The sequence below is a fragment of the Paenibacillus sp. FSL L8-0333 genome (assembly GCF_037965665.1).
In the GTDB taxonomy this organism is placed as follows: Bacteria; Bacillota; Bacilli; order Paenibacillales; family Paenibacillaceae; genus Paenibacillus_AQ; species Paenibacillus_AQ odorifer.
On sequence record NZ_CP150186.1, the window covers coordinates 2,133,844 to 2,249,186 of the forward strand.

89 protein-coding genes, 3 tRNA genes, 3 pseudogenes and 1 riboswitch (2 of these 96 only partly in view) are annotated in these 115,343 nt (G+C 42.3%); of the genes and pseudogenes, 72 read left to right on the forward strand and 23 right to left on the reverse strand.

What is annotated here, in order from left to right; all coding sequences use genetic code 11:
* The 6 genes from NYE72_RS09200 to thiH all read left to right on the forward strand — a co-directional run.
* Positions 1 to 507, forward strand: partial view of a GDSL-type esterase/lipase family protein gene (locus NYE72_RS09200; protein WP_339211721.1) — the final stretch only. The gene continues 1,557 nt to the left of window position 1, outside the view; only the last 507 of its 2,064 coding nucleotides appear in the window; its start codon lies off the left edge, out of view; it ends in the stop codon at positions 505 to 507.
* 236 nt (positions 508 to 743) lie between these two features.
* Positions 744 to 1,616: an SDR family oxidoreductase gene (locus NYE72_RS09205; RefSeq protein ID WP_038569678.1), complete on the forward strand. Its 873-nt coding sequence runs from the start codon at positions 744 to 746 to the stop codon at positions 1,614 to 1,616.
* A gap of 87 nt (positions 1,617 to 1,703) precedes the next feature.
* Positions 1,704 to 1,805, forward strand: a riboswitch (TPP riboswitch).
* A 115-nt stretch (positions 1,806 to 1,920) separates the two neighbouring features.
* Positions 1,921 to 2,526 carry a thiamine phosphate synthase gene (locus NYE72_RS09210; protein ID WP_076100104.1) on the forward strand — a complete coding sequence of 202 codons (606 nt, stop codon included), beginning with the start codon at positions 1,921 to 1,923 and terminating at the stop codon, positions 2,524 to 2,526.
* Between the two features lie 38 nt (positions 2,527 to 2,564).
* Entirely contained in the window at positions 2,565 to 2,768 is a 204-nt protein-coding gene (gene thiS, locus NYE72_RS09215; protein ID WP_076100105.1) for a sulfur carrier protein ThiS, read from the forward strand.
* Between the two features lie 55 nt (positions 2,769 to 2,823).
* Positions 2,824 to 3,591 carry a thiazole synthase gene (locus NYE72_RS09220; RefSeq protein WP_339211722.1) on the forward strand — a complete coding sequence of 256 codons (768 nt, stop codon included), beginning with the start codon at positions 2,824 to 2,826 and terminating at the stop codon, positions 3,589 to 3,591.
* 34 nt (positions 3,592 to 3,625) lie between these two features.
* On the forward strand, positions 3,626 to 4,741 hold the full coding sequence (thiH, locus tag NYE72_RS09225; protein ID WP_339211723.1) for a 2-iminoacetate synthase ThiH: 1,116 nt from the start codon (positions 3,626 to 3,628) through the stop codon (positions 4,739 to 4,741).
* An 83-nt stretch (positions 4,742 to 4,824) separates the two neighbouring features.
* Here the strand turns inward: thiH and yfbR are convergent, their stop codons facing one another.
* On the reverse strand, positions 4,825 to 5,430 hold the full coding sequence (gene yfbR / locus NYE72_RS09230) for a 5'-deoxynucleotidase (protein WP_094901415.1): 606 nt from the start codon (positions 5,428 to 5,430) through the stop codon (positions 4,825 to 4,827).
* Between the two features lie 102 nt (positions 5,431 to 5,532).
* Here yfbR and NYE72_RS09235 point away from each other — a divergent pair, with 102 nt between their 5' ends.
* From NYE72_RS09235 to NYE72_RS09285, 11 genes are all read left to right on the forward strand, one after another.
* Entirely contained in the window at positions 5,533 to 7,092 is a 1,560-nt protein-coding gene (locus NYE72_RS09235) for a fumarate hydratase (RefSeq protein WP_076146271.1), read from the forward strand.
* 159 nt (positions 7,093 to 7,251) lie between these two features.
* Positions 7,252 to 7,638 carry a VOC family protein gene (locus NYE72_RS09240; protein ID WP_076104073.1) on the forward strand — a complete coding sequence of 129 codons (387 nt, stop codon included), beginning with the start codon at positions 7,252 to 7,254 and terminating at the stop codon, positions 7,636 to 7,638.
* A gap of 178 nt (positions 7,639 to 7,816) precedes the next feature.
* A complete protein-coding gene (locus NYE72_RS09245) occupies positions 7,817 to 9,613 on the forward strand; it encodes an ATP-binding protein (protein WP_036678948.1) in 1,797 nt (598 codons plus the stop codon).
* 109 nt (positions 9,614 to 9,722) lie between these two features.
* Positions 9,723 to 10,451, forward strand: coding sequence for a response regulator transcription factor (locus NYE72_RS09250; RefSeq protein ID WP_036678951.1), 729 nt, complete (start codon positions 9,723 to 9,725; stop codon positions 10,449 to 10,451).
* Positions 10,452 to 10,649: 198 nt separating this feature from the next.
* Positions 10,650 to 11,405 (forward strand): phosphate ABC transporter ATP-binding protein PstB, encoded by a 756-nt coding sequence (gene pstB, locus NYE72_RS09255; protein WP_036678954.1) that lies wholly within the window; start codon positions 10,650 to 10,652, stop codon positions 11,403 to 11,405.
* Positions 11,406 to 11,478: 73 nt separating this feature from the next.
* Entirely contained in the window at positions 11,479 to 12,138 is a 660-nt protein-coding gene (gene phoU / locus NYE72_RS09260; protein ID WP_036678957.1) for a phosphate signaling complex protein PhoU, read from the forward strand.
* A gap of 189 nt (positions 12,139 to 12,327) precedes the next feature.
* Positions 12,328 to 14,997 (forward strand): DNA polymerase I, encoded by a 2,670-nt coding sequence (gene polA, locus NYE72_RS09265; RefSeq protein ID WP_076100112.1) that lies wholly within the window; start codon positions 12,328 to 12,330, stop codon positions 14,995 to 14,997.
* A 52-nt stretch (positions 14,998 to 15,049) separates the two neighbouring features.
* Positions 15,050 to 15,886, forward strand: a complete 837-nt coding sequence (gene mutM / locus NYE72_RS09270) for a DNA-formamidopyrimidine glycosylase (protein ID WP_036678963.1) — start codon at positions 15,050 to 15,052, stop codon at positions 15,884 to 15,886.
* 132 nt (positions 15,887 to 16,018) lie between these two features.
* Positions 16,019 to 16,765 (forward strand): manganese efflux pump, encoded by a 747-nt coding sequence (locus NYE72_RS09275; protein ID WP_076104071.1) that lies wholly within the window; start codon positions 16,019 to 16,021, stop codon positions 16,763 to 16,765.
* A 9-nt stretch (positions 16,766 to 16,774) separates the two neighbouring features.
* Positions 16,775 to 17,371: a dephospho-CoA kinase gene (gene coaE, locus NYE72_RS09280; RefSeq protein WP_076104070.1), complete on the forward strand. Its 597-nt coding sequence runs from the start codon at positions 16,775 to 16,777 to the stop codon at positions 17,369 to 17,371.
* Complete coding sequence (locus NYE72_RS09285) at positions 17,368 to 17,931, forward strand: lytic transglycosylase domain-containing protein (protein WP_036678971.1); 564 nt, start codon at positions 17,368 to 17,370, stop codon at positions 17,929 to 17,931. The genes coaE and NYE72_RS09285 overlap by 4 nt, the downstream gene beginning before the upstream one ends.
* 84 nt (positions 17,932 to 18,015) lie before the next feature.
* On the opposite strand, the gene NYE72_RS09290 is transcribed toward NYE72_RS09285, so the two are convergent.
* Positions 18,016 to 18,234 carry an alpha/beta-type small acid-soluble spore protein gene (locus NYE72_RS09290; RefSeq protein ID WP_036678974.1) on the reverse strand — a complete coding sequence of 73 codons (219 nt, stop codon included), beginning with the start codon at positions 18,232 to 18,234 and terminating at the stop codon, positions 18,016 to 18,018.
* 164 nt (positions 18,235 to 18,398) lie between these two features.
* On the opposite strand from NYE72_RS09290, the gene nrdR reads away from it, so the two are divergent.
* From nrdR to NYE72_RS09330, 8 genes and pseudogenes are all read left to right on the forward strand, one after another.
* Positions 18,399 to 18,875, forward strand: coding sequence for a transcriptional regulator NrdR (nrdR, locus tag NYE72_RS09295; protein WP_036678976.1), 477 nt, complete (start codon positions 18,399 to 18,401; stop codon positions 18,873 to 18,875).
* A gap of 251 nt (positions 18,876 to 19,126) precedes the next feature.
* Positions 19,127 to 19,202: transfer RNA gene (locus NYE72_RS09300), tRNA-Ala, on the forward strand.
* A 10-nt stretch (positions 19,203 to 19,212) separates the two neighbouring features.
* Positions 19,213 to 19,285: transfer RNA gene (locus tag NYE72_RS09305), tRNA-Lys, on the forward strand.
* A 166-nt stretch (positions 19,286 to 19,451) separates the two neighbouring features.
* Complete coding sequence (locus NYE72_RS09310; protein ID WP_076101294.1) at positions 19,452 to 20,132, forward strand: hypothetical protein; 681 nt, start codon at positions 19,452 to 19,454, stop codon at positions 20,130 to 20,132.
* A gap of 377 nt (positions 20,133 to 20,509) precedes the next feature.
* Entirely contained in the window at positions 20,510 to 21,085 is a 576-nt protein-coding gene (locus NYE72_RS09315; protein ID WP_076101292.1) for a zinc ribbon domain-containing protein, read from the forward strand.
* 415 nt (positions 21,086 to 21,500) lie between these two features.
* A complete protein-coding gene (locus tag NYE72_RS09320) occupies positions 21,501 to 22,211 on the forward strand; it encodes a restriction endonuclease (protein WP_076101290.1) in 711 nt (236 codons plus the stop codon).
* 132 nt (positions 22,212 to 22,343) lie between these two features.
* A pseudogene (locus NYE72_RS09325) lies at positions 22,344 to 26,583 on the forward strand (ATP-binding protein).
* A gap of 127 nt (positions 26,584 to 26,710) precedes the next feature.
* A tRNA-Lys gene (locus NYE72_RS09330) sits at positions 26,711 to 26,783 on the forward strand.
* A 290-nt stretch (positions 26,784 to 27,073) separates the two neighbouring features.
* Here NYE72_RS09330 and NYE72_RS09335 read toward each other — a convergent pair.
* Positions 27,074 to 27,532, reverse strand: coding sequence for a MarR family transcriptional regulator (locus NYE72_RS09335; protein WP_076098508.1), 459 nt, complete (start codon positions 27,530 to 27,532; stop codon positions 27,074 to 27,076).
* A 168-nt stretch (positions 27,533 to 27,700) separates the two neighbouring features.
* On the opposite strand from NYE72_RS09335, the gene NYE72_RS09340 reads away from it, so the two are divergent.
* Complete coding sequence (locus NYE72_RS09340) at positions 27,701 to 28,579, forward strand: SDR family NAD(P)-dependent oxidoreductase (RefSeq protein ID WP_339211724.1); 879 nt, start codon at positions 27,701 to 27,703, stop codon at positions 28,577 to 28,579.
* 336 nt (positions 28,580 to 28,915) lie between these two features.
* Here NYE72_RS09340 and NYE72_RS09345 read toward each other — a convergent pair whose 3' ends face one another.
* Positions 28,916 to 29,491 (reverse strand): TetR/AcrR family transcriptional regulator, encoded by a 576-nt coding sequence (locus NYE72_RS09345; RefSeq protein ID WP_036679201.1) that lies wholly within the window; start codon positions 29,489 to 29,491, stop codon positions 28,916 to 28,918.
* Positions 29,492 to 29,683: 192 nt separating this feature from the next.
* Between NYE72_RS09345 and NYE72_RS09350 the strand changes: the two genes are divergently transcribed.
* Positions 29,684 to 30,889, forward strand: a complete 1,206-nt coding sequence (locus NYE72_RS09350; protein ID WP_076098505.1) for an MFS transporter — start codon at positions 29,684 to 29,686, stop codon at positions 30,887 to 30,889.
* A 106-nt stretch (positions 30,890 to 30,995) separates the two neighbouring features.
* Here the strand turns inward: NYE72_RS09350 and NYE72_RS09355 are convergent, their stop codons facing one another.
* The gene (locus NYE72_RS09355) at positions 30,996 to 31,361 is read right to left on the reverse strand and encodes a VOC family protein (protein ID WP_051491055.1); all 366 of its coding nucleotides are present in this window, start codon (positions 31,359 to 31,361) and stop codon (positions 30,996 to 30,998) included.
* Between the two features lie 209 nt (positions 31,362 to 31,570).
* Between NYE72_RS09355 and NYE72_RS09360 the strand changes: the two genes are divergently transcribed.
* From NYE72_RS09360 to NYE72_RS09415, 12 genes are all read left to right on the forward strand, one after another.
* A complete protein-coding gene (locus NYE72_RS09360; RefSeq protein ID WP_076098504.1) occupies positions 31,571 to 32,353 on the forward strand; it encodes a helix-turn-helix transcriptional regulator in 783 nt (260 codons plus the stop codon).
* Positions 32,354 to 32,562: 209 nt separating this feature from the next.
* On the forward strand, positions 32,563 to 34,344 hold the full coding sequence (locus tag NYE72_RS09365; protein ID WP_339211725.1) for a histidine kinase: 1,782 nt from the start codon (positions 32,563 to 32,565) through the stop codon (positions 34,342 to 34,344).
* A 5-nt stretch (positions 34,345 to 34,349) separates the two neighbouring features.
* Positions 34,350 to 35,546: a helix-turn-helix domain-containing protein gene (locus NYE72_RS09370; protein ID WP_339211726.1), complete on the forward strand. Its 1,197-nt coding sequence runs from the start codon at positions 34,350 to 34,352 to the stop codon at positions 35,544 to 35,546.
* A 29-nt stretch (positions 35,547 to 35,575) separates the two neighbouring features.
* On the forward strand, positions 35,576 to 36,853 hold the full coding sequence (locus tag NYE72_RS09375) for an ABC transporter substrate-binding protein (RefSeq protein ID WP_339211727.1): 1,278 nt from the start codon (positions 35,576 to 35,578) through the stop codon (positions 36,851 to 36,853).
* Positions 36,854 to 36,991: 138 nt separating this feature from the next.
* On the forward strand, positions 36,992 to 38,476 hold the full coding sequence (locus tag NYE72_RS09380; RefSeq protein WP_339212060.1) for a glycoside hydrolase family 68 protein: 1,485 nt from the start codon (positions 36,992 to 36,994) through the stop codon (positions 38,474 to 38,476).
* A gap of 93 nt (positions 38,477 to 38,569) precedes the next feature.
* Complete coding sequence (locus NYE72_RS09385) at positions 38,570 to 40,111, forward strand: glycoside hydrolase family 32 protein (protein WP_038574312.1); 1,542 nt, start codon at positions 38,570 to 38,572, stop codon at positions 40,109 to 40,111.
* A 174-nt stretch (positions 40,112 to 40,285) separates the two neighbouring features.
* Positions 40,286 to 40,864, forward strand: coding sequence for a TetR/AcrR family transcriptional regulator (locus NYE72_RS09390; protein WP_038569710.1), 579 nt, complete (start codon positions 40,286 to 40,288; stop codon positions 40,862 to 40,864).
* Between the two features lie 90 nt (positions 40,865 to 40,954).
* A complete protein-coding gene (locus NYE72_RS09395) occupies positions 40,955 to 41,416 on the forward strand; it encodes an FMN-binding protein (RefSeq protein ID WP_036679218.1) in 462 nt (153 codons plus the stop codon).
* A gap of 21 nt (positions 41,417 to 41,437) precedes the next feature.
* A complete protein-coding gene (locus NYE72_RS09400) occupies positions 41,438 to 41,959 on the forward strand; it encodes a hypothetical protein (RefSeq protein WP_051491057.1) in 522 nt (173 codons plus the stop codon).
* 143 nt (positions 41,960 to 42,102) lie between these two features.
* On the forward strand, positions 42,103 to 42,747 hold the full coding sequence (locus NYE72_RS09405) for a hypothetical protein (protein WP_036679224.1): 645 nt from the start codon (positions 42,103 to 42,105) through the stop codon (positions 42,745 to 42,747).
* Positions 42,748 to 43,241: 494 nt separating this feature from the next.
* Positions 43,242 to 43,982 carry a hypothetical protein gene (locus NYE72_RS09410; RefSeq protein WP_339211728.1) on the forward strand — a complete coding sequence of 247 codons (741 nt, stop codon included), beginning with the start codon at positions 43,242 to 43,244 and terminating at the stop codon, positions 43,980 to 43,982.
* 44 nt (positions 43,983 to 44,026) lie between these two features.
* Positions 44,027 to 45,397, forward strand: a complete 1,371-nt coding sequence (locus NYE72_RS09415) for an RICIN domain-containing protein (RefSeq protein ID WP_339211729.1) — start codon at positions 44,027 to 44,029, stop codon at positions 45,395 to 45,397.
* Positions 45,398 to 45,413: 16 nt separating this feature from the next.
* Here the strand turns inward: NYE72_RS09415 and NYE72_RS09420 are convergent, their stop codons facing one another.
* Together NYE72_RS09420 and coaA are read right to left on the reverse strand one after the other, a co-directional pair.
* A complete protein-coding gene (locus NYE72_RS09420) occupies positions 45,414 to 46,367 on the reverse strand; it encodes a glycosyltransferase family 8 protein (RefSeq protein ID WP_052096920.1) in 954 nt (317 codons plus the stop codon).
* A gap of 166 nt (positions 46,368 to 46,533) precedes the next feature.
* The gene (coaA, locus tag NYE72_RS09425; protein ID WP_339211730.1) at positions 46,534 to 47,469 is read right to left on the reverse strand and encodes a type I pantothenate kinase; all 936 of its coding nucleotides are present in this window, start codon (positions 47,467 to 47,469) and stop codon (positions 46,534 to 46,536) included.
* A gap of 180 nt (positions 47,470 to 47,649) precedes the next feature.
* On the opposite strand from coaA, the gene NYE72_RS09430 reads away from it, so the two are divergent.
* Both NYE72_RS09430 and NYE72_RS09435 read left to right on the forward strand, forming a co-directional pair.
* Positions 47,650 to 48,741, forward strand: coding sequence for a hypothetical protein (locus tag NYE72_RS09430; RefSeq protein ID WP_339211731.1), 1,092 nt, complete (start codon positions 47,650 to 47,652; stop codon positions 48,739 to 48,741).
* A 60-nt stretch (positions 48,742 to 48,801) separates the two neighbouring features.
* Complete coding sequence (locus NYE72_RS09435; protein ID WP_038569717.1) at positions 48,802 to 49,452, forward strand: suppressor of fused domain protein; 651 nt, start codon at positions 48,802 to 48,804, stop codon at positions 49,450 to 49,452.
* A 32-nt stretch (positions 49,453 to 49,484) separates the two neighbouring features.
* On the opposite strand, the gene NYE72_RS09440 is transcribed toward NYE72_RS09435, so the two are convergent.
* Positions 49,485 to 49,865 (reverse strand): VOC family protein, encoded by a 381-nt coding sequence (locus tag NYE72_RS09440; RefSeq protein ID WP_076098496.1) that lies wholly within the window; start codon positions 49,863 to 49,865, stop codon positions 49,485 to 49,487.
* Positions 49,866 to 50,108: 243 nt separating this feature from the next.
* Here NYE72_RS09440 and NYE72_RS09445 point away from each other — a divergent pair, with 243 nt between their 5' ends.
* Positions 50,109 to 51,146 (forward strand): NADH:flavin oxidoreductase/NADH oxidase, encoded by a 1,038-nt coding sequence (locus NYE72_RS09445; RefSeq protein ID WP_036679236.1) that lies wholly within the window; start codon positions 50,109 to 50,111, stop codon positions 51,144 to 51,146.
* 215 nt (positions 51,147 to 51,361) lie between these two features.
* Complete coding sequence (locus tag NYE72_RS09450) at positions 51,362 to 51,799, forward strand: helix-turn-helix domain-containing protein (RefSeq protein WP_052096922.1); 438 nt, start codon at positions 51,362 to 51,364, stop codon at positions 51,797 to 51,799.
* 86 nt (positions 51,800 to 51,885) lie between these two features.
* Here the strand turns inward: NYE72_RS09450 and NYE72_RS09455 are convergent, their stop codons facing one another.
* A complete protein-coding gene (locus NYE72_RS09455; RefSeq protein ID WP_256718557.1) occupies positions 51,886 to 52,491 on the reverse strand; it encodes a GNAT family N-acetyltransferase in 606 nt (201 codons plus the stop codon).
* 224 nt (positions 52,492 to 52,715) lie between these two features.
* Here NYE72_RS09455 and NYE72_RS09460 point away from each other — a divergent pair, with 224 nt between their 5' ends.
* From NYE72_RS09460 to NYE72_RS09485, 6 genes are all read left to right on the forward strand, one after another.
* Positions 52,716 to 56,474, forward strand: coding sequence for an alpha-L-arabinofuranosidase C-terminal domain-containing protein (locus NYE72_RS09460; RefSeq protein ID WP_339211733.1), 3,759 nt, complete (start codon positions 52,716 to 52,718; stop codon positions 56,472 to 56,474).
* Between the two features lie 261 nt (positions 56,475 to 56,735).
* Positions 56,736 to 57,257: a serine acetyltransferase gene (locus tag NYE72_RS09465; RefSeq protein ID WP_036679239.1), complete on the forward strand. Its 522-nt coding sequence runs from the start codon at positions 56,736 to 56,738 to the stop codon at positions 57,255 to 57,257.
* A 115-nt stretch (positions 57,258 to 57,372) separates the two neighbouring features.
* The gene (locus NYE72_RS09470; protein ID WP_339211734.1) at positions 57,373 to 59,208 is read left to right on the forward strand and encodes a UbiD family decarboxylase; all 1,836 of its coding nucleotides are present in this window, start codon (positions 57,373 to 57,375) and stop codon (positions 59,206 to 59,208) included.
* 148 nt (positions 59,209 to 59,356) lie between these two features.
* Positions 59,357 to 59,905, forward strand: coding sequence for a GNAT family protein (locus NYE72_RS09475; protein WP_179089267.1), 549 nt, complete (start codon positions 59,357 to 59,359; stop codon positions 59,903 to 59,905).
* A gap of 361 nt (positions 59,906 to 60,266) precedes the next feature.
* Entirely contained in the window at positions 60,267 to 66,455 is a 6,189-nt protein-coding gene (locus NYE72_RS09480) for an SGNH/GDSL hydrolase family protein (RefSeq protein WP_339211735.1), read from the forward strand.
* Positions 66,456 to 66,603: 148 nt separating this feature from the next.
* Positions 66,604 to 67,068 (forward strand): DUF2269 family protein, encoded by a 465-nt coding sequence (locus NYE72_RS09485; protein WP_256717040.1) that lies wholly within the window; start codon positions 66,604 to 66,606, stop codon positions 67,066 to 67,068.
* On the opposite strand, the gene NYE72_RS09490 is transcribed toward NYE72_RS09485, so the two are convergent.
* From NYE72_RS09490 to NYE72_RS09510, 5 genes are all read right to left on the reverse strand, one after another.
* Positions 67,040 to 68,200, reverse strand: coding sequence for a glycosyltransferase family 1 protein (locus NYE72_RS09490; protein WP_076179087.1), 1,161 nt, complete (start codon positions 68,198 to 68,200; stop codon positions 67,040 to 67,042). The genes NYE72_RS09485 and NYE72_RS09490 overlap by 29 nt on opposite strands.
* A gap of 152 nt (positions 68,201 to 68,352) precedes the next feature.
* Positions 68,353 to 69,195 (reverse strand): sugar phosphate isomerase/epimerase, encoded by an 843-nt coding sequence (locus NYE72_RS09495; RefSeq protein ID WP_076107527.1) that lies wholly within the window; start codon positions 69,193 to 69,195, stop codon positions 68,353 to 68,355.
* 17 nt (positions 69,196 to 69,212) lie between these two features.
* Complete coding sequence (locus NYE72_RS09500) at positions 69,213 to 70,313, reverse strand: mandelate racemase/muconate lactonizing enzyme family protein (RefSeq protein ID WP_038569729.1); 1,101 nt, start codon at positions 70,311 to 70,313, stop codon at positions 69,213 to 69,215.
* Between the two features lie 13 nt (positions 70,314 to 70,326).
* Positions 70,327 to 71,781, reverse strand: coding sequence for a GDSL-type esterase/lipase family protein (locus tag NYE72_RS09505; protein WP_076179090.1), 1,455 nt, complete (start codon positions 71,779 to 71,781; stop codon positions 70,327 to 70,329).
* Positions 71,782 to 71,891: 110 nt separating this feature from the next.
* Complete coding sequence (locus NYE72_RS09510; protein WP_339211736.1) at positions 71,892 to 74,237, reverse strand: AraC family transcriptional regulator; 2,346 nt, start codon at positions 74,235 to 74,237, stop codon at positions 71,892 to 71,894.
* A gap of 180 nt (positions 74,238 to 74,417) precedes the next feature.
* On the opposite strand from NYE72_RS09510, the gene NYE72_RS09515 reads away from it, so the two are divergent.
* The 8 genes from NYE72_RS09515 to NYE72_RS09550 all read left to right on the forward strand — a co-directional run bounded on the left by NYE72_RS09515 (position 74,418) and on the right by NYE72_RS09550 (position 84,482).
* Positions 74,418 to 75,935: an extracellular solute-binding protein gene (locus NYE72_RS09515; RefSeq protein WP_111503311.1), complete on the forward strand. Its 1,518-nt coding sequence runs from the start codon at positions 74,418 to 74,420 to the stop codon at positions 75,933 to 75,935.
* Between the two features lie 188 nt (positions 75,936 to 76,123).
* On the forward strand, positions 76,124 to 77,680 hold the full coding sequence (locus NYE72_RS09520) for an extracellular solute-binding protein (protein ID WP_036679248.1): 1,557 nt from the start codon (positions 76,124 to 76,126) through the stop codon (positions 77,678 to 77,680).
* Between the two features lie 133 nt (positions 77,681 to 77,813).
* The gene (locus NYE72_RS09525; protein WP_036679252.1) at positions 77,814 to 78,788 is read left to right on the forward strand and encodes a sugar ABC transporter permease; all 975 of its coding nucleotides are present in this window, start codon (positions 77,814 to 77,816) and stop codon (positions 78,786 to 78,788) included.
* Between the two features lie 21 nt (positions 78,789 to 78,809).
* Complete coding sequence (locus tag NYE72_RS09530; RefSeq protein WP_076107520.1) at positions 78,810 to 79,685, forward strand: carbohydrate ABC transporter permease; 876 nt, start codon at positions 78,810 to 78,812, stop codon at positions 79,683 to 79,685.
* Between the two features lie 40 nt (positions 79,686 to 79,725).
* Positions 79,726 to 80,850, forward strand: a complete 1,125-nt coding sequence (locus tag NYE72_RS09535) for a glycoside hydrolase family 88 protein (RefSeq protein ID WP_339211737.1) — start codon at positions 79,726 to 79,728, stop codon at positions 80,848 to 80,850.
* A 130-nt stretch (positions 80,851 to 80,980) separates the two neighbouring features.
* A complete protein-coding gene (locus NYE72_RS09540; protein WP_036679258.1) occupies positions 80,981 to 82,102 on the forward strand; it encodes a glycoside hydrolase family 88 protein in 1,122 nt (373 codons plus the stop codon).
* A 22-nt stretch (positions 82,103 to 82,124) separates the two neighbouring features.
* Positions 82,125 to 83,486, forward strand: a complete 1,362-nt coding sequence (locus NYE72_RS09545) for a glycoside hydrolase family 28 protein (protein WP_076098491.1) — start codon at positions 82,125 to 82,127, stop codon at positions 83,484 to 83,486.
* A 39-nt stretch (positions 83,487 to 83,525) separates the two neighbouring features.
* On the forward strand, positions 83,526 to 84,482 hold the full coding sequence (locus NYE72_RS09550; protein WP_036679262.1) for a pectinesterase family protein: 957 nt from the start codon (positions 83,526 to 83,528) through the stop codon (positions 84,480 to 84,482).
* 89 nt (positions 84,483 to 84,571) lie between these two features.
* On the opposite strand, the pseudogene NYE72_RS09555 reads toward NYE72_RS09550, so the two are convergent.
* Positions 84,572 to 85,115, reverse strand: a pseudogene (locus NYE72_RS09555) (zinc-binding dehydrogenase).
* 18 nt (positions 85,116 to 85,133) lie between these two features.
* On the reverse strand, positions 85,134 to 85,598 hold the full coding sequence (locus NYE72_RS09560; protein ID WP_076179095.1) for a MerR family transcriptional regulator: 465 nt from the start codon (positions 85,596 to 85,598) through the stop codon (positions 85,134 to 85,136).
* A gap of 176 nt (positions 85,599 to 85,774) precedes the next feature.
* Here NYE72_RS09560 and NYE72_RS09565 point away from each other — a divergent pair, with 176 nt between their 5' ends.
* The 5 genes from NYE72_RS09565 to NYE72_RS09585 all read left to right on the forward strand — a co-directional run bounded on the left by NYE72_RS09565 (position 85,775) and on the right by NYE72_RS09585 (position 93,023).
* Positions 85,775 to 86,626 (forward strand): SDR family NAD(P)-dependent oxidoreductase, encoded by an 852-nt coding sequence (locus NYE72_RS09565; protein WP_339211738.1) that lies wholly within the window; start codon positions 85,775 to 85,777, stop codon positions 86,624 to 86,626.
* A gap of 97 nt (positions 86,627 to 86,723) precedes the next feature.
* The gene (locus NYE72_RS09570; RefSeq protein WP_339211739.1) at positions 86,724 to 88,703 is read left to right on the forward strand and encodes an ATP-dependent DNA helicase; all 1,980 of its coding nucleotides are present in this window, start codon (positions 86,724 to 86,726) and stop codon (positions 88,701 to 88,703) included.
* A 219-nt stretch (positions 88,704 to 88,922) separates the two neighbouring features.
* Positions 88,923 to 89,966, forward strand: a complete 1,044-nt coding sequence (locus tag NYE72_RS09575; RefSeq protein ID WP_339211740.1) for a YeiH family protein — start codon at positions 88,923 to 88,925, stop codon at positions 89,964 to 89,966.
* A 110-nt stretch (positions 89,967 to 90,076) separates the two neighbouring features.
* Positions 90,077 to 90,886 (forward strand): MerR family transcriptional regulator, encoded by an 810-nt coding sequence (locus NYE72_RS09580; RefSeq protein WP_339211741.1) that lies wholly within the window; start codon positions 90,077 to 90,079, stop codon positions 90,884 to 90,886.
* A gap of 199 nt (positions 90,887 to 91,085) precedes the next feature.
* On the forward strand, positions 91,086 to 93,023 hold the full coding sequence (locus NYE72_RS09585; RefSeq protein ID WP_076098484.1) for an FAD-dependent oxidoreductase: 1,938 nt from the start codon (positions 91,086 to 91,088) through the stop codon (positions 93,021 to 93,023).
* A 76-nt stretch (positions 93,024 to 93,099) separates the two neighbouring features.
* On the opposite strand, the gene NYE72_RS09590 is transcribed toward NYE72_RS09585, so the two are convergent.
* Complete coding sequence (locus tag NYE72_RS09590; protein WP_038569750.1) at positions 93,100 to 93,516, reverse strand: helix-turn-helix domain-containing protein; 417 nt, start codon at positions 93,514 to 93,516, stop codon at positions 93,100 to 93,102.
* A gap of 135 nt (positions 93,517 to 93,651) precedes the next feature.
* Here NYE72_RS09590 and NYE72_RS09595 point away from each other — a divergent pair, with 135 nt between their 5' ends.
* Positions 93,652 to 94,113, forward strand: coding sequence for a DUF2798 domain-containing protein (locus NYE72_RS09595; RefSeq protein WP_038569752.1), 462 nt, complete (start codon positions 93,652 to 93,654; stop codon positions 94,111 to 94,113).
* A gap of 114 nt (positions 94,114 to 94,227) precedes the next feature.
* On the opposite strand, the gene NYE72_RS09600 is transcribed toward NYE72_RS09595, so the two are convergent.
* A complete protein-coding gene (locus NYE72_RS09600) occupies positions 94,228 to 95,169 on the reverse strand; it encodes a MerR family transcriptional regulator (RefSeq protein ID WP_076098483.1) in 942 nt (313 codons plus the stop codon).
* 345 nt (positions 95,170 to 95,514) lie between these two features.
* Here NYE72_RS09600 and NYE72_RS09605 point away from each other — a divergent pair, with 345 nt between their 5' ends.
* On the forward strand, positions 95,515 to 97,311 hold the full coding sequence (locus NYE72_RS09605; RefSeq protein ID WP_339211742.1) for a methyl-accepting chemotaxis protein: 1,797 nt from the start codon (positions 95,515 to 95,517) through the stop codon (positions 97,309 to 97,311).
* 528 nt (positions 97,312 to 97,839) lie between these two features.
* Here the strand turns inward: NYE72_RS09605 and NYE72_RS09610 are convergent.
* The 3 genes and pseudogenes from NYE72_RS09610 to NYE72_RS09620 all read right to left on the reverse strand — a co-directional run.
* On the reverse strand, positions 97,840 to 98,727 hold the full coding sequence (locus tag NYE72_RS09610) for an NAD-dependent epimerase/dehydratase family protein (RefSeq protein ID WP_076107500.1): 888 nt from the start codon (positions 98,725 to 98,727) through the stop codon (positions 97,840 to 97,842).
* Between the two features lie 473 nt (positions 98,728 to 99,200).
* Complete coding sequence (locus NYE72_RS09615; RefSeq protein ID WP_339212061.1) at positions 99,201 to 100,076, reverse strand: RNA polymerase sigma factor; 876 nt, start codon at positions 100,074 to 100,076, stop codon at positions 99,201 to 99,203.
* Positions 100,074 to 100,175, reverse strand: a pseudogene (locus tag NYE72_RS09620) (sigma factor); the annotation flags it as partial. The gene NYE72_RS09615 and the pseudogene NYE72_RS09620, both read right to left, overlap by 3 nt.
* 243 nt (positions 100,176 to 100,418) lie before the next feature.
* Between NYE72_RS09620 and clpP the strand changes: the two are divergent.
* Both clpP and NYE72_RS09630 read left to right on the forward strand, forming a co-directional pair.
* Positions 100,419 to 101,000, forward strand: coding sequence for an ATP-dependent Clp endopeptidase proteolytic subunit ClpP (gene clpP / locus NYE72_RS09625; RefSeq protein WP_036679301.1), 582 nt, complete (start codon positions 100,419 to 100,421; stop codon positions 100,998 to 101,000).
* A gap of 21 nt (positions 101,001 to 101,021) precedes the next feature.
* Complete coding sequence (locus tag NYE72_RS09630; protein ID WP_076107497.1) at positions 101,022 to 101,228, forward strand: hypothetical protein; 207 nt, start codon at positions 101,022 to 101,024, stop codon at positions 101,226 to 101,228.
* A gap of 48 nt (positions 101,229 to 101,276) precedes the next feature.
* Here the strand turns inward: NYE72_RS09630 and NYE72_RS09635 are convergent, their stop codons facing one another.
* Positions 101,277 to 102,272 carry a LacI family DNA-binding transcriptional regulator gene (locus NYE72_RS09635; RefSeq protein ID WP_235219425.1) on the reverse strand — a complete coding sequence of 332 codons (996 nt, stop codon included), beginning with the start codon at positions 102,270 to 102,272 and terminating at the stop codon, positions 101,277 to 101,279.
* A 274-nt stretch (positions 102,273 to 102,546) separates the two neighbouring features.
* On the opposite strand from NYE72_RS09635, the gene NYE72_RS09640 reads away from it, so the two are divergent.
* A complete protein-coding gene (locus NYE72_RS09640; protein ID WP_081389339.1) occupies positions 102,547 to 104,295 on the forward strand; it encodes an alpha-glucosidase in 1,749 nt (582 codons plus the stop codon).
* Positions 104,296 to 104,533: 238 nt separating this feature from the next.
* A complete protein-coding gene (locus NYE72_RS09645; RefSeq protein ID WP_076140898.1) occupies positions 104,534 to 108,136 on the forward strand; it encodes a M14 family metallopeptidase in 3,603 nt (1,200 codons plus the stop codon).
* Positions 108,137 to 108,206: 70 nt separating this feature from the next.
* Here NYE72_RS09645 and NYE72_RS09650 read toward each other — a convergent pair whose 3' ends face one another.
* Positions 108,207 to 110,084 (reverse strand): LTA synthase family protein, encoded by a 1,878-nt coding sequence (locus tag NYE72_RS09650; RefSeq protein WP_076107493.1) that lies wholly within the window; start codon positions 110,082 to 110,084, stop codon positions 108,207 to 108,209.
* 304 nt (positions 110,085 to 110,388) lie between these two features.
* Here NYE72_RS09650 and NYE72_RS09655 point away from each other — a divergent pair, with 304 nt between their 5' ends.
* The 4 genes from NYE72_RS09655 to nspC form a co-directional block, all read left to right on the forward strand.
* Positions 110,389 to 111,360 carry a DUF4830 domain-containing protein gene (locus NYE72_RS09655; RefSeq protein ID WP_076107491.1) on the forward strand — a complete coding sequence of 324 codons (972 nt, stop codon included), beginning with the start codon at positions 110,389 to 110,391 and terminating at the stop codon, positions 111,358 to 111,360.
* Positions 111,361 to 111,402: 42 nt separating this feature from the next.
* Positions 111,403 to 112,893 (forward strand): stalk domain-containing protein, encoded by a 1,491-nt coding sequence (locus tag NYE72_RS09660; RefSeq protein ID WP_076107489.1) that lies wholly within the window; start codon positions 111,403 to 111,405, stop codon positions 112,891 to 112,893.
* A 657-nt stretch (positions 112,894 to 113,550) separates the two neighbouring features.
* Positions 113,551 to 114,750 carry a saccharopine dehydrogenase family protein gene (locus NYE72_RS09665; protein WP_036679313.1) on the forward strand — a complete coding sequence of 400 codons (1,200 nt, stop codon included), beginning with the start codon at positions 113,551 to 113,553 and terminating at the stop codon, positions 114,748 to 114,750.
* A gap of 10 nt (positions 114,751 to 114,760) precedes the next feature.
* On the forward strand, positions 114,761 to 115,343 hold the 5' portion of the coding sequence (gene nspC, locus NYE72_RS09670) for a carboxynorspermidine decarboxylase (protein ID WP_076143347.1). Its footprint extends 554 nt past the window's final position; the window shows 583 of its 1,137 coding nt (coding positions 1-583); its start codon is at positions 114,761 to 114,763; its stop codon lies beyond the right edge, outside the window.

Sequence of the window (115,343 nt, forward strand, 5' to 3'; positions counted from 1 at the left end):
GATACGGAGATGACAGTTGCTGAATTCACACGCAGTATTTCTAAGTTAATGAAAGTGGAAAGATCAGATCTTGCCTATTATCCGAAAGGTAAGCTGTCACGTGAAACGATGGGTGCTATTCTCTATGATGTTTACCAAGTAAAGTTTGCTAATAAACCTAAGTACATGACTGATTATAACGGCACAGCAGTAGTGCCAGGAGATCCTGGTTATGATTTCAATCTGGATCCAGGAGCTAGAGGAGCGATGTACTATCCACTTGTATCCTGGCAGCAGCTGGTTGATACGGCGGACATTTCTCCTTTTTTAATTTCAAAAGTGAAAAGTGCTTATGAATTAGGGCTTATTAGATCTGAAGTGGGGATTGCTAGAGGCCAAATGGTCAATGGGACAGAACTAGAACCTAAAGCCATAGTGACCCGGGAGAAAGCAGCTAAAGCTCTTTATTTTATGTGGGTACTGGAACATGGAGTGAATGCAGAAAATCATGTTTCTTCTTTGAAATAGTTAGGGTGAACAATTCAAGGCACAGCAGCGATGCTGTGCCTTTTTGTATGCAGTGAAGTCCTCTCCACTTACAGCAGTTTACATCCACGGTTGTTTATTTCTACTTGCATTGTGGTAAGTAAGATTCGTAAAGCGATTTAAGAAAATGACAAACCCAGCGTATAAACGTGCATTGTTGTGCCATCCTAAGATGATCAGTTAACTATCAATTTGCTTAACGAGAGGAGATAGGGAAGATGTCAGGCAATAATAAACAAGCTACAAAAACCTTACCCCCACAGGAGCAGCATCATCAGCCAGGGATTGAGAGTGAAATGACGCCGCTGCCCAAATACGAGCCGGCAAATTATAAAGCAGCAGGTAAACTGCAAGACAAGGCGGCGTTGATTACCGGTGGAGACAGCGGAATTGGGCGTGCAGTTGCTGTGCTTTTTGCTAAAGAAGGTGCTGATGTGGTCATTTCATATCTTAATGAACACTCAGATGCAGAGGAAACTAAACGTCAGGTCGAGCAGGAAGGCCGCAAATGTATCCTAATTCCAGGTGATATCGGTGACGAGAAATTCTGTAAGGATCTTATTAAACAGACGGTAGAGGGCTTAGGAAAGCTTGATATTCTCATCAATAACGCGGCGGAGCAACATCCGCAAGCTAAGATCGAGGATATTACTTCCGAGCAGCTAGAGCGTACTTTCCGTACGAATATATTTGCGATGTTCTATTTAACAAAAGCAGCTATGCCTCATTTAAAAGCAGGATCTACAATTATAAATACAACTTCAATTACCGCTTATCGCGGAAGCCCGCAGCTGCTGGACTATTCATCAACTAAAGGAGCTATCCTGAGTTTCACACGATCTTTGTCCACGAATCTGGCGGAGAAGGGCATACGGGTAAACGGTGTAGCACCAGGTCCAATCTGGACACCGCTAATTCCCTCTACCTTTGATGCGAAGCAGGTTAGCGAGTTTGGAGGCACGCAGCCTATGAAACGGCCTGGACAACCAGAGGAGCTGGCGCCAGCCTATGTATATCTTGCCTCTGACGATTCCAGTTATGTGACTGGACAGGTTATTCATGTAAATGGTGGCGAGGTAGTAAACGGTTAGATTAGTACAGCTAATGTGAATAAATGGGTGTATTTCAATAAAAAAATATGTTACTATAAACCACGTTAGCATTTTAAAATTGTATATTTATGTCACTAGGGGTGCCGATTGGCTGAGACGGAATGGATTTCCGGACCCTTTGAACCTGATCTGGTTAAGACCAGCGTAGGGAAGTGGAGAACGAATTTCTGTTGTCGGGCTATTTGTAGTACCGTCTATATACAGATTCTGACTGCCTTCCTTACGGGGGCAGTTTTTTTGTTTTTTACTGGCCTACAGGGAAGTGAGAGAGAGGAGATCGCGAGTGGTACAAGCTGAGATCCATCTAATATCAGACGGCAAGCAGCTGTTGAGACAATTTGTTGAACTGGCTGTCACGGTGCAGACATGGGTCGATTATATTCACTTAAGAGAGAAGCAATGTCCAGCACGCGAACTGCTCTCTGCGGCACAGGAGCTGTTGGCTGCCGGTATACCCGCTACCAAACTGATAATCAATGACCGGATCGATGTAGCATTGGCAGCTGGTGCCGCGGGTGTTCAGTTGGCTGGGCACAGTCTGAGCCCGCTTACAGCCCGGCGAATTGCACCTCAGCTTTGGCTGGGGAGATCGGTTCATTCTCCGGAAGAAGCGGCGAATGCTTCAGAGCAGGGAGCTGATTATTGCTTGTTTGGCCATGTATTTCCCTCGGCGAGCAAGCTAGGGCTGCCCGCACGTGGGTTAGAGCTGCTTGCAGAAACGGTGAAGACTAGCTCTATTCCTGTAATTGCGATTGGCGGAATTGGTCCCGCTAATGCGGCGCAGATCATTAGGCAAGGCGCGGCAGGAATTGCTGTGATGTCCGGAATTTGCGGAGCGGATGATCCTTATGAGGCCGCCAAAGCTATTCATAAGGCGGTTCATTCATAGCCGGGAGGTAAAAGCATAGGCGAAGGGGGTGATTCAGAATGAGACTGTTGATTAACGGGAAATCCGCAGAGTGTTCTGGTGGTATTCAAACTATAGCTGATTTGATCAGTCTTCCTGAGTGGTCGGGTCGTCTGATGATCATTGAGCTGAATGGAGAAATTGTCAGTAAGGAGAATTATGAAAGTACTGCTCTGAGCGAGGATGATCGTTTGGAACTGGTGCACTTTGTTGGTGGGGGTTGAGATGGAGCGGTATAGAATTTTGAGAAATTTCTAAGAACCAAAGGGAGGTAATTTCATGCATGACCCGTTACATATTGGAGGCATCGAATTAACTAGTAGATTATTTATCGGAACCGGAAAATATAGCCGGAATGCTCTGATCCCCGGAGTGATCGCAAGCTCTGGTTCTCAGGTGATTACTGTAGCGCTTCGCCGAGTGGACCCGGAAGGTGGAGCAGAAAATATCATGAACCACATTCCCGGCCACATGACTCTTCTGCCTAATACCTCAGGAGCGCGTACAGCGGAAGAGGCAGTCCGTATTGCGAGATTAGCAAGAGCTGCGGGACTGGGGAACTGGGTGAAGATCGAAGTGATCAATGATCAGAAATACCTGCTTCCAGATAATCTGGAGACCATACGAGCTACAGAGATTCTAGCGGCGGAGGGTTTTGTAGTACTGCCATATATGAGTCCGGACCTTTCGGCTGCTTTACGTCTGAGAGATGCCGGTGCTGCTGCTGTGATGCCGCTTGGTGCGCCGATCGGGACGAATCGCGGCCTGCGCACCAAGGAGCTCGTGCGTATTCTTATTGAAGAAGTGAATTTGCCGATTATTGTAGATGCCGGAATTGGCAAGCCCTCGGAAGCGGCGGAAGCAATGGAGATGGGGGCCGCTGCTGTTCTGCTTAATACGGCTATCGCAACGGCACGTAATCCGCTCGTCATGGCGGAAGCGTTCCGCGAGGCGATATCCGCTGGCCGCAAAGCTTATTTGGCAGGACTCGGTCCTGTAGAAGAAGTTGCTTTTGCTTCGTCACCGTTGACTGGATTTCTGAACTGAATTTGATAGGTTCACCAAAGGAGGGAGGATTAGCATGAGCTTTTTTGACACACTGGTCCGCTTGGAGCAGTATCCTTATGAGCAGCTGTGGAAGGAGTTCCGGGAGGATGACGTTAAGCGGGCGCTTGGAAAAGACAAGCTGAACGAAAATGATTTGCTGGCATTGCTCTCTCCAGCAGCAACGCCGCTGCTAGAGGAGATGGCGCAAGCTGCTCAGCGACTGACCCGTGCACATTTTGGTTATTCGATGCAGCTGTTCACACCGATGTATCTTGCCGATTTTTGTGTGAATCATTGTACCTACTGCAGCTTCAGCTCCATTTATGATTTTCCGCGTAAAAAGCTGTCCTTGGAGGAGGTTCGCAGGGAGGCTGAGAAGATTGCAGCTACAGGTCTGCGGCATATCCTCATTTTGACTGGTGAATCGCGCCGGGAGAATCCTGTCTCATATATTAAGGATTGTGTAGTTGTACTTAGAGAATTTTTTTCCTCCGTCAGTATTGAGATAAATCCTCTATCGACTGCCGAATATAAAGAGCTTCTTCAAGCAGGCGTGGATGGATTAACACTATACCAAGAGGTTTACCACCAGGAGACTTACAAAAAGCTGCATGTTAAAGGGCCTAAAAGAAACTACCGGAATCGCCTGGATGCACCTGAACGCGGCTGTCAGGCAGGTTTTCGTTCTGTGAATATTGGTACGTTGCTCGGGATGTACGATTGGCGGCAAGAGGCATTCCAAAGTGCCATGCATGCCCGCTATCTACAGGATCGGTATCCAGATTGCGAGATCAGCCTGTCACCCCCACGGTTTCGGCCTTATTTAGGGGAATTTAACCCAGAGTGCGATGTTACCGATCGATCACTAGTGCAGATTATTTTGGCATACCGGTTATTTTTACCCCGTTCGGGCATTACTTTATCTACAAGAGAGCCTGCCTCTCTACGCGATCATTTAATTCATCTAGGAATAACTAAGATGTCAGCCGGGGTCACTACTGAGGTGGGCGGTCACACTAATGCAGGGGGAACTCCGCAATTCGAAATATCCGATAGCCGCAGTGTGCAGGAGATTACGGAAATGCTATATACGAAGGGTTTGCAGCCGATTTTTAAAGACTGGGATATCCTGACTGAATCAGTAACGTAACGCTTGTATTTTTATTATTAATCACTAAAGGGACCCCTGCGAGATTCATGCGGAGGTCCTTTTTTCTATTGTGTAGATGGTGTTTAGTTTCCGGCAGAGAGCTCATCGAGAGACATTTCGAAGCTCGGTGCCATATGAGTCAGAAAATAATCCACTTCCTGCAGGCCAAGCCCACGAAGTTTTGCTGCTGTCTGCTCCTTCGCGGCGGCAAATTCTCGGTTGCCTGCAGCAACCTCCCATACGCATTTCAAATAAGCATCCAGCCGATCAGCGGCTTTCACATAGCTGTGCAGCAGAATGTCCTCCGAATCGGGAGGGCTGTCTTCCGGTCGTATGAGCTGAGTGTAGATGCTTTTTAGCTCTGATGGAATCATTCCAGTTAAGCGATCAGCCGCAACTTTTTCCATTTCGCGGAAGCTGGTGAGCAAGCGAGGATTGTTGTATTTTACCGGCGTGGCAATGTCGCCTGTGAATACTTCGCTGGCATCATGGAAAAGAGCTATGGTTGCTGCTCGTTCCGCGTTTAATGAACGCCCGAAATGTACATTACCAATGGAACAGAGCATATGTGTGAGCAATGCAACATGAAAAGAATGCTCAGCGACGTTCTCCGGTGCGGTGCTGCGCATCAAGCTCCAGCGCTGAATATACTGAAGACGATATAGATAGGCAGAAAAATGGTAGCTCAATTTTAAAGTAACCCCTTTCATGCGGTGCTAGGTATGATATTATTATACTAATTGTATCAAACTTTAGATAACCTGGAACTGCCGAGAGGAGCTTGAATGAAGATGCAGCATTTTGAAGACAGTATTTATAACCTTATCGTAGAAACTTCCACGAATTTGCCGGGAGATGTACGCCGGGCAGTTGCAAAAGGTCGCGCGCTGGAAGACAGGGCTACCCGGTCCGGTCTTGCTTTAACCACGATTGCACAAAATATCGGAATGGCTGAGCAGCAAGTGTCTCCGATCTGTCAGGATACGGGAATGCCTACATTTATCATTCACACCCCTGTGGGAATCAATCAGATTGAGATGAAAAAAGATATTCATAATGCCATTGTACGAGCGACCAAGAATGGTAAACTTCGTCCCAATTCTGTAGATTCATTAACAGGTGAGAATAGCGGAGATAACTTGGGTGCAGGCACACCAGTCATTCATTTCGAACAATGGGAAGAGGATAAAATAGACGTTAGACTTATTCTGAAGGGTGGAGGCTGCGAGAATAAAAATATTCAATACAGTCTCCCGGCAGAATTAGAAGGACTCGGCAAAGCGGGTCGGGATCTGGACGGAATCCGTAAATGTATTTTACACGCGGTATATCAGGCGCAGGGACAAGGCTGTAGTGCCGGTTTTATTGGCGTGGGTATCGGCGGTGACCGTACGACTGGCTACGAGCTGGCTAAGAAGCAGTTGTTCCGCAAAGTGGAGGATGTTAATCCGATAGAAGACCTTAGCAAGCTGGAAGACTATATTATGGAGAATGCTAACAAGCTTGGAATTGGCACGATGGGTTTTGGTGGTGAGGTATCGCTGCTGGGCTGTAAGATTGGCGTTATGAATCGTTTGCCAGCTAGCTTTTTCGTATCCGTTGCTTATAACTGTTGGGCCTTCCGCCGCCAAGGGGTGCTGGTTGACCCATCAACTGGCAATATAGAGGATTGGTTATATGAGAGCGGCACAGGGATATCTGTAGATGATGAAGGAGCACATGAATCTGAAGCGGTAATTGCTGAGGGAGCTAACAGCCCAGCCTCTGAGTCGCGGGAAGTACGTCTTACAACGCCGGTAAGTGAAGAGGATATCCGTAGTCTGCGTGTTGGAGACGTGGTTATTTTATCCGGTGAAATGCATACAGGCCGTGATGCTCTGCACAAATATTTAATGGATCATGAATCTCCGGTAGATCTGGAAGGGGCTGTGATTTATCATTGCGGTCCTGTGATGATGAAAGATGAGGAAGGCTGGCATGTAAAAGCTGCGGGCCCAACTACGAGCATTCGTGAAGAGCCTTATCAAGGCGATATCATCAAAAAATTTGGAATCCGTGCAGTCATCGGAAAAGGTGGTATGGGTCCAAAAACGTTAAAAGCCTTACAGGAGCACGGCGGGGTATACCTCAATGCGATTGGTGGAGCCGCCCAGTATTATGCAGAGTGCATCAAGAAGGTCAACGCTGTTGATTTTATGGAATTTGGTATTCCTGAGGCGATGTGGCATCTTGATGTGGAGGGTTTTGCAGCGATTGTGACGATGGATGCTCACGGCAACAGTCTGCATGCGGATGTGGAAAAAGATTCTGCAGCTAAATTGACTCAATTCAAGGAGCCAGTGTTTAAATAAATGGGGTTACAACCGGTGGATAAGTCATGAGGAGGGCAGATTCTCTGAATGGCTTTTCCATGGGTTTTAATCAAATTATCAGGATTTATATGTTCCAGACTATAAATTATCCTTAAGGAACGCCGAAGGCGTTTTTGCCTGTCCAAAGGAGGACAACGAATGGCACCACATTATATTAGAAATGGGTTTCTTAACGTTACGCCGTATTTTATTGCGGAAGATGCAGACCAATTGATAGATTTTGTTGTGCACTGCTTTGATGCCAAAATTATTGATATGCTGCGAAACGATGAGGGTAGGATTAGGCATGCCGAGGTCAGAATCGGTGATTCCATCATTGAGATTTCCGAAGCGAATGAAAAGTATTCACCGGTACAGCTTGCCATTCATCTTTATGTAAGAAATGTTGATGAGACCTACCGCAAGTGCCTGAATGCCGGGGCCTCTATTATTGAAGAACCACTGGATAAGTCCTATGGAGAAAGAGGAGCAGGGGTTAGAGACCGTCAGGGTAATCAGTGGTTTCTTGCTACCCGTACAGAATAAACTCATGTGTTTTTACAAAAGTAATACAAAGTAACAGTCCAGAGTTAATCAACTCGGGCTGTTATTTTTATATAATCTACTCTGGGGGGCTTATGTCACGGTCATAGTCGTACTGGTATTTTGGAGAAAATGAAGTTAGGATAAAAGATACAATGATAAAGGGAGAGGCAAATCTCAGATGAAACCGTTTCGCGCTCGTCTTACGTTTATACTTATGGCCTTAATCGGTATTTCCATGATTGGTACTGGATTTACGATGGCGCATCTGTTTAAGAGCTCCCATATAACTGCTCTGGAAGAGAATATGTCCCGGGAAATAAGCTTGCTCTCAGGCACACTGGAATTTGTAGATATGAATTCTTCGAATGCGATCCCGTATTACACTGAACAGGCGGAGCATATTTCTAAACTTTTAGATTCTCGGATAACGTTTATTACAAAGTCGGGTAAAGTAATTGGCGATTCTGAGAAAAACCCCTTGGAAATGGACAACCACTCTAATCGTGAAGAAGAGATAGGGGCTGCGAAAGAGGGAACTGGACGGGCAATCCGTTACAGCGAAACTCTAAAGCATGAGATGTTATATGTGGCTGGAAAGGTAACTTCAGATCAGGGATTTGACGGCTATATTCGGGTCTCAATGGGACTTGATGCTGTAACGCAAGGTCTTAAGCATGCATGGATGATTATGGCTGCAGGTCTAATTATCTTGTTCTTGTCAGCAACGATTGTGAGCTATAAAGTAGCTTCAAGCATGACTTCCCCGTTGGAGCAAATCACAAGAGTCGCCCGGCGGATTACCGATCTGGATTATGATGCCAGAGTTCATTTGAAGCGTAAAGATGAAGTTGGACAGCTGGCTACAGCGATTAATGCGATGGCAGACAGTCTTCAAGACCAGCTCAAGACGATTCGTGATAATGAGGATCTGCTGCAAAGCGTGCTGGATAATATGACTGGCGGCATCATAATGATCAATGCGGAAGAAGAGATTGCGCTGCTCAATCGGGCTTCAGAGCGAATGCTTGATGTCAGCAACAGTGAAATGGCGGGTCATTCGTACAAAGAGTTAAAACGGCATTATGAGCTAACCCGTCTGCTTGAAGAAGGGGTATTAAGCCGGGAGCCGATTCATGAAGAGCGAAGTATTTATAACCCAAGAGAGCGAATTGTACGGATGGACGCGGTTCCGATGATCCAGGATGGTACGTACAGAGGTATGCTTTTCCTATTGCAAGAGGTTACGGAAATTCGCCGTTTGGAGCGGATGCGCAGTGAATTTGTCGCTAACGTATCGCATGAACTAAAGACTCCGGTTGCAGCGGTCAAAGGGTTTGCCGAGACCTTACTGGGAGGCGGAGTTAAAGATGAGAAGACGGCGAGATCCTTCCTGCAAATTATATATGATGAGAATGAGCGTTTAAATCGCTTGATTGGAGATATTCTGGAATTATCTAAAATCGAATCTAAACGGGTGCAGCTCGATTGCTCACCGGTTCATATCATTGAATTCTTTGATTCCGTGCTGGGAACCATCAGTAAAGTCGCTGAGAAGAAAAACATTAGTCTTAATGTAGAGGTTCCTGAGGAGCTGTTCATTGAGGCGGATGAGGATAAGCTGCGTCAAATCTTTATGAATCTTTTCTCTAATGCGATTAATTACACACATGAAGGCGGAAACGTAAAGGTCTACGTTAAGAGTCTACTGAAACCAGACGGCTCCGAAAATGTTCAATTTACTGTTAGCGATACGGGTATGGGGATTCCTAAAAAAGATCTGCCGCGTATTTTTGAACGTTTTTACCGTGTGGATAAGGCAAGATCCAGAAGCTCCGGTGGAACGGGATTGGGGCTGTCTATTGTGAAGCATTTGGTAGATATGCACCATGGAGTGATTTCAGTTGAAAGTGATCTGGGAATCGGCAGTTCCTTTGTGATTGAATTGCCTTTGCTGCAGGAAGAAAAGACCGATTAGATTTTTGTAAATTCACTTTTTCAATTTTACACTAAGTTAACATTACGGTGATATGATGGTTTTGTTGCTGTTTTGTAAAAATCAAACTATATGGAAGACGGGGGAACCTATGGCTCAACGATTGCTTGTCATTGAAGACGAACCGACACTAGCCCGGCTGCTGTCCTATAACTTAACGCAGGAAGGTTACGAGGTGACGGTAGAGGATCATGGAACGGCAGGATATGATCGTGCGACGAGGGAACCTTTTGACTTGATCGTATTGGATCTGATGCTGCCAGGAATGAATGGCATTGACATCCTTGATAAATTGCGTGGACAAGGTATCCGCACACCTATTATCGTATTGACTGCTAAAAATGCTGAAGAAGATGTGGTTAGAGGGCTGAAATCCGGTGCTGATGATTATATAACCAAACCTTTTGGAGTATCCGAATTGCTTGCAAGAGTGAGCGCTGTATTACGGCGGATTTCCGGCCTTGCTGAGGAGGCTCCACAAGAGACACCTATATCTGCTTCAACGATCATTCTGGGACAACTAGAAATCTATCCTGAGCGGTATGAAGTTTCCTTAGGAGGACATAGCATCAACCTTCGGCCTAAAGAGTTCGAGGTATTGTTATATTTGGCCCGTAAACCCGGGGTAGTGCTGACAAGAGATGATCTTATGAACGCTGTTTGGGGCTTTGATTATATTGGTGGACAGCGTACAGTTGATGTGCATGTAAGTTCACTCCGTAAAAAGCTTGAGCTAGATCCAGAATCCGTTCATATCGATTCCATTCGAGGTGTAGGTTATAAATTAGTTGTTAACAAAAAGAGAGCTCCGGTCATTTAGCATGACGGGAGTTTTCTTCTTTATCCCGTTCATAAACAAGATTCAGGTGAGATTACACGCCGAATTGTAGGGAATACTATCACGTGGACTAATTCATCTTCACCAATTTTACATTGCGTTAACATTTCTCTCCAACTGTATTTACATTAAAAGCTTATTATGGAGAACGAAGATGATGAGAAGGAGACGTAAATACTAATGAAATCCATCATTGACATAGAGAAACTTGATCTCTACTATGAGTCATTTCACGCACTGAAGAATGTGAATCTGCAAATTCCGGAGAAACAGGTTACTGCTTTTATCGGACCTTCCGGTTGCGGAAAATCCACTCTGTTGCGCACGCTGAATCGTATGAATGATATGATTCCTGGTACACGTATTGAAGGAACTGTAAACATCGGTGGCAAAAATATTTATAGTGACGAGGTAGAGGTAGAAAGCCTGCGTAAACAGGTCGGCATGGTATTCCAACAGCCAAATCCTTTTCCAAAGTCGATTTACGACAATGTAGCTTACGGTCCTCGCCTGCATGGCATTCGTTCAAAGAGCGAACTGGATGAGATTGTAGAGCAAAGTCTGCGTCATTCCGCGCTGTGGGAGGAAGTTAAAGATTTTCTGAAAAAATCTGCCCTTAGCTTGTCCGGCGGACAGCAGCAACGGCTGTGTATTGCCCGAGCTTTGGCAGTTCAGCCGGATATCCTGCTCATGGATGAAGCAACGTCTGCACTGGATCCTGTGTCTACGCTCAAGATAGAGGAGCTTGTACAGGAATTAAGAAGTAAGTATACAATCGTTATGGTTACTCATAACATGCATCAGGCGGCACGTGTATCTGGTCGAACCGTGTTTTTCTTGAATGGTGTAATTGTAGAGGCGGCGGATACAGAGGTGTTGTTCTCGACTCCTAAGGATTCCCGCACCGAAGATTATATTTCTGGACGTTTCGGCTGATACGGGCTACAAGGGCGCTCGTCCTTGGAAATGGCAAGCTGACCATACATTAATGAGGAGGATCGCTCTTACTATGATTCGCAGAAAAGAATTTGATAAAGATTTGGAAGAGCTGCGCAGTCTGCTGCAGCAGATGGGTGAACATGTAATAGATGCTCTTGGTGGAGCAATTGTTGCTTTACAGAATCTTGATACTGTGCGCGCTCAGGAAATCATTAAAGCAGATTTGCAGCTGAATGCCATGGAAGATAAAATCATGGAAATTGGCTCACGGCTAATTATTACGCAGCAGCCTGTAGCAAAAGATTTGCGCCGCATTATCGTTGCTTTCAAAATATCTAGCGATTTGGAACGTATGGGTGACTTGGCTATTGATGTTGCGAAAGCAACTATGCGCATCCATGGACAGCAGCTGATCAAGCCGCTTGTAGACATTCCGCGTATGGCGGAAATTGTGACGACCATGATTGATGAGGCTATCCAGTCTTATCTGGATGAGAACACTGATCTGGCTTATAGAATGGCACAAGATGATGATCAGGTCGATCAATTATATGGTTCGATGATCAATGAGCTATATAGTTATATGGTGGCAAAACCGGATTCTGTGTCCCAAGCTATGTTATTAACGCTGGTAGGCCGTTATATTGAACGGATTGCCGATCATGCGACTAACATTGGTGAGAGTGTTGTTTATCTGGTCACAGGCAGCCGTCCGGACTTGAATCAGTAATTTGTACTCACACATCTTTTGTTATATCTTTAGTTAAACTAAGTAGCCGCCCTTTTAAAAGGGCGGCTACTTGTTGTATATCCTTAACATATCAGCTTATCCCACTGTTTAGGTTGGTAAAGCCGTTTCTACTTGTACAGGGCATATGGTAAGATGTAAGGAGTAAGCATGAAAAAGGCGAGGTGCACTATGGACAAGTTGATACTTATAGATGGAAACAATATTATTTACCGTGCTTTTTTTGCGATGCCCCCGCTGACGAATACAGCAGGGCAACAGACAAATGCGGTGTACGGATTTACAACGATGCTGCTTCGTTTAATCGAAGAACATAAACCGACACATATGATTGTCGCTTTCGATGCAGGGAAAGTTACTTTTCGGCATGAAGGTTATCAGGATTATAAGGGCGGCCGGCAAAAAACACCGCCCGAGCTCTCCGAGCAGTTCCCATTGCTGAAGGAATTGCTGACTAATTTAGGTGTACCGCAGTTTGAAATTGGCAATTATGAGGCTGATGATATTATTGGCACCATTTCGCGCCAGGCGGATGAAGCGGGACGGCAGGTTATGATCGTGTCGGGAGACAAGGATATGTTGCAGCTGGCCTCTGAGCATACGACCGTTGCTTTAATCCGCAAAGGGGTCACTGAAGTTGAGCTTTATGGGCCGGAACAAATCCGGGAGAAATATGACCTAACCCCAGAGCAGATCATTGATCTTAAAGGGCTGATGGGCGATGCGAGTGACAACATCCCGGGAGTACCCGGCGTAGGTGAGAAGACAGCTTTGAAGCTGCTGCATCAATTTGGATCGGTGGAAGGTGTCTTAGCTGGAACCGGTGAGCTAAAGGGTAAAATGAAAGAAAAACTGGAAACCCATGCGGAAGATGCGGTAATGAGTAAAAAATTAGCGACCATCTATCGCGAAGTGCCGCTTGAGCATTCGTGGGAAGACATGGTCTTTAATGGAATTTCAGCGGATACAGCCGGCCCAGCGCTTGCCAAGCTGGAATTTAAATCACTGTTGGAACGTTTGTCTCTTAGTGCTTATGCTCCTGTTGCCGAGGGAGAGGAGAGTGCGGCTGAAGTAGAAGCTGCGGCACTTGATATTACGATCGTAAGTGAAGAAGAACTTAAGGGGCTAAGTGAAGCCCTGGCTGACATTTCAGCGCTGCATGTGGAATCGAATGGAGATAATCCGCATCGTGCCGAGGTAATCGGAATAGGCTTGTCCTCTCTGGAGCGGCATTACTATGTGCCGTTTGAATTACTGCATAAACCGGCTGCTGCGAAGCTGCGTGATTGGCTAGGAGATGAAAAGGCTCCGAAAAGTGGATATGATCTTCACCGCGCTGATTTGGCTCTACACTGGCAGGGAATTGCTTTTGCAGGTGCAGCCCATGATGTGCAGCTGGCGGCTTATTTGCTTGATCCTACGGAGGCTAATCAGAATCTAAACGATCTCACTGCTAAATACGGCTTGCCGCGGCTCTCTCCTGATGAAGAGGTATTTGGTAAAGGTGCCAAATACAAAATCCCTGAGCTTGAAGTCTTAGGAAATCACGTTGCACGAAAGAGTGCAACGGTTCTTGGAATCGCACAGAAGCAACAGCAGGAGCTGGTGGAGACCGCGATGACAGGGCTATTCGAGGATCTGGAAATGCCTTTGTCACGGATTTTGGCGGATATGGAGAAACAGGGGATTGCAGTCAATGCTGGTGATCTTAAAGAGCTTGGAAAAGAATTTGAGGCGCAAATTTCCAAATTGGTCAGTGAAATATACGAGATTTGTGGCACTGAGTTTAATTTGAACTCACCAAAGCAGCTGGGTGAAATCTTGTTTGTAAAGCTAGGTCTGCCTGTCGTCAAGAAGACGAAGACGGGTTATTCCACGGATGCCGAAGTGCTTGAAAAACTGGCGCCATACCACGATGTGGTGCGTTTGATTTTGCAATATCGCACAATTGCGAAGCTTCAATCTACCTACGTAGAGGGGCTGCTTAAAGAAATTTCCCCGAACACAGGGAAGGTGCATACATTCTACCGGCAGACGATTGCCGCTACAGGACGGCTTAGCAGCCAATTCCCGAACTTGCAGAATATCCCGATTCGTCTAGAGGAAGGACGCAAAATCCGCAAGGTATTCGTTCCGTCCGAACCGGGCTGGTCCATCCTGGCAGCCGACTATTCGCAGATCGAACTGCGTGTGCTTGCGCATATTTCAGGTGATGAGCGGATGAAGGAAGCTTTTCTGCATGATATGGATATTCACACGAAGACAGCGATGGATGTGTTCGGTGTGACCGCGGAACAGGTGGACAGCAATATGCGCCGTGCCGCAAAAGCCGTAAACTTCGGGATCGTCTACGGGATCAGTGATTACGGCCTCTCGCAGAATTTGAATATTCCGCGTAAGGAAGCCGCTCAATTTATTGAGCAGTATTTCGAGGTATATCAGGGTGTGCGCCGCTATATGGACGATATCGTAGTGGAGGCACGGAAGTATGGTTATGTGACCACATTGCTTGAACGTCGCCGTTATCTGCCGGAGATTAATGCGAAAAACTTTAATCTGCGCTCTTTTGCGGAGCGGACAGCAATGAATACACCTATACAGGGAACAGCAGCGGATATTATCAAGCTGGCGATGGTGCATATGGACAAGGCATTATTTGATCGTGGGCTTAAGAGCCGTATGCTGCTTCAAGTACACGATGAGCTTGTATTCGAGGTGCCAGAGGATGAAATGGAGCTTATGAAGACGCTTTTGCCGGAAGTAATGGGTGGAGCCCTGAAGTTATCTGTGCCACTTAAGGCAGAGGTCAGCTTTGGAAGTAACTGGTACGAGGCGAAATAGACTCCCTTTAAGGTGTGCATATCAGCTATAATGTAGTTGAGGTGAAGACATCATGCCGGAATTACCGGAAGTAGAGACAGTCAAGAGAACACTTAATGAGTTAGTTAATGGAAAGCAGATAGAGAATGTAACCGTCCGGTTGGCGCGGATTATTCAGCGTCCGGATGATATTCAGGCTTTTGCCCACCTGCTGGCAGGTCATAGCATTGTTAAAGTTGAACGAAGAGGAAAGTTTTTGCGTATTGTGCTGGATGGTCTGGTGCTTGTGTCACATTTGCGGATGGAAGGCCGTTACGGACTTTTTTCAAATGATGACCCACTGGACAAGCATACACATGTGATTTTTCATTTTACGGATGGAACTGAGCTGCGTTACACGGATGTTCGCCAGTTCGGTACGATGCATCTTTTTCAGATGGGAGAAGATCTTCAGCTGCCGCCTTTAAACAAGCTGGGGCAGGAGCCGCTGGAGCCTTCTTTTACACCGGAGAGGTTTAAGCAGATCGTGTCAGGTAAAAGCACCAAAATTAAATCGCTGCTGCTTAATCAGGAATATATCGTCGGCATCGGCAATATTTATGTAGATGAGTCGTTGCACCGTGCGGGCATCCATCCTGAAGACAGCGCCAAATCGCTCACGGACAATCAATTGGACAAGCTGCATCATGCCATTGTAAGCACGCTGGCCGAAGCGGTTAACGCCGGAGGTTCATCTGTTAAGTCATATGTTAATGGCCAAGGTGAGAGCGGTACGTATCAGCAGCAGCTATTGATTTACGGTCGTAAGGATCAGCCGTGCAGTAACTGTGGAACGATGATTGAGAAGACGGTTGTAGGCGGTCGTGGCACGCATTATTGTCCAAATTGCCAGCGCCCGACTGTTAACTGAATTTGTTGAAATAATAAGGTTGGCACCCACTACTTGTCCCGCCCATATACTGTGTGAAGAATGCTTAATAGAGAACGGAAGCTGAAACGATAAACTTTTCAGTTTGCCGGTTCTTCACAGGAGGGATTGCGGGTGCTCAGCCCATTATTTTCACTGCTATTGCTAGCGTTTGCCTTGAGTTTGGACGGTTTTGGTGTAGGAATTACATATGGGCTGCGTAAAATGAAAATACCACTGCTCTCCGTTCTGATTATCTCGCTCTGTTCGGGGGTAGTTATCTGTGTATCGATGCAGGTTGGGGTTTTGCTTGCTAAGGTAGTGTCTCCGAATGCAGCTTCTATGGTTGGTGCGGTTATACTTGTGCTAATGGGGTGCTGGTCGCTTGTTCAGATGCTGATGCAAAAAGAGAAAGATGCAGATGGCGGACGTAAAGCTGAAACGGTAGATGAGGGCTCATTTTCCGGGCAGGCTTGGGCAGAGGTAGCTGCTGATTCTGAAGCGGGTACAGAACCTGTTATGAATGATGAACCGTTGAAATCAGCTGTTTTTTCGCTTGAGCTTCGCCGTTTGGGGATTGTAGTGCAGATCTTGCGTACCCCGTCTTCTGCGGATATGGATGCCTCAGGAAGCATCTCTTCGATGGAAGCGATGATACTTGGGATTGCGCTCTCTCTGGATGCTTTTGGGGCTGGACTTGGCGCAGCGCTGCTTGGCTTCAATCCGATATGGACATCACTTACAATAGCTTTGTTTAGTGGTACATTTCTATTGCTGGGTATGAAGACTGGACTTAGATTTGCCGGGAACTACTGGATGAAGCATGCTGCCGCATTACCAGCGTTATTATTAATTGCAATGGGAATACTGAAGCTATTATGAGGTGAGTACATGATTATAGGCTTAACCGGAGGAATCGCATCCGGAAAAAGCACGGTGTCTGCACTGCTTGTGAACAAGGGAGCGAGGCTGGTTGATGCCGATGTGATCGCCAGAGAAGTTATGCTTCCCGGGCATGAAGTGTTGGCTGCTGCTGCTAAGCAATTTGGAAAAGAGATCCTTTTTCCGGATGGAACACTGAATAGGGCCAAATTAGGTGAAATCGTCTTTCAAGATCCGGTGGCCCTGCAAACCTTGAACAATTTGACGCATCCTGCCATCCGGCAGGAAATCAAAAATCGTATGTACAGCATGGAGCAGGAAGAGCCGAAGCGGCTTATTATTGTGGATATTCCGCTTCTTTTTGAATCAGGGCTTGAGACCCTGTTCCATGAGATTGTAGTAGTCTACGTTCCCCGTGAAGTGCAAATTACTCGATTAATGGAACGTAACAGGCTCTCTTTAGAAGAAGCAGAAGCGCGATTGAATGCACAGATGGATATTGAACAGAAACGTAATAAAGCGGACTACATCATCGACAACAGTGGCGATCTTGCGTACACTGAGCAACAGGTTGCTGTTTTTTGGGACAGGCTGGGTTTATCATGAAATGGTTACGTAAAAAAAGAGTACTGCTTCTGCTATTTGTTGGTTTTACGGCAATATTGTTTCTGAGTACAAACTGGATGTCGTGGTTTTATCCCATCCATTTTAAAGACGAGATTCGCAAGCACAGCATCACTTATGAGATAGACCCGTTTCTTGTAACCGCGATTATTCGTGTAGAAACGAACTTTAAAACTGGACGAGAATCCAAAAAAGGCGCACTAGGGCTGATGCAGCTTATGCCGGATACCGCGAAGTGGGCGCTGGAAAAGGCCAAGCTTCCAAACGTATCTATGGAAGAACTCAAGCATGAGCCTTCGGCTAATATTGAACTGGGTACATGGTATCTTTCAACTTTATCCCGTCAGTTCGAAGGCAAACGTACAGCAATTATCGCAGCCTATAATGCTGGACCCGGAAAAGTTCAACGCTGGTTGGACGAAGGGATCTGGGATGGGACAGATGCAACCATTAAAGATATTCCCATTGGTGAAACCAGGCATTATGTACAGCGCGTTAATTATTACTATGATCAGTACACGGACATTTACAAAGAATTTTAATTTCTGCCGTGTTATGTATAAAAAGAAGTATTAAACGACTTGTAGGTCGTTTAATACTTCTTCAAAAAGCTTATGTTGGTCAGGTTATTTGTATTGACCTGCCAGTTGTTGTTCTGCCAGGGTTACAAGACGTTTAGTGATGTAACCACCGATCGAACCATTTTCATAAGAAGTTTTATTGCCTTGGTAACCATCTGGGGAAAGCGTGATTCCTAGTTCTTGGGCAACTTCGTATTTAAGTTGTTCCAAGGCACCGCGGGAATTTGGAGCTACAAGGTTATTGGAGTTGTTGCTTTGGCTCATTGCTGTTCACCTCCTCTGTTGGTAACTGTATTATGTGCCGGACTTGCCATTATCATTACAAGAAAAAAACGGTGATTTCTGGAAATAATAAAAAAGCCGTTCAAAAGCCGGATTTATAACATTCCGGGACCAATACCATTATGTAATAGGAAGTGATGAAGCTTATGAAATGCCCTTACTGCGATCACACAAATACTAAAGTGCTGGACTCGCGACCAGCGAATGAAAATAAGTCAATCCGTCGTAGGCGTGAATGTGAGCGTTGCAGCAAACGTTTCACTACTTTTGAAATGATTGAAGAGACGCCACTGATTGTAATTAAAAAAGACGGCAGCCGTGAGGAATTCAGTCGTGATAAAATACTCCGCGGTCTTATCCGTGCTTGTGAGAAACGGCCGGTTTCTGTGGAACGTCTAGAAAAGATCGTGTCCGAGGTTGAGAAATCTTTGCGCGGCATCGCCGTGGCTGAAGTGGAAAGCCAACAGATTGGTGAATTCGTGATGGAGCAGCTCTACCCAGTAGATGAAGTGGCTTACGTTCGTTTTGCGTCCGTATATCGCCAGTTCAAGGATATTAATATGTTCATGAAGGAACTCAAGGGGCTGCTGTCCAAGAGTACGGGAGAATTAGAGGGATTATAGGGTTTTGTCCAGTTAGGGCGTTACAGCCAGTCCTAGGGTCTGCTAGGAGTGCTTCTACTGGTTTGTTTCCTCTAAGTTCTCAGCGGGGAATTTGAGTGGAAAAATGAATTTTAAAAAAAGTGTTGACATAGAGGGCGATTTTTTATATTATATAGAAGTCGCCTACGACGCTTGAGTTTATCGGAACAACTCAATTACGACCAAACTAAAATTTAAAAATGTGTGATTACATACATCTGAAATTTCAGTTTGGGGCCATAGCTCAGCTGGGAGAGCGCATCGCTGGCAGCGATGAGGTCAGGGGTTCGATCCCCCTTGGCTCCACCAAACATCATATGGACTCTTAGCTCAGTTGGTAGAGCAGTAGACTCTTAATCTATTTGTCCAGGGTTCGAGCCCCTGAGAGTCCATCCTAAAGAAACGGCAGAAATGCCGTTTCTTTTTTTTTTTTTTTTTTTTTTGTGAATTTTAATGAAAAACTACGGGGCACTTATATACATGACTAAATGAAACGCCTTCACAAATGTATGCGTATTATGTTTCAATATAATAGAAAGATAAGGAAGGTGTTTCGTTATGTTAATTTTTTCATGGTTTCTTATATTTTTGGGTTTGGTAATTCCAGGTATTGTTTTGTTTTGTTTGAAGAAAATTGACGTAATGAAGATTTTGTTTTTTTGTAGTTCATTAATTGGTCTTTATTTAACTAGTATAGGTGTTTTAAAAAACTCGTGGATTTCTACTAAGTCTGGAGAATTTATGGGTTGGACTGTTTTAACTTTCTCAATGATTGAAGCTACTATGATAATAATTTATCTTATTTATTTTGCTTGTTCGAGAGGAGTGAAATATCTTCGATCCGATAATCCTTGGTCAAAAATGGGTAAAAGTTACGATGTTGCAATCCAGTTAATAATGATTTGTATTTTTTTGATTCTACCTAACGTAATGTTCTCGTTGCTCTATAGTTTATGGTCTATAGTAGTTCAGGTCAATTCAAGTTTAGGGTTATATGATTTTATGTTTTATGCATTTTCTATTAAGTATTCGCTTCCTTTAACAGGGTTATTTATAGATTTTCAGCACAATGTTAATAGTTTTGGAATTTTGAGATTTTTGCAAGTATTTCATATATTCACGACTACATTAATTGAATTTGTTGTCATAGGTTTTATTATTGCAAGATTAAATAATCTAATGAAGGATGAAGAACTTCCTCAAAACCAAAGACGTAGATATAGACGTAGGATATCATAAAATATAACTGATCTTAGCAATCGAGCTAAAATCATAAGTTACGAAGTAACTACTGGAGGTTAGTGTAGATGAGAACGTACAACCGAATTAGAAAATATTAATGTTCGACTGAGTAGTTCAGGAAGGTTACGGACAATATCTGATCGCCAAGATGCTTAAAGAAAAAGAAAAAGAAAAGGGAAAGGGTAAATAGTTTGCGAAAGAAGAACTGATAAAGAAGTTGTCTCTAAGAAACACAATGAGAACTGGTTATTATAGATGAGGCTAAATGGGCACGAGTCCAAGCCATACACAAAAAGAGAAATCCCGAGAATACAAAGAAGAAAGGCATCGAATGTGTACTTAGAAATACGAAGGGGTCATTACTGTTAGTTGGAATGGCGAGATGTGGTCATTGCGGAAATCCACTAACAACAACTTGGAACACAAAAAAGTATACTCGTAAAGATGGTACGGAAATAGTGAAGCGTGAGGCTAAGTATCGCTGTTCAGGGAAGGCACTTCAAAAGGTGAAATGTAGTGGTAAAACAATCCATTCCCCGATCTGTCTGGAAGGGATTGTGCTAGATGAAATATATGCTTATCTGGATCAACTAGAAACGCTGGACTTGAAAGAGCAAATAGAACAGATAAAAAGTAGAAACTCTGGGGACGAGGAAAAAGCTTTACGAAAGCATCAAAAGCTGACGGATAAAGCCAAAATGGAGCTTTCAAGTTTCAAAGATGATGTATTAAAAGTCATCATGGGGAAAAGTCCTCTAGATAGAGAGATGGTAAACGAGATGGTTAAGAAGAAAGAGAGTGAGGTATCGTTTTTACTAGCAAAGCTAGAGATGTTTGAGCAGGAGCTCAATGCTAGAAAGGTAGAACAAGTTGAAATACAGACTCTCCAGACCTATATTCCTGTTTGGCGCGAGGTATTTCAGAAAGCTCTACTGCAAAAAAGAAAATGATGCTTAGTACGATCATTGAGAGTGTTAAGGTTTACCGAGATTCAGTAGAACTGACGTTGAAATTGAACATTAGCTCGTTTTTAGCGACTGCAAGTGCAAGTAGTCTAAAAGGTAATGATTTGAATGCTGGTGATAATGTTTTAGGTAAAGCACTATCGCATCATACTAAGATATAACAGAATTAATTATAGAACATTCACTAAATTCCAAAGCTAATTAAATCTTTGTGAAATAGAGTAGGTCCTCAGTATTATATGGGGGCTTTTTGTCATTCCAAATATAGCCAAACTTATGATATAGTAGAGAAACTTGATCCGAAAAATAGCAAAATGTAGAAAATAATCAAATGAAATGTCGAATGGACTAGGTAGATAGTCCTTTAAATGGAGCTATTACAGCATGAGGTGGATATTATATGGCTAAAACGTATTATGCAGAAGGCAGGCAAGTAGCATATGTAGTAAGAGGACTGTTTATCCTTGGAGGTTTAGCGATTTACTTTAGCATTCCGGGGTTGCACTGGGGTTTCTTTTTAGGAATTCTATTAGGTTCGGTCATTCTCGGGGAAATCTTCGGAGGTATGTGGACTCGTAAGCGGCGTAAGTCTAAGAAAGTAAGAAGAGTATCTGGAACGAATAATACAAAACAGAGTAGCGTAGCAAGGACCAAGGCTAGTGTTCGTAGTACATCGACTAAGGCTTCTACCAAAAAACTGACGGATGCACAGATTCTGAAAGCAGACGTAAGGACATTGTCTGGTACGGATTTTGAGCGTTTAATGGAGCTGTATTACATAGATCAAGGCTATACCGTACAACGAGTCGGCGGATCAGGTGATCATGAAGTGGATTTAATCCTCAAAGGCAAAGAGGGGTATAAAATTGCTGTGCAGTGCAAGCGTTGGAAGCAGGATGTTGGAAATGATATTGTGTTACGGCTTAAAGCCGGTAAGCAGGTACATGGCTGTTATGATGCTTGGATTGTGACGACTAGTAATTTCACGAAGGCGGCGAAAGAGGCTGCGGATAAGCTGAATATTAAGTTGATTAATGGGCTGTCGTTGGATGATAGGTTGAAGAGATGGAAGAATGATAATGGAAAAAGAACAACTACTAATCCATCTTGATAGGGTTTTAAGAATGTTATTCTCTAATTATTTTTAAATTTGTAATTCAAAAAACTGTATTTATAAATTAATTAGAATAGAGATACTTTTCATTATTAAGTGATAAGTCTTTCATTAAGAGGAGAATAGGAAATAGTGAATATTTTATTTATAGTTAAACCTTTAATTGGGAAAATAGCGCTATTAATAAGTACAACATTTATAAATAAATTCAAGATTAAATGGAAACTTAATAAGATAAAAGACTTTCAAAAAGAATACGAAGATTCATTTGTTGATTCAAATACATTTCAACAGTTTTTAAATGATGAAAAGAATGGGCTTTTGATATTTAACTATGTATTTGGAGCTACTTATAGCTCTGTTACTAAAGAGGCATTTGTACAACAATTAACAAAATTAGCAATCGATGAGATAAACAATTATAGAATATCTGTGGATCTAAAAGTAATAGAAAATCATCCTGTTGTAAATCAATATCTTAGTGATTTGATTATACATCTTAAGGAGTATAGAGATAAAAGCTTCAAATCAAATGAAATGAGTATCTTATCTAATATTCAAAATAGTGTTGTGGAAAGTAATCACAGTTTACAAGAATACTTTGAGAAAAATTTACTAGAAATAAAAGAAAGAGCTTATTTAGAAAGATACACTGATGAATATTTAGGGAATAAATTAGATAGAAATATATTAGATTTAGGTAAAAGATATAATTCAGAAGCGAATGTAGAAACGGATTTTAACGCGATATTTGATTCGTTGGCAAGTAAAAACCAGGTTTATCAAAATTTTGAAAATTTATTATTTAAACTGCAAACGAGTATTGTGAATCTGAATGAAGTTTTAAATGAATATAGAGAATATTTAGGATGTGATATGAATTTTATTGAAAAAGTTTTAAAATATTTAAAAATGAGTGATTGCAAAAACAAAGAATTCTATCTAGACAGTAATTTGAAATGTCTTTCAGAAGAGATGAATGGTTTTATGGCAAAAGTTAAAGGGGTCAGATATAAGCTATTTGAAGATGATAATAAAAGCTTTAGAGAAGAAATAATGAATCCAATCACCACAATAAATAAGTATGAAAGAGAATTAAAAGATTATATAGACATGGTAAGACCTGAATTAATTAATGAGCCATATTTATTGATATATGGAGATGCAGGAATAGGTAAATCGCATTTATTGGCGGATAATGCTAAAAGATTACAAGAAGAAGGTCATAGTGTTTTTTTATTTTTAGGTCAGCATTTAAATGCATATGATAATCCTTTTGAACAAATATTTAATTTGATTGATTACAAAGGTTCTAAAGAGTCATTTCTAAAAGAATTTAATGATAGAGCGAATAAGAAAAATAAGAGAACTGTAATTTTTATAGATGCTTTAAATGAGGGAGCAGGTAAATACTTTTGGACAAATTATTTGCTGAATTTTTTAAAATAGCATTAAAGAATTTGACAATATTGCTGTGGTCTTATCTGTTAGAAGTAACTATTTAAGAAGCGTTTTACCTGAAAATATTGCAGAAGAATTTCCTTTACATAAATTAGAACACAGGGGATTTAAGAATTTAAGTTTGGAAGCTTTAGAGCCTTTTTTTAATTACTATAGGATAAATCCGGTAACATTCCCTTCTTTAGAAAATGAGTGCTATAATCCTTTATTCTTACAAATATATTGTGAAGCAATTCAAGAAGAATATGTAGGATATAAAGGTTGGAGTATAGTCGAGGTATTAGTAAAATATATAGAAAATGTTAATAGTAGGTTATCACTTGATCAAAGATTTCCATATTCAAACTCATTAAATCTAGTTGATAATATTTTAAAAGAAATTGCTTTAAAGTTTATTGAAAGTGAAAGTCATTATATTGAAATAAAGCAACTTTATAAAGTATTAGATAGTGTAGCAAGTCCCTTTACGAAGGGTTACCGAGAATTAATCTTAGGGTTAGAAGAGGAAAATATTTTAACAATTAATTCAGGCTATAGTGGTAAAAGTTTCGTATATTTTACTTATGAAAGGTTTGCAGATATATATATATCCCTAGCTTTATTAGAAAGATATCAGCAAGATAAAAAGCTCTTTGAGGAAATATTGTCATCTGATAATCCATTTTATTATGGAGTTTATGAGAGTCTCTCGATAGTTGTTCCGGAAAAATTAAAATTAGAATGGCTAGATTTAGTAGATAGTAAGTTAATTACTTTTGATCTAGCAGAATCCTTTATTCGAGGAATCCCATGGAGAAATGTGCAAAATATAAATGAAAGAACTTTCCACTGGATTGATTTATGTCTGATACAAGGAAATATAGATTTACAAAGTTTAGTCTATGAAAATTTGTTAAAACAGTCTTATACTATAGAATCACCATTAAATGCAGAATTTTTACATGGTAACATTTATCCTTTAGCAATGTCTATAAGGGATGGAAGTTGGACTATATCTATAAATAATAATCCAGAAGTGCCTACGCGACTGGTAGAGATCATTCTAAATCAAAACTTAAGCTTTCAACACTTTAAGTATGAGAATTTTGAGTTGCTGTCTTTGACCATAATTTGGCTCTTTACATGTACAGACCGTAAATTAAGAGATACTTCTACCGCGGCTCTAGTAAAACTATATATGAATGAACCATCGATTATTTTAAAGGATATCAATAGGTTTATTGATATTAATGATCCATATGTGTTGGAAAGACTTTTTGCAAGTGCATATGGTGCAATTCTAAGAACAAATGAAATACCACAATTAGAGAAAATAATAGATGTTATTTATTCTAAAATATTTGATCAAGATGAAGTGTATCCGAATGTACTAATTAGAGATTATGCTCGAGGTATTATTTTATATGCTGGAAGTAAAGGGATTATTGAACTTGAAGAATATAAAAAGATTAATCCTCCATATTCGAGTAACTGGTATGAAAAAACATATACATTAAAAGACGTAGATGAAAAGTTAAAAGAAATGCAACAAGTAACAGGAGAGCAATTTTGTGGATTCGATCGGATTATTAGATCTATGACAACTGAATATGGAAGAGGAACTGGAGCTTATGGAGATTTTGGAAGGTATGTTTTTGGGAGTGTATTATATGATTGGAGAAATCAATTTAATGACCAAGATTTAAGCAATATTGCTACAATGAGGGTTATTGACTATGGTTATGATGAAAAAATACATGGTTATTATGATAGAAATTCTAGAGAATATAATAGACATGAAAATCTAGTAGAGCGTATTGGTAAAAAATATCAATGGATTGCATTGTATGAGTTATTAGCTAAAGTAACAGATAATTATCCTATATACAAAGAAGTAAAGTTATATACTCCTGAATATCAAAAATATAAGGATTTGCAAAATAAAAAAATATATTCATACATGGATAAAATATTGAAAACTCAAACAGGAGAAGATATAGAACTGGTATCAGAAGAAAATGAAGAGACTTTAAAAGAAGAAGATCATTTCCTCGGAATCAAGAAAGAATATTACAAGAAATACAATGGACCATGGAATCCATTCCTAAGAAACATTGATCCTAGTTTATTAAAGTACCCAACGATAGATAATAATAAGCAAAGTTTAATTAAATCATATTTGCCATATGAACCATATAAAATGTGGGCGCAAAATAAAGAAGAGTTTAATAAGCTTGATAAATTTATATTTATTGAGTATGAAGGTAATAAATATATATCTTTAGCCCAATTACTTGTCCAAAGTAGAGATAATGGTGAAAATTTTGTTGATAAGGATGAATTTTGCATAAAGGCAAAGGCAGTGTTTTTATCTAATTCAGATAAAGAAAAATATATTGCTGTGAAATCAGAAAAGAAAGGAAATTTAGGTGTTTCTTGGGCAAGTGCGTATAGTGTATTTGCATTTGAACATTATTGGCATCCATCGTTCTCTGATATGTTTTTTGAAAATGAATTTGAAGATATCGATTGTGAAGATGCAATATGGGAATATCTGTGGGAGACAAATATCAATCCTGCTTCTGGAGAAAGAACTTCATGTAGTTACCTTTTACCAAATGCTAATTTAGTTAAGTTTTTTATGTTATTTCAAATTTCTGAGGGAATCTGGAAAGATAGTGAGAATAATTTAGTTGCCTTTGATTCTCAGTATATGGGATATGAAAGTAATTTGTTATTTAGAGCTGACTATTTAGAAAAATATTTAAGAGAAAACGATCTAACAGTGGTATGGGATTTTTATATGGAGAAGATGTCTGAGCGCAGTAGAAAAGAAGAATGGTTCATATGTTGGACTGATAATGGTACTGATATGACACACATCATTATAGATCAATATAAAGAATTTGAAATGAAAGATAGATTTTGATTACTAGATAAAAACCTTTATATTGCAATTTCTATAGGGCAGTGCTCCTGACCATCACGCCAGAGCGCATCGCTGGCAGCGATGAGGTCAGGGGTTCGATCCCCCTTGGCTCCACCAAACATCATATGGACTCTTAGCTCAGTTGGTAGAGCAGTAGACTCTTAATCTATTTGTCCAGGGTTCGAGCCCCTGAGAGTCCATCTTAAAGAAACGGCAGAAATGCCGTTTCTTTGCTGTTTGGGGAAGAGTGACTTTTTATTTGGTTTTGATCGTGGTATAGTTTGGGTAGATAAAAGCGGCTTCGGAAGTTTAGTCAGGAAATAGACCGCATTCCTTTGCGAGAGGGCGGTCTATTTCTTTTTGAGGTAGTTGAGCAATGCAATAATGAACATGCCGAACATGAACATCAGTGACAATTGCTGACTCCAATTACAGACAATCCATATCTAAAGAAACAGCAAGATGCTGTTTCTTTTTTTGTTTCCATTTATTAATTATCATTAAATCCATTAAACTCCTGAAGCATTTCGATAAAGGTTTCAAGCTGTTGATTATCCCATTGGGCTATGCGCTCATAAAATATGAACTCCTTATCCTGTAACGCGTCAAAGGTTTTTTGTCGTCCAAGATCAGTGAGAGTAAGAAGTATAGCTCGACGATCGTTAGGGGAGTCTTCCCTTTTGATATAACCCAAATTCTCGAGTTGCTTGATGAGACGGCTGACTGAACTACGATCCATAGCCGTAGATTCTGCCAATACAGAGGCACTTGTTGGACCATAGGAGTACAGCCAACGGACTATATGGAAAGCAGCAGGTTGTACAGATGAATCGAAAGCGGCAGCAGTTCTGACATTTAGGGCATGCGAAGCGCTAATAAGGGCACTAATTTGTCCACCTAGCTTCAGTTCTAATTGCCCTCTCAACGTGTCTTTACGCTCGGCATTCATTGTTTTAACCACCTAACCTAGTATTTTTCAAAAGTCTTTATACATCTATAAAGTTGACATATATCAACCATCGTCATATAGTTGATATATATCAATTATATGATTTGGACAATACGCTGTCAAAATGAAATTGCCCCTGATGAATTCCTTATATAAAGGAGAATGTAGATGATGACAAAGCCGATTATTGTAATTACTGGAGCTACAAGCGGTTTGGGACAACTCGTTGCACTTGAAATGGCAAAGCAGGGTGCCCATCTTGTTCTGACTGCAAGGAGTAATACGCGTTCAGAAGCAACTGGAAAAATGATAAAGGAGAGCGTACCAGCAGCCGAAATTAGTTTTTTTTACGGAGATCTATCCTCAATGAAGGATGTCACTAGGTTAGGACAAGAAATATCTAATGTTTTTCCGAAGATAGATGTGTTAATAAATAATGCAGGGCTTCATGGGTTTGAACAGCGGATAACTGCAGATGGATTCTCAGAAATGATGGCTGTGAACTATTTTGCACCTTGGTTATTGACGCATACTTTAGAACGTTCTTTGAGAGCAGCAGGAAATGCAAAAATTATAAATGTTGCTTCGGAAGCTTCACGCCGGCATGGAGTGCTAAAGTTGCCAGAAGATTTGCTCAATACAGCTTCTTTTACTTCCAGAGGATCATCTGAGATTTATGGGAAAACCAAACTGTTAAATATTATGTTTACCAGTGAGCTTGCACGTCGCTGGGCGGGAACGGAAATCAGCGTTCATGCATTGAATCCAGGTTTTAATGTTACAGGTCTCGGGCGTGAACTTTGGTTTTCTTCGATGCTTAAGCACTTATTGAATTTCTTTCGTATTGGCGATCCTCGTAAAGGAGCTGAGATCATTATTCGTTTAATGACCGATCCTAAGTATCAAGAGAGCACCGGGGGATATTTTAACGTTGGGACAGGCAATCCCATTGTACCCGTACAACCGGGAGGAGATAAGGTAATGGAAAATAAATTATGGAACGATACGGGAGACATTTTGCAGCAGAAAGGTTTCGTTGGAAATTGATTTAATTAGTGAAACTGAGCTCCTGTCCGTTCGAATCACCCACTTATGATCCTGCGGACTGTATAGCTCTTGTTTTCTATATTCGGTGCAATTAGTCGGGTGATCGGACCGTAGCGCACTTATTTCCTCTCCAGTAGCAGTATTTTGCTTTGAAAAGACTAAATAAGTGCGTAGGAGTCCGATATCTTGGGAAAACGCCCCATAATCAGAAAATAAGAGCACCTCGGTCCGTTGTATCTCAACCTTCCGCCAGGCCGACCTTTTATAGTACTACGAGCAGAAATAGACCGCATCTCTGGTGAGAGAGGGCGGTCTATTTTTCCATTACCGTTCCCGTTAGTTACGTATTCCTTGAAAAGCGTACCTCACCAACTGCTGCACATAAGCATCGTCTATGGGTTGGCCGGTCACCAGCAAGCGGTAGAATATCGGCCCGTAAATAAGATCGGTAACTACTTCAATATCGAGATTATCCTTCAATTCCCCGCGCTGAACACCCCGTTCCATAAGCAGCCGTGCCTCAAGCCGACGAGGCTGGAAATATCGGGTCCGATAAGCTTCCGCCAAACCTGAATCCATCTGTCCTTCGCCAATGATCTCCGTAATGATTTTACCCTCTCGACTAATCAAGAACCGGGATAAGTTCGTTGCATGCATGAGAATATCATCAAATACTGAACCTGTGTCAGGTACGGGCAGTCTGTCCGCAGCGGAGGATAGGAATGCATCCATCACCACGGCAGCCTTGTTAGGCCACCATTTATATATCGTAGCTTTGCTGACCTTGGCACGATCCGCTATTTTTTCCACCGTAACTGCTCCAAAACCATTTTCCAATAACAAATCATAGGATGCGGTAAGAATAGACTTCTCCGTCTCAACATTACGCGGACGCCCTCGTTTACTCTCCATCTGAAATCACCCTTTCATTAATCTGTTTCCAATCAAAATATAAACTATACGTTCAGTATACTAAAAAAACCTAAAAAAATAAATGACTATCACCTATTTACAAAACGATACGTTCAGTATATTATTTAAACATGAATTAGTGAACTGAACGTACAGTATTTAAATTATTAAGACCATCTGAGGAGAATTCACATGCAAAAAGAACAAGCGGTGAAAGAGAACCACATTTCAAGTTGGATGATGTTTATGTTAGCAGCCGCATGTGGGCTTATCGTGGCCAATCTTTATTATGCTCAAACCCTTGTTGGACCTATCAGTGTCTCGACAGGACTTTCTTCTACAGCCGCAGGCTTGATCGTCACTTTAACTCAAATCGGTTATGTTGTAGGTTTGTTATTTATCGTGCCGTTGAGTGACATTGTTGAGAATCGGCGTCTCACGATAATCACGTTAATGGTTGCAGTGGGTGCATTGCTGGTTGCAGCCTTCGCAGCTAATGCGCCTTTATTCCTGACAGCATCTTTGTTTATAGGAACCGGTTCTGTGGTAGCCCAAATCCTGGTGCCTTATGCCACCTATTTAGCGTCTGAAGAGCAGCGTGGCCGTGTGGTTGGTAATGTTATGAGTGGACTCTTGCTAGGCATTATGTTTGCCCGGCCAGTGGCAAGCTTTATCACCAGCATCTGGGGATGGCAAGCCGTGTTTATTTTTTCAGCGGTCGTCATCACGTTGTTAGCCATTCTGCTGTCGCGATTTCTTCCTGAACGTAAACCTGCACCTTCGGTAAGCTATGGTAAATTAATTGTCTCTTTAGGCACCCTTTTAAAACAAACGCCTATATTGCGCCGACGTGCCTTATATCAAGCTTGTTTATTTGGAGCTTTTAGTCTCTTTTGGACGGTGGTTCCGTTGCGGTTGGCGGATGATTTTGGAATGTCGCAGCAAGGTATCGCATGGTTTGCTTTAGTAGGTGTTGGTGGGGCTGTAGCCGCGCCGATTGCTGGAAGACTGGCAGATAAAGGTTGGAGCAAATGGTTAACCGGGCTGGCCATGATCATTGCCACCTTGTCTTTTTTACTAATTCATCTTTTCCATAGCCACTCAACTTTTGCTCTCATTCTGCTCTTTATTTCCGCGATTACATTGGATATGGCCGTATCCGGAAATCTTGTACTCGGACAGCGTGTGATTTATTCATTGGGTAGTGAAGCGAGGGGGCGTCTTAATGGGATCTTTATGGCGATTTTCTTCGTGGGTGGAGCCGTTGGATCATCTTTGGGTGGTTGGGCTTATGCCTATGGGGGATGGACCTTCGCCTCACTCATCGGAGTGATCCTGCCGCTATTGGCTTTGGTTTACTTTTTCACTGAAAAAAGATCAACTAAAGCTGTTGAATAAAGCCTTGCTTTAAGAGTGGGGGTTAGGTTTTACACGGCAGAATAGACCGCTACCTTTGGTTAGGGCGGTCTATTTCTTTTTGAGGTAATAACGCGCTTGATAAACGTTAGTTATGCTCCGCTAACTGCACCTCAAACCCGTCCGGGTCCAGGATATAAAAGAACCGCAGGTGGGGATTGGGGGCGATTGGTCCGCGCGCTACTGGGATACCTTGGCTTTTTAAACTCTCCATCGCTTCATCAAGTGACTCCACTTCGAAACCCACAGAAACGCCACATTCCGGTTTCAAAGCCGGGTCACTTCCCTGAATAAGCTCGATCTTGGGTTGCCCCTCCAGACCTAACATGACGATCTGTTTTCCACTGCTTTCAAATCTACGCTCAATGGGTAGCCCCAGTATCCGGTTATAAAAATGAAGGGAAGCCTCCAGATCGCGGACCCGAAGCGTAATCCAATTCATACTCAATTTCATGGTTTTATAGTCTCCTCTGATGAATATTCTATATCGTATATTATACGCTATCATCTTGCCCGGAAACAGGGAGAATGGGGAATCAAGAACGTTTAATGAGGATAAAAGCCCGCAAAATCAGCTGTGCAACCAGTGGTTGACAGTATGTAAGGGTAGATAGGTAGTCAATTACAGAACGTTATAATATGATGAGCATGAGGTGATGGCGAATGGACTTTGCAAATAAATTGCAAAGCTATAGGAAACAGAGAGGAATGTCCCAGGAGAACTTGGCGGAGGTGATTGGTGTTTCGCGGCAAGCCGTGTCTAAGTGGGAATCAGGTCAATCCTATCCCGAAATGGATAAGATGATTAGTTTAAGTGAATTATTTCACGTAAGTTTGGATCATCTGGTGAAGGATGCTTCAAGCGATACCAAAGCAGAGCATGTCGCAAGCCCCGTATATGTAGATCTGAATTCCTTGTTTCATTATGAGTACAAAAGTAAGAGAACATGCTTTGGAATTCCTCTGGTTCATATCCATATCGGACGGGGGCTATACGTTGCCAAAGGGGTTATTGCCATAGGTAATGTTGCGATTGGTGCTGTATCCATTGGTATTGTTGCTTTGGGCGGATTATGTTTAGGTGCGCTTGCTTTAGGACTCATCAGCTTTGCAGGTCTGGCTCTAGGGCTTTTGTTAGCCGTTGGGGGCATTGCGGCGGGTACAATGGCCGTTGGTGGAATAGCATTGGGGATATTTGCTGTTGGAGGTTTAGCTGTAGGTATGTTCTCCTTGGGTGGTCTCTCTATCGCTTCCCATATTGCAATGGGTGGATATGCAAGCGGGCATATAGCTATAGGGGATACCGTAAAAGGTGCTTATACCTTTATTACTCAAGATAATAATTTCAACGACATCAAGGGGGAGGAGGTAAGACAGTTAATTCAGCAAGAATACCCCCATCTTTGGAAGCCCATTGTGCAGGGAATTATTTCAATCTTCAAATAGCTGATTAATTTGCGGAAATTTCTTTACGGTTGTTTCATATGGATATAATCTGGGTAATAAACGATTGGCGTTTGTCATATATGGATCCGGCAAAAATACTTGTTGCTCAGCAACAAGTATTTTGATTTTGTGTTGGATATTTGTGAAAATATAAAACCTGATATTAGATTTTTTGCTGAAAACCGAAATTTTTACAGAGGAGTATTTATTTGAAAAGCATTCATAAGCGCTTATTATTCTTGCTGCTTGTGTTTATAATTCTACCGTATTTTTTATCCGTGTTGTTGATCTATCGGCAGACGAAAGAGAATGTGGAACGACATGAACTTGAGAACAGCCAAGAGCAAATTCAGCAGGCGTCAGCCGATCTAGAGCAATATTTTGATGAAATCATTAATCTTCCATATATTTTATACCGAAATCCAGACTTATTCAGGGTGTTTGAAGAAGGGTTAGAAGAAGATTTTTATTTTAAGCAGCTTGAAATTAATTTGGGTATGACTAACTTCTATCTCATGAGGAGTGAAATTCGTCAGATTCGTTTATTCATAAACGAAGGGAAAAGCTCATTTACAGTTTATAATGCCATGTTAAGTTCCCGTAAAAGGAATCCGGATTTATTACAGCAAGCTTCCATTCAGAAGCTGATGAGCTCTAATAGCAATTATCTTATTGAAGCTCCGCATCTGATTGAGAACTATAACGATACCTCCATTATGCCTCCTTCGGATAAAACGATGGTCTTGACGGTTCATCACAAAATTGTGGATGTCCTAACGCAGGAATTTCTGGGCGTCATCACTATAGATATTGATTTGGACAAGATTGCTCATATCGCTAATCATTTTCTACAGAAAAATAAAGAGAGCGTGTGGCTTTCCGATGCGGAGGATCATGTCATTTACGCCAGTGATGAAACATGGATAGGCAAAACCGTTCCTGATGAACTGCAAAGGAAAATAAGTCCGGCACAGGCAGATACTAAATCTCCAGAAGGAGATATTGTGTTTACTAGAACATTGCAGGAACCGATAAAAGAGTGGCATTTTGCTAAGGTAACCCCGAGCTCTTTTTTATTTGAAGATGTAAGGAAAACCGCCTATACAAACATCATTGTAGGTGTGGTTGTAGGTGGACTGGGCTTGATAATGATAACAATCATTTCATATGGATTTACACGGCCGATAAAATTGCTTAGTCAAAAAGTCCAGCGCATCGAGGGGAGGAATATGAATGCCCCATTCGACGATATGCGGGAGGACGAAATCGGTATTCTAGAAAGACATATCAAGGAGATGATGAATCGGATCAACCGTCACATTGACCGGGAGTATAAGCTTGAGATAGAGAACAGGAAAAATCAGCATAGGGCGCTAAAGTCGCAGATTAATCCGCACTTTTTATTTAATTCTTTACAATCCATTGCTGCTGTTGCCCTACTCTCTGAATCTCCAAAAGTATATCAACTGATTACCTCTTTATCCAAAATGATGCGGTACTCGATTCGTGTGGATCAGAAGGCGACGGTTCAAAGCGAAGTGGATTATGTACAGGCTTATTTGAATCTTCAAGCGGAACGTTTTCAGACTGATTTTAGCTATTCCATTGATATACCTAAAGATATTTTTGATATTCCGGTTCCCAGTATGATCCTGCAGCCGCTCGTTGAGAACTTTTTTAAGCACTGTTATGACGAGGGCTATGAACAAGCTTACATCCATATTTATGGTGAAATACAAGGTGAATATTTGAATCTAGTCGTAGAAAATAACGGAAACAGCGTGACGGATGATGAACTTGAGGCATTAAAAAATAATCTCTACACACCGGTTAACGAAGGCAATCCTTCTTTTGCACATATCGGGTTAAAAAACATTCATGATCGCTTGGTTCTTCATTTCGATCACACAGCGGGAATCAAACTGGATTCAATGCAGGGACAAGGGTTCACTGTACGGCTAGTAATTCCACTCTACCTAAAGGAGAAGTAACGTTTATGAAAGCTCTTATTGTAGATGATGAGTCTAATGTTAGAAAAATCATCCGTTTTTTGGGACGGTGGGAGCAATACGGGATTACCGAAGTGCTGGAAGCCAGAAATGGTCTCGAGGCTAAGGCGTTGATTGAGCAGAAATCTCCAGAGATCATAATGACAGATGTTAAAATGCCCAAAAATAGCGGGATGGAGTTAATCGAGTGGTTGGCTGCTAAAGACTATCCGGGAAAAGTGATTATGATTTCTGGGTTTGACGATTATTGTTTCATGCGTAAAGCGTTTAAGCTGGGATGCTTTGATTATTTGATGAAGCCAATTGAAGAGAAAATGCTGAATGAAACTTTAGAAGGGGCGTTGAGAGCCTGGGAACAAGAAGAGGGAGAACGTCGCAATATGGAGTCCGGATTTTATGAAGAAGTAAAAATATTTCGCTTAAACAGGGAGATTACTGCTGCTTGTAACGGTGAAGCTTTTGATGCAGGCGAAATTGCCTCAGCTCTCCCACAGGCAGACGTATACGACTTCACCATGATGTATTTTTACCAATCTCATTATTCGGAGCCATACATTCAGCTTTTGACCGAAGAACTGGTTACACGGGAGTGGGGAAATGCATTTACGCTTCAAAATGATCCTAATGTCTGTGTGATTCTGTCCCTTCATGGACAGTTTTTCCCGATAGAGGAATGGATTACCCAGCATTTTGATATACCTGTTCGTTTGGTTAGTGGCCCTTCCATTCAATCGCTCGCAGAGATATCCTTATCTTTTCAATCTGCACAAAGGTCTATGGCTGAACAAAATTTTAGAGCAATCCATCGTTTGGCGGATTTAGATGATGTTAGGCGTATGAATGATATTGTCGCATTTGTTGATGAGCATTATATGGAAGAGTTAAGTTTGGACAAATTATCCACCCGTTTTTTTCTGAGCCGAGAACATATCTCGCGGAGATTTAAGCAAGAAGTAGGGATGACTCTTACTAACTACGTCATTCATTTACGAATAAATCAAGCGAAACAGTGGTTACTGGAATCGGATGAAAAGATGTACTCGATTGCCTTAAAGCTAGGGTATCAAGATGAGATTTATTTCTCTAAGCTGTTCAAAAAAAACGTCGGTATGACGCCTGCTGAATATCGTAATTCACAGGGAGCAAGAGAAATAGACGCGGAAGTCAGGATAGCCAATACATAAGTTCATTGTTGAATGCATCTGGGGGAATTATGAAAATAAAAAGGGTTCAAATGATTATCGTGGGGTTGATTACGCTAACGCTTTCTTCATGTGGTGCGCATACACGTCCACTGAAGGAAGCGGATTTGAAGGTAGCGGATAAGACAGTCACTTTGGAGGTACTGAATCCTAAAGTGGAAATTTCTATAGAATTCGAGCAGATGGTTAAGGAATATGAAAAGGAAAACCCGAATATTAACGTGGAAATTCTAACCTTTGGCGGAGGAGCTAACTACCTTGATGAGCTAAAGGCGAGGTTTGCGGCCAATGTTGGTCCGGATATTTTTCCAAATGGCGGTTATGAAGAAGCGAGGGCATGGAGTAGATATCTTGAAGATTTATCGGATCAACCCTGGGTGGAACAGGCTTATGACGAGGCGCTAGAACCGATGAAGATGGACGGGAAAATATACGGGATGCCGATCAATTTTGAAGGCTACGGTTTTATTTATAATAAGGATTTATTCGCAAAGGCTGGGGTTACTCCTCTCCCGACAACGTTTACTGAATTAAAAGTGGCGGCGAAAAAGCTGAAGGCTATAGGTGTGACTCCTTTTTCTGTTGGGTATTCCGATCATTGGTTTTTTGTACTTCTGTTGAATATTGCTATTGCACAACAGGAGGAGCCGGATGCTTTTATTCAAGGGTTAAACAACGGAACACAATCTTTTCGAGAGAATAAGGAAGTTAAAGATGTCATTCGGATGCTGGATTTGACCGTACAATATGGTAACGAAAATTTTTTGACAACAGATTATAATTCGGAAGTTGAGTTATTTGCAACAGGGAGAACGGCGATTCTTAAACAAGGGAATTGGGTTCAGTCTAAAATTGATCAAATATCGCCGAATATGAATATCGGTTTTTTACCCATGCCTATTAATGATGGTGCCGAAAACAATGCGTTGCCAGTAGGGATATCTAATAATTGGGCTGTTAATAAAGAATCTTCGCCAGAAAAGAAGAAGGAAGCCAAAAAGTTTTTGAACTGGATGGTTTCCTCGGAAACAGGGAAAAAGTTCATGAAGGATCGCTTTCATTTTATTTCAGCTTTTAAAAATATAGAGACGGACCGTTCGGGAGCGCTTGTAAAAGATCTTATGCGATACGTCGATGAGCAGAAAACATTATCTTGGAATTGGTTCAAATTCCCTCCCAGAGCAAGAGAGGAGTTTGGCTATCTTATGCAAGCTTATGTAGGAGAGCAAATCAATCGGGATCAATTGCTTCAAGAGCTTCAAAAATCGTGGGATAGCCATGTGAAGTAATAAAACCAAATCAATATAACCCTGTAAATGCATCAATTCACGACATACTCATAACGTCTACTCTTCATTAGAATTTAAAAGGGGAACAGCACAAAGGAAGACCGAAACCCAAATTTAAAGTATAAGAGGAGTTAGATGATGAATTTCAAGAAAATGATTAAACAAACAACAATCCTAACCTTTACAGCTGCTTTAATGTTAGGTGGAGCTACTCAAACCTTTGCGAAAGGAAATAACAAGCCGAACAAGCCGGAGTACAATGACTACGGTTTCTCTCATATCACTCGCGCTGACATGTTGAAATTACCCAAACAACAAAATAGTAATCAATTCCAAGTCCCAAAATTTGATGCTTCAACGATTAAGAACATTCCTGCAGCCGTTAAGTTCGATGAGAATGGAAACAAAATTGAAATGGATGTTTGGGATACTTGGCCGCTGCAAAATGCAGATGGAACTGCAGCAAGTTATAAGGGGTATCAAATTGTTTTTGGTCTGGCGGGCGACCCTAATAACGGATCAGACACATTTATTTATTTGTTCTATAAGAAAGAAGGAGACAACTCTATCAGCAGCTGGAAGAATGCCGGCCGGGTGTTTAAGGATAGTGACAAACTTGTACCTGATGATTATGTTTTAAACAATCAAGCCGAAGAATGGTCCGGTTCAGCAACCATGACATCTGATGGCAAAGTTCGCTTGTTCTACACCAATCGTCATCCTTGGGATCCAGATCGCGGATTTTACGGGAAACAAACTTTAACTACAGCTCAAATTAATGTCTCTGCCCCGGATGGGGATACCCTTAAGATTGATGGCGTAGAAGATATGAAATCCATCTATGACGGTAATCAAGGTGAAATTTATCAAAGTCTTGATATCACCGGTTTCAGCAAAGGCGATTACGACGATAATCATACCTTAAGAGATCCTCACTATGTGGAGGATAAAGGCCACAAGTATCTTGTGTTTGAAGCAAATACAGGGACAACTACGGGTTACCAGGGTGAAGAATCTCTCTTTAACAAAGCTTATTATGGTAATAGCAATGCCTTCTTCCAAGCGGAGAAAAAGAAATTACTAAGCAGTGCTGACAAAACATCTGCGGAAACCGCGAATGGTGCGCTTGGTATCATTGAATTAAATAATGATTATACATTCAAAAAAGAAATGAAGCCGCTACTTGCCTCCAATACCGTGACAGATGAAATTGAACGTGCGAACATATTTAAATTGAATGGCAAGTGGTATCTGTTCACAAGCTCAAGAGGTTCTAAAATGTTCATTGATGGCATTGATGATGAAGACATCTACATGCTCGGGTACGTATCTAATTCTTTAAACGGACCGTATAAACCATTAAATGGTACAGGACTTGTCCTCCATCAAGATCTTAATCCTTATGATATTACCTGGACTTATGCTCACTTTGCGATTCCGCAAGTGAAAGGGAATAATGTAGTCATCACAAGTTACATGACGAATAGAGGTTACTTTGGGGATCATCATTCCACTTTTGCCCCAAGCTTTGTGCTGAATATTAAAGGCTCCAAGACTTCAGTTATACCGAACAGCATTTTGGAACAAGGGCAATTGACACTTAAAGGTAACAAACCGTATTAATTATTTACAAAGTAAATGCCGATGTAGTTGGCGTTTACTTTTCTTTTTATAAGCAATGTGAAAAAAGCGAGGTATATTTTGAATAAGAAAAAAATGATAGGAATCACTATATTAATCCTTTGTTTAATTTGTATTGTGACAATAGTATTAGTAACTTATGGCGCTGGAGAGAAGAATAAGCCGGGGACCGACGTTCCTGATCATAAACCTACCACTCGGGCTAGCTATCATTTCACTGTACCTGAGCATTGGAAAAACGATCCGCAGAAGCCCATTTATTTTGATGGTAAATATCATTACTATTATCTCTATAATGCTGATTACCCGGATGGAAATGGTACAGAATGGAGACATGCCACATCAACGGATTTGGTGAGCTGGACAGATGAAGGCGTTGCGATTCCAAAATATACAACACCCAATGGTGATCCCTGGTCAGGATCTGTTGTTGTTGACGATAGCAATACAGCAGGTTTTGGCGAAGGGGCAATTGTGGCGATTTTAACACAGCCCTCTGCAGAGGCGGGGAAGCAAGAACAATATTTATGGTTCAGTACGGATCGTGGGCTGACGTTTAAATCATATAGTGATGATCCTATTTTGCCAAATCCGGGCACAGAAGATTTCAGAGATCCGAAGATAATATGGGATCAACATTCTCATAAATGGGTGATGACACTAGCCGAAGGTACGAAAGTAGGCTTTTACGAGTCTGACAATTTAAAGGATTGGCACTACACAAGCGGCTTCGAAACAGAAAATATCGGAATTGTGGAGTGTCCTGACTTCTATATGATGCGGGCGAATGATGGCACTTATAAATGGGTTCTTGGGGTCAGTGCAAATGGTAAGTCGATAGGTAAACCCAACACGTATGCCTACTGGACTGGAGATTTTAATGGGAATGAATTTATCACGGATTATCATGAACCACAGTGGCTAGATTATGGATTTGATTGGTATGGTGCTGTAACGTTTGAAGAGGGAAAGGATAAGGATCAATACAATCATCGATATGCTTTGGCCTGGATGAATAATTGGGATTACCCTCATGTTACCCCCAATCTTAACGAAGGTTTTAACGGAATGGATTCAATCGTACGTCAAATAAAATTAACACGAGATGAAGAGCAATCGTATCAGTTAGTATCACAGCCCATCGAAGCATTAGATCAAATGGTAACTTCAACGGATTCCTTGCAAAAAATAAAAGTGAACGGCTCGTCAACACTTGATATCACAGGTGAAAATTACCAGCTCGATGCAGATCTATCTTGGTCAGAGATTACCAATGTAGGCTTAAGACTTCGTGAATCAGCAGATAAGACGCGCCATGTGGATGTAGGAGTGTTTGTTGAAGGACAATATTCTTATGTTAACAGAGCCTTTACTGGACAACCTGATAAGAGTGACAGATATCTTGAAAGCAAGGCCCCCTTTGATGTGAACAAGAAAAAAGTGCATCTGAAGATCCTTGTGGATAGAACAAGTATTGAAGTTTTTATAGATGATGGTGAAATTGTATTTTCTAATGAAATTTTCCCGGAAATAAATGATCAAGGCATTACCTTGTTTTCTGAAGGTGGCACCGCGATTTTTAATAATGTTGTAATTAAGCATTTTGGCAAAGATTAGAATGATTAGTCAGAATTTTTCTAATTCTTGCGCAATAAGAGGGCACTCCAACCTAATTTGGGTGATGCTATAGATGTTAATGCTTTTGGTGATCTATTTTTGCATTGACATACCAAGCTGTTAACACTATGATATGAATGAAAAAATAATTATTCATTCACGGAGAGACGAAAAGTGGAAGACAAAAAAACAAAGATATACGAATGCGCGAAAGAGCTATTTAGCAATAAAGGCTTTAAAGATACTAATGTTTCTGGCATTACCAAAATGGCTGGAATAGCTGTAGGAAGTTTTTACAACTATTATCCCTCTAAGGAAAAGCTTTTTATGGATATTTTTTTAGAGGAAAACGAAAAGCTCAAAAAAAGCTGTATGCAATCGCTCGATATGAGCCAAAGCCCACTGGCAGTAATACGGCAGATGATGGCGCTTAATTTGGAAGGTATGATAGCCAACCCCATTCTTAAGGAATGGTATAACAAAAGTGTTTTCGCAAAAATCGAACAGTTGTACCGGGAAGAAACCAACATTCAGGTAAACGACTTCTTGTATGATAGCTTCCATGAAATCATTAAGCAGTGGCAAGCCGATGGTAAAATGCGCAGCGATATGGATAGTAAAATGATTATGATGATTTTCGCCGCAATGATTAATGTGGAAACCCACAAGGAAGAAATCGGGCTGGAGCACTTTCCACAACTTCTGGACAATATGCTGGAACTAATCATGAAGGGTTTGACAGACTGCCCCTAATACACTTATGGTGCAGTTTTTTTTTCTTGTATAATGAATGAATAATTAAATATTCATTCGAAATTGAAATCCAAAGGAGGAGGCAAGCAGGTGAGTAAGAGAAGAGGAAAAAAGCGAAAATTCAATAAATGGATTATTGTTCTCAGCATTCTATGCGTGATTACAGTCATAGGTTGGATAGGTGGTATTCTCTTGACTGCTCCGGGAAGGCATGAGGTTCAGCAGCTTACTATCAACGTCATAGATATACAGAATCTGCGGGAGGGTACCTATGTGGGGGAATACATTGGCATCAAAGATCATTCCAGAGATACCAAGGTGAGGGCAATAATATCTGCTGAACGGCTGACAGATATAAAAATACTCAAAGGTGCCTTGGACAAAACAGGGAACCCTGCTGAACTGAAGGATGGTCTAGGCATTGGTGATTTGTTTAGTCATGTGATTGAATCGCAGTCTCTTCAGGTGGACGTTATCAGCGGGGCAACGCTTACCTCTAAAATACATCTTAAGGCACTCGAAAATGCCCTACAGCAGGCGGAGACGAAATAATTCATTTTAAGGAGAATTTATATGAACATTGCAGTCATTTCGTATTCATTCACAGGTAATAATGAAGCATTAGCAAGGAGTGTGGCGAATGCGTTGTCGGCTGAACATATCCGAATCTCGGAAGCCAAACCCCGAACACTCGGTAGGATTACCTTCGATATGATTTTTGACAGGATACCGTTGGTTCAACCGAAGCCTGAGCAAATAGGAAAATATGATATTATCCTATTTTTTGGACCGGTTTGGATGGGGAAAGTGGCCACACCGCTCCGTGCCTATTTAAAGGATTTGAAGAAAAATCCGCAAAAGTATGGTTACCTTTCAATCAGTGGCGGAGCTGACGGTCCAAATCCGAAGGTGCCAGGGGAGCTCAGAAAAAGAACTGGAGCAGATCCTGTTGTATTCATCGAGCAGCATATCGCAGATCTGATATCGGCAGATCACAAACCTGCACGTAAAGATACCTCAGCTTATAAGTTAAATGAGGGGGATATTAATCAATTAACTGGTAAAATAGTGAAGAAAGTAAGGGATATGATCTAGCTATTGAGCTCCAGCGAGACGAACAGAGAAACGGCAAAGCTGCCGTTTTTTTGTTTTCTCTGCAATCTGGTAGAAATTGTTCTATTATAAAGTGTTCGTTCAATTCGCTAGATGGTATGATAGGTATGGGAGGGAATTATAAAATGAACAATGAGACGACTAATGAAAATGAAATAACAAATGAGAATGAGGAAGTAAATGATAATACAGAAATGTCTGAAGAGGATATGGCACAGCTGCTAAAGGCTGTTCACCATAACGGCCTTGTAGCATTGAGAGTACACTTTAAAGATGTTGAAGGACAAGTATTGAACATGGAAGCCTACGGTCCTGTTTTTGTTTTTCACGTGAAAACTGAATTAGATCAGGTGTATTCCTGCGGATTTTTTCTGCGCGAGTTAATTGCAAGATTCCAGTCGGGTAAGGATCCGGCAGCATGGATGGCCTCATTCTTCGTTGAGCTGATGAAAATTGAGGGAGGCAAAACACTTCCAAAACCACCAGCAAGTGAAGAAGAAGCAAAAGGGATCATTGACAATGTGTTAGTTCCGCTTTGTATTGAGGAAATTACCCAAGAATTTGCTCCAGAAAAAGTGCATGTCGGGCTAGCTTGGAACGAGAAATTGGGACCAGTCTTCGAGGCTGGATTTCCAGCGATCACCGATGGGAATAACGTATGTGCATTCCCGCTTCATCTGTTGCTGACCCATTTGCAATTGAACCGGGATCCATCTGAGCTGCTTGTTCAGGGTATGTATAACATCCGCAGAGAACATGGATTGGAGTAAAACAGGCTCTGAGCCCTGACCATCCATAACCCAAAGAAACGGCAGAAATGCCGTTTCTTTTTCTTTTGACATTCAAAAGAGTAGATCCTTGCTCAATGAATTCATTCATATCTACTATAGGCTGATAACCTGCTGCTTGAAGGTTTCGTTCACTTCATCTTCGGACTGTATAGCGCTTATCTTTGCTTTTTAGCTCTATTTACCGAACTCGCGGACCGTATAGCCCTTATTGTCTGTTTATCGCCGATAAAAGTAGGAGAATTAGCCAAATAGTTGCATCTCAGTCCGTTAACAGAAGAATTCTCTTGAAAATGAACCAATAACGTCTCCTCGGTCCGATAGGCCTTGGTGTAGCTGGATTATATAAAGAAACTGTAAATACTTTTCAGATATTTTAGGATAAAATTTCATTTACTGAATACGTTTGCGGACGAAGCTATATGCACAGCACCACTATACTTTTTTAGAAAAATAAACGAAGGCGTGGTAACAAGATGAAATATCTAGTTTCAATACTACTAATTGCTGCAGTGATAGCATCTGGTTGTTCCAATACCACTCCAATCCCTCATCCAACTTCTAATCAGGAAACTTCTCCTTCTCCTAATCCTAATCCTAATCCAAATACAAATTTGAATTCTGATACTGATTCTTCAGATAACCGCAGAGAAGATACTGTGTTCCTCAACAAAAATATAGGTTGGAAAGCAGTCTATCATTTTCAAGGGATGTCACGCGAAGATATGGAGCTTTATGCAACTAGTGATGGGGGAGAGACTTGGAAGGAGATTGGGGATAGCTTACAAGCAGGAAGTACTCTTCCTAGCGGGGTGAAATCGGGACTTACTTTTGTTAATGAAAAAGAAGGCTGGATTACAACGAATGCTCCATGGGAGGGAAAGGTTGGTTTATATAAAACAATGGATGGTGGAGTTACCTGGAGTGAACAGACAGTCACAGTGCCGGGTGAGTTAGTAAACTCGCAAATCTATGCTTATCCTCCCCTCTTTCTTACGAAGGATCAAGGAATCTTAATTACTCGGCCCGTTGAAAAAGAACATACATTGTTATTTATAACGATAGACGGAGGACAACATTGGAAATCATTCCTTGACGATCACATGGATCAGTATGTTGGTATAGCATGGACGCTCTCTGAGAGTATGGCGACGGTGAAATACGCAGAGAAAACCTGGACATTAAGCATGCAGAACTATGGAAAATGGTCCCTTTAATCGAAATGTTGGCATATTGCGTTTAGAAAAGACGTACACATCAAATGAAGCGAGGCGTTAACCTGACTCCGGCTGTTATAGCTGTTTATGGGATAACGTTTTGTTTTATCCAATATTCGAAACCGGTTTCAAATGTGCGAGCGCGCCGCGCAATGAAATCAGTAGGAGGAAAGACGATGTTACGAAAAGGAAAAATGTTAAGTCTATTTCTGCTGTTCACCCTCTTAATTGCTTGGGTACCTACAGGGAGTTCAAGCGCGGCATCAAGCTGGAATCTGGCATGGAGCGATGAATTTGATGGGAATTCTCTGAACACTAATAATTGGTCGGCGGAAATAGGTACGGGTAGCGGAGGTTGGGGAAACAATGAGCTTCAGTATTATACCAGTCGCCCGCAGAACCTGCAGGTAACGGGTGGGAATTTAGTGATAACTGCACAAAAGGAGTCGTACGGGGGGATGAATTATACCTCTGCACGGATCAAAACACAGGGACTCAAAAGCTTCACCTACGGAAAAATCGAAGCTAGAATCAAATTGCCTTCAGGACAGGGGCTCTGGCCAGCATTTTGGATGCTTGGGGCAAATATTGATTCAGTGGGTTGGCCGAAATCTGGGGAAACAGATATTATGGAGCGTGTGAACAATAATGCTTTTGTTAATGGGACGGTACATTGGGATGCCAATGGGCATGCCGAGTACGGTCAGGTGTCTGGTAACCTCGATTTCTCACAGTACCATGTGTACAGCGTGGAATGGGATGCGAATTATATAAGATGGTTTGTAGACGGCAACCCATTTAATGCTTTTTATATTGAGAACGGAACCGGAAATACGGAGGAGTTCCAGAAACCTTTCTTCATCCTGCTAAACCTTGCCGTGGGTGGAAATTGGCCGGGAAGTCCAAATGCTTCAACTGCTTTCCCAGCTCAAATGCTGGTTGATTACGTACGGGTGTATCAGGCTGCGCCTACCTCAAGCATTGTTAGTGGTGGGATTTACACTTTAGCTGACAAGGCTAGTGGTAAGGTTCTGGACGTAGTGGATGTATCCACAGCAAGCGGGGCGAAAATGCAGCAATGGACCAATTACACTGCCAATAATCAGAAATTTAAAGTGGAGAGTACAGGCGACGGTTATTACAAGCTTACGGCAGTGCATAGTGGAAAAGTGTTGGATGTGCCAAACTCATCAACCGCGAGCGGTGTACAGCTGCAGCAGTGGGATGACAATGGTACCAACGCTCAGCGATGGAGCATTATTGATGTCGGAGGGGGCTATTATAAACTTATTTCAAAAGTGAGCGGATTAGCCATGGATGTATCCGGAGCATCAACAGCCGATGGCGCAGCTGTCCAGCAGTGGACAGATAACGGGAGTGATGCTCAGAAATGGTTTTTTACGAAAGTGAACTAAAGAATGCCGCCCCATATCAAATGGGGCTTTTTCTAATCGGTCTAATCGGTCTAATTTGTTTTAAATCGGATAAAAAAATAGGGGTTAAGTTCAACTGAACAATTTTTATTTTCTGCTTGTTTCTTTTTCGGGTGAGGTGTGGTTTTAAAGGGCTGCTTTTCCGTTTTCTTCGTCTGATTTTGGCTCTAGTGATTCTCCAAGGGGTTAGCTTTAGGAATTGCTGATATAGGGATGAACCCGCGGAATCTTTATTCCAGCATTTATCATCTCCGGCAAAATGGATGATTTTGTTAGTGAAATCATGGTCCGGAATGTTTGTGTTGAACGAATTAAAACGGATATCAAGGGGGAGGTAATTCCCACCAAAAACCGCATTCAGAACATCCTGATCTGGCATGGTGACATCAGGAAAGGTACGTAGGAAGGTTAGCATTTCTTCGTACCAGTTGGTATTCTGGCGGATATTATGCAAAGAAAATAAAATCACTCCGGAATTAAAATAAAGCTCAGGATTTAATCCCTTAGCGCTCACAATATGAGCAACCTCTCTAATCCCTTGGTCCCAAATTGCGGCCAAATACTTGTCATCCAGTTCAACCTGCCATAATTCAGTTATGTCCATATTCACTAATACATCGCAGTCCAGATAGATGATTTTGTCCACGGGTATTAGTGCAGGAAGAAGCAATCGATACATACATGCCTGCGTCCATACATTAATGGAGTTAACATTGGCTAACACCTGAGTTAGATCATCGGGCATAGTGATTGAATAAAAGCTAAGGGTATGATTATGTTTTGTAGTTAATGCGCTAAGCCTGCGCTTATTAGTTTCACTTAAAGAAACATCATGTAAAATATGAATATGAATTGGGGAACTCGTATGATGAAAAATTGACGCTAGAACGACTCCGGCATGTTCAGCATATTTCCCATCCTTATCTTGAAAAGCCAAGGCGATATCGATCATTTGATTTATCCTCTCTTCACGTTTGTGTACGAATGTACCACAGTATACGTTCGCCTTGATCAGAGGACAGAGACATTAAACCCAGAATATTCACCCAATTTGATGTGAGCACCAAAAAAACCAAGTGCTGAATCTCAGCAACTTGGTCGGCTAAGGACTTCAATCTTTATTTTCGCAGCTTAATTCGATCTACGTGATGATTGTTGTCCTTATGTATTATAAGATCCGCACGATTTCGGGTGGGCAGAATATTTTGCTGCAAATTAACGTAGTTTATTTCTTTCCAGATCCGCTTTGAGATTTCAATAGATTCCTCTAGAGACAGCTGTGCATATTTTTTGAAATAAGATTGTTCATCTTGGAAGGCAGTATCTCTGAGCTTAATAAACCGATCAATGTACCATGTCTCGATATCGTTTACATCAGCATCCACATAAATAGAAAAATCAAAAAAATCAGATACAAAATAGTTAGGCATATTATGATTATTTGTAATCGCAGTCTGAAGAACATTTAAGCCCTCAACAATTAGAATATCCGGATTCTCAATCGTAATATATTCATCTGGCACAATATCATAAGTTAAGTGAGAGTATACAGGGCTTTGGACCCGCGGCACCCCAGACTTCACATCCGTTAAAAAAGAAATTAAACTACGCGTGTCGTAGCTTTCAGGAAAGCCCTTTTTCGTCATTATACCGCGCTTTTCCAGCTCTGCGTTGGGATGTAGAAACCCATCAGTCGTAACTAAATCCACCTTTGGATGGGAAGGTAATTGTGAGAGAAGTTTTTGTAGGAGTCTGGCCGTAGTGCTTTTGCCAACAGCGACACTTCCCGCGATGCCTATGATAAATGGACCTTTTTTTACATCATTGTTCAGAAAGTGATTTATAGATTCATTAAATTTATGAGCAGATAGAAGTTGCAGATTTAGCAGATTGGACAGAGGAAGATAGACCTCGTTAACATCCTCGCTGGAGATTTTTTCATTAATACTTTGGACTTCCATAAGTTCTTCTTCTGATAATTGGATAGCGGTGAAATCGCTTAGTTTTTTCCAATCCTCACGTAAATAAAGTGTATATGCTGAATTATTCACCATTAAATTTTCCACATCCCTGAAGTTTTTAGAGATTTCTTATGCACTTAGGTATTATAACCGTTCATACAGCTTCATTCCATTCATTGTAATCGACATTATTATGGACATTAAGGAGATTGCATTTCAGTAAATGGGAAAATCAATTAAAATATAGAATATTAGGAAGAATGGGGTGGAGCAATGGGAGTTTTTCGAAAAGTTGAATTATTGAAGGATTACACACGCACGGAAACGTTCCAAGAAGAGTCAGAGGGAAGGAAAATAGTTATAAGTATTTATTATCCGGATACAGAGGGTGTATTAAATAAAAACGCATCTGCAATGAAGTATATGGAGCTTTTCGGGCCCTGTGAACAACAGGCGAGAGAGCTTCTACAAGATATTGGCATGAATATGGAAATCATAAATACATTATCAACCTCAATCAGCGATCGAACCTTTCAAAGCAAATCCAAACGCTCCTATCCAGTCATCATCTATTCACCTGCATTAGGTTTAGATAGAGATATGTATATTTATAATATAGAAGCGTTGGCTAAGCAAGGTTTCATAGTGGTAACGGTCAGTGCTGCGTACGAAGCTATGTTTACTGTTTGCCCTAGTGGTGGATTTATTAATCAATCCGAAGCCATGAGGCAAATAAAAGCTGCGGATTATATCGATTTACATAACTTAATCTCCATTCGAAAAAAAGATATTCAATACGTTCTGGATCACCTGTCCACGCTTAATTCTATGGATAAAGATGTGAAGGGCTTATTTGATATGAATAAGATTGGTATTATCGGCCATTCCATCGGCGGTGCTACTGCATTAGATTTAACTATGGAAGACGATAGAATTAAAGCTGCTATTTTATTAGATGCAAGCATGCACTTATATATTGAGAATGAAGAGAAGAACAATACTGTGCCGCTTCTTGTATTAAGGCAAAAGGCCTCGACCTTAGAATCCTTAAGTAATATATTACAGGAGAAACTGGCAAATGATTTCATCAAAGGACAAGAGGCGCTTTTTCAGAATTGGAACGGATATAAATCTTTTCTAAAAATACGAAATGCTACACATATGTCATTTAGCGATCTGCCCCTTTTTGAGGAAGGAGAGACTTTAAAACAAAGAACCTGTGAAATGCATACTTGCTTAAATGAGCTTATAAGTAAGTTCCTTTTGGAACATCTTTTAGATCAGGGGCAAGGTTATTCGGCATTAATTAGTAGTGTTCATAAAGATTTTTGTGAGATCCATGGTAGTGGAGAAGAAATTCTGTAAATTAGCAATAAACTCTCCTTTGTTTATACCGATAAACATATATAAGGGAGGGAATTATGAATGCATTCTGCTCAGTCTAATGAGAAAATATGTAATCATATTGAAAAATACATAGGTGTTATTGATAATGTTTTTAAAGAAATTATTTCAGGTGTTCTGTCGATAGATATTCTAATTCTTGATCCGACGCCTGAGCGGAACTTCTATACTTTAATTACTTCTGGAATGAGCGAATTACCGATGACGGTGCCAGAAGGTGCAGAAGAATATCAATATGCTGAAATAATGATTTGTCTCCCTCCTACCTGGAAGCTGTCGGATGAGGCGTTTAAGGATGAACGGAATTATTGGCCGATTCGGGCCCTGAAAACAATGGCTAGGTTTCCGCATGAATATAATACATGGCTTTATATGGGGCATACGCTTGTGAACGGTAATCCCGCCCAGCCTTATAGTGAGGATACAGGATTTCAAGGGATGTTCGTTTGGGTTCCAGATGTAAAAGATAAAGCCGGTTTCTTTAATTTAGAAATGACCCGTGAGAAAGTGGTGCACTTTTATACGTTAATTCCGCTCTATGGGGAGGAGTTAGATTATAAAATCAAGCATAGCGAGGAAGAGTTACTACACAAGTTAAATAAGATTGGGGTTACGGATGTTTTGGATCCTTCCCGTAAAAATAGTTGTAAGAAGTTATGGGGACTCTTTTAAATACAAGAAAAAACGGCTGAGAGCCGTTTTTTTTATTTTTTGATTCCAAAAGCAATCCAGCGACCATCTACATCTTCGATCACAAATTCTTTGTTATTATAATCGGTGTTTGATAAAGAACGAACAATATGAACACCGGCGGCTTCGAACTCCTTCTCCAACTCTTCTTGCTGCTTCGTAATAAAATAGGCATCGTATCCATAACCGTACAACTCTCGATTGGGAATGACCTTTTGTCCATGGGATTGCGTAAGGATAATCTCTGTATCGTCGCGATACAAACAAAGATGTGGTTCTTGTGTATCTAAATAGGGCACAGCTTTAAAACCTAAGTACTGGCTGTAGAAGGCAGCAGTTTGCTCAATATTCAAGGTAGGGAAAATACTATGCGATTGTAAGAGCTTTTTGTCCACGAGTGAGGTCATCCTTTCAAAGAAAAATAGATATCCATATATTACCTCAAGGTAGAAGTTTCAACAATACATGGAGTTTCCATTAAGCAGAAGATTATTCACGGTTGACACCATCGCTGTTCTATAATAATATACATGCATGAGCATGCATTTATAAAAATATATAAGATGAACTTAGAAACTCATGTTCACTGGTAGCATTGATCATACTATACTTAGTTTTTTATAAAGAGGAGAGATATCATGAAGGACTTGTTCACCCCGTATGAATTGAAGGATTTGAAGCTGAAGAACCGCGTGGTTATGCCTCCGATGTGTCAATATTCAGTGTCTAACAAAGACGGAATTGCTACGGATTGGCATTATAATCATTACGTAAGTCGCGCCGTTGGCGGAACCGGATTAATTATTATTGAAATGACGGACGTGGAGCCTGATGGACGGATTACTGATTTTGATCTTGGCATTTGGTCTGATGAGCAAATTCCTGCACTGGCCAGAATCGTTGAAGCTTGTCATTCTTATGGCGCTAAAGTAGGTATTCAAATTGCACACGCCGGACGTAAAGCAGAAGATGCAGCAGTTCCTGTATCCTCATCTAACGTTCCTTTTGACGCTGACTCCAAAACACCACGTGCATTAACAACTGAAGAAGTGAAAGCTATGGTTGAGAAATTCCGGTTGGGCGTGAAGCGGGCGATACAAGCGGGATTTGATGTTATCGAGCTTCATGGAGCGCATGGTTATCTTATTCATCAGTTCCATTCCCCTCTAACCAATCAAAGAACAGATGAATACGGCAAGGATTTAACACTGTTTGGTACAGAAGTCATTCGCGCAGCAAAAAGTGAAATGCCGGAAGGAATGCCATTGATTATGCGTATCTCCGCCCAAGAATATGTTGAGGGCGGGTACGGTATCAAAGAAAGCTTGGAATTTAGTAAAGCTTACAAAGAAGCGGGCGCAGATATTTTCCATATCAGTGCAGGTGGTGAAGGTCCTATCGCAGCTGCCGGGAAACCAGGGACGCATGCAGCTTATCAGGTTCCTTTGGCTAGAGAAATCAAGTATGGCTTGAATGTTCCGGTTATTGCGGTTGGCAGATTGGATGAGCCTGTACTTGCTAATGCCGTGATTGGGAATGAGGAAGCTGATCTTGTTGCCGTGGGCCGGGGCATGTTGAGAAATCCATACTGGACGCTGGAAGCTGGGGTTGAACTTCAGAAAGATGCCGGCATTCCTAGACAGTATACTTTCGGGTTTCCAAGAATTAATGGGTAAAGACTAATATAAATGGTATGAAGTCTGAAGTCCAAACAAAATAATTGTAAAGTGTGGAGGGGCCGGCTTCTTGGAGAAACGGTCTCTCCTCTTTTTTAAAATAAAATAAAGTATAAGTATCGAAGCTATACTTTATGTATGGTTGTGGATTGTAGTACTATTATATAGAAGGAAAAAATCATGAAAAGCCATACACCCGGGAGATGAATAATAAAATGGACGACATTCTTAACAATGACCTTATAACGAGTTGGTTGACGTTAACGCATATACAAATGAATGTGACGAATGAATTGGAAGCTAATCTACAAGCCAAACATGGCTTATCCTTAAAAGAATTTTATTTGCTGTTATTTTTATCGGAAGCGCCGGAGAAGAAACTGAAATTGCAGAAGCTAGAAGCTATGGTGGGTTTAAGCCAGAGTGCAGTTTCCCGACTGGTTAGTCGGTTTGAGGCCAAAGGCTGTGGCGCTTTAGAAAGAAAAGCGTGTGATGCTGATCGCAGAAGTATCTATACTGCCTTGACTGCCATTGGCGAAGACAAGCTTCTTCGTGCACAAGATACCTTTCAAGAAACCCTGCTTGCAGCTTTTCCAGAAAAAGATGTGAAAGAGCTTTTGGATCAAATGCTTCGCATGAAGCATCAATCATGAATTCACAATAAAAACCTCTGTTTTGGTAAATGGACCGAATCTCCATTTCCCATACAGAGGTTTTTTAGTGTAAGGCGCTATTTACATCATACCTGTTCATCCCACTGTTGCTGGGAAAAAAGCCGGTAGTAATTATAGTCTTCATGTTCAATTGTAATCTCGTCAAGAAGCTCGAAACCACATTTTTGAATGACTCTATTAGACGGGATATTGTGTTTCAGAGCAATGGCGTTTAATACATCGGTAGAGCTATTATCAAACAAATACTTAATTAATCCCTTGGCAGCTTGAGTAGTGTAGCCGTTACCGCGATGATCCTTGGATATGGCATACATAATCTCTCTGTTAGGAACGGGCAATTCCTCCTTAATTCCTGTACAACACCAACCAATAAACTCACCGGACACTTTTAAAATAATGCCTAAACGAAGACGAAGCTCTCCGATATCTCCGCCCGCTGAGATCACTTGAAGAAACTGCTGGTTCTCTTTTATTTCATAGTTTATTAACCAGTCCAACCGTTGTTCTTTAGGAACATTCCAATCTGGCAAGAATTCAATAATTTCAGGCTGTAGAGTAAGCGCATGAAACTCCTCTAAATCCTCCACACTATATTCCCGCAGAAAAATATCTTTACAATCAATCGTAAATAAATCACTAGAATTGGCCTTTTCATTCACAGCTTCGCTCAACTTTCACCACTCCTTTATTAACTAACAGATATTTTACCATGGAATAAATGATTGATTTGGTAATATTTGATTATAAAAATTGTTTTCTTTTATTTCACATAAATATTAATTGGTTAATATATTAATTGACTATAAAATATGTTATTATGTTTCGTATAAACGGCAATGAACTAATACAGTTAGGTTTTTAAGATTTCTACTATAAAGATAACAGGTGATATTTTATGAAAAATGACAACGGTAACAAATTTATTAATGGTAGTCTAATTGCGCATTATAAGTTTGATAATCCAGAGGATGTGGGTCAAGATTTCTCGGGGAACGGCAATGATGGAACCGCTTCAGGTACTACGCTGCCGGCTATTAAATCCGTAGCAGGTAGACAAGCTGTTTCGCTTGCTGGGGGAGAACATGGCACATCCTATATTTCATTACCTAACGATCTGCTTAAAGAGGTCAGTGACCATACAGGAATTACAATTTCGACATGGATGTATGTAAGCAAAGCTTCAAGCTTATGGGAAAGAATCTTTGATTTTGGTAAAGGTGAAACAGGACCTTATATTTTCGTAACTCGCAATTTGCGGGGGACTTGTTTTGCAGGGGAAGACTTAATCGCAGATCCAGGGAAATCCTTTGCGACTGATGAATGGGTACATGTTTCCTTTGCAGTTACAGGTACAGAAGGTGGAACACTAAGCAGTGCAGGTCCTGTGATGTATGTAAATGGTGAAGTAGTTGCGGATGGAATGATCAGCCAAACCTCGAGTGGCACATATGCTAAGCTGCGTACATGGTTTGCTACTTTTGAAGATCAACAGAATTATAGCAATAATACAATCGGGAAATCCCAATACGCGGCAGATGTTGATTTTAGCGGCTATATTTCGGACTTCCGTGTATATAAAGCAGGTTTAACTCAAGATGAAGTGATTGAAATCATGTGCGAATCTTTGACGGATGAAGATATCGTAAAGCTTGCAAAAGATAAATACTTAACCTTCCCAAGCTCGATCATTACCAAAGATATTGAGTTGCCAGTTTCGCTGATGGGCGGAAAAGTTGACGTATCTTGGGTATCCAGCGATTCCAAAGTCATTTCTAATGAAGGTGTTGTGAATAAAGGAGTTCAATCTGCTCAAGGCGTAACGCTTACAGCACATTTGAAAAAGGGAGCTAGTACAGTAGAAAAGAGCTTCACGGTGTCTGTGCTTCCGGAAGATTTGCCACCATACACCTTAACTATTGATGGTAATCAGGAGATTTTGGATGTTAGCCAAATTCTATATGGTTTATTCTATGAGGACATTAACAACGCAGCAGACGGTGGGATCTATGCAGAGCTAGTGCAGAATCGCTCCTTCGAATCTTTTGCTTTTGACAGCTATTCGCATGTATGTGGTGTACATGGTGCTTCCACCGGAAGAAATTATACACCTCTTCACGCATGGTCTGGGGATACAGAGAAAATGACTGTCCATAATACAGGCGGATTAAACGATTTCTTCGGCATCGAAGATAAAGATATGAATGCTCATTATGTGACGGTAGCGGATGGCGCGACTATTAATAATAGAGGTTTTGCGGATTCCAATCAGCACTGCTCGATGTTTATTAAGGAAGATGCCAAGTACAACTTCACAATCTGGGCGAAGGCAGAAGCAGCAGGCACAATTACCTTGCAATTGCTCGACAAAGACGGTAAAGCCATCAGCGATACTGCAATTGTTGAAGTAAACGGTGACGGCAACTGGAAGAAGTATGGTGTCGATTCTAAGCTTGTATTAACAGGGTCTGAAACTGTGCTTGGTCAGCTGGCGTTAACCTTTAACGGTGAGATCTCCATTGATATGGTATCCTTAATTCCTGATGACGTTTGGGGCGCTGGTGAAGAGGAACGTTCTGCTACAGCTCATGCTAACTATAAAGGAAATCCAAACTATAGATTAAGAAAAGACTTAGTGAATGCACTCGTTGATCTTCATCCTACATTCCTGCGTTTCCCTGGGGGTTGTATTTCTGAAGGTTCTCACATTTGGGAGAACGTGTACGATTGGAAAGAGTCCGTCAACGATATCGAATTGCGCAAAGAGAACTATAACGTATGGGGCTACATGATGACCATGGGTCTTGGATATATGGAGTATTTCCAATTAGCCGAGGATTTGAACGCAACACCACTTCCGGTTATGGCCTGCGGCGTACTCTGTCAAGCTCGTTCGGATTATGCGAATCCAGCTGGCGGTGCGTTAAGAGATTATTATGTGAAGAACTTTACGGATCTGATTGATTTTGCGATTAGCATGGATTTTGACAATAATGAGTGGGCTGCATTGCGTAAAAAGATGGGCCATGAAGCAGCGTTTGACCTGCGTTATTTGGGTGTGGGGAATGAAAACTGGGGTACAGAGTTTTTTGCCAACTTCGAATATTTTAAAACAGTGATTGATGAGTATATGGTGAAGAACTATCCTGATCATGAATTGACTATTCTCTCTACCGTGGGTGCACAGGCAGATGATGATGCTTACCAGCAAGGTTGGAAATTCCTAAGCGGAAATTTACAGGGCTCGGAAAAAATCAGCTTTACGGATGGTACATCGAGCATCGAAGAGACTGTTACCTGGTACGAAAAACAAAAGAACTACATGGATACCATTGCGGATGAGCATTACTACCGTTCCAATGAGTATTTGTTAGAGAATGCTGATCGTTACAACTACTATTACAGAGCCTATAAGGAAGACGGCAGCTTGGATGAGGCTGAAACTTCAAAGGTTTTTGTGGGTGAATATGCTTCCACAGATAAAAACACATTGGCAGGAGCTGTTGCTGAGGCAGCGATTATGTCCAGCTTCGAGAATAACTCTGATGTGATTAGATTGGCGGCAACGGCACCGTTGTTCAACAAGGTTCTGACAGATGGCACCTATAGATGGACACCGGATTGCATCTGGTTCGATGATGAGACCGTATGGTACACACCGAACTATTATGTTCAGCAGCTGTATGCTAAATACCTGGGAACCAAAGTGGTTGGCACCTCATTTTCGACTTATCGCAACGGGGAGAAGGTAGACCTCATTCCTCATGGAGGAATTGAAGTGGCTGCCGGGAAATCAGCTGTGATCGTGAAACGGGTGAAAGTGACCTCGAATGTAGATGGCAGTGTTTGGTTGGATCAAGATTTCACGCAGCCGCTGAATGAAGCTTGGAAAGTGATTCCTGGCTCTGCCGGATATACGATTGATCCTTCCAAAGGTCTGGTATTGAAAGCGCAGAATGGCGGACTGAATGGATTGTATATCCTTAATGACGCGTGGACTAATTATAAAGTAGAGGTTGTAGCTGAAAAAGCTTCTGGCGAAGATGGCTTCTATGTAGGCGCAGGTCTGACAGAAATCTCACCGGAAAATAAAGATGTCATCGAATATGCGATTGGCTATAATGGTGATGCCACAGGAGTCAAGGTGTACAAGCAAGGGATTGAGGCTTATACTCTCGGCGATTATTCCTCTAGTACCGCTGCTGGTAACCTGAGAGCCAGTTGCTATGAAGAGCTTGCGGATCATACGGAATATACTATCACCGTTAATTATGGTGGAGCAGATGGCAAACATTTGATTTGCTCTTATACAGATGGCAAGGTAACAAGCAAAGTACTGGATTATAAGCTTGAGGCTTATAACAGAGAGGTATATAATTCCGTAACTAAAGATGATAAGCATCTTTATGTGAAGCTTGTAAATGCGGATGGTGTAGAAAAAGCAACGAAGCTTGATCTAAAAGGCTTAAAAGTAGCTGCTACTGGTAAACGGATTACCTTAACCGGAGACGCCTCGCTGGTTCACACACCTAATGTGAACAGAAAAAATGATGAGAAGGTTACACCAGTCGAAACAGAAATCGTAATTGATAAAGACACGGCAGTTGTGAAGCTAGCTGCCAATTCCGTAAATGTGATTGTTCTGGATCTGATTTAATAGAAAATATGCTTTCCAACACGCGCCGATCTTTTTGTTCGGCGCGTGTTGTTGTTTAACAAGCCTCTAAATCGGTTGATGATTATATAGAGAGAACTGTCCACTTGCTTGATGAATCTCAAAATCTATCTTACACTGGTGAAAGTACAATCACCGACTGACCCTCCAGCCCGCGATCCTCCCAGATGTTTTATCCACAGCTGCCCTTCATTACTCCAGAATACAGTGCATACCCTAGCCCCTAAAAAGGAGAACGATAAAATGATGAAATCATTCAAAACGGACTGGAAAGCAAATCTGAAAAATCCTCAAACGATTATGGCCTTGTTTACTTATCGTTATGGAAATTGGGTGTATTATCGAGTGAAGAATGGCATCGTGCGAAAACCTTTGTGGCTTTTATATCGAATAATGGATGTGCTTTTTGTCCGTATTCTTGCAAATGGAGAGCTTCACGCTCAAGCTCAAATTGGTGATGCGCTTCATTTACCGCATGGTTTAAATGGGATTATCATTAGTCCTAAAGCGGTGCTTGGAAGCCATGCTACTATTTTTCATCAAGTGACGATTGGCGGGAGAAATAACTTAGGAGAGCCTGTGATTGGAGACAGAGCTTTTATTGGAGTAGGCTCCAAGATTCTTGGACCGGTTGTCATTGGTAACGATGTTAATATCGGGGCCATGTCTGTAGTGGTAAAGGATGTGCCGGATAATGCTTCGGCAGTAGGTATTCCTGCTAAAAATATATTGCGGAGTGAACCGAAACCAGAGAATACAAGATAAAGACGTTAGGTTCTAGTACATAGGGTACGCGTGCGCTTTATTTTAATATCTTACAGGGTATAATTAAAGCATCCAAGTAATCTTGTAATAACCTTCTAGAGATCGGAGTAATGAAATGAAATATAGCAATTTAGAAGAGTGTGTTAATGATTTAGAGAAACACGGACATTTAGTTCGGATTCGTGAAGAAGTGGACCCTTATCTAGAGATGGCGGCGATTCACCTAAAGGTTTATGAGGCTGGTGGACCCGCATTATTATTTGAGAATGTAAAAGGCTCGAAGTTTCGGGCCGTATCTAACCTTTTTGGAACGCTAGAGCGCAGTAAGTTTATCTTTCGGCGGACTTGGGACTCCACACATAACGTAATTGCCCTTCGCAACGATCCCGTAAAAGCACTCAAAAATCCATTTAAATATGTTGGAACCGGATTATCCGCGAGAAAAGCATTGCCTATTAAAAAGCCAGGAGGTCTGCCAAGCGGTTTCCAGGAAATTAGTATCTCTGATCTTCCGCTAATCACACATTGGCCGGGAGATGGTGGTGCTTTTGTAACCTTGCCGCAGGTGTATTCAGAAGATCCGGACAAGCCGGGCATTATGAATTCCAATCTGGGAATGTACCGTGTGCAGCTGACTGGAAATGAGTATGAATTAAATAAAGAAGTGGGCATTCATTATCAAATTCATCGCGGCATTGGCGTACATCAGGAAAAAGCGAACCGCCAAGGACAACCGCTTAAAGTGAGTTGTTTTATCGGTGGGCCACCCGCTCACTCCTTATCGGCGGTTATGCCTTTGCCTGAGGGAATGAGTGAGATGATCGTTGCAGGTTTATTATCAGGACGCCATTTCAGCTATAGCTATGTGGATGGTTACTGTATCAGCAATGATGCGGACTTTGTGATAACAGGTGAAATTCACCCTGGTGAGACGAAGCCGGAGGGGCCATTTGGCGACCATTTAGGCTATTATAGCTTGGTTCACCCTTTCCCAGTAATGAGAGTACATAAAGTGTACGCCAGAAAAAATGCAATCTTTCCATTTACGGTTGTCGGTCGGCCGCCACAGGAAGATACCGCGTTTGGTGAGTTAATTCACGAGCTGACAGGTGGGGCTATCCGCCAAGAAATTCCGGGCGTCAAAGAAGTTCATGCAGTCGATGCTGCGGGTGTTCATCCCCTGCTGTTCGCCATTGGCAGTGAACGTTATACGCCTTATCAGCAAGTAAAGCAGCCAGCGGAAATTCTGACCATTGCTAACCGGATTTTAGGTACGGGTCAGCTTAGTTTAGCTAAGTTTTTGTTTATTACTGCAGAAGAGAATCAGCCTATCAGTACACATAATATCGAGGATTTCTTGACGTATATCTTGGAGCGGATTAATCTTCGTAGAGATATTCATTTCTATACCAACACCACGATTGATACACTTGATTATTCCGGCACAGGATTAAACAGCGGAAGTAAAGTGATCTTTGCAGCAGTAGGGGATAAGAAAAGAGAGCTATGTACAGAGGTACCAGGCCTGCTGAAAGAATTACAGGGATTTGAGCATGCACGAATGGTGATGCCTGGTCTTGTTGCCCTTCAAGGCGCTAAATTCACAAGCTATGCTGAAGCAACACTGGAAATGAACAAGCTTAGTGAAGCTATTCAGGAGCAAGGGTCACTTCCTTCTTGCCCAATGATTATTTTGTGTGATGATAGCGAGTTTTTGAGTGAAAAGATCGACAATTTCCTATGGGCGACATTCACCCGCAGTAATCCATCTCATGATATCTATGGAGTGAACAGTTCTACTGAGTATAAACATTGGTCCTGTGATAACGTGATTATTGATGCTCGGATAAAACCCCATCAAGCCCCGCCACTGATCCCAGACCCAACCGTTCAGAAGCATATCGAACGATTATTTGCGTCAGGTGGCAGTTTAAGCGGAGTTAAGATATAGAGAAACATTCATCAGCCTTCTTGGGAATCCAAGGAGGCCTATTTGCTGTTTGTGAAATGATTTTGCTCATATGAAATAAAAAAGGCATAGGGGTATTATGGGGTGTATGGTATATATTTACTATTAATATTGGGGAAGTGTTGTTCTGATGGAAATTATGGAAACCGAACGTTTATGGATTAGAAGGTTCTCAGCAGAGGATTGGAAAGACCTTCATGAATATTTGTCGCAAGAAAGTGTTGTGAAATATGAGCCCTATTCCTTGTTTAGTGCAGATGAATCTCGCACTGAGGCGCTCAGACGGTCATCGGACCGTGCTTTTTGGGCAGTCTGTCTTAAATCTACGACCAAAATGATCGGCAACTTATATTTTCAAGAGAGCCAACCAGAGGCTTTTGGCGTTTGGGAATTTGGATATGTTTTTAACCCTGATTTTCAGGGAAACGGGTATGCTACAGAGGCTTGTAATCAATTGTTAAACTATGGCTTTGATAATCTGAAAATGAGACGTGTGATTGCGAACTGTGATCCCGAAAATACACGCTCATGGAAACTGCTTGAACGATTGAAGCTTCGTCGAGAAGGACATTTTTTGCAGACGGGTTATTTTAAATACGATAGTAATGGAGAGCCAATCTGGCATGATACTTATTCCTATGGATTGCTCAGAAGTGAATGGTTAAGGATGAAGGAATAGCAAAACTGTTGTCGTGATCTCAAAAGGCGGGTGTCCCCTCACTGATTCTTCTGTCCTAACTGCTTACCAAATCGTAGGTTTTTATAACTATAGGCGAAGAAATTGAACGGTTTAGTGTATGATAAAATCTGTTTTTTAAATGTTCAGAGTGACACTTAGGTGGTAGTATCGTGTTGGATATGAGTAAAACTGGAATCATCTACCATACAGCTGCCTGAGCAAAGAGGAGGGGATACGCGCACGAAGTGAACTTATATTTGAAGAACGAATGACAACGAAGCTTATTGTAAGCGTTTACTACAACAGGGCTAGATGCGTACTAAGTTCTTTCAATCATAAGAAAGCGGGTGAAGCACGGAAGATGAAGAGGAATAAACTTGGAAATAAAATATTTATGGTGTTATTGTCGTGGATCTTCATTTGTTCATCAATACTTCCATCTACAACATTTGGGGGGCAACAGGCCAGTGCAGCTTCAGGCCCAATAACCTTGCAATATGATTTTGGAACAGCAACAAGTCCTGTTATGAGTGGTTATACAGGCGTGCATGAATCTAAGTTATATACAAATGAGCTAGGGTATGGTTTAGATCAGGCGGTTGCTTCGAGGAATCGTTCGGGTGGAGGCGGTATGACCAACGATTTTGTATTGGGACTGTCCTATTCTTTTTTGGTGGATCTTCCTAATGGGGATTACGATGTGACTGTATACTCAGGAGATTTACTAGCGGGTACAAGTACAACCAAAACTACGATTACTTTGGAAGGTAGCACGGCTGGGTCGATAAGCAGCAAGCAAGCTGTAAATCAAGCTACCTATCGGACGACTCTTCAAGATGGTCAACTAACTGTCGGCATTACGGGTACAGGGGTTGGCGGATATTTAAATGGACTAATTATTCAGCAGATTGTACCAGGTCCATTGAAAGCCCCTGAGGGATTAGTGGTTCATAATATCACCCCCACTGAGGTATCTCTGGGGTGGGGCAGCGTGACAGAAGCAGTCTATTACAATATTTATCGAACGGTTCTTCCTAGTGGAACTCTTCAAGCCATAGGTCAAGTTGCAGCTAACAGCTACGTGGATTCAGACGTAAATGAAGGCAGTGGCTACATTTACAATGTGTCAGCTGTAAATGGAAAGGGTGAGGAGTCTGTTTTGAGCGCATCTGTGACAGTAGACAAAATTCCGGGGGTAGAGGTTCCCGCAGCACCAACCGGTCTTTCAATTGTCAGTGTAGGTGTAAGTTCTGTTCAACTGAGTTGGAACAGTGTGGCTGGAGCAAACCGCTATACGATCTTAAGGTCTGATTCAGCAGATGGAACATTCCATGAGATTGGTCAGTCAGAGAAGACGACATTTACGGATGTCTCAGCGGATACCTCAAAACGGCAATATTATGGGGTGAAGGCAGCCAATGACCAAGGAGAATCAGAGCTATCTGATAAGGTGGAAAGCGCTGTGTATTCGCCTCCTGGAACTTTGCCAGAAGGGGATGTTTATTCCTTTGATTTTGGCCCGGGTGCTGTGGCTGAAGGTTATCTTAAGGCAGATGCAGGGGTATCTTATTCCTCTGAGGTCAAATATGGATTTACAGATATATCGAAAGTAACTGGGGTAGACCGAGGAACCTCAGATCCTTTGCGTTCAGATTTTGTGGTCCCTAAGGATGCAACTTTTAATGTAGATTTACCGAATGGCGACTATACAGTTTCACTTATCGCTGGTGACAGCGCCGGAGATACAGAGATTGGCATCAAAGTAGAATCCATTCAAAAAGTTCAACAGACGAGCAAAACAGCAGGCCAGTATTTGGAAATGAGCTTTGACATCGCTTTGGTGGATGGACAAATGAACTTGGTGTTCTCTGGCACTAAGCCTAATATCAATGCACTGGTGATTACTAAGCAGCCAGACCGTCCTGCTAATGAATTGCCAACAGTTTATATTGCGGGTGATTCAACCGTGCAGACTTATGATCCTTATTGGATACCACAAGCAGGCTGGGGACAAATGATTCCTGATTTCTTTAGCGAGGAAGTAACGTTTAAGAATCACGCTATCGGAGGCCGCAGCTCTAAGTCATTTATTGTCGAGGGAAGGCTGGATGAAGTCCTGCGTAAGATCCAACCGGGTGACTATTTCCTTATCCAGTTTGGTCATAATGACGCAACGATTAGCGTTCCAGACCGATATGCTTCTCCAGCCGATTACAAAGTTTATTTAAAAACTTATGTCAATGGAGCTAGGCAAAGAGGAGCAACTCCGATTCTGGTGACTCCCATGGGCCGCAGAGATTATAATGCCGCGAGTGAAAAATTTAATGTGAGCTTTCCAGAATATGTGCAGGCTATGAAAGAAGTAGCAAGTGAGTTGGATGTTGACTTGGTCGATCTTAGCGCACTCAGTGTAGCTTATTACAATTCTATCGGTTTTGCAGCTACACGCTCTGTATTCCTTCACCTCGATGCAGGGATATATGGTGCTTTCCCAAATGGCTCGACAGACGATACTCACTTTCAAGAGTACGGAGCCATTCAAATGGCCCGTCTGCTGGCCAAAGGAATAGGGGAATTAAATATTCCACTCTCCAGCTTTGTGCAGGACATCAAACAGCCGGAAACGGTGCCAGCGAAGCCTGAAGGACTTGTAGCTGGGAGTATCAGTAATGCAGGTGCCGTACTGAAATGGAATAAAGTAGAAGGTACAGATATCTATAAAATCTATCGTAAGCTAGCGGCAGAAGCCGAATCTGCTTATACATTAGCGGGAACTTCAACTGTCCCTTCATTGACATTAAGCGGGTTGGTTGAAGGTCAAAGCTACTCGGTAAGAGTGACTGCAGTGAATGGGCTAGGAGAGTCTGAGCCTTCAGATGAAGTGAAGCTGACTACGAAATCCGCTCAGTATCGTTATGATTTCGGACCTGTTGGTTCACCCGTTGCTGCGGGTTATACGGAAGTGAATGTGAATGTCCTATATACCCCAGAACGAGGATATGGTTTGACCTCGAGTGCAGGGATGATTGATCGGGATCGGGGAAATGCGACGGACGATCTGCGCAGAGATTTTGTGATTTATTTTGGAGGATCGTATGAATTCAAAGTTGATTTACCCAATGGTTATTATTCTGTTAAGACTTATACAGGAGATTGGATTGGATCTGCTAAGACGAATGTAGCCATTGAAGGCAAAGATTACGGAACAGTCTCCTCAGGTAAGGAAAATATTGCTGAGAAGCTGTATAACCAGATTGCTGTCAAAGACGGGCAGATGAATCTTGTCTTTAGTGGCACAACCGCTCATCTCAATGGGCTGGAGATCACACCGTTATTATTAGCCCCAACGAATCTGAAACTGGGTAGCCTGGATTTAAACAGTGAGCCTATTACAGCTAATCTTTCTTGGGACAGTATGGAGGGTGCGCTGAAATACCGTATATATCGTCAGGCTACGGTTGCGAATAGTGCAGAGCTGCTGGGCGAGACAATAGAGCCGTTCTACGCAGATACCACTGCGGATATTGGTATGGAATATATCTATACGGTAACTTCGGTCGACAGCACGGGACTGGAATCCGTAGGCTCTAATGCGCTAAAAGTGTCTATGATTGATCCCTCCGTAGCAAAAGCACCCGTACCTAGTGGTCTAGCTGTACAATCTACGAACAAAAATGATGTGACCTTTACTTGGAATGAGGTACCGGATGCACGGATGTTCAACATTTATCGTGCGAAATCCGCAGACGGTGAGTTCATCCTGATCGGCAAATCATTCGAAGCTTCGTACACAGACATGACCGTTCTGACTACCATTCCTTACTATTACAAAGTAGCCTCGGTAAATGCAGGCGGCATCTCTGATCTATCCGCTACGTTGGAAACCTCAGCGGTGACAACTTTATACCGGAAGATGGAGGCGCTGGATCGTGCGCCTGTAGCGGTTAAGACAGATGAAGGTGTGTATATCAGCTGGCGGATGTTAGGTCTGGATCCGGAAACGATAGGATTCAATCTGTATCGTGGCGATAAGAAACTAAATGATTCGTTGATTACTCAAAACACGAACTATCTCGATATTACAGGCAGGGAGGATGCCAAATATAGAATCACATCAGTAATCAATGGAGTCGAGAAATCTGCTTCGGAACCATTCAGCGTATGGCAGAAGCAATATCTATCGATCCCTTTGCAAAAGCCAACAGATGATTACACCAAGGATGGTCAACCGTATACGTATAGTGCGGGAGATGCAAGTGTAGGTGATTTGGACGGTGATGGTGTATATGAAATCATCATGTTGTGGTCACCTTCGAACAGCAAGGATAACTCTCAAGCTGGGTATACTGGACTTGTCTATATGGACGCTTATAAATTAGATGGAACTCGCTTATGGCGGATTAATTTAGGGCCTAATATTCGTGCCGGTGCACACTATTCTCCATTCCTGGTATATGATCTGGATAGTGATGGACGTGCCGAAATTATGATCAAGACGGCAGATGGCACAGTGGACGGTCAAGGAAAAGTCATTGGCAATGCCAGTGCAGACTATCGTAACAGTTCGGGTTATGTGCTGCTGGGCAATGAATATTTAACGGTGTTCGAAGGGGCAACAGGCCGGGCCTTGGATACCGTGGATTATGATCCGCCACGTGGAGATGTTGGCGCTTGGGGGGATACCTATGGTAACCGTGTAGACCGCTTTTTGGCAGCTGTAGCTTATTTAGACGGCGAGCAGCCAAGCGTGATTTTTAGCCGCGGTTATTATACTAGAACTGTACTTGCAGCTTACAATTATCGCGAGGGCAAGCTCGAGAAAGTATGGCGTTTCGATTCTAATGATGAAGGATATGGAGACTTCGTAGGTCAAGGAAACCACAATCTTTCTGTAGGAGATGTGGACGGCGACGGTAAGGACGAAATAACCTTCGGTGCGATGGCAATCGACGATGATGGGTTGCCGCTGTATAATACAAAGCTTGGCCATGGTGATGCAATTCATTTCGGGGACCTTGATCCTACCAGACCCGGGCTGGAAGTCTTTGATGTTCATGAGCATACCGATTCGAAGTATGGGATTGAAATGCGTGATGCAGCTACAGGAGATATATTATGGGGTGTGTTCACGGGGATTGATACTGGACGGGGGATGTCAGCGGATATTGATCCGCGATATGCTGGCGAAGAGGTATGGGCTGCAACGATCACCAATGAGGAGCATATACCTGTTACGGGCCTATACAGTGCGCAAGGTGAACTAATTACTAAAAAACTGCCTTCCTCCACGAATTTTGGTATTTGGTGGGATGGTGATCTTTTACGTGAATTACTGGATGCTAATCGAGTGGATAAGTGGGACTATAGCAATCAGACAACGGTTAACTTATTGACGGCTGTAGGTGCTTCTTCAAATAATGGCACCAAGGCGAATCCAAGCTTGCAGGCAGATCTGTTCGGGGATTGGCGTGAAGAAGTGATCTGGCGGGCAACGGACAGTTCTGAACTACGGATCTACACAACAACGGATATGACAGATTATCGTATTCGCACATTGATGCATGATCCGATCTACCGCCTGGCAGTAGCTTGGCAAAATGTAGGCTATAATCAACCTCCGCACCCTGGATTCTTTCTTGGTGAAGGGATGGAACAACCAGCGGCTCCAAAAATTCAATATGTAGGCTCACCGGGAGAAACTGAAGATACTACACCACCTACGATTTCTGGTTTACCTTCTGCTCAAATGAGTGAAATGGATGTATTGAAGGTGCAGGTCGTAGCGGAAGATCCAGAGTCTGGTATTCGCAGTCTGGATATTACTTTTGATGGTAAACCTGTAGTTTATGGAGATGAGATTCCACTCACAGAACTTGCGGGAGCGCATACGTTCATCGCAACAGCCATTAATAACGCTGGACTCTCAACGACAGAACAAGTGATTGTGGTCGTAAGTGGACCTCAGAAGGCTACAGGTGTTCCGGGGCAATGGGTTCTATCCAATAATAATGGGCAGGATACAGGACTTTTGGACGGGGATTACCAAATCACAATGAATATGTGGTGGGGCAATAATGGTACGGTCTACAAGCTATATGAGAATGGTGCCTTAATCGACACGCAAACCTTACGTGATGATTCCCCAGCTGCACAGACTGCAGTGACTAATATTACCGGAAAAGAAAACGGAACCTACACCTATACGGCTGAGCTAACCAATTCTTTTGGCACAACGGTGTCTGCTGCTCATGTAGTTATCGTGAAGGATGCTGCACCAGCTAAGCCGGTGTTGTCCAATGACAACTGGGATGGCGATGGAGAGTATAAAGTGACTATGAATTTATGGTGGGGGATGAACGGCAAAGAGTATCGCTTGTATGAGAACGGAATACTGATCGATACTCAGACTTTAACAGCAGGCACCCCAAACGCACAAACGGCTTCTACTTCTATTACTAACCGTTCTCCAGGCGTCTATGAATACCGGGCTGAGCTGTTGAATGATCAAGGGGTAAGTGAGAGTGCTATCATGAAAGTTACGGTAAAATAACTGAATATTTGTTAAAAAAACGCCTAAGTCGGTAATATCCGGCTAGGCGCTTTTTTAAGATTATCTAAGATTTAAAGGATCTGCAAGACTAATTCTCCTATCAGCCTCATATGAATCTAAACAACGAATGATAGGGGGGATTGTAAATATGGATTTGACGCATATGATCTCAAAGCTTGTGGTAGTTATACATGTTATAGCATCCATAGTGGGAATTGGACCAGCTTTTGTGCTGCCAATACTGACAAGCTCAGCCAAGACAGGCAGTCAGCTTCGTTTTGTATTTGGTCTTATGAAGAAAATAAACAGATTCCCTAAGACAGGTGGGATCACCCTGATCGTTACAGGTATTTTGTTAATGATCATAGATAAAATGGGCTTGTCGGTGTTGTGGTTAAATCTGTCGTTATTATTTTTTATCGTGATCGAAGTGATTATTATTGGAATGGTTGAGCCCCGATTGAAAAAGCTAACCCAGCTCGTAATGACCAGCGAAGGGGAGGAAATCCCTGAGGGTTACACTACCGCTATGAACAAGATCGCTCCCCTAGAAGCGGCGGTTCATGTGCTTACTATCGTCATTATTATATTAATGGTAGTAAAGCCGGTATAAGATCATAACGTCTATTCTCAATGATCTCTTCATAATCGCGGATGAGTCCATCAAAAATATTCTCCCAAGAGCGGCCGAGTGCCAGCTGTCGACCTTCATGTCCCATAGCAGCTAGCTTTTGAGGGTGCTCTATACATGCACAAATCTCACGAATAAAAGCATCCGGGCAGCGGGACTCGACAATCATTCCTGTGCGGCCGGGTGTGACCAGATCCTTCACTCCACCTTCATTTACTGCGAGGACAGGCAGTCCTGAGGCCATAGCCTCAAGGACAACATTACCGAAGGTTTCCGTACTGGAAGGGAAGACGAACAGATCTGCTGAGGCATATAATTGGGCAAGCTCATCACCATGTTTATAGCCTGTAAACGTGACATTATGGGGCGCCTGTGCCCGCATTTCCGGCAGAAGGGGGCCGTCCCCTACGACCAGCCAATGAACCTGAGATTGCATAGATTCGGGTAATTGCTGCATGGCGAGAGCAAGGGTGTTTATATCTTTTTCAGGGGCGATCCTTCCCACATATAGAAGCAGTAACGGTGCGGTAATTCCGTAGCGCTCACGGACCTCATGGCTGCGTTTTTTGGGGGTGTACTGCTGGCAGTCGATGCCTCTGGACCACAGCTTCAGGCGATGAAAGCCTTGAGCTTGGAGGGAATCGAGGGTTTCGTAGGATGGTGCAAAGGTGGCGTCGCAGGAGCGGTGGAACCACTTCATGTATTTCCAATAGAGCGGAGCGATTTTTTTCATCCGGTAATATTCAAGATAGCGGTCAAAATGGGTATGGTATGAGGCGACATGGGGCAAGTCATGTTTTCGCGCATAACGAAGGCCGCAGAGACCGATATTGAACGGAGTTGCCATATGAAGCAGATCGGGACGAAAAGCTTTCAGCTCTGATTGGATAGAGGACATATTGGGCAGTGCGAGTCTACATTCGGGGTATAAGAAAAAGGGGATGCTGGTAATGGGACGTATGGGATCGGCATAACTGTCTTCAGGAGCAGATTTCGGTGAGAAAAGCAGATGTTCAATACCACGCCCTTTCAAATGAGTGGTTAATCGTTGAAGCGTACGTGAAACTCCGTTGGTTTGCGGAAGAAATGTGTCCGTGAATAAAGCAAGACGCATGGAACCCCTCCCAGATACTCTTGATGCCCTGATCATAACAGGCGATTATTTGATGGAGGTCAAACGGATGTTAAACAGAATATAAAAATCCACTGCACCAAGTAAGGTAAAGAGGTGTGCAGTGGATTTATTAGTTTTAATGGGATGAAGCCCTACAGGGATTCGTATAACTGTTGCAAAAAGGTAATGCTTTCTCCTAAATGTGACTCAGGAGTGCTTTCCAGGATTCCTTGAATATGAGGACGTTCATATTTCATATAACGAAGAATCGGCTCAAACTCTAGCCACCCTTGACCTACAGGGACAATTTTTATAGCTCCATCTTGGACGATAAAGTCTTTTAAATGAATGATAGCAATTCGATTTCCTAAAAGCTTCAAAGCCTCCATAATAATAGCTTCTTGATGCAAGTAATTTGTAGGTGACATTAGATTTGCGCAATCCAATATGACCTGAAGATTGTTAGAAGGGACTTCATCCAGAAGTCGGCGGGTTAAGGGCGCGGTGTACAGCGGATGATGAAGTCCTGCTTCGATTCCTACCGTCACACCAAAACGTTCGGCCTCCGCCACCATGGCCTTAACTGATGTCACCACCTCTTGGAAGGCTTCTTCTGTAAAATTATCTGTGGTATACCCAAGTCCCACACTTCCGGTTTCCGTACCTACCAGACTAGCGCCAAAATCTCTGGCCAAGCGCAGATGGGTATTAAACGCGGCTAACGCTTGTGCCCGTTTGTGAGGATCGGTATCTACAATGTTTACATAGCAGCCCAGAACCGCAATCTGAATACCTGCCTGCCTAAAGGCATTGCCATAATAGCTGGCTGTTCCAGGGCTTATAGCCGTCAGACTAGGGGCACTATCAGGAAAAGATTTCTTAAGTGCAAACTGGATATGAGTGAAATGATAGGACTTAATCTTCTCAATTAACTCTTGCAATGGAACTTGTGTGAAATCATGTGCTCGAACACCTAGATGAAGGGGAATGCTCATATGATCGATCGCTCCTATTAGTATTGTTGTTTGTGAGGTGCTAATTTGTCCCAGTCAAAGGTAACGCCAGTGCCCGTTACTTCAGGCGCTACTGCCATCCCATTGTCTTTGTTAATCACTAGCGGACGTGTAGTGTATTGATCGATAGGGAAGCTATGCATTTCGAGATAACCTGCATTTGGCATAGCTGCTAACAAACTAACGTGTAATTCCTGCATCCCATGTGTGGAAACGGAAAGGTTATAGGCTTGTGTTAAGTGAGCTACCTTTAACCAGCCCGTAATTCCGCCTATATTGGAAGCATCAGGTTGAGGGAAATCAACATGACCATATTGCAGCATGTGATGGAATTCGGTTAATGTGCGCAAGTTCTCTCCGCCTGCAACGGCCATTCCTGTTTCTTCAGCAATCCGTGCATAGCCGGCATAATCCTCCGGAATCGTTGGTTCTTCTAAGAAAAGAATGTCATATTTCAAAAATTCACGTGCGGCTTTTATCGCTTTTTCCACACTCCAGCTCATATTGGCATCGACCATAAAGGCTACATCCGGGCCGACCAATTGGCGTACCGCAGCCACTCGTTCCACATCTTCAGCTAATGTTTTTTGGCCTAGTTTAATTTTGACAGCCTGGAGGCCCATATCTAAGTATTTTTGATTGTTGCGCAGGAGCTTTTCTAATGGGAAATTCAAATCAATCGCTCCACCATAACATTTGACCTCATTGCTTGCGCCACCCAGAAGTTTGTAGAGAGGTTCATCTGCTTTCTTCGCACGTAAATCCCATAACGCAATGTCACATGCCGCAATGGCGAAGCTAGCCAGACCCCCGCGAGCAACATAATGTATTCCCCAGTTCATCTGCTCCCAGATACTTTCCACACAGCTGGCGTCTTTGCCAACTAAAATATGTGTTAATTCATTAGCAATTAGTGAACAGATCGCTTTGCCGCCAAATCCGCCAGTATAGGTATAACCTACACCTTCACGACCGTCATCCGTTCTAATTTTGACAATGGGTACTTCAAAATGAGTATGCAAGCCGTGTTTAGCATCCTCCATGATTTCTGGCAAAGGGATACGATAGTACTCTGTAATAACTTCTTTAATTATAGACATCTGTGATCACTCCTTATAAAAGTTGTTGTAAGTTTGATATAGGGGAGGCTGTATTTTGTTTAAGTGCTTGAACCACAAGTTTAGCAATTTGCTGGGCACCTTCATCCGAGAAATGAGTATCATCCGTAACTCCATTGGGGTAATTGGGATGTGTTTTCTCTGGCAAGTGCATGAATAACTTCTTGGATTCTTCTTCGCCTAATGAACGATAGAGTGCTTGCGAGGCTGTGAAAATATCAAGTAGCGGAGTGTGCGTTTCTTCAGCCACTTGTCTCATTACCTCGGGATAAGCGCCTACAGCCAACGGGTCAAGCTCTCCATCGGCGTTAAAGCGGCGGCGACTTACAGAGGTTAACAGAATCGGAGTCCCCCCTAGCTGCCGAGCTGCATCTATATATTGAATTAGATTGTGGCGATATTCAGTTTCAGGATCGGTGTAACGTAATGGATCATCTTTTTTCTCATCGTTATGTCCAAATTGAATAAACAGGTAGTCGCCGGGTTGAAAGTCTTTTTTGATGGCATCCAGGCGGCCGTCTGTTATGAACGATTTGGTGCTTCGACCATTAATTGCACGATTCTGGATTTGAATAGAAGTCCCAAAATAACTTTGCAGGTATTCTCCCCAGCCAGTCATAGGTTTTTCTCCAGCGCCTTTAATAGCCGCAGTGGAATCGCCTGCAATAAATAGTTGTTGTCTCATAAGGCCTTCTGCTCCTTTAACGTATTGATGTTCCCTTAGCCAGTTCTCAGCAAGGGAAAGCCATTGCTGGCAATGAGGGTGTTCTTTAGCAAGCCCTAAACCATGCCGCCCTTCTTCAAAGATATGTAATTCAAAAGGAATTCCCTGATTAGACAGGGCAGAGGCGAACAACAGACTATTCTCCACGGGAACGCTGGCATCGTTTGCTGTTGTCCAGATAAAGGTTGGAGGTGTGAGTGAATCCACCTGGGCTTCTGAGGAAAAGGAGTCAAGCTCCGCTTGTGATGGGTCGTCTCCAAGAAAATGTAGCCGGCTTCCCTTATGCGAATGGGACTCTTGGAAAGTGATTACAGGATAACCTAACAGAAGAAGATTTGGTTTCTCTGCTCTAGTGGTAGAAAAGATGGAAGCTAAGTGTCCTCCAGCCGAGAATCCAATCATCCCTACTTTGTCTGAGATCACATTCCAAGCTTTGGGTGCTTCCCTAATCCATTTGAGAGCTTCCTCAACATCATTTAACAAAGAAGAGACGTTGAAGTCTCCGACCTGATAATCTAGTACACCTGCATGAATACCTAGATTGTTTAGCCATTGAGCCACAGGTTCTCCTTCATGTTTGGCTAAGTGCTGATATCCTCCACCAGGCAATACCAATATAAATGGACGGGGTTGATCCGTCTCGAGCGGATAGAGGGTGAGTAGTGAGGTTTCCTGAGAAATCTCATCTTGTTCTACACGGTTAGTATTTAGTCGAAAGTTCAACATTGCGTTCAAATTCCTCCCTAAATGGTTATATGCACACGTTAACATATTTTCCGAAAAAAAGAGAGACTCTTTTTTTTTAGATTCGACCTTGAACGATTATTTTGTGATTTTTACATAGATTCGTCAAATGTTGGTTTGGATTTAGTGCCTGTATTGTTATCCCGGTACTGTCCAGGGGTCATCCCTTCCTGTTTACGGAAAGATCGAATGAAATTCTGAGAATTGTTGTATCTTAATTTGGCTGCAATATCTTTGATCGGCATATCGGTTTCCTGCAGCCATTTTTTCGCCATTTTAAATCGGTACATCGTTAAATATTCGCTGAAATAGTATTGGGTCTCCTTACGGAAGACACTGCTGATATAGTTGGCGTTGTAATGCAGCCGAGAAGCGCATTCTTCCAAGGTTAGATCTGTATCATATTCATGTTGGATCAGATCAATGATTTTCTCAGAGATGTTTTGGTATTGGGCATTTTGCCTGTTGATAAAAATTTTGATCATCGGGTAAATGACCATGCTCCAGAACCAATCCTCAATCTCAGCCACAGTATGAAGGTCATGCAATTCCTCAAAAATAGAGCCATTAGCATGATAGATCTGATTTAAGCTAATGCCCGATTCCTGCATCATAATGAGCAAGTTATTGAGTAAGCGGGTCAACGGGATTTGATATTCCTGTGGTGAAAGCTCAAGGGCAAAAATAGATTTAAAAAGCAAATGAATCAGTTCCTTGGCTTTATCCGTTTCAGCCAGCTTGATAGCATCCATTAGATCGTTTTCTTTATGCGTAGGGTAGTTCAAGTTCAGATAATGTTTGCCGGAGTTAATGTTCTCATATTGAATAATAACGCCTTTGCCAAGCTTAATGCGATGTTTCAGTGCTTCTAGACCTTCTCTGTAGGCGATGGCTAGTTTATCGAAGGCGTTGAAGGGAAGGCTCAGCCCAATACTCACCTGCACCTTTAGATAATTATTTATTTCTTGCTGCAGCTTCTCCGTTAACGAATACAGTGTCTTATGAAAAGACTGGGTATCGCAGTCTGGACTGCCCAATAATACGACTACCGCATGGTCCATGATTACAGGAGCCAGCCGTTGTTCAGGACAGATTAACTCTTCGATCATATTGTGGGCAGCGAACAATAAGAGGCTGAGATCTTTTTTCTCATAGCTGGAATCCTCGGCATAATCAATAGACAACGTAATTACTGCCATGGTTTTCCATTCTTCAAGTTGTGTTTGGTAGCCGAATTGCCCTAATTCTTCGAGCAAATCACGTTTCTTAACATTTCCGTGGAAGGCATTGATCAGAAAAAACGTTCGCACCTGCTGAAAGTGTTGCCGGACTTCTTTTTCCAGCTGTGATTTGGATTGGAACAAAGAATGAACTTTTTCTCCTATAATCTGAAATTCATTGCGATGTCTCGATTTAATATCCGGTTTGCGTTGGCCCATCTGATTAAGCAGTCTTTCGATAGGGGTGTACATACGCCTGGAACCGATCCATGCCAGAAGAATGGAGAACAAGAGCATAATGGTGCACACGATTATCGTAAACATCCCGATTTTATTGGACTCCTTCGTCAAGCTTTCCATAGAAGTAACCGATAGATAAACCCAGCCATTTAACTGAGAACGCATGAAAGTGACGGAGTAATTCTTTTTATTGATCACAGTCTTGAACTGTCCGGATGGTTTAGAAGGATCAGAGATTAAAGGGACTTCTTTAAATCCGCCTTGCTCTTTAGGTTTTCCGATTAAGCTGGTATCCGGATGGAGCAGGAAGCGGCCAGCTTGATCCAAAACGATAATGTCATCGAGTGGCTGCACATCTGAATTAATGAAATCCTGAAGACTGCAGACCGGAATATTAGCTAGGGCAAGCCCATATTTTTGCAGCTTATTGGTGGGAAGCTTTTTGATAAGACTAATGCTGTAATTGCAGCCAGTGACGTTAATGCTCTCCTCGCTATAAAATAAGGACGACGGATTCAAAATCCATGAAGTATCGTCAGCTATATTCATTAGATTAGAGAGTTGCGCGTGGTTTTTGTATTCATTCAGACGGTAGACGCCTGAATTTTTGATCATCCAGTTCTGCTGCTGATTGAGCAGGATGACATCCTCCAGTTTCGTATCGAAGGATTGCATATTGCGGATTTCGTTTCTTAAATCATTATATAAAATGAAATCGGTTTCATTTAAAGGGTTATTTAGTGCTTTTTTTAATACACTAGAGTTGATCACTTGGTTTAATGTTTGATTGACAGTTGTTAACTTATGTTCTACATTTGAGGTGATTTGTAATATAAGTTCCATTTTACTGTTGTTTACGTTCTTTTGGATCTCATTAGATGATGTGAAATAGGAAAAAGAACCGATGAATATCACCGGCAACGTGCTAATTACAAAGGCAAAAATCGTTAATTTACTTAAAAAGCTTAATGGTCTCACGGGGCTCAGCACCTTTACTTATGTAGAAGTAGACACTTGTTCTTAGTGTATGAAACCTGGTGGAAAATAACAATAATCATCTCGTTCTGCAATAATCATTAATCCTAATTATGACTACAAAATGGAAATTCTTCAAGCTGTAGGGTGAAAATCCTTACAATACCTTAGGAGGCTGTAGAAATGTTCAGACAATTTTTGTGTAGAAGGGCAACGTTTTGTTTCTGCTTATTTTTCATGCTTGTTTTCCCTATGTTAAGCGCTTGCAGTGATGGAAAGTCAGCTGCTTCTGTACTGCAAGAAGCTCGCCCGAACATCTCCATCTTGGCACCCCTTCATTTTCCACAGCAGCCTTCAAAAAAGATTATAGCTGAGATTGAAAGATTAACAGGGGTGGAGCTTGATATCACGTGGGTGCCTGAGGGTGTTTATACCGATAAAATGAACACGGCGTTGACCACTAATTCCTTAGGAAAAGTCACCTTTGTGAAGTTCTCAGATTATAATCTGGTGAAAAACGCCATCCGTTCTGAAGCATTTTGGGAGATCGGCCCATATCTTCAGGAGTTCCCCAATCTTAAAGCACTGGACCCCGCTATTCTTAAACAGACCGCTGTAGATGGAAAGATCTACGGCCTATATACAGAACGCCCTTCCTCCAGACAGGGTGTCATTATACGTAAGGATTGGCTGGACAATCTTCATTTAAGCAATCCACAGACCTTAGATGATCTATATGAAGTAATGAGGCAATTTACATATAACGATCCGGATCAGAATGGCAAACAAGATACCCTTGGATTAGTCGATCGTAATGATCTTGTTTATGGTGTATTTAAGACACTAAGCTCTTATTTTGACACACCAAATAATTGGAAGCTAGAGAATCATCAATTTGTTCCGGAATTCGTAACAGCGGAGTATATGAACACAATGAATTTTATGAAGAAATTATATGATGAAAAAATCATAAATCAGGACTTTGCTCTTACCAGTAAAGAGGTTCAACGCGATAAATTCATTAACGGAATCGCTGGTGTGTTTATTGGCAGCATGACTGATGTGCAGCGGTTGTCAATTGAAGCTCAAGCATACAATCCAAAGGCTGAACTTACCCTGATCAATCGTATCGGGGGGCCTGATGGATATAAAGTGTGGTCTATCCCCAATTACAACGGACTGTATCTCTTTTCCAAAAAGTCCATTGCCACAGAGGAGGAGCTTCGGCAGGTGCTTGGATTTTTTGATCGGACCATGGATAAAGATGTAGCCAATATAATGATGTATGGCTTTGAGGGGCGGCATTATAAGCTTGAAGGCGGCAAGATTATCCTTCCCGAGGAAACCTCACAACTGCGGGTACAGGAAGTGAATCCGCTATATGCTTTAATGATCGCGGACATTAGTAATAAAAACATTATGGAAGTGGCTCAGAAGGAGCAATTAACCTCTCTAGCAGATCAGCTGAGTAAAGATAATGAATCTTTTCTGGTCGATGACCCGACAGTTTCTCTGAGCTCATCTACTTTTGATGAGAAGAATATGGAGTTATCTACAATCATTGTGGATGCTACATATAACTATATATTAGGTAATATTACCGTCGAGGGATTCCAGCAAGAGGTTGAGAAATGGAGAGCTCGTGGAGGCAATCTTATTATTAAGGAATATGCTGAGGCTGAGTTTGGGACAGAAAAGTAAATAGGTTAAAAAGGTTTTGATCCACTGCGGATAATGCGGTGGATTTTTTTGTGCTGCGATATCACGATAATCATTTGCTCAGATCCCTTTCAGAACGCGCCGTTATGGGGAAATGATTGTTTTCGTAACCTTGCCGACGATGTAACGTGGAACTCGTAACCAATACAAATTATGGAGGTCAAAATGGTATGAAGAAGAAATCCTTCACCATGTTGTTAACAGCACTGTTAACATTCAGCACATTGTTAGCTGGATGCGGTGGTAACAACAATAACAAAGAAGAAGCAGCAGCCCCAACTACAAGTGCAGAGAACACTACGAAGGTGGAAGAGACTGAAGCACCTAAAGAGGAACCTACAGAAATTAAAATCATGCTTCCATTGAATACATCAGAGACTCCGCCTGATACGATTAAGAATGAACTAGAGAAATTGACCAACACGAAGCTGACTTATCAATTTTTTCCGGCTGATACTTATGAAGAAAAACTGAATTCATCTTTTGCAACGGGTTCATTGCCGCAAGTAACATATTTGAAGAATCAGACAACCTTCATTCAGATGAAAGAAGCGATAAAAGACGGACAATTCTGGGAAATCGGTCCACTATTAAGCGAATTTCCGAATTTGAGCAAACTGAAACCAGAAATTCTTAATAACACGAAAGTAGATGACAAGCTTTATACCCTATATATCGGGCGTCCACTTGCACGCCAAGGGATCATTTACCGCAAAGACTGGGCAGATAAATTAGGACTTGCTGCACCAGCTAATGTAGATGAATTATTTGAAATGGCTAAAGCCTTCACAGAACAAGATCCAGACGGTAATGGAAAGAAAGATACTACCGGTATTATTGACCGTAATGAGTTGACCTATGGAGCTTTCAAAACTGTTTCGTCTTGGTTCGGAACACCGAATACCTGGGGTGAGAAGGATGGCAAATTAGCGCCTGAATTTACCTTCGATGAATATTTCGACACAATGGATTTTTTCAAAAAAGCTCGTGATGGCGGATACATTAATCAAGATTTCGCTGCCACCAGTAAAACGGATGCAGTAAATATGTTTAAGGCTGGAAAGGGTGGACTCTATATTGGGGGCTCCATGCAAGATATTGATTCCCTCAATAAAGATACTATTAAGAATAACCCTGACGCTGTTTTGGATGCGCATAGTATGGTTGCAAGTCCAGATGGAAAATATGCTCAATGGATGATTCCAGGCTATAACAATGTTGTCTTGTTCCCGAAATCTGCTGTCAAGGATGAGGCAGAGCTGAAGAAGATTCTTGCTTTCTTTGATCAAATGATGACTCCAGAAGTAGCTAATTTGATGTATTGGGGAATTGAAGGTACTCACTATACCGTTGAAGACGGTAAAGCGAAAGCTGCAGACGACAAAGAATTGATTGAACGTGAAGTAAAGGGATATAAGGACAGCGTTATCGGCGAAGCTGAAACCAATGGAATGTACGAAAACTATAACACGCTGCCAGGAAGAATTCATGCAGATCAATTGGTTCTTGAGAATGTCAAAGTTGGTGTAGCGGATCCAACAGCTGCTATGGATTCGGCTACCTATACAGAAAAAGGCGTAGAGCTTCAACAGATTATTACAGATGCAACCTATAAATATATTTATGGTCAGATTGACAAGGCTGGATTTGAGAAGGAAGTAGAGAACTGGAAGAGCCGTGGTGGAGATAAGATTATTGAAGAATACAACGCGTTATACAAAAAATAGTAACCCGTACTGGAATAGTTAAGCGACAAATTGTAGCTGAAAAGGTTGTTGATCTTGTTTCAACAACCTTTTCTATTCCTCACTGGGTTCAGAAATATCGTGTTTGAATAAAGAAGGAGAAAGGAAGAATATCATGCAGGAAGTCACCGCACAGCCCAGCTCAGCTCCTCAAATGAATCCTAAGCCTGAAATTTATAAAAGCAGCAGCGAACTGAAAAAGCGGCTGTGGAGAAATAAATGGCTCTACGTCATGCTAACTCCGGGAGTACTGTATTTTCTGATTTTTAAATATCTTCCAATGTACGGATTAATTATCTCATTTCAGGATTACAAACCCTATCAAGGGATCAACGGTAGTGATTGGGTAGGGATGAAGCATTTCAGCAGGTTGTTCACAGAGCCGGATTTCTTAAATATATTAGTGAACACACTTATTCTTTTCGGATTAAATATTCTTATCTATTTCCCGATGCCGATTATTCTTGCCCTGATGTTAAATGAACTTCAAGGCAGCTTTTTCAAAAGAACCTTTCAGACGATCTTCTATTTGCCCCATTTTCTGTCATTGGTTATCATCGTCTCCATTTCTTATGTAATGGTCACGATGGATGGAGGGATTATCAACGAGCTGCTTGTCTATTTTGGCTTTGAACCAATCAATTTCCTGCTTAATCCAGGGTGGTTCAGGCCCATGTATATTATTCAGGTGATTTGGAGAGAAGCAGGTTGGGGAACGATTATTTATCTAGCTTCCATAGCTGCGATTGACCCAGGGCTTTATGAAGCATCGCGTATGGACGGAGCTGGAAGACTTAGACAAGTCTGGCATATCACTCTTCCAGCGATTAGAGGCGTAATTATTACATTATTTATTCTGAAAATTGGTTCCGTTCTTGATCTTGGATTTGAACATGTATATCTGCTACTTAACTCCATGAATCGAGAAGTTGCGGAAATTATCGATACGTATGTATATACTGCTGGTTTGAGACAAGGGCAGTTTAGTTACAGTACAGCTATTGGATTCTTTAAATCGATTGTAGGCTTTGTAATGGTGATGATGGTGAATAAATTATCCAAGAAAATGGGAGAAGAAGGCGTTTATTGATATTTTGTGGGAGGAATCGAAATGGTAGAAGATAAAACAATCAGTGGTAGAATCTTTTCTGCTATAAACTTTACGCTGCTTGCGATCATTGCTTTAATTACTGTGCTTCCCCTTGTTCACGTTGTAGCAGGCTCTTTCACAACGAGTGCAGAACTAGCTTCTAGCAAATTTGTACTGATTCCAAAGGTATGGAGTCTGGAAGCGTACAAGTTCATCTTTTCGACGAATACAATATTTAAAGCCATGGGTGTTTCCATTGGTATCACGGCAATTGGTTCTATTTTTAGTTTGTTTATAACTTCTTTGATGGCCTACGCTCTTACCAGAAAAGATCTGGATGGTCGTAAAGTGGTTAACTTCATGGTCGTGTTCACCATGCTTTTTCATGGTGGGATGATTCCAACGTTCCTCGTGGTGAAGGAATTAGGACTAATTGACACGTACGCATCACTGATCCTACCGTCAGCGATTAGTGCCTTTAATATGATCATTTTGAGAAACTTTTTCCAAAATATACCTGAAGGTTTGGAGGAATCGGCTAAAATTGATGGTTGTAACGATTTTGGAATATTATTTCGGATTGTATTGCCACTATCCTTACCTGCGTTAGCGACTATCGGATTGTTCTATGCGGTAACGTATTGGAATACCTACATGAATGCGATTCTGTATTTGAATGATAGTGCGAAATGGCCAATACAGGTTCTGCTCAGACAAATTGTCGTCCTTGCCAGCGGTATGGATCACAGCGCTACACTGGATGCTGCTGTTCCACCGCCAGATCAATCAATTAAAATGGCTGTTATCGTTGTAGCTACCTTACCAATAGTTTGTGTGTATCCGTTCCTGCAAAAGCATTTTGCCAAAGGTGCCATGTTGGGTTCTATGAAGGGCTAGCAAGAAAGAGAGAGACTATACTTAGGGGAGGAGCTTCGAGATGACTGTACAGATACCTACAACGCCGATAGAGTGGGCAAAAAAAGCTTGCGATTCACTAATGGATACTTACAGGGCGGGAGAGCTTCCCCCCGCGCATCGATGGCACTATCATCAGGGTGTATTTCTGTGTGGCATGGAGCTTTTGTGGAATGCTTATCAAGAAGACCGTTATATCAACTATATTCAGGAATATGTAGATGATTTGGTGGATGAATACGGGAACTTTTATTTTGCACGTGATGAGCTGGATGCGGTTCAAGCAGGACAGCTACTATTCACTCTTTATGAACGGACAGGCAAACTTAAGTATCGTATTGCAGCAGAGAAGCTAAGGAATTTACTGCTCACACTAAATAAAACCTCTGAGGGCGGGTATTGGCACAAGGATAAGTACGCCAACCAAATGTGGTTGGATGGACTTTATATGGCAGGCGTATTCTCCTTGAAATATGCTAATGTCTACGATGAACCAAGCTTGCGTGAAACGGTCCTTCATCAGGAAATGTTAATGCGCAAGCATATGAAGGATGAGACAACGGGTTTGTTATACCATGCCTGGGATGAGAGCCGGCGGATGCCTTGGTCGAATCCGGAGACGGGTTGTTCACCGGAGTTCTGGAGCCGATCATTAGGATGGTATGGTCTCGCCTTATCGCAATTTCTGGATCTGTTACCTTCCCATGATTCAGCCCGGACAGAGCTTTCTACTACGCTGAGAGATTTTGTGGATGCACTTATTCGTTACCAAGATCAAAAAAGTGGACTTTGGTATCAAGTCGTAGATAAGGGACATGAGCCAGATAATTGGCTGGAGACTTCAGGGTCATGTTTGTTCGTCTATACGATTGCCAAAGCCGTGAAGCATGGCGTTGTAAGTGATGTGACTATCGCTACAGCTGCCGCTAAAAAAGGATATGAAGGGTTAACCAAAGTAATCCAGTGGGATGAGCATAACCGATTAGTTCTGCCGGACATTTGTATCGGTACCTCAGCTGGAGATTACGAGAGTTACGTGACTCGGCCTAAGGTTAAAAATGATCTGCATGGTGTGGGCGCATTGGTGATGGCTTGTGTTGAAATACAGTCAATGCTCCAAGACTATATCGCTCCGTATCCTTACTAAACAATGACTTGATTCTCTGAGATTGCAGAGAATCAAGTCGTATTATTTTATGTACAAAGTAATCCTTAAATCGGGTGAACCTATTTATAGTTTTTGAGCTCTTAAATTTATAAATATTTTGGGGGTTGGGATGAAGAAATCACAGTGGGCAATTCAAACGGCAGACTCTATTATGGCGCGGACACCGAAGCTTTATGAAGATAAAGGCTACAAAGGAAGCTGGACCTACGATTATGGCGTGGTATTGAACGGTTTTGAATGGCTTTGGAAGCAGACCGGTGATTCGAAGTATCTGCAGTTCATTCAAGATAATATGGACTACTTTATTCAGGAAGATGGCAGTGTCAAGGGCTACCACCTAGAGGAGTATAACATCGATCATATTAACAACGGAAAATTATTATTGACTCTATATAAAGAAACGAAGCAGGAAAAATACAAAAAAGCGGCTGCTCTACTTAGAAAGCAACTTGAGACCCATCCGCGAACCTCGGAAGGTGCTTTTTGGCATAAAAATATATATCCCTATCAGATTTGGTTAGATGGACTTTATATGGGCGCTCCTTTTTATTTAGCCTACTTGCTAGCTTTTGAAGAAGGAAAGGGACTTGGGGATGTAACTAAACAATTTATCTTGTGTGAGAAGCATACGAAAGATCCGGTAACAGGTCTGCTATATCATGCATGGGATGAACAGCGTATTCAACCTTGGTGCGACCCTGAAACAGGACTTTCGCCTAACTTTTGGGCCCGTTCACTTGGCTGGTATCTCATGGCATTGGTTGATGTTCTGGAATTGCTGCCTAGTGAGCACTCAGATTATCCAGAGCTGGTACGAATACTAAATGATACCTTAACTGCGGTGAAGAAATATCAGGATAAGGAATCCGGGGTCTGGTATCAAGTGATTAATCTAGGGGAACGCAAAGGAAATTATCTTGAGGCCTCTGCTTCAAGTATGATCGTGTATGCCATGGCTAAAGGTATCCGATTAGGCGTGTTAAACGCTGGATGGTACGAAACATTAGATCTGGCTCAACAAGGACTTATCTCGGAGTTTGTACTAGAAACCAAAGAAGAATGGGTCAATTTAAATAAGAATTGCCAAGTAGCAGGATTAGGTGGAGTGGACCAACGTGACGGTACTTTCGCTTATTACATTAGCGAGCCTATTGTCACTAACGACCAAAAAGGTGTGGGTGCTTTCCTTCAGGCCTGTGTGGAATACGAACAATTAAGAGGCTGGATCTGATATAGAACAGGGGGGCTTATGAATGTTGATCTACAATATTGAGGATTTTGGAGCGCTTAAGAATAGTAAAAAGTTAGCGACTGAAGCGATAATACGTGCGATTGAAGCGGCAAATAAAGCCGGTGGAGGAACCGTTTATGTGCCGGCTGGCACGTTCTTAACCGGTGCAATTCATATGAAAAGCAATATCGAATTGAATTTAAATCCGGGTGCCATTCTTTCATTTAGTACGAACCCGGAGGATTACCCTGCAGTGGAATGCAGATGGGAAGGAGTGAAGCAGCGGGTTCATTCACCTTGTATTTATGGAAGAGAGTTAGTTAATGTATCGATCACTGGCAGCGGAATGATTAACGGAAATGGTGAACTCTGGTGGGATACGTTTCGGAACCGCCGGGAAGAGCTGCAGTATCCCCGGCCGACTCTAATCGGCTTGGACAGCTGTCAGCGGGTAACCCTTAAAGATATCGCGCTGGTCAATTCTCCAAGCTGGACCGTTAATCCGATAGGCTGTTACAATGTGACTATTGATAATATTTCCATTCTGAACCCGGCGGACTCTCCAAATACAGATGGTATTAATCCAGAGTCTTGCACCAATGTGCGAATTAGCAATTGCAATATTGATGTCGGTGATGACTGCATAGCGATCAAGGCAGGAACTGAGGATACCAAAGAACGAGTTCCTTGTGAGAATATTACGATCACCAACTGCACTATGGTACATGGACACGGGGGTGTCGTACTCGGTAGTGAAATGAGTGGAGATATTCGTAATGTCACGATTAGTAATTGTGTGTTTAAACAAACCGATCGTGGAATCCGGATGAAATCAAGACGGGGACGCGGGGGAACGATTGAAGATATTCGGATCAGCAATATTGTAATGGAGGACGTTATTTGTCCGTTTACTCTAAATCTATATTATTTCTGTGGACCACGCGGAAAAGAAAAATATGTGTGGGATAAAAATCCTTATCCGATTACAGAGGAAACGCCGTGTTTTAGACGCATTCATTTTGCCAATATTACCGCACGTAATGTTCATGCCGCAGCGGGTTTCTTATACGGGCTTGCGGAGCAGTATGTATCCGAGATTACGTTTACCAATGTGGACATCTCCATGGCGACGAATGCAATTCCCGGCCATCCAGACATGATGACAGGGATCGAAAACATGAATAATCGCGGGTTTTTCCTCGGGAATGCAAGAGATGTTCAATTTCATCAGGTGACGATTGAGAACCATGAAGGGCCTGCTTTTTACATTGAAAATGGAGAAGCTGTAGAGATCATAAATTGTCGATCAAAAAACACGAAGAAGCCGGAAAAATTAGTAGAACAAGCTACAGTGTCACCTGAAGAACAGAATGTCTGTCCATAAGAGAGAGTCATCAATTTATTGAAAGGAAAAGAATCCACTATGCTTGTTGTAGGGAAAGAATCCTTTTGCGCTTATCACACGATTCAAGAGGCGATAGATTCACTAGAGCAGGGGCCATCCGGTCAAGCGGATACGCTTTATATTTTGTCAGGGGTCTATAAAGAGGCAGTGCGGATTTATCGTTCTAATCTTACGATCATAGGGATTGGCTACGTGGAGATTGTTATGAATCGTTACGCGAAAGAGCGTGATGAAGCGGGCGAAGAAATCAATACATTCTCTACACCAACGTTATTTCTGGGCGGCAGCCACCTGATCTTGGAGAATCTGGTGATTACCAATAATGCAGGGCAGGGTGAAAATATCGGGCAGGCGGTAGCCGTGTATGCTAATTGTGATCAAACCGTATTCAGAAATTGTACTTTAAAAGGGTATCAGGACACGTTGTTCACGGGACCTTTGCCACCTGCACCCAAAGAGCGATCTACGTTTGGAGGTATACCACTGAGAAAGCACCATGCCCAATATCGGCAGTTGTATCAGCATTGCTATATAGAGGGCACAGTGGACTTTATATTTGGTGGGGCTACGGCTTATTTTGACAGATGTGAAATTCGCAGCTTGCGTCATAGTGAGAATCAAGCAGGTTATATTACGGCAGCCTCCACACCCGTGGGACAATCGTATGGTTATATTTTTAAAAATTGCTTTTTAACAGCGGCTCCTGATATTGCTCCGGTGTTTCTGGGCCGTCCATGGCGTGAGTATGCTAAAACCGTATTTGTAGATTGTCAGCTGGGTGCACATATTCATCCACTTGGCTGGGATAACTGGAACAACACCGCTAATGAACAAACCGTTTGTTATCAGGAATATGGCGTGAAGGATGCAATTCTCCTGAGTAAGCAACGTGTTTCTTGGGCAGATTGCTTTGAAGATGGGGACGAGACGTTGGATAAAGAGTTTGTTTTTGCTGGTACGGATTTTTGGAAATAGATAATTTAATTAACGAGTACACAAATAAAAAACGGTAGTCTAGACGAGAAGCATAAAGTCTTAGACTGCTGTTTTATTTATGTGTTGTATCACTTTATTTTTAATATGATCTTTCCTTTAGCTCTGCCCGATTCGGAATACTCCATCGCTTTCTGCGCCTCTACAAAAGGAAACACTTGATCAATAACAGGTTTTATTTGTCCGGACCTTATCAAATGCTTCGGTTTTATAATTGATAATTTGATCGGCTCCAAGTGACTTGACCAATTCTGCTCCAGCATCGCTTGTAGTAGTAGCCACGTATATCCCCATCGCTTTGGCAAGTTGGATAGTAAAAAGTGCCAACACCGCCCGCTCCCGCTTGAATCAATACCTTTTGTCATCATCTATCTTGAATTTTATAACTTTTTTTCCTGCTTGGATGACAATCTCTGAAAAATCATTTCCTAAAACTAGGGGCATATCGTATTTCAACAGCGTACGAACTTTGCCATCCCGCACTTTGAAATCGATAGGATTAATACTTGCTGCATGGATCTCTGCCAATACATCATAATCACCCACTGCGGGTGTAGGGACGTCGGCTAGTTGAAGAGGATATTTTCCGTATTTTTTAATTATCATTGCTTTCATCCTAAAAACTCCAACTCATTAATTATTCATTTTTGCTGTTCCAGAAAAATAACTCATCTCAACGGGGGAGATGTTTTTTGGTTCCGATCGGTCTTCGCTTTTATCTGAGCAGTCTCGGCGATATTTCCCTTGTTCCAGCTTCATATCAATAAAATCGACAACCTGCTGCAGCGACGAGATTTGGCTGACGATGTTTTCTCGATGGTTCCTTAAATGCTCCACCAGTTCAGGATAATCCGCGGGATCAGCGTCGGCGGAGACCGCCAAAAATGGCTGCATATCCTGCAAGGGCATACCTGTTTTTTTGAGGCAGGATAGCAGCCGGATTGTATCTATGTCTTCCTGCCGGTAAACGCGATGCCCGTTGTCCTTCCGGTCCGCCCGGGGAAGCAGCGCGATCTTTTCGTAATAGCGGATCGTATCCTCGGATATTCCGGTTTGCACGGCGGTTTCTTTTATCGTAAACGTTTGCTCTGCCTTCATACTGTACCTCCTGGAGATTGCTTTGTGTGTGCATTATACAACTTGGAGCTGACTCCAAGTCAAGACCTTATCTCTGGGACAAAATCTTTTTATTACGCCTTGACTTGGAGTCGACTCCAATTAATAAAATGTGCGTTATAAGAGGAAGATATCCCGAATTCAGGAGGAGATTTACAATGAGCACACAGCAACGTGAAAATATCGCATTGATTACAGGCGCTAACGCCGGGATTGGATTGGAATTAACTCGAAAACTGCTAGCGGAGGATTGGCAGGTGATTGCTTTGAACCGTTCCGATTTTCCCGCCGACGATGTGAACATCCAAAAAGCCATCAAAAACGGCTGGCTTCGTATTTATAAAACAACCGATCACGCGGATTTTGCTAGCTTGAGAGGGACGCTGGAAGAGATCAAAGGCAAAGAGCAGCGAATCGATATTTTGTTCAACAATGCCGGCGGGAGCTTCCCCGAACTAAGCTATTCGACACAGGGGCGCGAAAAGCACTATGAATTGATGACCGTTGTTCCGTATATTATTTTAATGGAATTGAAGGATATCCTACAAAAAGGACGCTTAAAAACGGTGATCAACACCTCATCCTCAGCGCTTAATTATACGAAAGAGTTTACGATAGAAATCTTGGAGCATCCCACAACCTTCCGCAAGCTGCTTGGTCCTTACGCCACCTCAAAGCTGGCATTATCGTTATGGACACAGGCCGCCGCGCCGCAACTTGCTAACGAGGGCATCATGATTCGCAGTGTTGATCCGGGTAGCAATAACACATTGCGAAAAGGGAAAAATTCTGGACTGCCTCTTATAGTTAAACCGTTGATGAAGCTGTTTTTCTCTCCGCCAACCCACGGCGCCGGCCAATTGTATGAGGGTGCTCTGGGAGAACACCGTGAAGAGACAGGTATATTTCTTCGGAAAGGCCAGGTTGCGGATTTGAAATTTAAGGATCAAGCCCGGAATGTTTTGGAAAAGATTAATAATATCTACGAAAATGAGTATCTTCGTTGTTAATCTGATCTTTAGATCTCTAATTTTTTTTTGTAATTCCTCCAAACGTATGAGATAATAGAGTTTTTCCGTTGATTCTATTTTTCATGGCATGGTAGAGATGCCTGATCAAATATTGGAGGTAGGCTTGTTGGCGAAACAGTATCCTTTTGAATATGATCGGACCAAACCTTTTATGGAGCAAGTAGGGGAATGGGTCGGAGATGTATTCTATGAAATTCTTCCTGAGGCTGGATTTGAAGTACGTGATGAACAGATATACATGGCCTTTCAGGTAGAGCGAGCTTTTGCCGAGAAAAAGACGATTTTTGCTGAGGCAGGGGTCGGAACAGGCAAGACATTAGTGTATTTGTTGTATAGCATTTGTTATGCGCGTTATATCGGCAAACCTGCGATTATTGCATGTGCGGACGAGTCCTTGATTGAGCAGCTTGTGAAACCGGAAGGCGATATCGCCAAGCTTGCGAAGCATCTGAACATGAATATTGATGCCAGACTAGCGAAATCTCCGGATAAATATATGTGTCTGAAAAAGCTGGATCAGGCTCGGAACCATGATGATGAAAGCTTACCACTGGAGAGCTTGTACAGTACATTACCTGATTTTGTACATTCACATGCACCGATGCAGCAATTCCATGCTTATGGAGACCGCAGAGATTACCCTGATCTGAATGACGAACAATGGAATAAGATTAACTGGGATACGTTTCAGGACTGCTTTACTTGCGATATGCGTCACCGCTGCGGGCAGACCTTGTCCCGTGATCATTACCGGAAATCAAGCGATCTGATCATTTGTTCCCACGATTATTACATGGAGCATATTTGGACCTATGAAGCGCGTAAGCGGGAAGGGCAAATCCCTTTGCTTCCGGATCACTGTGCGGTTGTATTCGATGAAGGACATTTATTAGAATCAGCGGCCATGAAGGCGCTTGGCTATAAGATGAAGCATGTCGTCTTTGAAGAATTGATTTCCCGCCTGCTACAGAATGAAATCCGTGAAACGCTGGCCGTTCTGATTGATGAAGCGATCATGCAAAGTGAGCAAATGTTCAAAGCGATTCGCCGTCAATGCCGAAACATACCTGGATCAGATCGGAAAAGCATTGAGCTGAATGCTTCATTGATTCGTGAGGTACACCGGATGCGGAGTGTAATTGCTGCTATCGAAGAAGAATTAGTATTCGAAAGCGGACTCTACACGATTGATGAATACCAACTGCGAATTGTGGAGGAACGTTTGGAGACCATAGAGATCGCTTTGCGATTGTTTGAGGATTCGGGAGCTCTAATCTGCTGGGCGACAGAAGAAAGCGATGGTCTAACGCTGTCGGTCATGCCACGAAATGTCAAAGAGGTACTTCAAGACAGCCTGTTCACGCAAAAAATGCCAATTGTATTCTCATCAGCTACATTGTCTGTGGATAAATCATTCCAATACTTGAAGGACAGTCTTGGGATACAAGATTTTTTATCCTTCTCTGTAGACTCACCTTATGACTATGAGCACCAGATGAATGTCTATGTGCCAGAGCTTCAGAGTGGGGATTTTGCTGAGAAAATGGAAATTTCCCTGAAGCTTATTCAGCGGACTGAAGGTAGAGCACTGCTACTGTTCCGTACTCGTGAAGAGCTTCTGCAGTTCAAGCAGCTTAACTCATTACGACCGGAAAGCAGTTCATATTCATTTTTATATGAAGGGGATCAAGAAATCAGCTATTTGATTTCGGCATTCCAACGGGATGAGCATAGCGTGTTATGTGCGGTCACCTTATGGGAAGGGCTGGACATCCCTGGACCTTCATTATCCAATGTGATCATATGGTCGTTGCCGTATCCTCCGCTTGATCCAGTGTTTATGGCAAAACGGGCGGAAACCTCCACTCCTTTTGAAGATGTGGATTTGCCTTACATGCTGTTAAGACTCAAACAAGGGATGGGGCGGCTGATTCGAACCGGTACAGATCAAGGAATTGTAACTGTACTTGCGGAAGAGGAAGGGCAACATCCGGTACACGAATATATAACTTCTGTACTTCCAAAAGGGACTCGACTACAGAAGCTGGAAGCCTAAATATCACTAACGATTATAATTGCTCCTTTCGTGAGGCAGATGCTACGGCATTTATGTTTCACTCGAAGGAGCTTTTTTTGTCTAAAATTAAGCATAAGTATTCCTAATCTTACGGATAGGATATTGGTATTTAACTTCCGAGCGATGTCGTATTATTGTTGAGTCATGGGATGTATTTATACAGCATCATCTAGAGATTCATCAAGGAGTGTATACGACATGGGTCAATCAGAAGGTTTGTATCAACCAGATCACAACAAAAAGGTTGGGTTTGCATTAGGGATAGGGCTAACCTTAGTTATCGCATTATTGGCGAAATTTTTAGCGGGTTTTCCATTCCTATCTATTATGGGGCAATTGGTCATTGCTATCTTAATCGGGATTATTTGGCGAGCTACGATAGGAGTGCCAGGTAGCATCACACATGGCACCGATTTTTCCAGTAAAAAACTGCTTCGTCTAGGGATTATCCTGCTCGGTATGCGGCTTAATCTAATGGATATCGTTGCTGCAGGACCTCGGGTATTTCTTTTGGCAGTCATCGTCATTATATTTGCGATCTCCGTTGTATACGGACTGGCTCGACTGTTCAAAGTAGATAAGCGCCTCAGTATCTTAACTGCCTGCGGAACTGCGATTTGCGGTGCGGCAGCGGTGGTTGCCATCGCTCCACAGATAAAAGCCAAAGATGACGAAACTGCCATTGGTGCAGCTATAGTAGCTATATTAGGCACAATATTTACACTGCTGTACACATTTCTATATCCTTTTCTCGGCTTATCAGATTTAGGTTATGGGGTATTCTCAGGAGCGACTTTACATGAAATTGCTCACGTTATCGCAGCTGCGGATGCTGGTGGAAATGCTGCCGTTGATATGGCGGTCATCGTTAAATTGACCCGGGTGGCCTTACTTGTGCCAGTGGCTATTTTAATTGGGATTTGGTCCAATCGTGAAGAAAGAAAAGTGCAAGGTGGAGCGGCTAAAGCTTCGTGGAAAAGCATTCCAATCCCTTGGTTTATTCTAGGATTTCTAGTCGTCAGTGGTGTGAATTCGTTAGGAATCGTCTCCGCATCAGTAGCCAATGGGATCGTTACGATTGCTTATATGTTAATCGCTATGGCGATGGCAGGGCTTGGGTTAAACGTTGATTTGGCGGCATTTAGACGGCTTGGAATGAAGTCTTTTGCAGCGGGACTTATAGGATCGGTCATGTTATCTCTAGTTGGATTTATGTTAGTTCACTTACTTGCACTAGCGTAGTTAGCATGTACACCCTGAGTATGAAATGAGTTACTTCATATCCCAACAGCGTCTTTCTCTTTATCATTTAGTGTGGTAGGGTATGCATGAAATGAATGGAGGGACTTCAGGTGAAGTATTGCATAGGTGAATTTGCTTCCATTCTCGGGGTAACTGCGGATACGCTGAGATTATACGAGAAACATGATATTGTTAGGCCTACAAAAGATAACAGCAATAATTATAGATATTTTAATGATTTAGATGCAAGGGATCTGTTAATGAGCAGATGGTATCGCAGTATGGAAATTCCATTGCCCGAAGTGGCACTTTTAATGAAGGAGTCCTCTATTGAGCAAGTTATGGGAATGATGCAGCAGTCTCAGCAGAGTTTAGAAGAAGAGATTAAGCAAAAGACGATGCTGCTAAACAAGATGAATGAAATTCATAAAGAGCTTAAGGAAATAGAGTCCTCATTATATATATGTAAACTTAAACAACTGCCAGGCATGTACAGGCTTAAGCAAACGGATAAAAATGCATTATTAAAAAATGATATCGTAAAAAGCCTCGTCAACACTTGGATGGATAGGCTTCCTTATGCGTTTTATTCTTTTAAGATTGAGGACGCGGGGGTGTTATCCAGTGATAATAACTTTGACTATAGCTGGGGGCTTACCTTACCCGAGGAGGAAGTGCAGAAATTTGCGATGGATATCGATGAATATGTAGAGTACATTAGCCCGAGTACCTGTATCTCTGCTATCATGTTATCTACGGATGGACATTATATCACGAAGAAATCCTTGCAGTTTATGATAGATTACATCGAAGCAAATGGATATACCATAGCGGGTGATGTGGTGGGTAAATTAATGCTCACTGAAAAAATAGAAGGCAATAACCGTTCGTATTTGGAAGTGAATATTCCAATTCTATAAGTGTATTTCTATAAACACCTGCTCTGAGAGCGGGTGTTTTTCTTTTTGGACAAGAATTGGACATTGACCTTGGTGCTGCACCAAGGTTTATACTTCGGTATATAGCTTGGCAACGTTCGGTAGATATGTATAGATATGAATGTGAAAAATATCACGTTCTTGGCGAGCTATAAGATATTAGATACTGGGGGAGAAGAGAATGCGCAACAGAAATTTCACCAAGAAAATGCTCATGTTAACTTTTTGTATGGTGCTGATCGTTTCCATGCTGAGCGGATGCAAAGGAAATGGGGAGTCGGCAAATTCGTCATCATCATCTTTTAAAGCCGGTACATTCGCTGGGGAAGCGGAAGGCAAAGAAGGCGTGATTAAAGTAGAAGTCACTATGGATGAGCCAGATAAAATTAAAGATATCAAGATCGTAAGCCAGTCAGAAACGGGTGGTCTAGGCGATAGTGCACTTGAAAAAATAAAAGATCAAATTCTGGAAGGACAAACCTTGGCAGTAGATGCTGTTAGTGGTGCGAGTCTTTCCAGTGAAGCAATGCTCGCTGCAGTTGAAGATGCCGTAACCAAAGGTGGAGGAAATCTGGAAGTCCTCAAAGCCGGTGGCGTGCAAAAAGCGGGTGAAGGTAAAACGGAAAAGCTTGAATCAGACGTAGTGGTAGTAGGCGCCGGTGCATCTGGTGTGTCCGCAGCGGTAACCGCTGCTGATAAAGGTGCCAAGGTTATTATTATCGAAAAAACAGGAGTTATCGGGGGAGCAAGTAATCTATCCTGGGCTGGTAAGTTCTATAATTCTTCCGCAGCTACTGACAATAATCTTAAAGTAAATGTGGAAAAAGAAATTGCCGATTGGATTGTCAACAATCACTGGAGAGTTGACGCTGCAGCGATTAGACAATACGTAACGAAATCCGGTGAAACTTATGATTGGTTAGCAGAAAAAGGGTATAAAACCAGCTTCCTAAACTTTTTCGGAGAGCAGCTGCATGTACTGCCAGCTTATGAAACCCGTGAAGAGACCCTTCGGAAAATGTTGGCTGAATCGGTTGAACAAAAGGGTGGACAAGTGATCACTGAAACCACTGCCAAAAAGCTGATTACCAATGAAGCAGGAGAAGTTACAGGTATTGTGGCTGAGAAATCAGACGGGACTACTCTTGAAATCACAGCAAAAAGTGTCGTAATGGCAACAGGCGGTTATGCCGCAAATTCGGAAATGGTTAAAGAAGCTTTTGGCTTTGAAGGGGTTAACGGAGGACTAGGTCAGAACGTTGGGGAAGGTCTGAAGATGGCTTGGGAAGCAGGAGCCAAGGTTCCTGATAACTTCGGTGGACAGATGCTGCACCAAACATTAGCCAGAGCAACACAAGGACTAAAAGCACAATATGAGCCTTTTGAAGCAAGTTATCCGCTGATGTTGACATATCTGCCTAACTTCATGAATGTCAGTTCTTCCGGAGCACGTTTCAGAGATGAAGCAGCTACATTAACATCGGTCGCAGCAGCTAATACGAGTGCATTTAATGGTGCTTATCATATGGTTATCGTATCAAAATCACAATTGGCTGCTCTTCAGTCCAAGGGGATGAAAGGTGTTAACGCACCAAGCCTGCCAGGAATGCCACCAGAATTTTATGCCGAATTTGCAGATCAATTCACGTTAGAGAATCCATGGGTAAATGCAGAAAAGGTCTTTGATTCTATGGTAGAAAACGGAGATGGCTTCAAAGGAAATACAATCGAAGAATTAGCAACAAATGCAGGTATGGATGTAGATGTGTTTGTAGAAAATTACAATAGTTATAAAGAAGCTACAAAAACTGGTGTGGATACTGAATTTGGTAAAGCTGCTGATTATTTAGAGCCAATGGGCGAAGAAGGACCATATTATGCCATCGTCGCTGAAATCAACAACTTGGGTTCTGTAGGTGGCTTGCTGGTAAACACTAAGTTCCAAGTGCTAAATGATAAACGTACACCAGTAAAAGGATTGTTTGCTGTAGGGCTTGAATCGGAAGGCGTATTATTCAACGATACCTATGTTGGCAATGGGGTTGGAATTGGTTATTCCTTTACCTCAGGTCGTCTAGGTGGAGAGAGCGCGGCAAACAGTGCTTTGAAAGCTAATTAACGACAATTTCCCGGAAAATAATTCAATCTTTTTAAAGACGCAGAGTAGACAACTCTGCGTCTTTTTTTGCTGGAGATTAGAGCCAATCTTCTTTTAGCAAAGATTTAAGAAGCTCTACATTTGTTACTCCTAGCTTGGCAGCGATCTGCTGCTCTAATTCAATTTTGGTGATCATCATTCTGTTATTGCATTCTATTCCCTTTGGAGTGAGGACAATATTTTTGTCACGCTGATTTCCTTCGACTTCAACGGCTTCGACATAACCACGGGATAACATGCCTTGAATGCTTTTATGCGTGCCCTGTCTTGAAATATGAATTATTCTACTGATTTCTGAGATCGATAACATTTCTCGGGCCTCAAGAACTGCAAGAATGTGGGATTCGGTCTTATTAATTTGATCCGGGTCTTTGTCTGTCACTATTTTACGTAAAGCTAGATGCTTCTCACTGAGTAAATCGATCAGGTTCATTTTTTGCAGCTGCTTATTCATTAGAACACTCCTAAATCATGGCTCGTTTATCCCAGTATAAGACATTTGCGAATATTGTCAACTTGGTTGACTTGATTTGAGAATTTGTGTTATTGTAATCCAAGTTGACAATACAGAGATAAAAGGAGCTTGAAGATGGGAAGAAACAAAAAAGAAGCATTTTTATTTACGTTCATCATGTGTTTTTTGATGGTGCTGGGTATGAGTATTTACAATGTAGCACTAATGGAGGGTTGGTCAGGCACGTTAGTTAAGGATGTGATTGTCGGCTACTTGCCTGCATTTATAGTTGCACTCATTCTAGATGTATTTGTTGTAGGCAAGGTTGCGAAGGGGATCGCGCATAAGCTGGTTAAAGAAAATGATCCGATGATCAAAAAAATCATGTTCATATCCTTTTTTATGGTGACAGGAATGGTATTGTTCATGTCCTTGTATGGCGCAGTTCTACATGTTGGATTTTCTGCTGAACTACCAAGAGCTTATCTGTCTGCCATAGGTAAAAATTTTATTTTTGCACTTCCACTGCAAATCATTTTAGTTGGGCCGCTTACACGATTTATTTTTGTGAAAATTACTCCAGCAGTGTCTGCGTAGGGAATAAATCAATAGAAGCAATGTACAACAAAACGCTCTCCGTCTGCCTGAATAAGCAGAAGAGAGCGTTTTGTTTTTTTAAAGATTAGAAACGTTTATCTATGGCTCGCTCTCTTATGCAAGCGTGTGAACTCTCTTTTTTACAGGTTCGAGTAGATTTAGGGCATACTCATTTCCGCTACCTTTGGGACTATCGTTGCGGATATGCTCCTCCAGACATAATCTGGAATCGTGATCCGCTTGATAATCAGGATGATTATCCAGATACCCCATTAGGGCTTGCCATGAGCCGTAGATATCATCAGTGCTTTCTGTCAGAGCATAGAGGCCGCCGTCGAGCCGCATTTCCTTTAGGTGAGCTGGTATCTTCACATTTTCCGGTATTGAGGCACAGAATCCATATCCGTAAGGTTTATTCTCACCACTTGGATGCGGGTTCGTATTGCCGCCAAACAGCCGTGCTGTGCCTAATAGTTGACTAGCTTCCAGCCATTCATTAACCGGGATCATAGCTTCATCTTCTGGAGAGGTACTAACCGCAACATTGTAGGCAAATCTCATAGCTGGAAGAGTAATGAATCTTACATGAATAGGGGTAGAGTGATTAATAGTTGGCATAGATATAACCTCCTCAGTTTTAGTCATACCATCCGATGGATTGCATGACTTTTCGTTTAGTTCAGATAATAATTGATTTGTAATGGGTTCCTCGATATGGGCAGATATCCACTGTAAAAAGAGATGGATTTCACCTTCTCTATTTGTTAGTTCTGTTTTTTGATTGTGAATAGAAGCCGCTTGCTGGCTGAGCGCTTCATACATGGACTGAACGGACATATGTTTAAGCACAGTTCCAATATCCTTGATGCTAATATCCAGCTTTCTTAATAATGAGGTAACCCGAATGGCGAGTATTGCTTTCTCATCATAAATCCGCCAGCCAGAGCTGCTATCCCGCTTACTTTCAAACAATCCTTGAGCTTCCCAGTGACGCAGAGTCCGACTCGTCAGTCCGAATTGCGCAGAAAGCTTATCAATGGTAACAAATCCGCTCATATACAACTCCCGTTTCATAGTTTGATAAGGCGCCTTATGTGGATTATTTTAGCATTTAACGTTACGTCAATTGCAAGGAGAATTAATGATTGGGTATTCGAGATAATTTACATTTCTCATACAAAACATTGTCCAGTATTTAACGTCCAGCTTCTACAATCAAGATATTGGTAGAATGTACCTATTGCAATATGAGGCTTTATACGGAGGATGATATTGTTGAAAGCTAGGTCTATGCATCTAACTATGAAATGGAAGTTGATTTTGAGTTTTTCCACCATTGTTCTTTTCTTTTTGGGAGTAGCGTTTTATCAAAACCATAAAATCAGCCAAGTGGAGATTTCTATGGAAACGCAAAAAGCTGAGATGGAAAAACGAATTACCGTGTCATTATTTACGCAGCTGCTGCAGGAAATGAATGCGGTAGAATCTTCGTTAGCGGGTTCGAGTGATTTGGAGTTCGTCCAACCCTTTAAGGACAAGCAAACAAAGCTGACTAAAGAGTTGGCGACGGTGGATTTTGCGGCAGATTCGCCGGCATTTAAAGAGTTAGAACAATTACATAGTCAGATTGGGGAATATACGGGATATTTTGACGAATTGGTAAAGACCATAGAAGATGAGCAGCTCGATCCCATGAGTGTGCTGGAACAAATCGATGAATTACATACGAAGGCTACAGCGTTGAGTGAAGTCATGCTAGTGACTAATGAAAAGTTGTATACGGCAGCAGCAGAAAATGCAGAAAAAGCACAGGATTATTCTTTTGATCTGCTTAATCTAACCACCTCTATAGTTGCTTACGCAGCTGTGCTAGTGTTTATTTTCACATTAGTGATTGCGGTTATGCTCATACGTTCCTTCCTGAATCCTATTCATAAACTGCAATTGGCTCTGCGAAAAATTGCCGAAGGAGATTTGCGTCAGCAGATTAACTCACCTTACAACGATGAGTTGGGCAGTTTGAGTCATCATTTTGATCATATGGTGGAGCGGGTCCGGGAAATGCTTCAGCATACCCAGTCAGTAGCCTCTTCGCTGGCAACTTATTCGCATTCTTTTCAAGAATCTTCATCTATAACGGCGCATACGAATCAAGATATCGTAAGCACTATACAGGAAATTTCGGTAGGCGCAGAACAGCAGGCAGGACAATCCGAGCAGAGCGCTGGCCTGATTCAGGAGCTGGAACGTGAAGTGAATGAGATCACGGAGTATACCGAGGTTATGCTGGCTACCAGTCAAACGGCTAATCACAATACTCGTAAAGGATCTGAATCCGTCATCGCCCTCCGGGAGGTATCTGAGCATTCGCGTGAATCTGTTAATAAAGTATATCTGGCTTTAACCAAACTGAGTGATCAATCAAAGGACATCTCGCGCATCACTAAATCCATAACAGATATTTCTAATCAGACCAATATCCTCTCACTTAACGCAGCAATTGAAGCAGCCCGGGCAGGTGCCTACGGAAAAGGGTTCGCTGTCATCGCTGATGAAGTAAGACAATTATCTGTGCAGACTAAAGAGTCCTCCGTACATATCAGTCAGATTATTAGCGAGCTGCAATCCGGGATGGATGAATTCCAGCAATATATGCTGGTGACCAAAGGAAATCTTGAGGAACAGGATCATAAAGTGGCCGAAACGTTGTCCTCTTTCGAAGCGATTGATCAATCTATTGTGGAGATTAGTAAACAGATTGGGCAAATTCACGACAAAGTGGATATGACTCAGACTATGAACCGTAGACTCGCAGAGTCTGTTCATGCCGTCGCGGCCATCGCCGAGGAAACTGCGGCAGGAGTGCAAGAGGTGAACGCCTCCAGCGTACAGCAGGATCATGCTATCCGTGATATAGCCCGTCAAGCCATTGAGATTAATGAAATTTCGCAGAATTTATTCAAAGAAATCAATATTTTTAAGATTGATTCAGATGGGGACGATGGGGTCAGCGATGAAGGGGACAGGGATACAAAGCATGCTGGCACTCCAGAAGCTGGGGACACATTAGGAGACGCATTAGGAGATGATACATTAGGTGCTGGCGATCCTCCAGATGATAGCGGTACTCCAAATGATGGTGGTACACCAAATGCAGACGCTTCTAAAGAGGGGTCTTATCTGACAATCTCTGCGTAGCTCAGCGGGAATTGGCATTCGTAGCGTAAGGTGGAATAGGGAATAGAGAATAGAGAAGAGAGAAGAGAGAAGAGAGTAGAGAGTAGGGAGTAGGGAGTAGGGAGTAGGGAGTAGGGAGTAGGGAGTAGGGAGTAGGGAGTAGAGTAGAGAGTAGAGAGTAGAGTCCAGAGATTAGAGTTTATAGAATAGAGTTTAGAGATGAGAGGCTAAAGTTTAGCGCTTAGTGAGGTTCTATCTGCCGTTTTGATTTTAAGTGTATTTTATACAACTAAAAAGGTTTGTATTTAGCTTGATTAGGGTTTAGTTGTATTTAGTGCAGCTATTTCGAGCTGAAAAGGGGATAGCGGCTGTTTAGTGGGGATTTAATTGCATGAAATACAACTAAAACCAGGTGGGAGTGCACATACCTGAAAATAGTTGTATAGAGTGCAATTAACTCAACGCATAATTGTGATTTGTTGCATAAAGAAGCTGGCTCCTTCGTGGGAGTATCCACGAAGGAGCCAGCTTTTTTATGTAGAAATATAATTAGTCCTCGTAAGTTTGATTTAGGGTGCTAACTAACTCTGGGAGCCAGTCGCTTAGAGTGAGAAACTTGTATCCCTCCGATTGAGCTTTAGCTGTATCCATAAACCAGGATTGTGTGATCCCGAATGGAGAATTATGCGCATCCGCTGTTTCGCTTTGAATGACGGCTTGTTTTCTGGTCTCTTTTTCAATCAGCGAGATAAGCTCCTTAATACTAACCGTACCGTCTGAGCAAGCGTTGAGAGGACCCGTCACCGTCGAGTTGCCAAGCCAATACAGAAAATCAGCGGCTTCGTCCGAACGGATAAAACAGATATTTGCATCTGGATTCGGAATCCCGATGGGCAGCTCGTTACGTACATGTTCGATATGAAAATGGAGTCTTCGTGTATAATCGTCAGTTCCCAGAACAATCGGAAAGCGGACAGCGGCTACAGGGAAGTTAGCTTGTTGGATAAGGACGGCTTCCGCCAGTCTTTTCCCCTCCTGATAGGTGAAGTCATTTCGTCCTCCATAACGAATAGGGTGCGTTTCAGGATCGAACACCTCTTCCGTCAGCGCTTGCTCACTGAAATCATAAACAGATAAACTTGAAGTCAGTATGTAACGTGTGGTTTTGCCGTCAAAAATACGGCGCGCCTGATCCGCTTCATCAGGTGAAAAACAAATATTATCGTAGACTACATCCCAACTCGTATCACCTAATGCTTGAGCGAAGGCCTCCGGTTGAGACCGATCCACCTGTATCCGGTGAACGAGATCGCCAAAAGGGTCGCTTGTTTCCCCGCGCGTTAATATGGTTACTTCGTTCTTAGAATCCTCAAGCAGACGCTCGACCAAACGTTTCCCAAAAAAGCGTGTGCCGCCTAAAATAAGAATCTTACTCATCAACCTCACTCCTTGATTGCTATTAATGGTTATTAAAATGACTGTTTATTGGTTTATGTGAAGCTTCTGATTCATTGTAGAGAAGCGGCGGGATCAGCCAGATCAGCAGCAATGTATTGAGTTTTGAGTGATACAAATTGGACTAAAGGGAAAGAGTTAGTTTTGAGTGTACTTCGTGCAATAGAATTCGTATTAGAGTGGAGAAAATTTGAATCTATTGCACTCTATGCAATCAATGGATGAGTAAGTGGCATTAAACTAACTTTTCACCAGAATCTATTGCAGAAAGTACAGCAGATTCAATTTTTGCTGCCAGGACGGCGGAGTCTGTTGCACAATATGCAACGTTTGTAGCTAGTTACCACAAACAGCCCAAATGTTAATTACACATTAAGCGAACTAATCGCAATTATATCTGTTCGTTTTTAACGTAACGAGACACTTAGCTGCCCGAAATCGAGCTTAACGAAAAACTACGCCACCATACACATTCCTGGCGTGGTATAATTCCAGCTGTTTGAACTGAATCCACCAGCTTGGAAGGTCTGGAAGCCTTGCAAGCTTTGGCTCGATACCGCCATTACAGGTTCCTGACTTTCGTCCGCAAATACAAGCTCGATCAGCTCGGCAATTTCCCCATGTTCATACGCGGCTGCAAGGCGGCTCAAGACAATCTGCACGGCTGTGTCCTGTGGTAAGGAAGGACCATCGGCCTGAAGCAGCTCTTGTCTTACGAGAGGAAGGGCTTGCCGGGCTCGGTGCAGAGCGGCTTTTATTGCCCCTTCTGTGGTATCGAGAATCTCGGCAGCTTCCATTGCAGAGTGTCCCAACACATCTCGAAGCAGGAATACCGCCTGCTGCAGCGGAGATAAATGCTCCTGTAGTGCTTGAAAAGCAGCTTCAATCTCAAATAAACCATACTCCGCAGAGGCTTCAGTGGGGGACTGATCCAGCTCCAACACTCGTGACAAGGTGGCTTTTCGCCGCATGATATCAATCCATGTGTTTCGGGCAATCCGAAAAAGCAATGCCTCAGGATTTGGGTGATTTGTAGAACTTGTATGATGAGTAGAATTTGTAGGAATCGTAGAATGCATTGCAGATTTTGCAGATCTTGTAGATGGTGCAGTCTTAGATGGCGTTACAGCCTTAGCAGACGTTGCAGCCTTAGAAAACGTATAGTTCATTTGATTAGTTTGATTAGTTTTAAGTTTTTCATTAGCTCCATTAGCTCCATTAGCTCCATTAGCTCCATTAGCCTTATCATTTTCAATGGTTTCTTTATTTTGTTTAACTTCATTCATTGGACTGTTCCCATTATTTGCGCTCGTTGAGTTCGAAGTCTTCATATAACCTAGAGCCTTGACCCATGTATCCTGAGCTAAATCATCGGCATCCCACGGGGATTGTGTCAATGCAAGACAATATCGCTTCAGAGCTATCTGCAAAGACCTGCTGTTACTTTCATCCGGCTCATCTCCGGTGCTAAGCTTCTCAAGGATGATCACTCTGCATAACTCCTTTTCCAGTAAGGTGATTTCGATTACTTCTAATAATAAACGAATGAGCAGGAAATTAAGATACGCAATTTTAAAAAATAAAAATTCTCACGCCTAACGTATCCTATCCCCATATTAATCCGTTTACAGGGTAGATTTCAAAACTCTAAAACAGATGGAGGTCGAATACGGATGGCGTACGTTCCTTATGTAGTCGAACAAACGAATCAAGGTGAAAGATCTTACGATATTTATTCGCGGCTGTTGAAGGACCGGATAGTGTTCGTAGGTGCGGAAATTGAGGATCAGCTGGCTAACAGTATTGTTGCCCAGTTATTGTTCTTATCAGCAGAAGATCCGGATAAAGATATACACATGTATATCAATTGTCCAGGTGGCTCTATCACCGCAGGCTTCAGTATTTATGACACGATGCAGCTTATTAAGCCTCCGGTGAATACCATTTGTACAGGAATGGCGGCTTCTTTTGGTTCTTTGTTGTTATTGGCTGGGGCCAAAGGGAAACGTTATGCCTTGCCGAATAGCGAGATTATGATTCATCAGCCGCATGGTGGGGCGCAGGGGCAAGCTAGTGACATTGCGATCAGTGCCAAACGTATTTTGAAGGCAAGGGAAGTGCTTGTGCAAATTACAGCGGACCGAACTGGGCAGACGGTAGAGAAGGTACTGCAAGATATGGATCGAGATTATTTCATGTCAGCCGATGAGGCGGTTGAATACGGAATTATCGATAAGGTCATCACAAATCTCTAAGACGAAGGAGTGAAGAAGGCTATGCTGGAGGTTTTGCAGGGAAAAGAGGTAACAATCTATTTTGTGGATGGCTCCAACGCTACAAAAGGAGTGCTGGAAACGGTAAGTGAAAATTTCGTCAAATATCGGACGGATTTTGAAGAGTTTTATATTCCAATCAGCTCGATCTGTTCTATCTCTCTAGGTACCAAAACGCGTGAACGAGCCAAAGTAGGGTTCACACAATAACATCAACAACATCATCTGTATAAAAAAGGGTTAGGAGCTCCCAAGCTCCTAACCCGTACTTTCCCGAATAGCCAAATAATGAGCCACATTTGCATGATGCGGCACAACGGTCTCCCCTTTAATCAGCTTGATTAAGGTTCGGGTGGCGGTCATCCCAATCTCCGTTCCAGAGTATTCAACCGAGGAAAGCTTAGGTCGAACGATAGAGGCAATGAAGCTGTTATCAAAACCGAACACGGCGACATCAGCTGGCACCCGTAGACCGTTATCGGTTAAATGATTCATGGCTCCAACTGCCATCCAATCTGTAGAGCAAAACACCGCAGTAGGTAACTCCCCGCTATCCATAATTCGGCGCATGGCGTCGCTCCCATCTTCGACGGCCATCGCACTTTCTACTACCCATTCTTTCCTTAAGGTTATGCCTGCATCCATAAGGGCTTGTAGATAGCCTTTATACCGATCCCCACCCACCGCATTATCTCCCGAGCCGCGAATCATAGCGATTTTGCGATGACCTTTTTGAATCAGATAAGTAACAGCTTCATAGGAGGCAGTTATATTGTCCAGATGAACGGAAGGAATCATATCCACCTGCGATTGTTGCCCGACAAGCACGCAAGGTGTATTTGAGCTGCGGATGATCTCCAGATGTTCATGGTTTGGAATTGAACCCACAAATATATTTCCTTCCGTCCCAATACGCTGGAACATCTTCAAATAGTGTTGTTCACTTTCTGCACTGCCGTCCGTTAATCCGACCATAATGTCGTATCCATACAAATCCGCAAGATCGCGAATACCAACATTGAAGTCATCCAGTACAGTGTTGCTATTCTGCGGAATGATCACACCGATCAGCTGTGTATTAGCTTTGTCCGTTTCAAGGCCGATGACATTCGGACGGTAGTTGGTTTGTTTAATAGCTTCCAATACTCGTTTACGGACATCTTCGTTTACTGGTTTGCTGTTATTGATTACCCTGGACACCGTAGAGATCGAAACGTTCGCCATTTGGGCTATATCTTTTATCTTTACCTTCAAGAAGATCACCATAACTTTCCATATGATTCACTTGGTGTTTCAACTCTCGCAAGCATATCACGGATAGCTTCAAGAATCCAAAAGATTGTTGTTGACCTAGGAAATAAAAGGTCCTATAATGATCGCTGTAGGAAAATTATTTCCTTGAAAAAAGCTTTTTTTGAACGATAAAGTTGAATTTTTGCTAAAAACAATAACTAAATTATTAATTTTAATGAATTTAGGGAAAATATTTTCCTATGAAGGGTATATGAATACGAAGGAGCTGCATGCATTGAACAGAACATGGTGGAAAGAAGCCACAGCGTATCAAATTTACCCACGGAGCTTTATGGACAGCAATGGTGATGGTATAGGCGATCTGCAAGGAGTCATTTCTAAACTTGATTATTTGCAGGAGCTTGGCATCAATGTCATTTGGATCTGTCCTATTTATAAATCCCCAAATGATGATAATGGTTATGATATTTCGGATTATCAGGATATTATGGCGGAGTTCGGCAGCATGGCCGACTTTGATCAGCTGCTGCACGAGGTTCATGCACGAGGCATGAAGCTGATTCTGGATCTAGTGATTAATCATACTTCGGACGAACATCCATGGTTTGTTGAAGCACGTTCAAGCAAGGATAATCCGAAGCGGGATTATTATATTTGGAGTGATCCTAAGGACGGGAAGGAGCCGAATAACTGGGAGAGTATTTTCAGCGGTTCGATTTGGGAGCTTGATCCCGCCACAGAGCAATATTTTATGCATGTATTTTCCAAAAGACAGCCAGACCTCAACTGGGAGAATCCTGAGGTGCGCCGTGAATTGTATAGCATGGTCAACTGGTGGCTGGACAAAGGAATCGACGGCTTCCGGGTGGATGCCATTTCACATATTAAAAAAATCACCGGACATCCCGATCTGCCGAATCCACAGAATCTTCCGTATGTTCCGTCTGGCGATGGTCACATGAACCGTGAAGGGATTCACGATTTCTTGCAGGAGCTCAAGCAGGAGACGTTTGACCGATATGACATCATGACGGTTGGCGAAGCGAGTGGTGTAAATGTTGATCAGGCGGAGTCGTGGGTGGGTGAAGAGCAAGGCAAATTTAATATGATTTTTCAATTCGAGCATTTAGCTCTTTGGAATAAGAGTGTGACAGGTGGATTGGATGTTCTGCAGCTAAAATCAGCTCTCTCCCGTTGGCAAAAAGGTCTTGAGGGCAGAGGCTGGAACGCATTGTTCATCGAAAATCACGACCAACCGCGTTCAGTTTCTACTTGGGGAAATGATGGCCAGTATTGGAAAGAGTCAGCTAAATCGTTGGCTACGATGTATTTCCTGATGCAGGGAACACCATTTATTTATCAAGGTCAAGAAATTGGGATGACCAATGTAAGATTTGAATCAATGGATGATTACGATGATGTGGCGATGAAGAACTTGTATCGTTTGGAGACTGAAGCCGGTAAATCACATGAGGAAGTCATGGAGGTAATCTGGAAGAACGGTCGGGACAACTCTAGAACACCAATGCAATGGAGCGACTCTGAAAACGCTGGTTTCAGCAGCGGCAAGCCATGGATGAAGGTGAATCCGAATTATACGGAAATCAATGTGGAGCGGGCGAAGCAGGACCCTTATTCCATCTATCATCATTACAAAAAGCTTATCGCTCTTCGGGCTGCTAATCCCGTTACTGTTTACGGGACTTATGATCTCATTTTGCCTGAAGATGAACGTATTTATGCTTATACTAGGACGCTTGGAAATGAAAAACTGCTGGTCATGTCTAACCTGACAGCAGAGGAAGCGCTGTTTGACCTTCCATTTGAATTGGAGTTTGATACTAGTGAGTTGCTCTTGCATAACTATGAGGTTGATCCTGCGGAGCCGATTGAGACTGTCGCATTACGGCCTTACGAGTCCCGTGTGTATATGCTGGTTAACGCACCTGTAGAGCAAGAGGGGAGCAGTGAACTTGTACCTGCACAAGAGTTAAGTGAAGCTTCTTTTCCAGAAACAGTTTAATATATTATTGTAATTCAAAGCGCCCGGTTATCCGGGCGCTTTTTTTGTTGCGGTAGTGTAGGACTCTTGCACAAAATGAATACGCTTACCTAGGCAAGTCGTATAAAAATATTATTTTTTCTATTATTTTTGTTCCCAAAATTAATAGAATACTATATTATGTTATGAATACAGATTCATATAAGTGTATATTCATTCAATTTGGGGTGAAAGTAGACAAAATTATAGGAGGTAAAAAATGTCCAAGAGAATACTATCTTTATTACTAGCTTTTACACTTATGATGTCGGGTCTGCTTCCAGCTGCATATGCAGGTGAAGTTGCAACCGAAATTAACCCGCAGGCGGTTGTTGCTCCGGTTTCTACGGAGAACACAGCTGACCCAGCGGTGCTTTCTTCAGAACAAACTACGGTAGCGACTGCTGTCTATGAACAAATAGCGGCGACAGTTTCCACAGAAGTATACAAAGCTTCTATGACGGAAGCTAGAACATTAGAATTGACTTTAGATCTTCCTGATGGGGCATCGCCTCAAGATATCATCTGGAATTTTGGCAGAACGGCGGAAGAGATGAAGCCGCTGGCAGAGTGGAAAAAATGGAATAAAGATGCGAAAGATTATTCAGGTAATCCTTTCGTAACAGTGACATATGAGCCGATCTCAGGTTCAAAAGTAAAGGCTTTAATTCATTTTGATTTGCTGTACGGAGAGAATCTCTCACTAACGGGTATACGTGCAGAGTACGTCAAACGAGTGGGAATTTATAATCTAATCGGGACATTACCTGCTGGAGATGTGCTGGTAGAGCAGCAAGTCAAACTAAATCCATATGAAACCTATCATACATATGATGAGATTAAACCCGCGATCGATAGGATTACTGCTGAAAGCAATAATAAATATGATCGATATGTAGAGTATCAGCAAATTGGGACCTCAACTCAAGGTCGTGCCATTCATTTCTCTATTGTTGCTAAGGATAAGTCCTCAGTAGATCAATATTTGAACGAGACCTTACCGCTTATGATGAATGATCCTGAAGCCCTGCAAAAGAAAATTAACGACGGGGATCTGCAGAATTATAAGGTACCTATTTGGTTGAATAACATTCATGCCGATGAAGCCAATGGTGTCGATGTAATCATTAAGTTTTTGGATACGCTGATGACACAGCAAATTGTCACCTATGATACCACTGATGAGAATGGAAATCCGAAAAAGGTAGTTCTGAACATCGACGAAGCGCTTGACCATGTGATTTTCCTGCTTGATTATGTAGAGAATCCTGACGGTCGCGCGTTAAACACGCGTCAAACTTCAACGCTGCTTGATCCAAATCGGGACAACTCTTACCAGACCCAACCTGAGACACAAGCGGTAACTGCACAAATTGCTAAGTGGACGCCGCTTACCTTTTTGGACATGCATGGATTTGTAAGTGGCTTCTTGATTGAGCCTTGCACACCACCTCATGATCCTAACATTGAATATGATCTTGTAATGCCAAGTATGCTTGAGCAAGCAAATGCCATGGGTAAGGCGGGGATTGCTAATACAAAATATGATTCCTACCATATCCCTTATGAAGAATACGAAAAAACACAACAGGATCCGAACTATAAAGGAACGAATGCAACAGGTTGGGATGATGCTTCGCCAGCCTACACAGCTGTATATGCCATGCATCAAGGAGCACTTGGGCATACCATTGAAGTGCCTGAATTGAATGAAGATTCACTGGATGCCTTTTATTATGCGGCTTTGGGGGCCACCGATTATGTGATCAACAACAAGCAGGAACTGTTCCTGAATCAATTGGAAATCTTCAAACGGGGTATCCAAAATGAGAATACTAATGCTGCTGTTAAAGATTATCTAATCAATGCACAGAATGAGTCTATTGGACGTCCAGGGGTAGATGAGAATACGAATTTCTTCCCTGAGTATTACATTCTTCCGGTTGCAAAAGATTTGCAAAAAAATGATCTGGAAACCTACAAAATGGTTCAGTACCTACTGCGTAACAATGTGAAAGTAGAACGGACAACAGCCAGTGTAACTGTAGATTCTGTAGTCTATCCGGCTGGAACCTATGTGGTGAATATGCATCAAGCCAAAAGAGGTTATGCGAATCTTGTCTTGTATGATGGACTAGATGTCTCGGATTTTAATGAGATGTATTCCGATACGGTACAGAATTTCTCGGCTATGCGTGGTTTTGACCGATATATTAGCCGTTCTGTAGGAGCATTCACTGGGAAGACAGAAGAGGTTAGCGGTGTAACGATCCCTAGTACGAATCTGGATCAATCTCCGTTCGAGCAAAATTATGTGATTAAAAACAGCAACAATGATGCGATAAAAGCTGTGAATGAGCTGCTAGCCAACCATAAGGCAGTGACACTGCTGGAGAATGGGGGTACAGGTTACGAGAAGGGAAGTTTCCTTGTTTCCAGATCCAATCTTAGAACGGTATCGTCTAAATATCTGCTGGATATTGTGCCGTTTAGTGCTGCAGAGAACAGAACGGGTAAATTGCTTAAGGCTCCTAAGGTAGCTATTGCAGGAGCGACTGCATTTATGCTGAAGGATCTTGGGTTTAACGTAACTACGGATACAGTGGCAGCAGATGTTCTAATCAATTCGGGAACGAATCTGATTGCTACAGGTAAACCGTTTATCGGTTATGGAAGAACGATGCTAAAAACTGTTAAAGGGCTTAAGGTCCTCCCTGGACTGGACTATTCAACTCCGGTCAATAAGGATGGTAAAGAAGATGCTCATGAGGGATTGTTTAAGGCTGAGGTCTCTCAGGACAATGTAATTACAGCGCCTTATGCCGATAGCGAATATCTCTACACAGTTTCCGCGGCTTATATTACAAAAGTGCCTGAAGGCGCAGAGATCTTGGCGAAATACGGATCAGGAGCTGACTTTTTCAAAGCAGGCTGGTGGCCGAATAACGAGGCTGCACAAGACCAAGTATTGGCGCTTACTTACAATACAGACAACATCCATGTGACGTTATTTGCGAATGATCTGATGAATAAATATCATCCGCAAAATCAATTCAGATTGCTTGCCAATTCAATCTATGCTGCTGCTCCAGCGGCGACTAAAGAGGATGGTATGGATAACGGGGTGAATGAACCAGAGCCAACAACACCTTCGACACCGTGGCAGCCATCTGTAACATCAACACCTGCACCGACCGTGCAGCCGTCTGCAACACCAACGCCAGCTCCAACTCCAACTGTGCAGCCGTCTGCAACACCAAACCCAATAGGTTCTAACTTCACGGATCTAGGTAAGGTGGCGTGGGCAGTATCGGCAATTCAAGAGCTGGCGGCAAAAGGGATCCTGCAAGGAGTGAGCGATAATTCCTTTGCTCCGCTTAAAGAGGTGACGCGTGCCGAGTTTATTACCATGATCGTGCGAGCTTTTGATCTGCTTGATGTGAAATCAACCGCTGCCTTCAGTGACGTGAAAGCTTCTGACTGGTCTTATGGATACATTGCATCCGGGGTCAAGAACGGATTGATTAACGGTGTAGGCAATGGAAGGTTTGATCCTAACCGTGCGATTACACGCGAGGAAATGGCAATCATTGTATCCAATGCACTTAAGAAATTTAAAGGCAAGTCGGTAAATGATACAAATGCCGCTTTGGCTAACTTTAAAGACCAGGCAACAATCGCTGCTTACGGTAAAGAAGCGGTGGCATTACTAACTCAGGAAGGTATTGTGCAAGGTCTGATTGCGGATACCTTCGGTCCTAAAAACATTGCCAACCGTGCTCAAGCAGCAGTGATTATTGATAGGATGTTGAAGCTTAATTAAGTTTTAGATACTTATAAAATAATACAAGAATGCCCCTCAGCTATTTGGCTGAGGGGCATTCTTTTTATAGTTACTCTGCATTATCCGTAGATGGTAAATCCGGCAGTTGTTGAATGTAGCTGTTAGACATATTTAGAAGCCGCTGAACGGCGTCAAATTGTTCTTTTGTCGAACCGCCCTCTGTTTCAGAGCCATCGATTAGATTAAAGTTGTCTCCATCATCGTAATCGACACCAGTCAAATACATGCTTGTGTCATTAATGAAAGAGCCGGTAGGCAAAAAGTGTCTGACAGGGAGCATGTTGGTCTGTTGGTTCATCAGATCTTCTCCGAAGTAGAGCTGATCTTTCATTGAAATCCCTAACAGGTTAGCTACAGTTGGCATAATGTCGATCTGGCCGCCAGTTTGGCTGTATACCGTAGGTTGACCTACCCCTGGCGCATGTACGATGAAAGGAATGTTGAACATATCGGTATAACCATATTCGTGACCGACCATTTCTTCCATTAACGATTTCTCGTTGCCATCAAGGGAATATAGCGATACACCCTGATGGTCCCCGTAAAAGACAATGACGCTATCATCCCATAGACCACTGGACTTTAATTGATCCAGAAATTGTCCCATTGCATAATCTGCGTAATTTTGAGCTAGAATATAGTTGCCAACTAGGGTACCTTCATACCGTTTAGGCAGCGTCATTTTATTTTTTGACTCTGGCATTTTATAAGGGTGATGAGCACTCATAGAAATGACCATTGCATAAAAAGGATCATCTTTAGCATCCATTTTGACTAATTCAGGCACAGTCTTGGCATAGAGTACCTCATCAGAAGCACCGAATGCGATATGATCACCATCCCCATAGAACGCTTGATCGTAATACTTATCAAAGTCTAGGACTTTGTATAGAGTTTTGCGGTTCCAGAATTCTACGCTATTGGTGTGAAAGGTTGCTGTATTATATCCATTAGCTTTCATCAGCTTAGGCAGGCTCGGAAGCGCCTTATCCATATAATTGGATGAAGTGGCTACCTCGTGATGAGGAACGTACAACGAAGTATTCACCACAAATTCAGCATCCGAAGTTGTTCCTTGCCCGGCATTAGTATAGAAGTTATTGAAATAATGTTCGCTTTTCAAAAGCTTATTTAGATTGGGTGTTACTTCCTGTCCGTCAATGCTCAGGTCCAGCAAAAAGTTCTGAAAAGATTCCATTTGTACCACGATTAGATTTTTACCTTGAGCTGCCGCCCAGTACTTCGGTGAGCCAGGCTCTGTAATTCCTTTGGTCTCGTTAATGGATGGTTGCGTGATTTCTTTGCTGTCGATTATTTCTTCTGTTTCCCTTGTATCGGCAAAAATAGTATAGACCTCGTAATTAAGAATCCCCATACTCTCCGCTTTTTTGTTCTCGTTCATACTGGCATGATTCGGCCAAACATTAAAGACACAAACTGCTAAGGAAACACTGATGATCCCAAACAAAGCGGTCCGGTTCATGCGGCGGTTCATACCTCTTTCTTTCCAGATCGCAATATATTTCGGACGGAACATAAAAAACATGAACACTACAATATCCACAAAAATGAACAAATAGTAAGGGTCCAGCAACGAGTATGTGCTTTCTCCCACCTTAGTTACTTTATCTGCTTGTTCCAAGGCATGATAAGTAGCAATTACACCGTAATATTTGTAATACATTAGGACGGCGAAATATATGACTGAAATCAATAGGTTGGCTATCATGTAATACAGAAATTTTCGTTTGGAAGCCATCCATTCAATAAGTCCAAATACGATAAAGAAAAATGGGATCTCTGTCAGCAGCATGCTCCAGTTAGGACCGTCGCTAAAAACTACGAACCAGGCCACTGCGCATTTTAGCAGCAGGACGAAGCTAAAGACTAGGAAGGGTTTGTTTTTTATATCAAAATCTTTTTTCACTCGTTATCATCCTCTCTGATGCAATTACACCAAGGTCCTGCATATACCTGTATTTCATGGAAATCCGTTGCAATATGCCGAAGCTTATTATGCTCCCGAAGTTATCAAGTGTCAAAAGGTGGACGAGAGTCCTAGAGTGAAGCAACAAGCGATTTATGCCGCATAAGCAGGTAAAATCAACGCCAATCCCAAACTACAGGGTCCTATGCGTATAAAATGATTTTAATAATTTCCAGTTTCCCGCAACTTTGTATAATATTCCTCAGTCTAAATATAGAGGAGTGATTAGAGAGGCGGGAATTAGATGACCCAGCGGCAGTTCATAACGATGGTAACGATTTGTTTTCTTGTGCTCTTAAATTCAGGTTGTAATCAAGGGGAGAACTCCATTGGTGTGGAGCCTTCTGGCTCTATAGCTTCAACGTCTGTACCACAGGTTCCCGAAGACTTTTTGCTAACACTGGATTATAAAGTTCAGAACCATCCGGATACATTTGCAGTTGAGGTACCACAGAACTGGGAGGTTAAGCTGGGGGAGTATCCAGTGGGACTTTACTGGCGATTAGCGAATGAGTTCTCTAAAGATGCCGGATTGGATTTGACCCTCCTGAAGGGTGCCACGGTAGAGGTACAGCGGTATTCCTTAGTCGATGGTTTACCTGGTTCTGGCGAACAAAAAGAATTTTCTTATCCCTCCAATCTCGTTTTGCTTGTTCAATCAGGAAATACCGTTGGGGCTTGGCTGGAATTTAATATTCAAAGTATCGGCCCTTCTATTAAGAAGCGTAGCTTGACCGACATTACAGGATATACATTTGAGGAGTGGACGGAGAGAGAAGGTTTGTTTGCTAAGGAAGGTGAGAATGGTGATTTAGCCTCATTAGGCCATTTCGAGCTGCTGGATGCTTTTTTCCAGGCTATACAGGTGGGTAATCATACCCGCGCCCGCGCATGTTTGAATCCTAATGCCTTACTCACTGCATTGACGGTTAACCGTCAAGAGCATCAACTCTATAACCCGGGTTTTGGTGGTGAAAATGCTCTCAGTGAAAGTATTGTTGAGGCTAAGCCTACCTCTTATAAAGTGATGGATTATGATACTGGCTCTGAAATCAAAGACATCGGTGATCGCACAACGTTAAATATTGTGGTCGATCTGTATATGAAATCACTAAATCCCGTCTTCAATACCCCAGATGGCCGGGAGACTCGCTTCGCAGTGTTGACCAAACACGCTAACGGCTGGAAGATTGGAGGTTTTGGAACGGGACCGTGAGTTGTTGCGTTATCTATTTATTAATAAAAGGAGTGATCTCAAGTGTTTAAACAAAGTTTGATGTCAAAAGTGCAGGTAAGGCGGATATGTAGAGTTGTTGTCGGGACTGTTCTTAGCTTGGCTATGGTCTCACCCTTAGTGGCAGCAGCAGATAATGTGAATTCACCTGAAGAAAAGAAATTATTGTCTGGCATCACCCAACTGGACGCTGGTGACAGAAGTGCGTATGCCGTCACTGCGGATGGAACAGCCTGGGCGTGGGGTGGTGGGTACGGCTCTATTGGTAATGGGGCGACCACACCAGCGTATACTCCCGTCAAAATGCATATCGATCATGTAAAGCAAATCTCAGGTGGTTATCGTCATAACTTGATGTTGAAGGACGATGGAACAGTGTGGGCAGTAGGGGGGAACGAGCATGGACAACTTGGCATTGGAACACAGTCCTCTAAGATTCTTGTAGAGCCTGTTCAAGTGCAAGGGCTAACAGATGTGAAAGCTGTTTCTGCGGGGGGCACCTTTAGCTTAGCTCTTCTTAAAGATGGAACGGTCTGGGCATGGGGAGGCAATGAACAAGGTGAACTCGGTGACGATTCGCGGAAAAACAAGCTAACCCCGGTGCAGGTAAAGGGACTACCCTCTGTCCTGTCTATAGCAGCGGGATCGAATAATTCAGTGGCGCTTGGTAATGGTGGAGAGGTATGGGTGTGGGGATCGCAGCAACCGCTGGGAACGCAAAAAGGCGTAATCTTAAAGCCTACGCTTATTAAAGGAAGCGGAGAATATAGAGCGGTTGATATGGACGGAGCCTATGGGCTCTATGGGGCAGCATTGAGATGGGATGGTACAGTATGGATTTGGAATAATTACATAGATCCATATCTGGGAGAAACTCTAAAACCCGTTCAGATTCCAGGGCTTTCAGACGTCATTTCGCTGACAACAGATTCCGCGGTGAAGGCGGATGGGACCGTGTGGCAGTGGACGGTTGGCGATAAGAACAAGATTAATGTTACACAGTCAAAGGGTATTCAGAATGCAGTTTCCATTTCTAAAGGGAGCAGAAATCATTATGTACTCTTAAAAGATGGTCATGTCCTTGCCTGGGGAGCAAATGAATTTGGGCAGACGGGTCTGGGGGTCAGAGAGATCGAGGTGAATACGCCTCAGCTCGTGAAGAAATCTATTCAAGTATTGTTGAATGGGAATGAAATGGAACTGACTATGCCGCCACTACTAATTAATAATTCGACATATGTTCCTTTAAGAGGAGTCTTCGAGCAGATGGGAGTTAATGTTCGTTGGGATGTTCCATCGAGAGCTGTGGTCGCTGTAAAGGGATCTACAACTCTGATCTTGAATTCGGTAACTGGACAAACGACTGTTAATGGAAAGGTAATAGCAACAGATCAAAAACCGGTCTTCATTAATGATAGCGTTTATGTACCCCTCAGATTGATAAGCGAAATGTTGGGGGCGCAGGTAGAATGGGATGCAGATGCTTATGCAGTTCGAATAAATTCCAATAAATAAGTTGACTATTTATTAGAAGCTTTAGGCTGAATTCTCCTTCTGGAGAGTTCAGCTTTTTGCGTGGAGCGCAGAAGATTTAGAGGGAAATGCAATAACGGTAAACAAAGCGTATGCGATTTTGAAGAATGTAAGCGGGAATCTTTTCGAGGATTATTTATACGGATGATGATGAATATTGGAAAAATGGGACAACTTATAATTATCCCAATGATCGTTCAATTCTGGTCGCGAAACGGATGGGCATAGCAACAACGATTAATATTGCGACAAAAACGGGTAAGAGTATATATTACGGCCTCTTTGTATTTGTTGCAGTGCTGTTGATTGGAATGGTGGAAACCGAACGTTTTTAGGCGGAGTTGAAAGGATGGTGAGGTTTTTCATTGATTTTAAAATAAATCGTATGAAGTATAACCCTCTTGTGATAGAATAATCTAGTTGCTCTAGTTTCTGAAAATCCACTCTGTTCCAGCAAAACACCTGATCTATACACGTGGATAATCGAGGAAATATGAGCATTTAAGAGTATTAACAAGATTTCTTAGAGATTTTACACAAAACACATCATTTTTTGTCGGTTTTTATTGATTTATTCAAAAATATTATGTATAATCAGCCTTGTTGATTTTGCAAATGGAATTTTAGGAGGTTTTTATTTTGGGAAAAGCGTTAATTATTGGCGCTGGCGGCGTAGCAAGTGTTGTTGTTCATAAATGCTGCCAGAACCCGGATGTATTTGAAGAGATCTGCATTGCCAGCAGAACTGTCGCGAAATGTGACGCTCTGAAAGATAAATTAGCCGGAGGCCGCACGAAGATTTCTACTGCTCAGCTCGATGCAGATAACACGGACGAAGTCATTGAACTGATCAAGAGCTTTGAGCCGGATGTCGTTATTAATGTCGCTCTCCCATATCAGGACCTGACGATCATGGATGCGTGCCTGGCAACAGGAGTGCACTATGTGGATACTGCCAATTATGAACCACAAGATACAGCGAAATTCGAATATTCCTGGCAGTGGGCTTACAAAGAAAGATTTGAGAAAGCTGGCCTTACCGCTTTGCTCGGCAGTGGATTTGACCCAGGTGTAACTGGCGTGTTCACGGCTTACGCGCAAAAACACTATTTTGACGAGATCCATACCATTGATATTGTAGACGCCAACGCTGGCGATCATGGATATCCATTCGCTACAAACTTTAATCCTGAAATCAATATTCGTGAAATTACAGCTAATGGCCGTTATTTCGAGAATGGCGAGTGGATTGAAACCGCACCACTTTCTGAGAAGAAAGTTTACGATCTTCCGGAAATCGGACCTAAAGATATTTATCTTTTGTACCATGAAGAGTTGGAATCCTTGGCTGTTAATATCAAGGGCGTGAAAAAGATCCGTTTCTGGATGACTTTCTCGCAGAACTACCTGACTCACTTGAAAGTGCTTGAGAATGTGGGTATGACTTCTATCGAGCCTATCATGTACGAAGGCAAAGAGATCGTTCCTTTGCAATTCTTGAAGGCAATGTTGCCTGACCCGGCTTCCCTGGGACCAAGAACAAAAGGTAAAACTAACATTGGATGTATCATCCAAGGTACTAAAGACGGTAAGCCAAAAACTTATTATGTATACAACGTTTGCGATCATGAAGAATGTTATGCAGAGGTTGGCTCCCAAGCCATTTCCTATACTACAGGCGTTCCTGCAATGATCGGAGCAATGTTAATTATAAAAGGAATCTGGAAGAAACCAGGCGTGTACAACGTAGAAGAGTTCGATCCAGATCCATTCATGGAAGCTTTGAATAAACATGGTCTGCCTTGGCAAGAAGATTTCTCGCCAACGCTGCTAGACTAAGGCGCGATTGATGGATATTGATATCAGCGTTGTCCCGTCACCATGTTACCTTGTAGATGAAAGATTGCTTACCCGCAATCTTGAGATTATGAATTCTGTACAAGAACGTACAGGAGCTAAGATTTTGCTCGCGCAAAAAGGCTTCTCAATGCACTCCTTGTATCCGCTAGTTGGCAAGTACTTGCATGGCGTAACTTCCAGCTCCTTATTCGAAGCCAGACTTGGCTATGAAAAAATGGGCAAAGAGGTTCATGTCTACGCACCAGCTTATGTGGAAAGTGAATTCGATGAGCTTCTTGAATACTCGGATCACATTGTGTTCAATTCTTTTGACCAGTGGAATCGATTCAAGGATCGTGTGAAAAATGCACCGAAGCATATCAGCTGCGGCATTCGGGTGAATCCGGAGTATTCCGAGATCGAAGTTCCGCTGTATGATCCATGCTACAATTATTCCAGAATGGGAGTAACTCTCCCTAACTTTAGACCTGAAGAGCTTGAGGGAGTTGATGGATTACATTTCCATACCATGTGCGAACAAAATTCAGACACACTGGAGCGTACGCTCAAGGTAGTCGAAGAGAAGTTCGGAC

What these genes read in the sequence shown, in the direction of transcription:
- NYE72_RS09205 (WP_038569678.1), top strand. Translation starts at nt 744, where the DNA reads ATGTCAGGCAATAATAAACAAGCTACAAAAACCTTACCCCCACAGGAG.
- thiS (WP_076100105.1), top strand. Translation starts at nt 2,565, where the DNA reads ATGAGACTGTTGATTAACGGGAAATCCGCAGAGTGTTCTGGTGGTATT.
- NYE72_RS09220 (WP_339211722.1), top strand. Translation starts at nt 2,824, where the DNA reads ATGCATGACCCGTTACATATTGGAGGCATCGAATTAACTAGTAGATTA.
- thiH (WP_339211723.1), top strand. Translation starts at nt 3,626, where the DNA reads ATGAGCTTTTTTGACACACTGGTCCGCTTGGAGCAGTATCCTTATGAG.
- NYE72_RS09235 (WP_076146271.1), top strand. Translation starts at nt 5,533, where the DNA reads ATGCAGCATTTTGAAGACAGTATTTATAACCTTATCGTAGAAACTTCC.
- NYE72_RS09240 (WP_076104073.1), top strand. Translation starts at nt 7,252, where the DNA reads ATGGCACCACATTATATTAGAAATGGGTTTCTTAACGTTACGCCGTAT.
- NYE72_RS09245 (WP_036678948.1), top strand. Translation starts at nt 7,817, where the DNA reads ATGAAACCGTTTCGCGCTCGTCTTACGTTTATACTTATGGCCTTAATC.
- NYE72_RS09250 (WP_036678951.1), top strand. Translation starts at nt 9,723, where the DNA reads ATGGCTCAACGATTGCTTGTCATTGAAGACGAACCGACACTAGCCCGG.
- pstB (WP_036678954.1), top strand. Translation starts at nt 10,650, where the DNA reads ATGAAATCCATCATTGACATAGAGAAACTTGATCTCTACTATGAGTCA.
- phoU (WP_036678957.1), top strand. Translation starts at nt 11,479, where the DNA reads ATGATTCGCAGAAAAGAATTTGATAAAGATTTGGAAGAGCTGCGCAGT.
- polA (WP_076100112.1), top strand. Translation starts at nt 12,328, where the DNA reads ATGGACAAGTTGATACTTATAGATGGAAACAATATTATTTACCGTGCT.
- mutM (WP_036678963.1), top strand. Translation starts at nt 15,050, where the DNA reads ATGCCGGAATTACCGGAAGTAGAGACAGTCAAGAGAACACTTAATGAG.
- coaE (WP_076104070.1), top strand. Translation starts at nt 16,775, where the DNA reads ATGATTATAGGCTTAACCGGAGGAATCGCATCCGGAAAAAGCACGGTG.
- NYE72_RS09285 (WP_036678971.1), top strand. Translation starts at nt 17,368, where the DNA reads ATGAAATGGTTACGTAAAAAAAGAGTACTGCTTCTGCTATTTGTTGGT.
- NYE72_RS09290 (WP_036678974.1), bottom strand. Translation starts at nt 18,234, where the DNA reads ATGAGCCAAAGCAACAACTCCAATAACCTTGTAGCTCCAAATTCCCGC.
- nrdR (WP_036678976.1), top strand. Translation starts at nt 18,399, where the DNA reads ATGAAATGCCCTTACTGCGATCACACAAATACTAAAGTGCTGGACTCG.
- NYE72_RS09310 (WP_076101294.1), top strand. Translation starts at nt 19,452, where the DNA reads ATGTTAATTTTTTCATGGTTTCTTATATTTTTGGGTTTGGTAATTCCA.
- NYE72_RS09315 (WP_076101292.1), top strand. Translation starts at nt 20,510, where the DNA reads ATGGCGAGATGTGGTCATTGCGGAAATCCACTAACAACAACTTGGAAC.
- NYE72_RS09320 (WP_076101290.1), top strand. Translation starts at nt 21,501, where the DNA reads ATGGCTAAAACGTATTATGCAGAAGGCAGGCAAGTAGCATATGTAGTA.
- NYE72_RS09335 (WP_076098508.1), bottom strand. Translation starts at nt 27,532, where the DNA reads ATGAATGCCGAGCGTAAAGACACGTTGAGAGGGCAATTAGAACTGAAG.
- NYE72_RS09340 (WP_339211724.1), top strand. Translation starts at nt 27,701, where the DNA reads ATGATGACAAAGCCGATTATTGTAATTACTGGAGCTACAAGCGGTTTG.
- NYE72_RS09345 (WP_036679201.1), bottom strand. Translation starts at nt 29,491, where the DNA reads ATGGAGAGTAAACGAGGGCGTCCGCGTAATGTTGAGACGGAGAAGTCT.
- NYE72_RS09350 (WP_076098505.1), top strand. Translation starts at nt 29,684, where the DNA reads ATGCAAAAAGAACAAGCGGTGAAAGAGAACCACATTTCAAGTTGGATG.
- NYE72_RS09355 (WP_051491055.1), bottom strand. Translation starts at nt 31,361, where the DNA reads ATGAAATTGAGTATGAATTGGATTACGCTTCGGGTCCGCGATCTGGAG.
- NYE72_RS09360 (WP_076098504.1), top strand. Translation starts at nt 31,571, where the DNA reads ATGGACTTTGCAAATAAATTGCAAAGCTATAGGAAACAGAGAGGAATG.
- NYE72_RS09370 (WP_339211726.1), top strand. Translation starts at nt 34,350, where the DNA reads ATGAAAGCTCTTATTGTAGATGATGAGTCTAATGTTAGAAAAATCATC.
- NYE72_RS09375 (WP_339211727.1), top strand. Translation starts at nt 35,576, where the DNA reads ATGAAAATAAAAAGGGTTCAAATGATTATCGTGGGGTTGATTACGCTA.
- NYE72_RS09380 (WP_339212060.1), top strand. Translation starts at nt 36,992, where the DNA reads ATGAATTTCAAGAAAATGATTAAACAAACAACAATCCTAACCTTTACA.
- NYE72_RS09385 (WP_038574312.1), top strand. Translation starts at nt 38,570, where the DNA reads ATGATAGGAATCACTATATTAATCCTTTGTTTAATTTGTATTGTGACA.
- NYE72_RS09400 (WP_051491057.1), top strand. Translation starts at nt 41,438, where the DNA reads ATGAACATTGCAGTCATTTCGTATTCATTCACAGGTAATAATGAAGCA.
- NYE72_RS09405 (WP_036679224.1), top strand. Translation starts at nt 42,103, where the DNA reads ATGAACAATGAGACGACTAATGAAAATGAAATAACAAATGAGAATGAG.
- NYE72_RS09410 (WP_339211728.1), top strand. Translation starts at nt 43,242, where the DNA reads ATGAAATATCTAGTTTCAATACTACTAATTGCTGCAGTGATAGCATCT.
- NYE72_RS09415 (WP_339211729.1), top strand. Translation starts at nt 44,027, where the DNA reads ATGAAGCGAGGCGTTAACCTGACTCCGGCTGTTATAGCTGTTTATGGG.
- NYE72_RS09420 (WP_052096920.1), bottom strand. Translation starts at nt 46,367, where the DNA reads ATGATCGATATCGCCTTGGCTTTTCAAGATAAGGATGGGAAATATGCT.
- coaA (WP_339211730.1), bottom strand. Translation starts at nt 47,469, where the DNA reads ATGGTGAATAATTCAGCATATACACTTTATTTACGTGAGGATTGGAAA.
- NYE72_RS09430 (WP_339211731.1), top strand. Translation starts at nt 47,650, where the DNA reads ATGGGAGTTTTTCGAAAAGTTGAATTATTGAAGGATTACACACGCACG.
- NYE72_RS09435 (WP_038569717.1), top strand. Translation starts at nt 48,802, where the DNA reads ATGCATTCTGCTCAGTCTAATGAGAAAATATGTAATCATATTGAAAAA.
- NYE72_RS09445 (WP_036679236.1), top strand. Translation starts at nt 50,109, where the DNA reads ATGAAGGACTTGTTCACCCCGTATGAATTGAAGGATTTGAAGCTGAAG.
- NYE72_RS09450 (WP_052096922.1), top strand. Translation starts at nt 51,362, where the DNA reads ATGGACGACATTCTTAACAATGACCTTATAACGAGTTGGTTGACGTTA.
- NYE72_RS09460 (WP_339211733.1), top strand. Translation starts at nt 52,716, where the DNA reads ATGAAAAATGACAACGGTAACAAATTTATTAATGGTAGTCTAATTGCG.
- NYE72_RS09465 (WP_036679239.1), top strand. Translation starts at nt 56,736, where the DNA reads ATGATGAAATCATTCAAAACGGACTGGAAAGCAAATCTGAAAAATCCT.
- NYE72_RS09470 (WP_339211734.1), top strand. Translation starts at nt 57,373, where the DNA reads ATGAAATATAGCAATTTAGAAGAGTGTGTTAATGATTTAGAGAAACAC.
- NYE72_RS09475 (WP_179089267.1), top strand. Translation starts at nt 59,357, where the DNA reads ATGGAAATTATGGAAACCGAACGTTTATGGATTAGAAGGTTCTCAGCA.
- NYE72_RS09480 (WP_339211735.1), top strand. Translation starts at nt 60,267, where the DNA reads ATGAAGAGGAATAAACTTGGAAATAAAATATTTATGGTGTTATTGTCG.
- NYE72_RS09485 (WP_256717040.1), top strand. Translation starts at nt 66,604, where the DNA reads ATGGATTTGACGCATATGATCTCAAAGCTTGTGGTAGTTATACATGTT.
- NYE72_RS09490 (WP_076179087.1), bottom strand. Translation starts at nt 68,200, where the DNA reads ATGCGTCTTGCTTTATTCACGGACACATTTCTTCCGCAAACCAACGGA.
- NYE72_RS09495 (WP_076107527.1), bottom strand. Translation starts at nt 69,195, where the DNA reads ATGAGCATTCCCCTTCATCTAGGTGTTCGAGCACATGATTTCACACAA.
- NYE72_RS09500 (WP_038569729.1), bottom strand. Translation starts at nt 70,313, where the DNA reads ATGTCTATAATTAAAGAAGTTATTACAGAGTACTATCGTATCCCTTTG.
- NYE72_RS09505 (WP_076179090.1), bottom strand. Translation starts at nt 71,781, where the DNA reads ATGTTGAACTTTCGACTAAATACTAACCGTGTAGAACAAGATGAGATT.
- NYE72_RS09515 (WP_111503311.1), top strand. Translation starts at nt 74,418, where the DNA reads ATGTTCAGACAATTTTTGTGTAGAAGGGCAACGTTTTGTTTCTGCTTA.
- NYE72_RS09520 (WP_036679248.1), top strand. Translation starts at nt 76,124, where the DNA reads ATGAAGAAGAAATCCTTCACCATGTTGTTAACAGCACTGTTAACATTC.
- NYE72_RS09525 (WP_036679252.1), top strand. Translation starts at nt 77,814, where the DNA reads ATGCAGGAAGTCACCGCACAGCCCAGCTCAGCTCCTCAAATGAATCCT.
- NYE72_RS09530 (WP_076107520.1), top strand. Translation starts at nt 78,810, where the DNA reads ATGGTAGAAGATAAAACAATCAGTGGTAGAATCTTTTCTGCTATAAAC.
- NYE72_RS09535 (WP_339211737.1), top strand. Translation starts at nt 79,726, where the DNA reads ATGACTGTACAGATACCTACAACGCCGATAGAGTGGGCAAAAAAAGCT.
- NYE72_RS09540 (WP_036679258.1), top strand. Translation starts at nt 80,981, where the DNA reads ATGAAGAAATCACAGTGGGCAATTCAAACGGCAGACTCTATTATGGCG.
- NYE72_RS09545 (WP_076098491.1), top strand. Translation starts at nt 82,125, where the DNA reads ATGTTGATCTACAATATTGAGGATTTTGGAGCGCTTAAGAATAGTAAA.
- NYE72_RS09550 (WP_036679262.1), top strand. Translation starts at nt 83,526, where the DNA reads ATGCTTGTTGTAGGGAAAGAATCCTTTTGCGCTTATCACACGATTCAA.
- NYE72_RS09560 (WP_076179095.1), bottom strand. Translation starts at nt 85,598, where the DNA reads ATGAAGGCAGAGCAAACGTTTACGATAAAAGAAACCGCCGTGCAAACC.
- NYE72_RS09565 (WP_339211738.1), top strand. Translation starts at nt 85,775, where the DNA reads ATGAGCACACAGCAACGTGAAAATATCGCATTGATTACAGGCGCTAAC.
- NYE72_RS09570 (WP_339211739.1), top strand. Translation starts at nt 86,724, where the DNA reads ATGCCTGATCAAATATTGGAGGTAGGCTTGTTGGCGAAACAGTATCCT.
- NYE72_RS09575 (WP_339211740.1), top strand. Translation starts at nt 88,923, where the DNA reads ATGGGTCAATCAGAAGGTTTGTATCAACCAGATCACAACAAAAAGGTT.
- NYE72_RS09585 (WP_076098484.1), top strand. Translation starts at nt 91,086, where the DNA reads ATGCGCAACAGAAATTTCACCAAGAAAATGCTCATGTTAACTTTTTGT.
- NYE72_RS09590 (WP_038569750.1), bottom strand. Translation starts at nt 93,516, where the DNA reads ATGAATAAGCAGCTGCAAAAAATGAACCTGATCGATTTACTCAGTGAG.
- NYE72_RS09595 (WP_038569752.1), top strand. Translation starts at nt 93,652, where the DNA reads ATGGGAAGAAACAAAAAAGAAGCATTTTTATTTACGTTCATCATGTGT.
- NYE72_RS09600 (WP_076098483.1), bottom strand. Translation starts at nt 95,169, where the DNA reads ATGAGCGGATTTGTTACCATTGATAAGCTTTCTGCGCAATTCGGACTG.
- NYE72_RS09605 (WP_339211742.1), top strand. Translation starts at nt 95,515, where the DNA reads ATGGAAACGCAAAAAGCTGAGATGGAAAAACGAATTACCGTGTCATTA.
- NYE72_RS09610 (WP_076107500.1), bottom strand. Translation starts at nt 98,727, where the DNA reads ATGAGTAAGATTCTTATTTTAGGCGGCACACGCTTTTTTGGGAAACGT.
- NYE72_RS09615 (WP_339212061.1), bottom strand. Translation starts at nt 100,076, where the DNA reads ATGAAGACTTCGAACTCAACGAGCGCAAATAATGGGAACAGTCCAATG.
- clpP (WP_036679301.1), top strand. Translation starts at nt 100,419, where the DNA reads ATGGCGTACGTTCCTTATGTAGTCGAACAAACGAATCAAGGTGAAAGA.
- NYE72_RS09630 (WP_076107497.1), top strand. Translation starts at nt 101,022, where the DNA reads ATGCTGGAGGTTTTGCAGGGAAAAGAGGTAACAATCTATTTTGTGGAT.
- NYE72_RS09645 (WP_076140898.1), top strand. Translation starts at nt 104,534, where the DNA reads ATGTCCAAGAGAATACTATCTTTATTACTAGCTTTTACACTTATGATG.
- NYE72_RS09655 (WP_076107491.1), top strand. Translation starts at nt 110,389, where the DNA reads ATGACCCAGCGGCAGTTCATAACGATGGTAACGATTTGTTTTCTTGTG.